Source organism: Pleionea sp. WD8-19, assembly GCF_055326765.1.
Map to the genome: position 1 here is coordinate 55,812 of NZ_JBUZOU010000003.1, position 115,343 is coordinate 171,154.

At 43.1% G+C, this 115,343-nt stretch carries 102 protein-coding genes (2 of these 102 cut by a window edge); 64 read left to right on the forward strand and 38 right to left on the reverse strand.

All coding sequences use genetic code 11. The features are described 5' to 3' along the window. The 5 genes from ACTUJY_RS04565 to ACTUJY_RS04585 form a co-directional block, all read left to right on the forward strand. Positions 1-401, forward strand: partial view of a DUF1249 domain-containing protein gene (locus tag ACTUJY_RS04565; RefSeq protein ID WP_463614877.1) — the 3' portion only. It extends 91 nt beyond the left edge of the window; only the last 401 of its 492 coding nucleotides appear in the window; its start codon lies off the left edge, out of view; its stop codon occupies positions 399-401. Beyond that, the gene (cpdA, locus tag ACTUJY_RS04570) at positions 402-1,238 is read left to right on the forward strand and encodes a 3',5'-cyclic-AMP phosphodiesterase (protein ID WP_463614878.1); all 837 of its coding nucleotides are present in this window, start codon (positions 402-404) and stop codon (positions 1,236-1,238) included. It begins immediately after the preceding gene. 177 nt (positions 1,239-1,415) lie between these two features. Next, positions 1,416-3,299 (forward strand): DNA topoisomerase IV subunit B, encoded by a 1,884-nt coding sequence (gene parE / locus ACTUJY_RS04575; RefSeq protein WP_463614879.1) that lies wholly within the window; start codon positions 1,416-1,418, stop codon positions 3,297-3,299. Between the two features lie 20 nt (positions 3,300-3,319). Next, positions 3,320-5,563, forward strand: coding sequence for a DNA topoisomerase IV subunit A (parC, locus tag ACTUJY_RS04580; protein WP_463614880.1), 2,244 nt, complete (start codon positions 3,320-3,322; stop codon positions 5,561-5,563). 36 nt (positions 5,564-5,599) lie between these two features. After that, positions 5,600-6,478 carry an HDOD domain-containing protein gene (locus ACTUJY_RS04585; RefSeq protein WP_463614881.1) on the forward strand — a complete coding sequence of 293 codons (879 nt, stop codon included), beginning with the start codon at positions 5,600-5,602 and terminating at the stop codon, positions 6,476-6,478. On the opposite strand, the gene ACTUJY_RS04590 is transcribed toward ACTUJY_RS04585, so the two are convergent. Then, the gene (locus ACTUJY_RS04590; RefSeq protein WP_463614882.1) at positions 6,475-7,794 is read right to left on the reverse strand and encodes an AhpA/YtjB family protein; all 1,320 of its coding nucleotides are present in this window, start codon (positions 7,792-7,794) and stop codon (positions 6,475-6,477) included. The two genes, ACTUJY_RS04585 and ACTUJY_RS04590, sit on opposite strands and share 4 nt — an antisense overlap. Positions 7,795-7,928: 134 nt before the next feature. On the opposite strand from ACTUJY_RS04590, the gene serB reads away from it, so the two are divergent. Next, complete coding sequence (gene serB / locus ACTUJY_RS04595) at positions 7,929-8,876, forward strand: phosphoserine phosphatase SerB (RefSeq protein WP_463614883.1); 948 nt, start codon at positions 7,929-7,931, stop codon at positions 8,874-8,876. A gap of 31 nt (positions 8,877-8,907) precedes the next feature. On the opposite strand, the gene ACTUJY_RS04600 is transcribed toward serB, so the two are convergent. The 3 genes from ACTUJY_RS04600 to epmB form a co-directional block, all read right to left on the reverse strand. Beyond that, positions 8,908-10,977 carry an EAL domain-containing protein gene (locus ACTUJY_RS04600; protein WP_463614884.1) on the reverse strand — a complete coding sequence of 690 codons (2,070 nt, stop codon included), beginning with the start codon at positions 10,975-10,977 and terminating at the stop codon, positions 8,908-8,910. A gap of 185 nt (positions 10,978-11,162) precedes the next feature. After that, entirely contained in the window at positions 11,163-13,016 is a 1,854-nt protein-coding gene (locus tag ACTUJY_RS04605) for a hypothetical protein (protein WP_463614885.1), read from the reverse strand. Between the two features lie 284 nt (positions 13,017-13,300). Continuing rightward, positions 13,301-14,323, reverse strand: a complete 1,023-nt coding sequence (gene epmB, locus ACTUJY_RS04610) for an EF-P beta-lysylation protein EpmB (RefSeq protein WP_463614886.1) — start codon at positions 14,321-14,323, stop codon at positions 13,301-13,303. Between the two features lie 63 nt (positions 14,324-14,386). Here epmB and efp point away from each other — a divergent pair, with 63 nt between their 5' ends. Together efp and epmA are read left to right on the forward strand one after the other, a co-directional pair. Continuing rightward, the gene (efp, locus tag ACTUJY_RS04615) at positions 14,387-14,953 is read left to right on the forward strand and encodes an elongation factor P (RefSeq protein WP_463614887.1); all 567 of its coding nucleotides are present in this window, start codon (positions 14,387-14,389) and stop codon (positions 14,951-14,953) included. Between the two features lie 67 nt (positions 14,954-15,020). Continuing rightward, positions 15,021-15,968: an EF-P lysine aminoacylase EpmA gene (epmA, locus tag ACTUJY_RS04620; RefSeq protein WP_463614888.1), complete on the forward strand. Its 948-nt coding sequence runs from the start codon at positions 15,021-15,023 to the stop codon at positions 15,966-15,968. Here epmA and ACTUJY_RS04625 read toward each other — a convergent pair. Both ACTUJY_RS04625 and ACTUJY_RS04630 read right to left on the reverse strand, forming a co-directional pair. Then, positions 15,928-16,644, reverse strand: coding sequence for an adenosylcobinamide amidohydrolase (locus ACTUJY_RS04625; RefSeq protein ID WP_463614889.1), 717 nt, complete (start codon positions 16,642-16,644; stop codon positions 15,928-15,930). The genes epmA and ACTUJY_RS04625 overlap by 41 nt on opposite strands. 71 nt (positions 16,645-16,715) lie before the next feature. Then, entirely contained in the window at positions 16,716-17,486 is a 771-nt protein-coding gene (locus tag ACTUJY_RS04630; RefSeq protein ID WP_463614890.1) for a hypothetical protein, read from the reverse strand. Positions 17,487-17,720: 234 nt separating this feature from the next. On the opposite strand from ACTUJY_RS04630, the gene ACTUJY_RS04635 reads away from it, so the two are divergent. From ACTUJY_RS04635 to ACTUJY_RS04650, 4 genes are all read left to right on the forward strand, one after another. Next, positions 17,721-18,350 (forward strand): TetR/AcrR family transcriptional regulator, encoded by a 630-nt coding sequence (locus ACTUJY_RS04635; protein ID WP_463614891.1) that lies wholly within the window; start codon positions 17,721-17,723, stop codon positions 18,348-18,350. Positions 18,351-18,353: 3 nt separating this feature from the next. After that, positions 18,354-19,718 carry an efflux RND transporter periplasmic adaptor subunit gene (locus ACTUJY_RS04640; RefSeq protein ID WP_463614892.1) on the forward strand — a complete coding sequence of 455 codons (1,365 nt, stop codon included), beginning with the start codon at positions 18,354-18,356 and terminating at the stop codon, positions 19,716-19,718. Further along, positions 19,715-22,843 carry an efflux RND transporter permease subunit gene (locus ACTUJY_RS04645; RefSeq protein ID WP_463614893.1) on the forward strand — a complete coding sequence of 1,043 codons (3,129 nt, stop codon included), beginning with the start codon at positions 19,715-19,717 and terminating at the stop codon, positions 22,841-22,843. The genes ACTUJY_RS04640 and ACTUJY_RS04645 overlap by 4 nt, the downstream gene beginning before the upstream one ends. A 128-nt stretch (positions 22,844-22,971) precedes the next feature. Beyond that, entirely contained in the window at positions 22,972-24,069 is a 1,098-nt protein-coding gene (locus ACTUJY_RS04650) for a hypothetical protein (RefSeq protein WP_463614894.1), read from the forward strand. 42 nt (positions 24,070-24,111) lie between these two features. Here ACTUJY_RS04650 and ACTUJY_RS04655 read toward each other — a convergent pair whose 3' ends face one another. The 3 genes from ACTUJY_RS04655 to ACTUJY_RS04665 all read right to left on the reverse strand — a co-directional run bounded on the left by ACTUJY_RS04655 (position 24,112) and on the right by ACTUJY_RS04665 (position 26,755). Further along, entirely contained in the window at positions 24,112-24,873 is a 762-nt protein-coding gene (locus tag ACTUJY_RS04655) for an RES family NAD+ phosphorylase (protein ID WP_463614895.1), read from the reverse strand. A 60-nt stretch (positions 24,874-24,933) separates the two neighbouring features. Then, positions 24,934-25,305, reverse strand: coding sequence for an MbcA/ParS/Xre antitoxin family protein (locus tag ACTUJY_RS04660; protein WP_463614896.1), 372 nt, complete (start codon positions 25,303-25,305; stop codon positions 24,934-24,936). 76 nt (positions 25,306-25,381) lie between these two features. Further along, positions 25,382-26,755 carry an integron integrase gene (locus ACTUJY_RS04665; protein ID WP_463614897.1) on the reverse strand — a complete coding sequence of 458 codons (1,374 nt, stop codon included), beginning with the start codon at positions 26,753-26,755 and terminating at the stop codon, positions 25,382-25,384. 121 nt (positions 26,756-26,876) lie between these two features. Between ACTUJY_RS04665 and ACTUJY_RS04670 the strand changes: the two genes are divergently transcribed. The 12 genes from ACTUJY_RS04670 (at position 26,877) to ACTUJY_RS04725 (ending at position 35,523) form a co-directional block, all read left to right on the forward strand. Continuing rightward, positions 26,877-27,113 carry a hypothetical protein gene (locus ACTUJY_RS04670; RefSeq protein WP_463614898.1) on the forward strand — a complete coding sequence of 79 codons (237 nt, stop codon included), beginning with the start codon at positions 26,877-26,879 and terminating at the stop codon, positions 27,111-27,113. Between the two features lie 213 nt (positions 27,114-27,326). Continuing rightward, positions 27,327-27,554, forward strand: a complete 228-nt coding sequence (locus ACTUJY_RS04675; protein ID WP_463615128.1) for a TonB family protein — start codon at positions 27,327-27,329, stop codon at positions 27,552-27,554. A gap of 105 nt (positions 27,555-27,659) precedes the next feature. Further along, positions 27,660-28,118 (forward strand): nuclear transport factor 2 family protein, encoded by a 459-nt coding sequence (locus ACTUJY_RS04680; RefSeq protein ID WP_463614899.1) that lies wholly within the window; start codon positions 27,660-27,662, stop codon positions 28,116-28,118. Between the two features lie 130 nt (positions 28,119-28,248). Next, on the forward strand, positions 28,249-28,578 hold the full coding sequence (locus ACTUJY_RS04685; RefSeq protein ID WP_463614900.1) for a hypothetical protein: 330 nt from the start codon (positions 28,249-28,251) through the stop codon (positions 28,576-28,578). 68 nt (positions 28,579-28,646) lie between these two features. Beyond that, entirely contained in the window at positions 28,647-29,021 is a 375-nt protein-coding gene (locus ACTUJY_RS04690) for an SMI1/KNR4 family protein (protein ID WP_463614901.1), read from the forward strand. A gap of 95 nt (positions 29,022-29,116) precedes the next feature. Further along, complete coding sequence (locus tag ACTUJY_RS04695) at positions 29,117-29,446, forward strand: hypothetical protein (RefSeq protein WP_463614902.1); 330 nt, start codon at positions 29,117-29,119, stop codon at positions 29,444-29,446. Between the two features lie 91 nt (positions 29,447-29,537). Continuing rightward, positions 29,538-29,834 (forward strand): hypothetical protein, encoded by a 297-nt coding sequence (locus ACTUJY_RS04700; protein ID WP_463614903.1) that lies wholly within the window; start codon positions 29,538-29,540, stop codon positions 29,832-29,834. 503 nt (positions 29,835-30,337) lie between these two features. Further along, positions 30,338-30,934, forward strand: coding sequence for a DUF998 domain-containing protein (locus ACTUJY_RS04705; protein ID WP_463614904.1), 597 nt, complete (start codon positions 30,338-30,340; stop codon positions 30,932-30,934). A gap of 669 nt (positions 30,935-31,603) precedes the next feature. Then, positions 31,604-32,044 carry a hypothetical protein gene (locus ACTUJY_RS04710; RefSeq protein WP_463614905.1) on the forward strand — a complete coding sequence of 147 codons (441 nt, stop codon included), beginning with the start codon at positions 31,604-31,606 and terminating at the stop codon, positions 32,042-32,044. Between the two features lie 109 nt (positions 32,045-32,153). Continuing rightward, positions 32,154-33,281, forward strand: a complete 1,128-nt coding sequence (locus tag ACTUJY_RS04715) for a serine hydrolase domain-containing protein (RefSeq protein ID WP_463614906.1) — start codon at positions 32,154-32,156, stop codon at positions 33,279-33,281. 97 nt (positions 33,282-33,378) lie between these two features. Continuing rightward, the gene (locus tag ACTUJY_RS04720; RefSeq protein WP_463614907.1) at positions 33,379-35,136 is read left to right on the forward strand and encodes a TPR end-of-group domain-containing protein; all 1,758 of its coding nucleotides are present in this window, start codon (positions 33,379-33,381) and stop codon (positions 35,134-35,136) included. 72 nt (positions 35,137-35,208) lie between these two features. After that, entirely contained in the window at positions 35,209-35,523 is a 315-nt protein-coding gene (locus ACTUJY_RS04725) for a hypothetical protein (protein ID WP_463614908.1), read from the forward strand. A gap of 174 nt (positions 35,524-35,697) precedes the next feature. On the opposite strand, the gene ACTUJY_RS04730 is transcribed toward ACTUJY_RS04725, so the two are convergent. Together ACTUJY_RS04730 and ACTUJY_RS04735 are read right to left on the reverse strand one after the other, a co-directional pair. After that, positions 35,698-36,201, reverse strand: coding sequence for a hypothetical protein (locus ACTUJY_RS04730; RefSeq protein ID WP_463614909.1), 504 nt, complete (start codon positions 36,199-36,201; stop codon positions 35,698-35,700). Further along, the gene (locus tag ACTUJY_RS04735) at positions 36,164-36,721 is read right to left on the reverse strand and encodes a hypothetical protein (RefSeq protein ID WP_463614910.1); all 558 of its coding nucleotides are present in this window, start codon (positions 36,719-36,721) and stop codon (positions 36,164-36,166) included. The genes ACTUJY_RS04730 and ACTUJY_RS04735 overlap by 38 nt, the downstream gene beginning before the upstream one ends. Before the next feature lie 892 nt (positions 36,722-37,613). Here ACTUJY_RS04735 and ACTUJY_RS04740 point away from each other — a divergent pair. The 4 genes from ACTUJY_RS04740 to ACTUJY_RS04755 all read left to right on the forward strand — a co-directional run bounded on the left by ACTUJY_RS04740 (position 37,614) and on the right by ACTUJY_RS04755 (position 40,959). Next, positions 37,614-38,150 carry a hypothetical protein gene (locus ACTUJY_RS04740; protein WP_463614911.1) on the forward strand — a complete coding sequence of 179 codons (537 nt, stop codon included), beginning with the start codon at positions 37,614-37,616 and terminating at the stop codon, positions 38,148-38,150. 256 nt (positions 38,151-38,406) lie between these two features. Next, complete coding sequence (locus ACTUJY_RS04745) at positions 38,407-38,979, forward strand: hypothetical protein (protein WP_463614912.1); 573 nt, start codon at positions 38,407-38,409, stop codon at positions 38,977-38,979. Positions 38,980-39,180: 201 nt separating this feature from the next. Continuing rightward, entirely contained in the window at positions 39,181-39,768 is a 588-nt protein-coding gene (locus ACTUJY_RS04750; RefSeq protein WP_463614913.1) for a DUF998 domain-containing protein, read from the forward strand. 384 nt (positions 39,769-40,152) lie between these two features. Continuing rightward, complete coding sequence (locus ACTUJY_RS04755; protein WP_463614914.1) at positions 40,153-40,959, forward strand: hypothetical protein; 807 nt, start codon at positions 40,153-40,155, stop codon at positions 40,957-40,959. A 178-nt stretch (positions 40,960-41,137) separates the two neighbouring features. Here the strand turns inward: ACTUJY_RS04755 and ACTUJY_RS04760 are convergent, their stop codons facing one another. Continuing rightward, a complete protein-coding gene (locus ACTUJY_RS04760) occupies positions 41,138-42,052 on the reverse strand; it encodes a LysR substrate-binding domain-containing protein (protein ID WP_463614915.1) in 915 nt (304 codons plus the stop codon). 98 nt (positions 42,053-42,150) lie between these two features. Between ACTUJY_RS04760 and ACTUJY_RS04765 the strand changes: the two genes are divergently transcribed. Then, entirely contained in the window at positions 42,151-43,110 is a 960-nt protein-coding gene (locus tag ACTUJY_RS04765; protein ID WP_463614916.1) for a DMT family transporter, read from the forward strand. A gap of 11 nt (positions 43,111-43,121) precedes the next feature. On the opposite strand, the gene ACTUJY_RS04770 is transcribed toward ACTUJY_RS04765, so the two are convergent. After that, positions 43,122-43,724 carry a hypothetical protein gene (locus ACTUJY_RS04770; RefSeq protein WP_463614917.1) on the reverse strand — a complete coding sequence of 201 codons (603 nt, stop codon included), beginning with the start codon at positions 43,722-43,724 and terminating at the stop codon, positions 43,122-43,124. Between the two features lie 163 nt (positions 43,725-43,887). After that, the gene (gene asd / locus ACTUJY_RS04775) at positions 43,888-44,748 is read right to left on the reverse strand and encodes an archaetidylserine decarboxylase (RefSeq protein ID WP_463614918.1); all 861 of its coding nucleotides are present in this window, start codon (positions 44,746-44,748) and stop codon (positions 43,888-43,890) included. A gap of 193 nt (positions 44,749-44,941) precedes the next feature. On the opposite strand from asd, the gene motA reads away from it, so the two are divergent. From motA to ACTUJY_RS04790, 3 genes are all read left to right on the forward strand, one after another. Next, positions 44,942-45,793, forward strand: a complete 852-nt coding sequence (gene motA, locus ACTUJY_RS04780) for a flagellar motor stator protein MotA (protein WP_463614919.1) — start codon at positions 44,942-44,944, stop codon at positions 45,791-45,793. A gap of 3 nt (positions 45,794-45,796) precedes the next feature. Next, positions 45,797-46,654 (forward strand): flagellar motor protein MotB, encoded by an 858-nt coding sequence (gene motB / locus ACTUJY_RS04785; RefSeq protein ID WP_463614920.1) that lies wholly within the window; start codon positions 45,797-45,799, stop codon positions 46,652-46,654. 109 nt (positions 46,655-46,763) lie between these two features. Then, complete coding sequence (locus ACTUJY_RS04790; protein WP_463614921.1) at positions 46,764-47,303, forward strand: DUF924 family protein; 540 nt, start codon at positions 46,764-46,766, stop codon at positions 47,301-47,303. Between the two features lie 7 nt (positions 47,304-47,310). Here the strand turns inward: ACTUJY_RS04790 and ACTUJY_RS04795 are convergent, their stop codons facing one another. The 3 genes from ACTUJY_RS04795 to ACTUJY_RS04805 are packed head-to-tail and all read right to left on the reverse strand — an operon-like array spanning position 47,311 to position 48,678. Then, positions 47,311-47,736, reverse strand: a complete 426-nt coding sequence (locus ACTUJY_RS04795; protein WP_463614922.1) for a hypothetical protein — start codon at positions 47,734-47,736, stop codon at positions 47,311-47,313. Next, positions 47,733-48,344, reverse strand: a complete 612-nt coding sequence (locus tag ACTUJY_RS04800) for an SRPBCC domain-containing protein (protein WP_463614923.1) — start codon at positions 48,342-48,344, stop codon at positions 47,733-47,735. Before ACTUJY_RS04800 ends, ACTUJY_RS04795 begins: the two co-directional genes overlap by 4 nt. Then, complete coding sequence (locus tag ACTUJY_RS04805; RefSeq protein WP_463614924.1) at positions 48,328-48,678, reverse strand: ArsR/SmtB family transcription factor; 351 nt, start codon at positions 48,676-48,678, stop codon at positions 48,328-48,330. Before ACTUJY_RS04805 ends, ACTUJY_RS04800 begins: the two co-directional genes overlap by 17 nt. Positions 48,679-48,845: 167 nt before the next feature. On the opposite strand from ACTUJY_RS04805, the gene ACTUJY_RS04810 reads away from it, so the two are divergent. Beyond that, positions 48,846-49,463, forward strand: a complete 618-nt coding sequence (locus ACTUJY_RS04810) for a hypothetical protein (RefSeq protein WP_463614925.1) — start codon at positions 48,846-48,848, stop codon at positions 49,461-49,463. Positions 49,464-49,521: 58 nt separating this feature from the next. Here the strand turns inward: ACTUJY_RS04810 and ACTUJY_RS04815 are convergent, their stop codons facing one another. From ACTUJY_RS04815 to ACTUJY_RS04825, 3 genes are all read right to left on the reverse strand, one after another. Then, complete coding sequence (locus ACTUJY_RS04815; protein WP_463614926.1) at positions 49,522-50,397, reverse strand: DUF4382 domain-containing protein; 876 nt, start codon at positions 50,395-50,397, stop codon at positions 49,522-49,524. Positions 50,398-50,564: 167 nt separating this feature from the next. Continuing rightward, positions 50,565-51,563: a small ribosomal subunit biogenesis GTPase RsgA gene (gene rsgA, locus ACTUJY_RS04820; RefSeq protein WP_463614927.1), complete on the reverse strand. Its 999-nt coding sequence runs from the start codon at positions 51,561-51,563 to the stop codon at positions 50,565-50,567. 15 nt (positions 51,564-51,578) lie between these two features. Beyond that, positions 51,579-51,950 carry a 4a-hydroxytetrahydrobiopterin dehydratase gene (locus ACTUJY_RS04825; protein WP_463614928.1) on the reverse strand — a complete coding sequence of 124 codons (372 nt, stop codon included), beginning with the start codon at positions 51,948-51,950 and terminating at the stop codon, positions 51,579-51,581. Positions 51,951-52,062: 112 nt separating this feature from the next. On the opposite strand from ACTUJY_RS04825, the gene orn reads away from it, so the two are divergent. The 13 genes from orn to ACTUJY_RS04890 all read left to right on the forward strand — a co-directional run bounded on the left by orn (position 52,063) and on the right by ACTUJY_RS04890 (position 67,312). Then, positions 52,063-52,605 carry an oligoribonuclease gene (gene orn / locus ACTUJY_RS04830; protein WP_463614929.1) on the forward strand — a complete coding sequence of 181 codons (543 nt, stop codon included), beginning with the start codon at positions 52,063-52,065 and terminating at the stop codon, positions 52,603-52,605. A gap of 39 nt (positions 52,606-52,644) precedes the next feature. Next, positions 52,645-54,174: an NAD(P)H-hydrate dehydratase gene (locus ACTUJY_RS04835; protein ID WP_463614930.1), complete on the forward strand. Its 1,530-nt coding sequence runs from the start codon at positions 52,645-52,647 to the stop codon at positions 54,172-54,174. A gap of 219 nt (positions 54,175-54,393) precedes the next feature. Beyond that, positions 54,394-54,825 carry a tRNA (adenosine(37)-N6)-threonylcarbamoyltransferase complex ATPase subunit type 1 TsaE gene (gene tsaE, locus ACTUJY_RS04840; RefSeq protein ID WP_463614931.1) on the forward strand — a complete coding sequence of 144 codons (432 nt, stop codon included), beginning with the start codon at positions 54,394-54,396 and terminating at the stop codon, positions 54,823-54,825. Positions 54,826-55,036: 211 nt separating this feature from the next. Further along, positions 55,037-56,335, forward strand: coding sequence for an N-acetylmuramoyl-L-alanine amidase (locus ACTUJY_RS04845; RefSeq protein WP_463614932.1), 1,299 nt, complete (start codon positions 55,037-55,039; stop codon positions 56,333-56,335). A gap of 16 nt (positions 56,336-56,351) precedes the next feature. Further along, positions 56,352-58,184: a DNA mismatch repair endonuclease MutL gene (gene mutL / locus ACTUJY_RS04850; protein ID WP_463614933.1), complete on the forward strand. Its 1,833-nt coding sequence runs from the start codon at positions 56,352-56,354 to the stop codon at positions 58,182-58,184. Further along, positions 58,174-59,106 carry a tRNA (adenosine(37)-N6)-dimethylallyltransferase MiaA gene (miaA, locus tag ACTUJY_RS04855; RefSeq protein ID WP_463614934.1) on the forward strand — a complete coding sequence of 311 codons (933 nt, stop codon included), beginning with the start codon at positions 58,174-58,176 and terminating at the stop codon, positions 59,104-59,106. Before mutL ends, miaA begins: the two co-directional genes overlap by 11 nt. A gap of 237 nt (positions 59,107-59,343) precedes the next feature. Continuing rightward, the gene (gene hfq, locus ACTUJY_RS04860) at positions 59,344-59,610 is read left to right on the forward strand and encodes an RNA chaperone Hfq (RefSeq protein WP_463614935.1); all 267 of its coding nucleotides are present in this window, start codon (positions 59,344-59,346) and stop codon (positions 59,608-59,610) included. A 96-nt stretch (positions 59,611-59,706) separates the two neighbouring features. Beyond that, entirely contained in the window at positions 59,707-60,999 is a 1,293-nt protein-coding gene (hflX, locus tag ACTUJY_RS04865) for a ribosome rescue GTPase HflX (RefSeq protein ID WP_463614936.1), read from the forward strand. Positions 61,000-61,091: 92 nt separating this feature from the next. After that, positions 61,092-62,117, forward strand: coding sequence for an FtsH protease activity modulator HflK (gene hflK, locus ACTUJY_RS04870; protein WP_463614937.1), 1,026 nt, complete (start codon positions 61,092-61,094; stop codon positions 62,115-62,117). Beyond that, a complete protein-coding gene (hflC, locus tag ACTUJY_RS04875; RefSeq protein ID WP_463614938.1) occupies positions 62,117-63,010 on the forward strand; it encodes a protease modulator HflC in 894 nt (297 codons plus the stop codon). The genes hflK and hflC overlap by 1 nt, the downstream gene beginning before the upstream one ends. A gap of 61 nt (positions 63,011-63,071) precedes the next feature. After that, positions 63,072-63,260 carry a DUF2065 domain-containing protein gene (locus ACTUJY_RS04880; RefSeq protein ID WP_463614939.1) on the forward strand — a complete coding sequence of 63 codons (189 nt, stop codon included), beginning with the start codon at positions 63,072-63,074 and terminating at the stop codon, positions 63,258-63,260. 162 nt (positions 63,261-63,422) lie between these two features. Then, the gene (locus ACTUJY_RS04885; protein ID WP_463614940.1) at positions 63,423-64,724 is read left to right on the forward strand and encodes an adenylosuccinate synthase; all 1,302 of its coding nucleotides are present in this window, start codon (positions 63,423-63,425) and stop codon (positions 64,722-64,724) included. A gap of 476 nt (positions 64,725-65,200) precedes the next feature. Then, complete coding sequence (locus tag ACTUJY_RS04890) at positions 65,201-67,312, forward strand: EAL domain-containing protein (protein ID WP_463614941.1); 2,112 nt, start codon at positions 65,201-65,203, stop codon at positions 67,310-67,312. Between the two features lie 6 nt (positions 67,313-67,318). Here ACTUJY_RS04890 and ACTUJY_RS04895 read toward each other — a convergent pair whose 3' ends face one another. Then, entirely contained in the window at positions 67,319-67,768 is a 450-nt protein-coding gene (locus ACTUJY_RS04895) for an acyl-CoA thioesterase (protein WP_463614942.1), read from the reverse strand. Continuing rightward, complete coding sequence (locus ACTUJY_RS04900; protein ID WP_463614943.1) at positions 67,765-68,673, reverse strand: DMT family transporter; 909 nt, start codon at positions 68,671-68,673, stop codon at positions 67,765-67,767. Before ACTUJY_RS04900 ends, ACTUJY_RS04895 begins: the two co-directional genes overlap by 4 nt. Before the next feature lie 145 nt (positions 68,674-68,818). Here ACTUJY_RS04900 and ACTUJY_RS04905 point away from each other — a divergent pair, with 145 nt between their 5' ends. Genes ACTUJY_RS04905 through ACTUJY_RS04925 form a run of 5 tightly spaced genes read left to right on the forward strand, consistent with a single transcriptional unit; the run spans position 68,819 to position 74,293 of the window. Beyond that, the gene (locus ACTUJY_RS04905) at positions 68,819-70,447 is read left to right on the forward strand and encodes a VRR-NUC domain-containing protein (protein ID WP_463614944.1); all 1,629 of its coding nucleotides are present in this window, start codon (positions 68,819-68,821) and stop codon (positions 70,445-70,447) included. Continuing rightward, the gene (locus ACTUJY_RS04910; protein WP_463614945.1) at positions 70,444-72,810 is read left to right on the forward strand and encodes an ATP-dependent DNA helicase; all 2,367 of its coding nucleotides are present in this window, start codon (positions 70,444-70,446) and stop codon (positions 72,808-72,810) included. Before ACTUJY_RS04905 ends, ACTUJY_RS04910 begins: the two co-directional genes overlap by 4 nt. A gap of 33 nt (positions 72,811-72,843) precedes the next feature. Next, positions 72,844-73,341, forward strand: coding sequence for a GNAT family N-acetyltransferase (locus ACTUJY_RS04915; protein WP_463614946.1), 498 nt, complete (start codon positions 72,844-72,846; stop codon positions 73,339-73,341). 8 nt (positions 73,342-73,349) lie between these two features. Continuing rightward, positions 73,350-73,760, forward strand: coding sequence for a cupin domain-containing protein (locus tag ACTUJY_RS04920; protein WP_463614947.1), 411 nt, complete (start codon positions 73,350-73,352; stop codon positions 73,758-73,760). Continuing rightward, positions 73,757-74,293 (forward strand): GNAT family N-acetyltransferase, encoded by a 537-nt coding sequence (locus ACTUJY_RS04925; protein ID WP_463614948.1) that lies wholly within the window; start codon positions 73,757-73,759, stop codon positions 74,291-74,293. Before ACTUJY_RS04920 ends, ACTUJY_RS04925 begins: the two co-directional genes overlap by 4 nt. 5 nt (positions 74,294-74,298) lie before the next feature. On the opposite strand, the gene ACTUJY_RS04930 is transcribed toward ACTUJY_RS04925, so the two are convergent. Next, positions 74,299-75,150: a LysR family transcriptional regulator gene (locus ACTUJY_RS04930; RefSeq protein ID WP_463614949.1), complete on the reverse strand. Its 852-nt coding sequence runs from the start codon at positions 75,148-75,150 to the stop codon at positions 74,299-74,301. 153 nt (positions 75,151-75,303) lie between these two features. Between ACTUJY_RS04930 and ACTUJY_RS04935 the strand changes: the two genes are divergently transcribed. Next, positions 75,304-76,110, forward strand: a complete 807-nt coding sequence (locus ACTUJY_RS04935) for a 2-oxoadipate dioxygenase/decarboxylase family protein (RefSeq protein ID WP_463614950.1) — start codon at positions 75,304-75,306, stop codon at positions 76,108-76,110. Positions 76,111-76,414: 304 nt separating this feature from the next. Here the strand turns inward: ACTUJY_RS04935 and ACTUJY_RS04940 are convergent, their stop codons facing one another. The 3 genes from ACTUJY_RS04940 to ACTUJY_RS04950 are packed head-to-tail and all read right to left on the reverse strand — an operon-like array spanning position 76,415 to position 78,976. Beyond that, positions 76,415-77,659, reverse strand: a complete 1,245-nt coding sequence (locus tag ACTUJY_RS04940) for an NAD-binding protein (protein WP_463614951.1) — start codon at positions 77,657-77,659, stop codon at positions 76,415-76,417. Positions 77,660-77,693: 34 nt separating this feature from the next. After that, positions 77,694-78,638 (reverse strand): HAAS signaling domain-containing protein, encoded by a 945-nt coding sequence (locus ACTUJY_RS04945; RefSeq protein WP_463614952.1) that lies wholly within the window; start codon positions 78,636-78,638, stop codon positions 77,694-77,696. After that, the gene (locus ACTUJY_RS04950; protein ID WP_463614953.1) at positions 78,638-78,976 is read right to left on the reverse strand and encodes a PadR family transcriptional regulator; all 339 of its coding nucleotides are present in this window, start codon (positions 78,974-78,976) and stop codon (positions 78,638-78,640) included. The genes ACTUJY_RS04945 and ACTUJY_RS04950 overlap by 1 nt, the downstream gene beginning before the upstream one ends. Before the next feature lie 281 nt (positions 78,977-79,257). On the opposite strand from ACTUJY_RS04950, the gene ACTUJY_RS04955 reads away from it, so the two are divergent. The 4 genes from ACTUJY_RS04955 to ACTUJY_RS04970 are packed head-to-tail and all read left to right on the forward strand — an operon-like array spanning position 79,258 to position 86,421. Next, positions 79,258-80,058 (forward strand): hypothetical protein, encoded by an 801-nt coding sequence (locus ACTUJY_RS04955; protein ID WP_463614954.1) that lies wholly within the window; start codon positions 79,258-79,260, stop codon positions 80,056-80,058. 11 nt (positions 80,059-80,069) lie between these two features. Next, on the forward strand, positions 80,070-80,879 hold the full coding sequence (locus tag ACTUJY_RS04960; RefSeq protein ID WP_463614955.1) for a mechanosensitive ion channel family protein: 810 nt from the start codon (positions 80,070-80,072) through the stop codon (positions 80,877-80,879). 59 nt (positions 80,880-80,938) lie between these two features. Next, the gene (locus tag ACTUJY_RS04965; RefSeq protein WP_463614956.1) at positions 80,939-82,672 is read left to right on the forward strand and encodes an autotransporter assembly complex protein TamA; all 1,734 of its coding nucleotides are present in this window, start codon (positions 80,939-80,941) and stop codon (positions 82,670-82,672) included. Then, a complete protein-coding gene (locus tag ACTUJY_RS04970) occupies positions 82,669-86,421 on the forward strand; it encodes a translocation/assembly module TamB domain-containing protein (RefSeq protein ID WP_463614957.1) in 3,753 nt (1,250 codons plus the stop codon). Before ACTUJY_RS04965 ends, ACTUJY_RS04970 begins: the two co-directional genes overlap by 4 nt. Positions 86,422-86,456: 35 nt before the next feature. Here ACTUJY_RS04970 and ACTUJY_RS04975 read toward each other — a convergent pair whose 3' ends face one another. Continuing rightward, a complete protein-coding gene (locus ACTUJY_RS04975; protein WP_463614958.1) occupies positions 86,457-88,613 on the reverse strand; it encodes a S8 family serine peptidase in 2,157 nt (718 codons plus the stop codon). Between the two features lie 239 nt (positions 88,614-88,852). Continuing rightward, positions 88,853-89,263 carry a SixA phosphatase family protein gene (locus tag ACTUJY_RS04980; protein ID WP_463614959.1) on the reverse strand — a complete coding sequence of 137 codons (411 nt, stop codon included), beginning with the start codon at positions 89,261-89,263 and terminating at the stop codon, positions 88,853-88,855. Positions 89,264-89,447: 184 nt separating this feature from the next. On the opposite strand from ACTUJY_RS04980, the gene ACTUJY_RS04985 reads away from it, so the two are divergent. After that, the gene (locus tag ACTUJY_RS04985; protein WP_463614960.1) at positions 89,448-89,972 is read left to right on the forward strand and encodes an RNA polymerase sigma factor; all 525 of its coding nucleotides are present in this window, start codon (positions 89,448-89,450) and stop codon (positions 89,970-89,972) included. A gap of 25 nt (positions 89,973-89,997) precedes the next feature. After that, the gene (locus ACTUJY_RS04990; protein WP_463614961.1) at positions 89,998-90,378 is read left to right on the forward strand and encodes a DUF6768 family protein; all 381 of its coding nucleotides are present in this window, start codon (positions 89,998-90,000) and stop codon (positions 90,376-90,378) included. A 172-nt stretch (positions 90,379-90,550) separates the two neighbouring features. On the opposite strand, the gene ACTUJY_RS04995 is transcribed toward ACTUJY_RS04990, so the two are convergent. Together ACTUJY_RS04995 and metH are read right to left on the reverse strand one after the other, a co-directional pair. After that, positions 90,551-91,309, reverse strand: coding sequence for a TerC family protein (locus tag ACTUJY_RS04995; protein ID WP_463614962.1), 759 nt, complete (start codon positions 91,307-91,309; stop codon positions 90,551-90,553). A 103-nt stretch (positions 91,310-91,412) separates the two neighbouring features. Then, positions 91,413-95,078 (reverse strand): methionine synthase, encoded by a 3,666-nt coding sequence (gene metH, locus ACTUJY_RS05000; RefSeq protein ID WP_463614963.1) that lies wholly within the window; start codon positions 95,076-95,078, stop codon positions 91,413-91,415. Between the two features lie 230 nt (positions 95,079-95,308). Between metH and ACTUJY_RS05005 the strand changes: the two genes are divergently transcribed. Together ACTUJY_RS05005 and ACTUJY_RS05010 are read left to right on the forward strand one after the other, a co-directional pair. Beyond that, positions 95,309-95,746 (forward strand): preQ(1) synthase, encoded by a 438-nt coding sequence (locus tag ACTUJY_RS05005; protein ID WP_463614964.1) that lies wholly within the window; start codon positions 95,309-95,311, stop codon positions 95,744-95,746. A 187-nt stretch (positions 95,747-95,933) separates the two neighbouring features. Then, positions 95,934-97,943 (forward strand): amidohydrolase family protein, encoded by a 2,010-nt coding sequence (locus ACTUJY_RS05010; RefSeq protein ID WP_463614965.1) that lies wholly within the window; start codon positions 95,934-95,936, stop codon positions 97,941-97,943. 106 nt (positions 97,944-98,049) lie between these two features. On the opposite strand, the gene ACTUJY_RS05015 is transcribed toward ACTUJY_RS05010, so the two are convergent. Together ACTUJY_RS05015 and ACTUJY_RS05020 are read right to left on the reverse strand one after the other, a co-directional pair. Beyond that, the gene (locus ACTUJY_RS05015; RefSeq protein WP_463614966.1) at positions 98,050-100,284 is read right to left on the reverse strand and encodes an EAL domain-containing protein; all 2,235 of its coding nucleotides are present in this window, start codon (positions 100,282-100,284) and stop codon (positions 98,050-98,052) included. 268 nt (positions 100,285-100,552) lie between these two features. Continuing rightward, positions 100,553-102,745: a YgiQ family radical SAM protein gene (locus ACTUJY_RS05020; protein ID WP_463614967.1), complete on the reverse strand. Its 2,193-nt coding sequence runs from the start codon at positions 102,743-102,745 to the stop codon at positions 100,553-100,555. Between the two features lie 385 nt (positions 102,746-103,130). On the opposite strand from ACTUJY_RS05020, the gene ACTUJY_RS05025 reads away from it, so the two are divergent. Continuing rightward, positions 103,131-103,985, forward strand: coding sequence for a TraB/GumN family protein (locus tag ACTUJY_RS05025; protein WP_463614968.1), 855 nt, complete (start codon positions 103,131-103,133; stop codon positions 103,983-103,985). 47 nt (positions 103,986-104,032) lie between these two features. Here ACTUJY_RS05025 and ACTUJY_RS05030 read toward each other — a convergent pair whose 3' ends face one another. Then, the gene (locus ACTUJY_RS05030; RefSeq protein ID WP_463614969.1) at positions 104,033-104,398 is read right to left on the reverse strand and encodes a cupin domain-containing protein; all 366 of its coding nucleotides are present in this window, start codon (positions 104,396-104,398) and stop codon (positions 104,033-104,035) included. Between the two features lie 228 nt (positions 104,399-104,626). Here ACTUJY_RS05030 and ACTUJY_RS05035 point away from each other — a divergent pair, with 228 nt between their 5' ends. Continuing rightward, positions 104,627-105,064, forward strand: a complete 438-nt coding sequence (locus ACTUJY_RS05035; RefSeq protein WP_463614970.1) for a hypothetical protein — start codon at positions 104,627-104,629, stop codon at positions 105,062-105,064. Positions 105,065-105,069: 5 nt separating this feature from the next. Here the strand turns inward: ACTUJY_RS05035 and ACTUJY_RS05040 are convergent, their stop codons facing one another. The 4 genes from ACTUJY_RS05040 to ACTUJY_RS05055 form a co-directional block, all read right to left on the reverse strand. Further along, on the reverse strand, positions 105,070-106,083 hold the full coding sequence (locus tag ACTUJY_RS05040) for a nucleoid-associated protein (RefSeq protein ID WP_463614971.1): 1,014 nt from the start codon (positions 106,081-106,083) through the stop codon (positions 105,070-105,072). 140 nt (positions 106,084-106,223) lie between these two features. Continuing rightward, positions 106,224-107,513, reverse strand: coding sequence for an ABC transporter substrate-binding protein (locus ACTUJY_RS05045; protein WP_463614972.1), 1,290 nt, complete (start codon positions 107,511-107,513; stop codon positions 106,224-106,226). Continuing rightward, complete coding sequence (locus tag ACTUJY_RS05050) at positions 107,483-109,534, reverse strand: TonB-dependent receptor plug domain-containing protein (protein WP_463614973.1); 2,052 nt, start codon at positions 109,532-109,534, stop codon at positions 107,483-107,485. Before ACTUJY_RS05050 ends, ACTUJY_RS05045 begins: the two co-directional genes overlap by 31 nt. A gap of 359 nt (positions 109,535-109,893) precedes the next feature. After that, entirely contained in the window at positions 109,894-110,247 is a 354-nt protein-coding gene (locus ACTUJY_RS05055) for a GFA family protein (protein ID WP_463614974.1), read from the reverse strand. 187 nt (positions 110,248-110,434) lie between these two features. Between ACTUJY_RS05055 and ACTUJY_RS05060 the strand changes: the two genes are divergently transcribed. Then, complete coding sequence (locus ACTUJY_RS05060; protein WP_463614975.1) at positions 110,435-111,730, forward strand: DEAD/DEAH box helicase; 1,296 nt, start codon at positions 110,435-110,437, stop codon at positions 111,728-111,730. Positions 111,731-111,775: 45 nt separating this feature from the next. Here the strand turns inward: ACTUJY_RS05060 and uvrA are convergent, their stop codons facing one another. After that, positions 111,776-114,604, reverse strand: coding sequence for an excinuclease ABC subunit UvrA (gene uvrA / locus ACTUJY_RS05065; RefSeq protein WP_463614976.1), 2,829 nt, complete (start codon positions 114,602-114,604; stop codon positions 111,776-111,778). A gap of 71 nt (positions 114,605-114,675) precedes the next feature. Here uvrA and ACTUJY_RS05070 point away from each other — a divergent pair, with 71 nt between their 5' ends. Continuing rightward, on the forward strand, positions 114,676-115,343 hold the 5' end (the start) of the coding sequence (locus ACTUJY_RS05070; protein WP_463614977.1) for an MFS transporter. It continues 748 nt past the right edge of the window; the window shows 668 of its 1,416 coding nt (coding positions 1-668); its start codon is at positions 114,676-114,678; its stop codon lies off the right edge, out of view.

Genomic DNA, 115,343 nt, shown 5'->3' on the forward strand with positions numbered 1-115,343 from the left:
ATTTGATCGAAAGGCAGTCGAAGCCTCAAGCGTGTAAAGCAAGCGCTTCACTCTGCGAGCTTCAGAACACTCGCATGCCTTTTCAGTTAACGATTTTGGAAAAAGCCCCCTATACTACAACCTTGCACTTAAAGGTAAATATTGCTGACAGTGAATGGGTCGAGCCGGTAATATTTAAGGTGCGGCTGTATCACGATGCGCAACTTGCAGAAGTGATGGAGCATGAACGTAACCACGCTCCCAAGCCTAGACATGAATATCCGCAGCAGGTAAAGCATTATCCTGACGACAAATATCAGCGAAACCAACTGCTGAAACAGTGTTTAACTGCCTGCTTTAATAGTGAGGCGGAGCAAGTGCCACTACCAACCATTACCGATGCGACTAACCAGGGATCTTGAATGAGTCAGGTTTCTACATTAGCTAAACAGATCAACACTCAACATATTGAATGTGTGCGCATCATTCAGCTGACGGACAGCCATATTTTTGCCGATGAAGAGGGCAAGCTGTTGGGGCTAAATACCCGCCAAAGCTTTGAGGCGGTACTGTCGCGCATAAAAAAGGAAGAACTTGCTCCTGATCTGATTTTAGCGACGGGTGACTTGTCGCAAGACGCATCAGACGAATCCTACCAATACATTGAGCGTCAGCTTAAAACTATGAACATTCCTTGTTTTTGGATACCGGGTAATCATGACGATCCGACCGCAATGTCGCGTATTCTTCATGGCGAAAACCTGTTTCCACACAAACGCGTGTTTGTGAACAATTGGCAAATTGTGTTGCTAGATACATCGGTTCGAGAAAAGGTGTATGGGCATGTGTCGGATCACGACTTGCAAATGCTGAAAGATGCGATTAAAGAGTATCCAGACCGCCACTTAATGGTTGTAATGCATCATCAGCCAGTTCCAGTTGGTAGTGAATGGTTAGATAATCTTGCGATCAAAAACCCTCAGGAGCTGTTTGATGCCGTTAAAAGCCATAAAGCGAAAACCTGTTTTTTATGGGGGCATGTGCATCAGGATTTTCACGGTGAACTCAATCGCATTGAGTTAATATCTACCCCTTCGACATGCGTTCAATTCAAACCGGGTTCAGAAGACTTTTCTGCTGGAGATGAAAGTCCAGGTTATCGGTATTTAACGCTACACAAAGACGGCAACATTGATTCGGTGTTACATCGGATATCAGACATTGAATTTACGGTTGACTACTCCATAAAAGGCTATTGAAGCCTTAACTTTTCTCGATTTTCCATTCTCTGGTGGTAATTTAAACACTTGATTGCTCAGCTGTTGAAAACTTAAACAGGCTACCAACTCATTCCCGAATAAAGCTTGCCAAGTGTGTTTGAAAACGCCAACATTAGTGCTTTCATTTTTACATTAATAGACCTGATTTTTAATCTGATGAGCCAATATACAGCTGACGCTATCGAAGTCCTGAATGGGCTGGAACCCGTTAAAAAGCGCCCTGGAATGTATACCGACACGGCGCGACCCAATCATTTGGGGCAAGAAGTCATTGATAACAGTGTTGATGAAGCGCTTGCCGGGTATTGTAAAAACATCGTGGTGACTTTGGAGAAAGACGGCTCCATGAGCGTGCAAGACGATGGTCGTGGCATGCCCATTGATGTTCATCCGGAAGAAGGTATACCTGGTGTGGAACTGATTCTCACCAAGCTACATGCGGGGGGAAAGTTTTCCAACAAAAACTATCAGTTTTCGGGTGGTTTGCACGGTGTCGGCATCAGTGTGGTGAATGCGCTTTCTCGACGAGTGGAAGTGCGCGTTAAACGCGATGGTCAAGAGCACATGATGGCGTTTGAAAACGGTGATAAAGCCAGCGACTTACAAGTTGTTGGTGAAGTGGGTAAGCGCAACACGGGAACCACCGTTACTTTTTGGCCTGATGCGCAATATTTCGATTCGCCCAAATTCTCAGTACCACGATTAAAGCATTTACTGAAAGCTAAAGCGGTGCTTTGCCCTGGCTTAAAAGTCAAATTGCTGGATAAAGTGAATGGTGAGGAAGAAAGTTGGTATTACGAAAACGGACTCACCGACTATGTTGCCGCTTCAGCAGAAGGGTATGAAACGCTTCCCGAAGAGCCTTTTACAGGTAGTTTTGCCAGTCACTCTGAGGCGGTCGATTGGGCATTACATTGGTTACCGGAAGGGGGGGATATTTTGGCGGAAAGTTACGTCAACTTAATCCCTACCGCATTGGGCGGCACGCACGTCAATGGGTTACGCACCGGGTTACTCGAAGCTATGCGCGAATTCTGCGAATTTAGAAACCTATTACCTCGCGGGGTGAAATTAGCACCGGAAGATGTCTGGGATCGGTTGAGTTATGTACTGTCGGTAAAGCTGGAAGACCCGCAGTTTTCAGGACAAACCAAAGAGCGCTTGTCGTCGCGCCAATGCGCTGCGTTTGTTTCTGGCGTGGTAAAAGATGCGTTCAGTCTGTGGCTTAATCAACATTCCGATCTTGGTGAAAAGTTGGCAGAGCTGGCGATCAGTAATGCTCACAAACGATTGCGAGCCGGAAAAAAAGTAGCTCGTAAAAAAGTCACGTCGGGCCCTGCGTTACCCGGTAAATTGGCCGACTGTATAGGACAGGAGCCAATGAACGCCGAGCTGTTTCTGGTAGAAGGTGACTCGGCGGGAGGTAGTGCCAAGCAGGCTCGCGATAAAGACTATCAGGCTATTATGCCGCTGCGCGGAAAAATTTTGAACACTTGGGAAGTCGACTCTCACGACATTCTCGCGTCGCAAGAAGTACACGACATATCCGTTGCTATTGGCCTTGACCCCGACTCTACCGACTTATCGAAGTTGCGTTACGGGAAGATTTGCGTACTTGCGGATGCCGATTCTGACGGGTTACACATAGCCACTTTGCTTTGTGCTTTATTCGTCAAGCATTTTCGACCCTTGGTGGAGGCAGGGCATTTATACATGGCGATGCCGCCGTTGTACCGAATTGATGTAGGAAAAGAAGTTTTTTATGCACTGGATGATGATGAAAAAGCCGGCATTCTCGATCGCATTGAAGCGGAGAAAAAACGCGGCAAAGTGAATGTGCAGCGCTTTAAAGGTTTGGGTGAAATGAATCCTGCGCAATTACGAGAAACCACTATGGCGCGCGATACCCGTCGTTTAGTTCAACTTTCAATTGATGACATGCCATCCACCGAGCAAGTGATGGATATGCTACTGGCAAAAAAGCGCTCTGCTGACCGCAAAAGCTGGTTGGAGTCGAAAGGCAACCTGGCCGAAGTTTAAAAGAGGTTTCGTTACAGTTTATGGAATTCAACTTTGAAGGTGTCGAGCGCCAGTCGCTCGCTGATTTTACCGAAAAAGCCTATCTCAACTATTCCATGTATGTGATCATGGATCGGGCGTTGCCGCATATTGGTGATGGCTTGAAACCGGTGCAACGTCGTATTGTCTACGCCATGAGTGAGCTGGGGTTAAAAGCCAGCGCCAAGTACAAAAAATCGGCTCGTACTGTAGGCGATGTATTAGGTAAGTTTCATCCTCACGGTGACTCGGCTTGTTATGAAGCCATGGTATTGATGGCGCAGCCATTTTCCTATCGTTATCCATTGGTGGATGGCCAGGGCAACTGGGGCTCTCCGGATGATCCCAAATCTTTCGCCGCTATGAGATACACCGAGTCTCGACTGTCGAAATACGCAGAAGTGTTACTCAGCGAATTGGGGCAAGGCACGGTTGATTGGATACCCAACTTCGACGGCACCATGGAAGAGCCCAAAATTTTACCGGCTCGACTTCCTAACTTGTTATTAAATGGAACTACTGGTATCGCTGTGGGTATGGCTACCGATATCCCACCGCATAACTTGCGTGAAGTGGCCAGCGCTTGCATTCACATGTTGGAAAACCCAAAAGCGACGGTTGACGAGCTGATGGCATTTATTCCTGGGCCAGACTTTCCAACCGAAGCGGAAATTATTACTGCCAAAGTCGACATTCAAAAAATTTATGAAAGTGGTCGAGGCAGCATCAAAATGCGTGCGCGATATCAAATTGAAGACGGAGAAGTGGTGATTTCGGCGCTGCCACATCAAGTTTCAGGCAGTAAAGTACTTGAGCAAATCGCTCAACAGATGCAAGCGAAAAAGCTACCGATGGTGAGTGACTTGCGCGATGAGTCGGATCATGAAACCCCAACGCGGTTTGTCATCGTGCCTCGTTCCAATCGAGTCGATCTGGAAGCGCTGATGGGGCACCTATTTGCCACCACCGATCTGGAGAAAAACTATCGCGTTAATATGAACGTGATTGGCATCGATAACCGGCCCCAGGTGAAGCCGTTGAATCGCTTTATCAGTGAGTGGTTGACTTTTCGAACGGAGACTACACGTCGTCGATTAGAACACCGTTTAGGAAAAGTGAACGATCGCTTACATTTATTGGAAGGGATGTTAATCGCCTTTCTGAATATTGATGAAGTGATCCGAATTATTCGTACCGAGGATGAGCCAAAACAAGAATTAATGAAACGCTTTGGTTTAACCGAAGTACAGGCCAACTACATACTCGATACCAAGTTGCGCCAGTTGGCTCGATTGGAAGAAATGAAAATTCGTGGCGAGCAGGATGAGCTGGCCAAAGAGAAAGCCGAATTGGAAAAAATTCTTGGTTCTGCTCGTCGACTGAAAACCTTGGTAAAAAAAGAAATCGAGCAAGCCGCCAAAGAATACGGCGATGAACGCCGGTCGCCGTTGGTCGAGCGTGGCGAAGCCAAAGCACTGGATGAAACCGATTTGATACCGGCGGAACCCGTTACGGTGGTCATTTCGGAAAAAGGCTGGGTCCGCTGTGCTAAAGGTCACGAAGTGGATGTCGAAAACCTGAACTATAAAGCGGGTGATAAATACCTGTCACATGCGCTTGGTCGCAGTAATCAGCAAGCGGTATTTTTGGACTCTACCGGTCGAAGTTATGCAGCTCCTGCACACAGCTTACCATCGGCACGAGGTCAGGGAGAGCCCCTTTCCGGGCGATTTAATCCTATTGCGGGTTCGCTGTTTATGGCGACCTTGATGGGGCAGGATAAGGAGCTGTTTCTCATTGCATCCGATGCTGGATACGGTTTTGTCGCCAAGTTTGAAGATATCGTGACGCGTAACAAAAACGGTAAAGCTCTGCTGTCTTTACCTAAAGGCGCCAAAGTGGTGTCGCCGAAAGCGGTGTTGGATTACGAAAACCAGCTTTGTGTTGCAGTGAGCAATGAAGGAAGGTTACTGGTATTTCCAATTCGTGACTTGCCTTGTTTAGGGAAAGGTAAAGGCAATAAAATCATCAGCATACCTTCGGCACGTGTGCTCAGCCGAGAAGAATTTGTGGTGGATATTGCTGTTGTTTCGGAAAAAGATGAGCTTCTGGTGCACAGTGGTAAGCGCCATTTGCGTTTGAAAATGCGTGATCTAGAGCATTATCGAGGAGAGCGTGGTCGTCGCGGTAACAAACTGCCTCGCGGCTTCCAGAAAGTGGATAAATTAGAAGTCGACGGTATGTAAATACGAGAAAACATCACAATTCGCGTTGCCGGCGATATGTTCTATGCTTTTGATAAGCCTTTAAAAATTGCCGGAATGCCAGTGGCCGATGACATTTTGAAGGGGGTGTATATTCCCCCTCAACCCAAATTGATCGATGAGATCACAATGGCAGGTACCGATCTCGAAGATATCGCTGCCAAAATTTCCTCAGATCCTGGGGTCAGTGCCGCGGTGTTAAAAACCGTAAACTCCCCCTATTTTGGTTTGCAATCGCGTATCGCTTCAATTAACCAGGCCGTCATATTGCTTGGACTAGAGCGAGTCATCAACATCGTAAAATCGATGTTATTAAGAGCTTCCATGGAGGGGGTAAAAACGTCCATTGATATGGACAAGTTCTGGCTGTCGAGTTTTGCTGTGGCAACGGTTTCATCTGCAATATGTCGGCAGCTTAATCTTGGGCTAACTGACGAAGCTTACACACTAGGGCTTTTCCATAATTCCGGCATGCCAATCATTGCGCAAAAAGTACCAAATTATCCAGAGATCATCACCAGTGCCTATTCGCGTTCTGATGGAGGCATTACCCGCGAAGAGTTTAAAACCATAGGAATGCATCATGCGGCAGCGGGATATCGGTTAACACGGGTGTGGAAATTACCCAAACTCATTTCAGAAGCCGTTCGTAATCATCATGCGGTAGAGCGATTGCTTGATGATGCATCCATCGAAAATCCTAAGCTTAAATCATTGGTGTCGGTACTGAAAATTTCGGAACACATGGTAAAACTGCATTCACGATTAGCCGGGGTGGAGGACGATCACGAATGGGAAAATAATAAAACATCGGTGCTGGGTTTTTTAGGGTTGAGTGAGTACGACGAAGAAGACTTAGAAGACGCCGTCTCATATACCTTGGGTGGCATTCCTTAAGACCAATATTTTTGTGCCAGCGCCTGGGCTTGTCGATGGAGTAAAGCGCGACTTTCAGAATCCAGATCAATCGTTGAACTAGCCGAGTTTTCAATTTTAAAAACCGCGAGATGAAAATCACTGCTTTGCTCAACTTGCGATAATTGCGGAGCTAAAGCGGCATCGACCAGTGCAAAGTGTTCAACATGATGCAGCTTATTTACCCAATATTGAAACTGTTTTCCTGCAACTAAAGACAGTTGCGGAGTTAAGGGTTTAAAGTAAAGATCCATTTCTCCCAATACCAACGAGCAACGTGAGTTCGATTCCGCTAGCGAATCTTCGTTTTGCAAGTAATAAACCAAATAACCCAGTTTAACCAGATCGTTCAACTGATTTTCTTCGCCTGTAATAATGAATAGGTTTTGGCCGACCATACAAATCGATAACTCCAATAAAGTACAGGCTTCAAACAAACAATTTTGCCACTTCAATTGTTCAGCAAACTGATCTTCAATAGATTCATCATTGTTGCTGTCTAATATTAGTGATAAAAGAATTGTAAAACCTTTATGTCGAATTGTTGCTTGCGCCTTGGTATGGAAACCGTGCAATTTAACCGGACGAAAATGCAATGCATCGCTCTGATTTTTTTTCTGCTTGATTTGACTAGCAGCTTGCTCTAAAGAGGGAGACGTTGCAGTTTCTGAGTCACCCAATGCTTGCGACGAGACACTTTTGTTCGAAGCTTTTGGCAACGGCCGAGAACGTCGCCAAAGACTGATTAAGCCGAGGCTAGAAACCGAAAGAAAACCAATAAGCGTGAACAAGGTGATTTGAAAACTATCCTTACGTAACTGATATTCCAGTTGAGCACGATCGAGGGTGATCTTGAGCCAGCCCACCGGTGTTTTTTGCCAATGAATTTCGACCATAAAAGGTACAAGTGGCGATTGATAATCTGGTAGGTAGCTGGTCATTAGCGTTTTAACACTTTGATTTTTATCTTTACCCGTTTGGGGTGTTGAAGTTGCTTTCTCGGTAATTAAAGTGCCATCTAACCGATAAATCGCGGCTTCTAATACCGCTAGGTGCTCGGTCAACTCGTCCAATAACTGAGCGAGATACACTTTATCTTCGGAGACAACTGCTTCAGCACTGGCAATGGCTGCAACTTCAGTCATTTGGTGGCCAAGTTCTGCAACCCGAGTGTTCAGTAATTGACTCATTTGCCAGCTTAGCCAGAGCCAGGCGCCGAAGAAAATAACAGCACTGAAAAACAGGAACCAGATTGCTGCGTGCCAAAAAGTTGCTACCGCTCGAGTAGGTTGTGTCATGGTTATAATGTCTGATTTTTTTTAATTTGAAAAACATGCTCTAAAGGAATTATGAGGACTTTTTAAGATGAGGGCAATCATTGCTAAGGGATGGTACACTGGTCGCAAATTTATAGAAACGCTTAACTTTTGTCATGATGGATAAACCGCAAAAAGCAATCATCGAACATTTTCTTTGGCAAGCATCGCGGTGGCAAGAAACAGCCATCGTCGCTGATTACCGCTGGTCATTGCGTATGTGGCCCGAAAATCAGGCGATTGCAACTGCGTTACTCGAAGTTCTTGCAGAACATAACACGCCTTGTTTTGGGCGCATTATGCGAACCGAAACTACGGAGTGGCTTTTTCCGGAGGTCACTCCGGATTTACTGAATGCGTTGGTCGTAAAACTGGCGCAATCCGAAATCAATTACGCGATTCAACCTATAGAAGCCCGACATCAATTACCAAAGTTGCTTGTGTTCGATATGGACTCAACGCTGATTCAAATGGAGTGTATTGACGAGCTCGCCAGGCGTTGTGGATTTTACCAGCAGGTTTCTGAAATTACGGAGTCAGCTATGCGAGGAGAATTGGATTTTTCACAAAGTCTTCGTAAGCGAGTCGCGGTGTTAAAAGGGTTGTCGGTACTGGAAATTCAATCGATGACTCAAGAGCTGCCCTTCACTTCGGGCGTAAGAGAGCTGGTGGACTGGGCAAAACAACAAGGCATTAAGTTAGCCGTGGTATCCGGTGGTTTTATACCTTTTGTAGAAGCTTTAAAAAAGCAATTGGGATTTGATTACGCGTTGGCGAACGAGTTGGCCGTTAATGATGAGTGTCTTAACGGTGAAGTCGTGGGTAATATTGTCGATGGAAATGCAAAGCGTGCGGAACTCTTAAGGTTAAAGCAGGTGTTAGCCCTAGAAGCGAGTGAAGTTTGGGCTATCGGGGATGGTGCAAATGATTTACCGATGATGCAAGTGGCTGGTCTTGGCATCGCGTTTGATGCCAAGCCGAAAGTCAAAGCGGCAGCGAAAGCCGCTATTGTTAAACCCGAAATGGGGGATTTGTTACAACTGTTAAAGCAACAGGTCGGTTGAGTGGTAGCCGCTGTAGGCATTAAGTATTAATTTAGAACTCAGTGGATGAAAAGTCGAAATTCAGCTCTTTCATTGGGGCCTGTAAGTAAAATCCTTGAATATAACCCACACCTAATGGCCATAATGCGGCCAAACTGGCGGCGTCTTCAACTTTTGGTGTAACCGTGGCAATATCTCGTTGATGCGCTTCGTTACAAATTTGAGTGATGTCGGAAATGGCGTCACCACCTTCTGAAAGACCCAAGGTGATCTCACCTTCACTGATTGCGTAGTTAGGAATAATTTGATCCAATAATGTAAAGTGTTCCGCACTGTTGCGTAAGTGGCTAATAGCAACCTGTACTTTAATTTTACGTAATGCGTTTGCCATTAGTATTACGCGTTTTAAATAGGTCATAGCATCGTCTGCTTTTACTGTGATGACCAATGAAGTCGGTGGTTGTTTGCTGCTTTTCAACAAATCAGAAATAAAAGATACGATACCTTCATCGGTTAATGCAGCAGAAGAGAGATGGATAAAAACAGAGGCTTTGGTTTTGCTGCCATGCAATTGCTTAATGGACTGCATCAATACCCAGCGATCCAATTTAGCCGCCAGGCCGGAAGCTTCGGCAATAGGGAAGATTTCGCCAGGGGACACTTCACCTTTGTCGGTCTTCATTCTTAATAAAGCCTGATACAGCGGCTTTTCATCGCCATGTAATTTAACGATGGGTTGATACACAAGATATAACTTACCTGTTTCAATCGCGTCATGAATTTTCTCGATCATTTCGCTGTGTTCCGAGCGTTCTTGATCCACCATCTTGTTAAAGACTTTAACGCCATCCCCTTTATTTTTGACCACTCGCTGACACGCAGAGTGCGCGAAAGAAATCACATCGCGTGCATTCGAGGCCTGATCGCCTACCGGAGCCAAACCGATACTCAATGTAAGTTTCAGGGTTTTGCCTTCAATTTCGAAGAGGTGCTTTTTAATCTGCTTGCAAAGGTTTTCAGCAAAGCTTTTTGCTTGCTCGATCGATTCTTCTTCGAGTAAGACCATGAACGATTCGTTACCAAAACGCGCCAATATAGCACTGTCATCGGCTTGCTGCTGCAACCAGTTGGCAGAGTCGGTGATTATGTCATCGGAACCGGTAATACCGAATTCTTTTTCGATTGATTCGTATTGATCCAGCTCAATAAATAACAGGTGTCTTCTTTGGCCAGACTCACTACTGACACTAATAATTTCGTCAAGTTTGTCTTGAAAGTAGGTTTGATTGTAAAGGCCCGTTAGCACATCCTGCGCACTGAGCTCTTTCACCTTAGCTTCCAGCTCTGCACTGTCGCTGGTGGTTTTTATTAACACTTGGGTACAAGCTTCGTTATCGTAGGTCGCATTAGACAAGGTGAGTATTGCATCGAACTCAGACATATCACCTTTAATTCCCTGACATGCAAAGTGATTATTCGATGGGTTTTTGGCGTATTGCCGAAGAAAGTTTTTAAAGTCATCATGGCAGTTCGATGCAATCATATCCATGACGGGCATACAGAGGAGCTCGTCCGGATCTTCAAAGCCAAAGAGCTCGACATAAGATTGGTTGGCATAGATGTGCATTCCATCATGAATATAAGCGATGGCATCTTGTGAGCTATCGAGTAACAAGCTGCAGCGTTTTTCCGTTTCTGCCAATTGCAGCTCCGCTTTTTTGCGCAGTTTTCGTTGATCGAGGTTTTCCAGTTCTCGTTTGACGATCAGGTACAAGCGTTCCTGGCTGGCAAATGGCACGGCGTCTTTGATGCCCACTTTCAAAGCAGAAATTAAGTCGGACTCGTTGTCTTCATCGGTGACCAATATGACGGGAACATCACGACCGTGCTCATCGATGAGCTCAATGACTCGTGTTGCGTTTAAGCCTTTTACTTCGGCGCGCGTCAAACACAGATCCCAAGATTGACGTGCCAAGTGTTCTTGTAAATCGTCCTCCTTGATCACTTGAGTGGCCCGTACCGGATATCCATGATTTCGCAATGTGGTGATCATGGTTTCAGCATCGTTAGAGGATGGTTCCAACATTAATACGTGAACGGGCTTAATCTCGTTATTGGCCATTGAAGCGCAGACTTTCCTTTGATGTTATTGGACTCAGTTGGAGCTCGGTTCGACAATAAGTATCGAATTATCAGGGATCTATTGAGATTGTAGCTGAGATCGGGCGGCTTAGGAACCGCTCCACCGAGAAATTACTTTAAGCCTTTGTGAAAAAATGTGATCCAGTTCCATTGAGATTAGGTGACTTAAATCAGATCCCATACATTTTCAAACCCATCATCTTGTGCATTCATATCGTTGGCTAATTTTTTTGCTGGTCCTTCGTTGAGCGTACTCAAGCGCTCAAAATAAAACTGGCGGTAGCCCTGCGAAGAGGATACCAACTTGGTAAGGCGTGCTTCATAGACTTCATCGCCATCAACCACGGTAACTTTTTGTTTCGGTGCATAGAAGACCGGGTTGGTGATTAGAGTTGCTGGCTGGCCGATACCTTTTAGCTCAGGTAAGAGTAACGCATTTTGAAAAACCTGACCATTCGGTTTACCGCTGCGCATTTGTGACTGAACGGGTTTTGCACCAGGGGCAATCAATTGTACGCCGAGTTGGATACCTGGATTTTGCTTGGAGCGTTTTATCCAGCGGATCACACCAATGTGCCAACTCTCATCGCCATTGGCTTCAGTTTCCACTAGGCCGATGACTTCACCGGTTTGAGTGTGTTGCGGTGGTTGTCCACCGAAACTTATGCAATACCCCCCGGGGCTGATATTAACGATGTCAACGTCGATGAGATCGTAATTTTGGTTGAGCTGGCCGATATCGCTTTTGCCAAAGGCGGCGGCGTAATCAATTTCATTGGTTTCCGGAACCGCTTGTTTGGGGCGATAAAGTTTGGCCCAAACGTCTTCACCGGTCGGTTCGTTATAAAAACTTTGATTGCCGAATTTTTCAAGCATGTTCACAGTTGCCTGATCTTCAACCAGAGTCGCGTTTTGCAAACTGCCTTCGTAGTGTGCCAGGGTTTCGGGTTCGACTTCCTCTACTTCGTCTTCTTCCAATCCGAAGCCAGAAAGAATTTGAAACGTGGCTGTTAATCCAACGCTAACCTTAAGATGGCCATCGCAAGGTGTGCGAGCAAAATTTCGTGAAGACAGGTGTGCCCAGTTTTTTAACAAATGGCGCGTCAGGCGAACGGAAAGCCCGCCAATTGATACTTCTTCACGGAGTGATTCTTTGTTTTCTTTCAAACTTTTTTGCAGTTCTTGCACAACAAAATCGAGGTTCATTGCAAAACAGAAGCGGCTTGGACGAATTTTACTTAAAGCCTGATGAATCGGTGGCAATGGTTGGTTAAGATCGATCACAAAACGGTTATCGAAACGGCTCGATACTTCCAATTTGCAATGTTCAACATAGCGTTGTAAACCGTTAAAAACGGCTTCAATTTCTTGCTGTCGCAATTGATAAGGGTTGGCAATCGATAAGAGTGCAATTTTTTTGAAAATCTCTTCTATCGAGTGTTCGTGTTGAAAACCTTCGAACTGACAGTTTTTAGTGTGCAGCTTTTGCTCTAGAGCAAAGCGGTAAATGGTGTTGATTTCTTTCCATATTCGCGAAGGTACGTCGGTATACACCTGATAGCAGCGAACAACGGTCAACGACAGGTATTCCAGCGCCAAAAACAAAGACTGGTGCAGCATGCTTTTCTTTAAAAGACTGGGTGATTCGGCTTGATGTTCAATGATAAATTTAAAGCCGATCGCCATTTCGGTATGAATGGCCTGAACCAGCGCGGCAACCTTTTTTTGTTTGTCGGATAGATTCAAGGTGTGACCGGTAAAATGGCGAGAGAGTGATTTCAACACCAACTGTACCGGAGTGTGTAAAGCCAAAAGAATTTTAAATCGATCGTCGTCATCCAATGTCGACTTATTACACTCGAGCAGTATTTGATACAGTCGTTTTGATGAGTCGGAAATATTAGCAATGGGCAAAGTTTCCAGCCAACGACTGACGTGCTTGGGCGTAAGTTTACCCACCAGACTGGATTTCATGGCCTCTGGTTCGCGAATGCTAAGCCCTAGTTTTCCATGGATCATACTACTTGTCCCTGATGTTGTGCACTGATCGATGAGGTTTTAAAACACATATATATTAGCCGTAAACTGCCTATTTTACAGCCTTTTTTCTGAGTTCAATCTCAAGAAGAAATAGCTGTGCTACCTTTAATGAATAGTTCAAAGCTTGCCAAATGTCACGAAAAACTGCTGAAAATCGCTTCTTTGAGACATTCATAATTGATGCTAAGTGTCTCTATGAACACTGATTAATTATTAACCTAAAATCAAGTTAATGAGCTAATTGATTGATATCTGGTCAATATTTAAAGACGAAACGGTGTTTTCGAGGCTTCACCGGGCACTTCTCTTACCAGTTTAGGAACCAGATAGCCTGAAAGTCGGGCCAGCATTTGATTGTGCAGGTTTACGGCATCGACTTCGCTTACTTCAAAATGATGCACACCAAGTACGCGATCCAACAAGTGCAGGTAATAAGGTTGAATGCCCACCTTAAACAGCCGTTCACTCAAATCACACAGGGCATCGCTTGTGTTATTCACTTGACGAAGCAGTACCGACTGATTCAGTTGACGAATACCTGCTTGCTGGCAACGTTTTGCTGCATTAGCTACGGCAGTGTCAATTTCATTGGCATGGTTAATATGCCACACCAGTACCCAAGTCAGAGGTGATTGCTCGGCAAGAGCGAGTAGGGTGTCTGTGATCCGATCCGGAATCACCAGTGGCAAACGCGAGTGTATGCGCAGCCTTTGTAATTGGGGCAAAGAAGCCAGCAGATCATGTAAGCGTTTCAGCTTTTCATCACTGAGCAATAAAGGTTCCCCGCCACTTAAAATCACCTCATCGATTTCTGGATGTTGTTGAATATAGTCTCGCCACTGTTCCCAAATTCTGTCACCAGGTACTTGATCCGGATAATCAAAATGACGCCGAAAACAATACCGGCAATTAATGGCACAGCTCGCGGCGGTGATAGTGAGCACTCGCGCGCCGTATTTGTGTAGCATTCCCGGAACGGGATTCTGGCGGGACTCTTCCAATGGGTCGGTCGTAAATCCTTCCTGATGTTCGAACTCTTCACTTCGAGGCCACACTTGTAAAAACAACGGATCTTGAGGGTTTCCGACCTCCATGCGAGACACATAAGCTTCCGGAACGCGCAACTTGAACAATTGGTTTGCATCGCCGTTACCACATTCTTTTTCGGTCAGGTTCAAACGTTTGAGTAACTGCTTGGGCTCGGTGATAGCCGTAGCCAGTTGTTTTTTCCAATCAGAGCTGTGACAAAGAGGTGGGTTACAGGGTAAAATTGCTGTTTTATTCACTACGATATTACTCGGCGGTTCAATGCGACTAAGGTGTATGGGCCCGCATGTTTGAGGTGTTTGATGGCAACGTATAATACCAATGAATTTAAAAATGGCCTAAAGATTATGCAAGATGGCGAGCCTTGCGTGATTGTGGAAAATGAATTTGTTCGTCCAGGAAAAGGCCAGGCTTTTGCGCGTGCCAAACTCCGTTACTTATTGTCGGGCCGAGTGGTCGAGCGTACATTTAAATCAACAGAGAGTGTTGAGGGTGCCGATGTTATGGACACCGATATGGAATACCTTTATACCGATGGTGAGTTTTGGCATTTTATGGACCCCAATACTTATGAGCAAATTGCTGCCGATGCGAAAGCTATAGGTGATAATGCCAAGTGGTTGATTGAACAAAACTCGTGTCAGGTGACTTTATGGGATGGGCGACCGATTTCGATCACACCACCCAATCAGGTTGTGGTGGAAGTTACCGACACCGATCCCGGATTAAAAGGCGATACTTCAAGCGGTGGAAATAAACCGGCAACAGTTAATACCGGTGCCGTGGTGCGTGTTCCTCTGTTTGTTCAAATTGGCGATAAGATAAAAGTAGATACTCGTACTGGTGATTACGTCAGTCGAGCCAACTAAACAACAAGCGTTAAAAAAAGGGCAGCATCGCTGCCCTTTTTTAATGGAACGGTGAATGGAGTAAATCATGACACCTTGGCAGCCATCCGCATCGATTGGAAATTTACAGCAACGAGCAAACGTATTGCGAGAAATTCGCGAGTTTTTTTACTCACGAAATGTGATGGAGGTGGATACCCCTGCGTTAATGCCGCATACCGTCACCGATCCTTATATGACGGCTTTGTCGCTGACCATGGGAAAGCAAAAACTCTATTTACAAACCTCACCCGAATACGCAATGAAACGACTGTTGGCCGCTGGTATTGGTGATATTTATCAGCTGTCGAAAAACTATCGCAGCGATGAAGTGGGACGCAAGCACCAACCAGAATTTACCTTGCTTGAGTGGTACCGAGTTGGCTGGGGTCATCATCGATTGATGGATGAAGTTTTCGACTTGGTTTCACACATTTCGGGTATTCGACAACGTGAAAATTTCAGCTATCGAGATGTGTTTATCAACAATTTACAGCTTGATCCTTTTACCATATCTGACTTGGATTTACGAAATCGAGCTGAGCAGGCGTTTGGTCCTTTAACGGAAGAACTGTTTCGTGATGACTATTTAACGTTATTGTTTGCAGAAAAAATTGAACCTCTGTTAGGAAAAAACTCAATCGCTTTTGTCTACGATTTTCCTGCCAGTCAATCGGCATTAGCGCGATTACTTCCCAATCAATCGGATTGTGCTGGTCGCTTTGAAGTCTACTGTCGGGGCATTGAGTTAGCGAATGGGTTTTGGGAGTTGTGTGATGCCAAAGAACAGCGACAACGATTCATCGACGATCATAAAAAGCGAAGTGCGATGGGTATCAATCAGCCCGAAATCGATGAGTGTTTTCTTGCTGCGCTAGAGCAGGGGCTACCGGAATGCAGTGGCGTTGCGTTGGGAGTGGATCGATTATTGATGTTGGCACTTAAAAAAGATCATATCAACGAGGTTCTGCCATTTCCTCTTGTGACCAATGAATAGAGCGAATGGTTGCGTCTTTTACCATGGCACCTATCAATTCGCCCATTAATAGGTGCTTTCCACAGTAATCGAGCGTGGGTGTATCATATCCGTTTACAAATACCGTGGCATCCGTTCCGGTTCCTGTCGCCATTTGGTTCGAAAGCGGACTCATGACTTGGCACTCCTGCATCGCTGCCGCTTTTGCTTCACTGGCGATCATTATCGCTTCTACCATTGCCGGTTCACTAAACGTTGCTGAGGTGCAAATAATGGTATTAATGGTGCCTGCTACCATTTGCGAGTGAAACGTTTGAACATCTGCGGTGTCACCTGCGCGGCGTGGATGCGATAATCCCACAGTAACCAGTACCATCAGCTCAACGCCCTGTCGATATTCTTGTACAACTTGTAAAGACTCTATGGGGGCAGAAGTCATTAAGCCTACGCTGACACCTTGCCAATCGTTTTGCTCGCAATAGGTTTGTAAATATTGTTGTGGCGATTGCGTGAAGGCGTCGGAATCATTCACTTTTTTATTGAACACACGCTGTGCGATACATAAACCACCGTTGTATACAGCCGAGCTGAGCACACGGCGCGGTGTGGAAAAATCCAATCGAATGTGATGTGGCGTCTGTTCTAGTATCATAGGGAATAACTTAGTTGGCATACGATCGTGGTAGCTTAAAAACATCACCTATGGTCCAGGCAATAATGCTTTAATCGCTTACCACTGATCGAGCTTAGTTATTGTGATTTTAAAAATCAATCCCAGCGATTGAATATTAAATGAAGCTGATTGTCAGCGTCGGTAACGAAAATAAAATAACCACCGCCAGTTGTCGGTAAACCACAAATGCTAGGCTTGTTGATTCGAGTCATACATTGCATTTTATGGGCGGGGTGATCCGCGGTTGCAAAAGTACAAGTCGATGAAGTTTGAGCCAGGGTTTCGACCTGATCTCGAGCGGCACGTGCCATCACATAACGCAAATCGCGAAAGGCCACATAGCGGTCAACATTCAGATTAAAAGCATAACTGTCGTTTAAATTACCTAATAGATCACTGTAGCAAAGTTCGGGTTGAGGCATCCAAAGGCTTTGGTAGTCATTTTCGGTTGTTAGCTGTGGAAATGCGGAGTAATCGTCGTATTCGGTTAACACGATATTGGTGGAGTCCACATAATCACGAACAACGATAAATTCGCCTGCATCACTGGGCACACGGCATACCGTACTTCCTGCAATCGTTTCACACACAATGGTAGACCGGTTCATCGGTTGTTTAAATGTTTGGCATTCTGAATTTTTGTCAGAAAAGGTTTTCGCCAGTTCACTCACTGCGCGCGCGGCATAATCTCGTTTGTCTTCCAGTTCGTAATAAAAGTCGGTAAACAGGTTCCAGGTTTTATCGTCGGCTGTATTGGCGGGACTCATATCGGCCAAACACCGAGACAAAGATGGGATCTGAAAGTCTGCAGCTTGAGTCCAGGATGCAAAAGATAAAATGAAGACGAAAAGTAGGGTTAAACGCATTTTTTATTCCTTGTAATTGAAAAAGGGCGCGGGATGCTACAGCAAAGAGATCAGAAGGAACAGGTGAATAATCCCATTGATTTTAAAAGGAAATTTTTGTTGCTGTTTATCTCAAAGTGCTGTTTTTTTGAATTGGGGTGGTGAAGTTGAATGGTTTTTAAGCAAGTTTTTGTTGCGTTCATCGGTGTTTTTCGATTTAATTACACAGTTGATTAATTAAATGTGCTGAACGTCATGAATGCATCTCGTGGTCGTCCTGTCGATAGCGAAAAACAGCAACAACAAAAACAGCGGCTACTGGCCGCTGCGCGTGATTTACTGAGTGAAAAATCGTTTAAAAGTGTCACGATAAGAGAACTTGCCGAGCGTGCTGGTGTCAACTCCGCCATGGTCCGATATTACTTCGGTAACAAAGAAGGTTTGTTTATTGCGTTGATTGATCAAATGTCTCAACAGCATTTTGCACAACTGCAGTCGTTAATCAGTCAACCGGATCCTATCCGTGGGTTTATCGAGCGTATGCTTACAATGGTGTGCCATCGAAAAGAAATGGTGCGCTTCATTCACGATGAAGTGTTGCATGGGCATTCCAAGTTAAAAGATGCGTTTTTACAACGCATGCCAAAACGCATGGCCCAGTTTTTACCACGGTTGATCCAAAACGAAATTGATGCGGGGCATTTTCGATCCAACCTCAATGCGCGGGATGCCGCATTCAGTTTAATGGCTTTGATCATGATGCCGGTCGTGGCAACACCGGTTCGTGAAGAAATTTGGAAAATTCCTGCCAGCTACATCGAGAGTCCTGAGTGGGCAGAGCATATTTATCAATTATTTGTCACCGGTTGCAACAAGGAGATATGAGCAATGCAGCAATGGTTTCAGCATAAGTTGGCATTGCCAGCTTTTATATTTTTCGGCGTTATCCTTACATGGGTGGTTGTTTCGCTACAACCGGATATGCAACACAACCCAGAACAAAAGCCAGCGCCGGCGGTTCATGTGATCAAACTGGAACAACGAATGTTACGGCCCATCATCATTGGATACGGTAATGTTGAGCCGGATCGCAAACTCGACGCTAAGGCGGAGGTGAGTGGACGCGTCGTGTATGTTCATCCCGAACTAAAAAAAGGTGCGGTGTTACCGAAAGATACTTTGCTGGTGCAAATAGACGACAAAGACTATCAATTAGCGCTTAAACAGGCACAAGCCGATTTATTAGCAAATCAGGCTAACCTAAAAGAAATGGAACTGACCATAAAAAATAATGAGTTGGAATTAAAGTTAGCGAAGCAAAAATTAAGTGTTCGCGAAAAAGAGTTAAAGCGACTGGAGAAGTTGCGAGCCAGCGGCTCTGTTTCACAATCCAATCTTGATGCTGAGCGACAAAACGTTCTTCAGCAACAACAAGAAGTCCAAAAGTTGGAAAATGCCAAAACAACGTTGCCATCGGATCTCGAAGTGATCAAAGCCCAAATCGCGATTGCCAGCGCTAAGGTAGAGCAAAACCAACGCAACTTGAACCGTACTCAAGTGCGATTACCTTTTAATGCGCGCATTAGTTTGGTCGCCGTTGAACAGGAACAATATGTCGCAACAGGCTCCACACTGTTTAATGCATTCAGTATGGAAAAAATGTTGATCAATGCGCAATTTGCATTAGAGCAATTTAGAGAACTAGCCACTGGTTTTCAGGAGCAGCAACTACAACCTTTTGCCAGTGGTGGGTCATCGACTTCTCGACAATTAATGCAAAGCCTTGGGTTAACCGCCAAAGTGAAAGTCGCAGGTACCCAACTTGACTATTGGGATGCCGAAGTGGAGCGTCTGGTTGATAATCTGGATCCGCAAAGTCGAACTTTGGGTGTGGTGGTCAGTGTCAGTGGTAGTTATCAAAACATTAAGCCTGGCGTGCGGCCACCGTTGTTAGAAGGTATGTATATGGAAGTGGAACTACGCGGGGCTCCTCAGATGTATATTGCTTTTCCTCGCGCTGCGTTACATCAACAACAAGTGTATCTGGTAAACGATCAGCAAAAACTTTTACGAAAATCGTTGCGCAACTTGCAGCTGCAAAATGAATTGGCATTGGTAAAAAGCGAATTGAGCGCAGGCGATTGGTTGATCACATCGGATGTTTTTCCAGCGATTGATGATATGCCAGTGGCTCCATACCCCGATGAACACTTACAGCAACAAATGATACGCTGGATGGAGCAAGCCCAATGATCCGCTACTTTGCTGCCCATCCCACAGCCGCTAATTTGCTTATGATCCTATTTTTAGTGTTAGGGATAATGACTTTGCCACAACTCAAACGAGAAACGTTTCCGGAGGTCAAGCGTTGGAGCGTTGAAGTTTCCGTTGCTTATCCCGGAGCGGCTCCACAAGATGTAGAGTTGGAGATTTGCCGTAATCTGGAAGACGCTTTGGACGGTATCAGTTTCGTGGAAGAAAAAGTGTGTCAAGCGCGCCACAGCCTTGGAATCATGACCATTAAAATGTTAGAACAAGGCGACTTTAAGCAATTTAAAGACGACGTAAAATCAGCGGTAGACGCAATTAAGGAGTTTCCACAACAAGCTGAAGCGCCAGTAATCGAAGAAAGTGGGCGAACACAAAATGTTATTGCCATTGCATTGACCGCCAATATACCCCGCGGTGAGCTTAAAAATTTAGCCGAACAATTGAAACAGCAGTTATTGCGTGAACCAGAAATTCCTTTGGTTGAAATTGATGGTTTCTCTGAGCGCCAACTTCGCATTGAAGTTTCGCAAGCCAATTTGCGAAATTACGGTTTAAGCTTACATCAATTGATTAATATCATTAACTCGCAAAATATCGACTTACCATTAGGCGCAATAGAAACGACATCTCGTGAGGTACAGTTGCGTTTCAACGATGAACGCCGAAGTGCACAAACACTCAGTGAACTGGTAATACTTCGTGGTGAACTAGGAAGCGAAGTTAAAATGGGTGATATTGGTCGAGTGGTCGATACATTTGAGTTGGCCGAAGATAAAATTTTATTTAACAGCGAACCGGCGGCATTGTTAAAGATCAATAAAAACAGTATCGACGATAGTTTGGATGTTTTATCTGCGGTGGAGCGATTTATCGATAAAGCCAGCGCTAAACTACCCGAAGGTGTAACGCTTCAGCTCACACAAGATGCGACCAGCATCATCAAAGATCGCATTCAATTATTAGGTACCAATGCTTGGCAAGGTTTGTTGCTGGTGTTTGGTGTGATGTGGTTATTTTTTACTATTCGTTACGCCTTTTGGGTGGTCATGGGATTGCCGGTTTCCTTTTTAATGAGTTTTTTTGTACTGAGTTATTTCGGCATCACGATTAATATGATTTCTATGGTGGCATTGCTACTGGCGTTGGGCATTTTAATGGACGACGCAATTGTTATTTCGGAATCCATTGCCAGCCAAATACGTCATGGTAAATCACCTTTAGAAGCCGCGGTTGACGGTACTAAAATGGTGGCCAGCGGTGTCTTTTCTTCTTTTTTAACAACACTGTGTATTTTCATTGGTCTTATTTTTATTGAAGGGGATCTTGGCCAAATATTAAAAGTGATCCCTATTGTTTTGATCTCGGTAATCAGCGTCTCTCTGATTGAAGCGTTTTTAATTTTACCGAGTCATTTAAATCATTCGTTATCGCACGCACACAAAAAAGAAGAATCGGCATTTCGGACTCAATTTAACACTCGCTTCGAACAATGGCGTCTGAAGGTTTTCAATTTGGTTGAAACTTTGATTCGATATCGATACGCGTTTATTGGTGGTGTAATAGCGCTGTTAATCTTTTCTATGAGCATGTTGGTAACGGGAATATTAAAGTTTTCTGCTTTCCCAGCTATCGAAGGCGACATGCTTCAAATGCGTATTCTTATGCCAGCAGGAACACCACTTGCCCGAACCGAGAAAGTGGTGCAGCAAAGTTTACAAGCCCTTCAAGAGTCATCGGAACATTTTTCAATCGATGAATCGGAACCATTGGTTAAAGCGGTAAGTGTCGAGTACAGCGTGAACTCGGATGCGCAGGAGTCTGGGCCACACTTGGCTACTATCAGTGTGGATTTACTTACGGCTGAGCAGCGCAACACTCGGCTCCAATACATTATTGATGAATGGCGTAAACGAATGGGGGTGGTTGCCGATGCGCAAACTATTTCTATCAAAGAGCCGGGGTTAGGGCCCAGCGGTCGCGCCATTGAAGTTCGAATATACGGTGATGCGTTTGAACAACTCAGCGAGGCGTCTTATCAATTGCAGCAGTGGTTAGCGGGGTATCCGGGCGTCAATAATGTTCTCGATGATTTACGGCCCGGTAATCCAGAGTTCAGTTTAACTTTAAAGCCGGGGGCTTACAGCTTAGGTATTGATGCACAAACCATTGCCAATCAAATGCGTGCGGCGTTTCAAGGGGTAAAAGTTTTGGAAACTCATCGTGGTTTAGAAACTTACGACGTCACCGTAATGTTGTCGGAGTCTTCACGTAACGATTTTTCCGACTTGGATACATTTGGTATTGTGCATCCGCAAAGTGGTGTGGTAATCCCGCTTTCTAACCTTGTACATATTTTACCGACTCGAGGTTACTCACGCATAGGCCGAGTCAATAATCAAAGGGCGGTTACAGTATATGGTGATATTGATCCGTTGCAAAATAATACGGCAAAAGTAATTGCAGATGTTCAAAAACGTTGGCAGCCGCAATTTGAACAACAATTTCCAGACTTATCGATCAGCTTTGAAGGTGAAATTAAAAACGGCGCCGTGACGCAACAATCGATGGGGCAATCCTTTATTCTTGGAATCATCGGTGTGTTTTTATTGTTGTCGTTTCAATTTAAAAGTTACATTGAACCCTTGGTGGTGATGATAGCGATCCCATTAGCGTTAATTGGTGTCATTTGGGGGCATATGCTGATGGGCTTGAATTTTACCATGCCATCGGCTTTAGGGTTTGTTTCGCTGGCGGGTATTGTGGTGAACGATTCCATTTTGTTGGTGCAATTTGTGAAGCGTCGTGTGGCTGAAGGATTATCGGTTCACGACGCAGCTGCTAAAGCAAGTTACGATCGATTTCGTGCGGTTTTATTAACCTCGGTTACAACGGTTGCTGGTATGACGCCATTACTGTTTGAAACCAGTTTACAAGCGCAAATTTTAATTCCTTTAGCAACCAGTATCGTGTTCGGAATAATAACATCGACGCTGTTGGTGTTGTTTGTGATACCTTGTTTGTATTCAATATTGGAAGATTTTGGTTTTGCAAATGCGAATGATTTTGACGGTACAGAAAAGGCGAGGGAGGCTAGTCATATCGCGTAACTCAAATTTCTTATTTTTTTTTATGTCATAACACGACTTTTTTATGTTTAGAAATAATATAGTTTAGAGCGTGAGTACCCGAGAAACTTCTATAATTGACCTTGCGAGTTAAAAGTAGGAGTGTGATTATGAAGTCGTTTTTGATTAAATTTTTCGGTTGTGTATTAGGTTGTGGTGTATTGTTAGGCTGTCTTGATGGTGATGACGATGATCCACCACCTCCACAAGACACCGTCGGTTCAGACGAGTATGTCGGTTCCGGTTCGCGTTGGGATGTCACTTTAGAAGACGATGGCGATTTTGTTATTACGCGACGCGCAACATCAGACTCGCCTGTCGACTTAACCGTAAACGGCACCTATACCACATTATCAACAGGCTTTTTGCACTTAACGGTTTCTTCGGCAACGGGAAATGATGCGCCAACTGCAGGCGATCAAGCGTTCGCTTTAGAAATTCCTGGCTACGCTTTTTTCTTAATGCCAATAAGTCCTGGTGATGATCAACTCATTGCAATGGTTACTGCGGGCAGCTGTCCCACTTCCGATTACGATGCAAATTGGGTGATGGTAAAAAAACCTGCGTCAACTTCGGCTGATGAGGTGGGCCGAGACTTTTTCGGAACGTTTCAGTTTATGGCAGCGGATTCTTCTGCGGTATTGCCATCACGATATGCGCTGGCGAATAACTTTGAGTCACAAGGTGAAATGGCTTTAGGGCAAGGGAGTTGCTCGGATGGCATAATGACGGTACAAGACGGTGTCATGTACCTTACGGAAAATGGAGGCGCACTCATTAATACGAATGAAGCGAATCCAAGCGAAGCGTCCTTTATATTCGGTTTAGGTCAAGCATCATTATCGGCAACCAGTGATTTAGATGGCGATTACGCGGGTATTTTATTTGACGACAACATGACGAGCGGGGAAAAAATATCACCGATAGCGGCAAGTTGCTCACAAGGCGTGTGCACAGCAAATTTAATTACCGATATGATCGCTGGAACGCTTTCAAATGAAAGTGCGACGGCGACACTTGATGGTACACCCAATGCTCTAGGTACCGGATTAATCACGGGTAATATTGCAACGGGCGGTAGCGACGGAGCGCTGGCTTGCATGACGGATAGTGATGCGCTCAACACGGGAACGGCTATTATCAGCTGCGTGGGACAGTCTCCGGGCGATAATGCGCAAATGTTTAATATTATTTTAGTGAGTCAATAAATATCAATGAGGTAATGCGCTCTGTTTGAAACCTAGAGCGCATTACCGAATAATTGGAAATTCGCCATTCACCAAAAATTGCTCTTTGCTAAACGTTTGCGAAGTTTGAGCTTTGGTATTATGAAAAACAACACGTTCTTCTTGTGTTAAACACTGCCAGTTTTCCATTTTCATTGGTGCACGGGATTTAATCACCTGATGATCATAAGCGGCACCATTAATGCCTTCCTCACATCGTGCTGAAGTAAATGAAAATAACTCAACGCCATTGCTACGCATATCTTTGCCAAGTTGTTGCGTGCCAATATAGCTGGTTACGGAACACAGGTCGTGTTGAAAATCACGAAACGGCGTCTCGTTGAGTTGAATCGCTCGTTCGGAGTGACAGTTGACGTAAAACGACGAATGGTACGATTGAATATTGTGTCGTGTTATGGCTTCGCTGTTTTCCAAATCATAAAGAAATCGAAAGCGATAATAAGCCACTTCGGCCAATGCGCATTTAACGGTTTTTGAACCGTAAAACAGGCTGGGCTCCCAAACGCTACCAAAGCGAGATCCGTATTTTAAAGGAGGGTATCGAAAAGGGGTTTTTATCAAGTAATGTCGGCTGGCAAGTGACTCGGGTTGAGTCGGTTTACTGCCTTCAATGAGTTGTTCCAAAATGCTTTGTTCCGTTTGGTTGTCGGTTATTAAAGTGGTTGCAACCTGTTCTTGACTTTCGACCACACGAAACAATTTAAAGCTCAACGAAGTGATGTATTGCTCACCGTTAAGGCGGTGCCATAGGTTGGCGTTTTCCATACAAAATGTGCTTCCGGATAAAGGTTTGTTTCTACAGAGAAACCATTTGTGAATTAATGTCTAGATTTTGCCACGCATCGCATCAATATACTGCACCGTGATGGTGAGTCCCATCACATTTTGCATTAAATTCAGTGGTTTAGCTTGTAATTCTCGGTTGTTTTGGTTGAGCCATTCGCGCATGGCGGCTTGATTTCCACCTAAAATGGCAAATAACCCTCGGTACACACGGATGAGCAATAAAGCCAGTTCACCAGTTTTGCTTTCGGGCTCTATTGTTGGGTTTTTCTTAAGCCGAGATATGGAGGTGCGATCGCGGCCGATGATATGCCCCAATGTTTCTGACGAAAGTCCGAGAAAATCAGCGGAGGCTAGTAAAGATTTGCCCAACACCACTGAGGCGTCGGGCTGTACTTTGTGATTTGCGTTCATAATTGATGGGTTAACTAATGTGCCTATGCATCAGTATAGCTAAACTTGTTGCATTTGCAATGGATTTGGTGCCGTTCTAAAGGTAGTCGAGAGGACTGGATGTTTTGCCTTCGCTAAATTTGGCTAAATGAGTGTAAATCATAGTCGTGGCAACATCGTTGTGGCCAAGCAACTCCTGAATGGTTCGAATATCCATACCGCGTTCAAGAAGGTGAGTCGCGTAACTGTGGCGTAAAGTATGGCAAGTGACGCGTTTATGAAAACCAAGCGCGCGCGATTTGTTACGCATTTGTTTTTGAATGCTGCTTTCGTTGAGGTGGTGGCGACGCGTGACCCCGGACTTGGGATCGACCGATAGCTTCGCACTGGGAAATACGTATTGCCAGACCCATTGCTTGCTGGAAGGGCCATATTTTAAAGCCAGGCCGGTGGGCATAAACACAGAGCCAAAACCTTTTTGTAAATCATATTCGTGCTGTGTTTTAATTTCTGCGAGGTGTATTTGTAACGGTTCGGTTAGTTTGGCCGGTAATGGTACAACACGCTCCTTACCGCCTTTTCCATCCCGTACGATAATTTGCTGATAACCGAAATCGATATCTTGTACCCTAAGTCGAACCGCTTCCATGATGCGTAGTCCACAGCCATAAAGTAAAAATATGATGAGCTTGGTAACGCCGGTAAATTGCGAAAGCAGTTGTGCTATTTCGGCTTTGGTTAAAACAACGGGTAACTTGTCGCGTTTTTTCGCTTTTATAAAATTGCTGAAATCACCCAGTTCCATTTGTCGCACCGACTTAAAATAAAAAACGATGGCGTTTAGCGCACTGGCTTGAGTAGACGGTGATACTTCGCGTTTAACAGCCAGATACTCTAAAAAGTTCACTATTTGCGGCTCGCCTAAATTTTCGAACCCCGTTCCCTGGTGAAATTTAAGAAAGCGCAATAGCCAGTCGCAATAGGATTTTTCGGTTCGAATACTGTAATTCATACGTCGAATGTTGAGTCGCATGTTATCAACTTCTTGTTGAACGCTTTGTGATAATGAACTTTCTTGTTGGTGTATGGAGTAATCGATTGGTTCAGGGGGTGGTATTGAGTTATGAGTTACTGCAACCGCCGAAACATTATTTGCCGACTGCTTCCAATAATCCCAATCGATTTCTGAGTAAATAGGTGAATAAATGGTTTTAAAAAGCAATTGTATGGCATGAAAAATTTGCTTTTTTTGCCAATGCTTCAGTTGTTCTGTTTTTAATATTTTTTCGAAATAAGTTTCGATGGTTTGTTTGTCACGATCTTTTAGCCGAATGTTCCTGTTTTCCCGGATAAAGGCTTCGCAATGACGGACGTACCATTGAAACTGAGCTGGTTTAATTTGAAAGTCTTTAAGCGTTGCTAAATACTTGTTCCAGAAGTGCTTTTCTCGATCTTGATGCTGAATTGTCATATCCTTGATCCTTAAATATCATCCACTGAAATCTCAGATATGATATAGAACTAGAAGGAATCCGTCTAGTACCGTAAAATACGGACTCCTTCTATGAAACTGTTAAGTACCGTAGCTAATCATGAAGCACGAACTTTGGTCTAATGAAAATGGTCTAGACACTTTTTGCTTAGCAGGCGAGCATGGTGAAGATGCTCGAAAATTAATGGAGTCAGATTCTGTGTTAATTTGGACTTGCGAAGCTGAGTCACACTTTGAAGCAATGACAAAATATTATAAATACCGAGGTTGGGGTGTGTATTCAACCGAATACCCAGAGCATGATAAAATAACCTATAAAGAATTGGGATTAGAGTAATGGTACTTAACAAGCGGCAGCAACATCGCTCCTTTCAGTCGCTGGACTGGCTTTACGCTGCGCTCCAAGCCAGCCGTTGTGCCGAGCGTTATAAGTAGTATGAAAATATTTGTGCTAACCGTTTTAATGTTAAGCTCGCTTGTAACAAGCGCCAGTGAATTACAACCTTGCTATGAGCAGGAGCGCTCAGGCATCGAAGTGGTAAAGAGCACGATGCCTAGTTACCCAACGGACACTTATTATAACGGTGACGGGCAAGTCATAATCCAGCTATTTGTCGATAGAAATGGGAAAATAATAAAAAAGGCGATAAAGTCTTCCATACCTGCAAGGCTTTTTGACCGCTCAGCTTTAAGGGCTTTAGAAAAGTCAGTTTTTTCGAAAAGTAGCAAAGATGAAGTCCGGTGTGGAATAATTACTTATGACTTTATACTTGAATAAAGCTTATAACAACTCAAAGCTGCGAGACGTCCAACCGCTCATTGCAATCGCTTTTGTCCGACGCAGCTTGAAACGTTATGCCCTAATTCAACACAGGAGGTAGTTATGAGAAGAATATGTTTATTTTTGTGTTCGATAACTCTTTCATTTGCTTCGAGCGCAAATGAAATTAATCTAACTGAGTTTGCTAAATCTTATTTTACAGCTTGGAAAGCAACTCAGGCACCCGATGCAACTCCAAAAGACATCGAACATTACTTATCTTTTCTAAAAGAAGATGTAGGGCATCAACACTTACCTTATGCAAGCGATGATTCACGCCTGCCTACAGGCAAACAAGACATACGAGAAGGCATGTCACATTATTTGGGCGCACATACTCAGTATTCGGCAGAATTATTAAACGTTGTTCCTGCGTACAATGTTGTTGCAATTACTTATTCAACCAAAAGTAGTGGCATTCATCCTCAAACAAAAGAGTTTGTTAAGCAGTCCTACGATACGATGGAAGTACTGGAAATCGAGGATGGCAAAGTGTCCGTGATACGGAAGTATTCAGAATAATGGCAGGGCATAACAAGGTGCTAAACACGTTCACTCCTCACTGGGACAATAACACTGCGGTGATACGCATTTCACCGCAGCGTTATTGCCCGTTAGCTTTGCGTTATATTTACAATTTAGAGATATTTACATGAAAAGTATTATTTTTAGCCTCTTATTTATATTTTCGTTAAACGTTACTGCCGGAGGAGCATTAACGAAAAATAAAATTACCAAAGTAGCATTTCAATCTGGGCACTTTTTCCTTTATGCCAGTGGTTGGCCTAACCCTAACTCTTGCGAAATTACCAATGCGGTTGTTTTACAGAAAACAGATTCTAATTTTGATAAAGCTTATACTCTGATGTTGTCAGCGTATATGTCTGGTAAGAGTATATCTGGGTATTCAGATGGCTGCATTGAGTTTGATGGGAAAACATATAATACCATTCGAGGCTTTAAATACTTAGCAGTGGAGTGAATATAACAAGCAAAGGTAGCGGATTTTCAACCGCAACTTCAAACGTTATATGAAGAAAGGGCAGTGCAGTGAATTTAGATGAGCTAAAAATAGTAGAGTCAGCAACAGGTATTGTGTTACCAAAGCAATATGTGGAGCTAATCACAAACTACCCGAAAAGTCTGGAAGAAACTGAGGCGCCAGATTATGCCTTGTTTGACGACCCTGCCGAGATTATTGCCGAGAACAATAGTGTCCGCGAGGGTGAATTTTATGGTGAACAGTGGCCTGCTAAATACTTTGTTATTGGGGCCAACGGTTGCGGTGACTACTATGTTATAAAGCATGAAGAAGAAGTCGTTCAAGTCGGCTTCTTTGACCACGAAGCTAGGGAATTTAGACTACATTCAAACTCACTAGAGGAATATGTGAGAAAACTAGAATCAAGCAAAGGTAATATATAACAAGGCCATGAACTCAGATTTGAAAAAGCTCCGGCTAAAAAACGCCTCCACTTTTTCAAACTGGTTATGGCAACGTTAACTTTAAAGGAAATATGATGATTAAGAATATTGTCTTAAGTATTTTAATTTTATTTATATCTGGTTCATTATCTGCTGCGTACAATGCAAATCACTCCAGTAAAATAAAGCATGTCGCAGTCTATGTGGATGGTGATTACATTTATTTTAGCTTGGAAAATCCACCTTCTCATTCGACGTGTGATAACAAATTATGGGTTATTGATGCAGGTGTACCATATGAAAGAAGACAAATGTTATTGTCTCGTTTATTAACTGCATACACTACTAAGGAAGTCATAAATATTGGTTATGACAAAGAAGGTGCGTGTATTGGTGGCTACGTGAGAGTTCATAGGGTTGGCTAAATAGTTGCGAGTTAACAATTTGCTTAAGCTGACCTCAAACTGCGCACTTCGTTTCAGTTTGGTCGTCTTAGCATAGCGTTACGTGTAGAAAATGGAAAATAAAGAGTCTCTGGTAACTGAATTTGAAATACCTTCGATATTAAAAATTTCGTTGATCGTAGTTGCAGCTATTTTGAGTTCGCTAGCTCTGTTAAAAGGTTTTGAGTACAAGTACTTTGCAAGTGTTGCTTTTGCTCTAAGTAAGAATTTTTTATTCATACCAGGGTTATTTGTATTGTTTGGCTTAGTCTTGAAGTTTCGAGATAATAGTTTTAAGTTGAGCAATGCATACTATCTTGGGTTATTTATTTCGGTGGTGCTTTCTGCAAGAGCAATTAGCGTCACGTAACAAGGTAAGGCATTGGAAAATTAACCGCTGAACGCGCTTAATTTCCAATGCTCACGACGTTAAGTACTGAAAGGAATAATTTGTGGGAATTATACTATTGCCAATAATGTTCGGAATTTTCGTAATAGGATTTTTACCTGCATTGGTTTTAGTTTTACGAGTTAAATCATCGTTTCCGCGGTATTTTCGAAGTAAGACTCAGACAATCGTTCATATTATTCTGGTACTAGCAGCCGCGTATCTCGGCTACAAGCAAGGATGGGGACTTATGAATGAAAACTTTCCATCCGCAAATGATGGTTTTGGAAGTGATAGGTCAGGCTTTCTTTTTTTATGTAGTCTTCTGATGCCCGGCATTTATTGCTTCGTTGCGAATTCATTACTGTTCGGTCTTGGAAGAGTTTATTTCAAGGCGCATACAAAATGATACTTAACCATTCATTGGAATCGACGCGAAGAACGCGCGTCTCAATTTGGCGTTAGTTCTCAATTAGGATTCAAGCATGGATAGTTTGTTTCAGTACTCAGGAATAATTGCGTCAATTTGGATCGTTGTCGGCATTTATGTCGCTTCTCTTTTCTACCCAAAATTCAGCCATTCTAAGCAATTTTGCAGTGAACTGGGCGCTTTCGGCAGTCCCACACAAAAGCTTTCGCCTCTTATAAACAACTATCCACTTGGAACCCTGTTTGTTCTTTTTGGGTGCTATCTAATAGCTAACTTTTCAGCTCATTTGCCAACGATAGTAATCGGGATAATGGTAATAGTTCATGGTATATGTACATGGGTTTGCGGCTATTTTCCAATGGACGCCGACCCGTATACGAAGAGTCCTTCCCGTAGCTGTATAATTCATTCATGGTCGGGAATGTTTATGCTCCTCTCGTTCATCATTGCTCCGGCCATCGTCATTTTTTCTAGCTACTACCCGATCTCGATTAGGTTTGTTTCTTTAGCTTGTATCATTGGTTGTTTCTATTTTGCCTACAGACTTAAGCTAGCTTTTAAAGCCGAAACCGTGCCAGGTGTTTACCAACGCCTGAGTTATGGTTTTCAAATACTGTGGCTGTTTGTTTATTCTTTCTTCGTGGTAGCATGAGAACTAACAAACAAATTAAGTCGCTCGCGGGCTCGCTGGGACACAAACATGCGGCTGTGTCGCTTCGCTCCGATTATAGTGCCCCTTATTTGGGCGTTATGCTTAAGAATGCCTATGAAAATTAGACTCTTTATTTCAATAACACTAATGTTTATGGTTTCTGGGTGCTCGATGGCTTATACCTCAAGCAAACCAACATCGAGCATTAATTCCGAAATCATACTTGTGGAAATGACAGGAAAAGACGAGTTCAAACTACAGCCATATTCAATTAGGCTGGGTGCAATTAGACCTTTAGGTTTATTTACCTATCAAAAGCTGTTATTTGCAGATGATTCACATGGGAAATTTTATTTGAGCCCCGGGTCATATAGAGTAATAGCTAATTGTAAGAGAGAGCATAGCAATGGTGAACGAATAAAATACAATAGAGTTACATTTATTCATGGACCGTCTCAAAATATTTATTTTAATGTAGAAGCTGGGAAGTCATATACATTAGATTGTAAGCCGGATAATAATTTGAAGCATGATATATTTACTTTAACTGATAACCAGTCGGGCTATGTGCAGGCTCTACGACGAAGGCAAATATAAACATAACCAAGCGCTTAAGTAAGGACGGCGTACCGCCGCCCCTTAACGATGCGTTATGTAATAGGGGTAAATATGAGCAAAATTTTAATCTTTCTATCATTATTTGTAACTTTTTCAGTTAAGGCTAATGATGAATTAACGGAGTCTGGCTGCTTTTTAATGTACGAATTGCAAGGCATCGAAGGAATCCAAACACAAGAGTTAGACCCTAAAATGTTTAACTCCTTAGATTATAATAAAGACAATGAATTTCATGGTTTTGTGCTAGACGAAGGTATGAAGGCTACTGCACTGGCTTGTAAAAGATCATCGATTATACCTTCGATGTATGATTATATGATTTTGAATGCTGGTCTAGTACTTTTTCTCTCGGATGGGGACCGATATGCTGCTTTAGAGAGAGCTTCTGGCAAGTACCGCCTAAGACTTATTGAAGGTGCTGCATTTACTGAAAGCCAGCAAATAAAAATAGATGATGTTTTGCTTGGTTATCTCTCTGTAACTAAAAAATGATTAACTACATAACAAGCAAAGGCAGCATCGCTCTATGGGTTGGACGCGCTAACGCGCTCCGCGGCTTTAAGCGTTATATGCCTGTCGAGTTTCAAACTTAGGAGTTTTTGTGAATCGATTAACAAGCCAACCCATATCATTGATATTTGTTACTTCATTAATAACAATTTTGGCTTCTTGTAGAAGTAATGAAGCAATTAATTTTGAGTCAAATACGAAAGCTGAAATCATTGAGTTTATTGATGGAAATGTTGGGCAAGTGGTCTCAATTTCTGTTGTAGACGCTGAAAATACTTACCAATATCATTTAGGGGCGTTAAGTAATGGAGATACTCCTAATAACCAAACAATATACGAAATTGCCTCTATTACCAAAACGTATACTGGGTTAGTTGTTGCTAAAGCCATTCTAGACGGGAAAGTTGAGCTTGATAAAGATATTCGTCAATACCTCAAAAATAACGAATACAAAAATTTGGAGCAGTCCAATCAATATATAACTTTACGACATCTTATGACTCATACCAGCGGTCTACCGCAAATTTTTGCCTACAGCAGTGAAGAAAGAGCAAAAGGCATTGCTTTTGAAAAAATGTCAAAATATTCCAGAGATGACTACTTTGATGATCTTAAAAAAGTGAAGCTTAACTCCGTACCTGGCGATGAGTATCAATATTCACCCGTAGGTTCTAATTTAGCTGGATATATTCTGGAATCGGTTTATCAAAAACCTTTTGCATTATTAGTTTCTGAATTCATAACAACCAAGTCTGGAGAGCAAGACACGAAATTCAGAGGAACTAACTTTGAGCCGGGTGAAATAACAATAGGGACAGATGGAAATGGCAATCAAATGCCTTTGGCTAGTGCATATTGGTTTGCTGATGGAGGGTTAACTTCAAACGTTGAGTCTGTCACACGTTATATTCAATATCAGCTATCCTCAGCACCAGAAGTGGCTCTTTCTCATCAGCTTTTGGATGAGAGTTGGACGGGTCATGGTAGAGCATTCTCTTGGAACACATATAAATATGATTCAAGTGAACAAATGCTGTACCACAGCGGAGGCTCAATGGGCACGTCAAGTTGGCTTGCCATTTATCCGAAGAAAAAGATGGGCATATTCATCGTCACAAACGTCGCTACTAGCGATACTCAGGAAGAACTAAATAACATATCAAATAAGATTGTTGATTATTTAATGGCATATAACAAAGCCTTAAAGTCGGATTCGTAACAGTTGGCTCGGTTCCGCTTCGCTACACATTTTAGCCAACAATTACTCACCGCTTAAGGCGGCGTTATCACCTCTACAGATTAATTACATGGGCTTTATGAAAAAAATATTAATAGCGACTTCCCTAAGCTTTGCATGTGCAACAGCGCCAGTATTGTCGGCATCTAAATCAAATCTCATGACCAACGAGGCAATAGGTCAGTTGGTATCAACCAATTTTCCTAATAATGGTGCTGAGTATTGGGTAATGAGAGCCAAGGCAATAGACCTCGCAAAAATCAACGAGTGGGACAAAGCCATACCGCTGCTTGAAAAATTAACTACGCAGTACAAAGACGATGGAGATACGTGGTTTTTATTGGGGCATGGGTACTTGCAAGCTGAGCGGTATCAAAAGGCGATACCTGCATTTGAGAGAACGCTTGAAATTGGCACTATCATGTCAGGGATAAAGTCAGCTTCATCTCCATCAAACGATATAATGATTAAAATTGCTCAATGTCATTCCGCTATTGGAAATAAGGCTGAAGCACTAGCCTGGATTCAAAAAGCACTTGAATTTCGGTGGGACGACAGAAAGTCTCTCATTAACAATGCCAAATTTGAAAAAATATCAGGCGATCCGCAGTATCAAAAACTTTCCGGGGAATTCCTTGAACCGGGTTTATCAAGAAATGATGCCTGGAATTACGATTTGCAATTCTTGCAAAGTGAAATTAAACGCCTTCACGTTGACCCGCACCATAGTATTTCTGCAGAAGAGCTCGAATCAAAAATAAAATCAATCGCCGAGAATATTCCGAACTTGAGTGATCAACAAGTTGTATTTCAGTTTATGGAGCTACTAGCCAGTTTAGGAAATGGACATAACTTTATAGTGCCGACTAATTCCTTGAAAGGTGCTTTTACTCGCCTGCCAGTCCAATTTTATTGGTTTAATGATGGTATTTATATTGTGAGTGCAACCTCTCATTACAAACATTTAATTGGTCGTAAAGTTATTTCAGTGGCAAATATCCCTGTTGAACAAGTAATTGAAAGAATTGAGAGGGTTAACGCTAGAGACAATGAAATGCAACAGTATTGGCTGGGGCCATACTATCTAGCTCTCCCTGAAATTCTGGAGGGGCTCGCTGTAGTTAACGACAGTAAAGATATTGTACTTGCTTTAGTTGATAAAAACGGAAAAGAGTATGAAGTAAAGTTAGCCGGAGAGACATTCAATTTTAGCGGTTTTCCAACATTGCCTGAGCTTGAAAATGCAAATAACCCAGAATATCTGACAAGGAAAAGTGACAATTACTGGTATTTAGAAAACAAAAAAGATAACTATTTTTACATACAGCTAAACGCGGTTGCCCAGAAAAAATCACAGTCTCTTTCTCAGTTTAGTGACGAGGTTCGCCAAAAAGTTAAGGAAAGTAAGATTACAAATCTAATACTAGATTTGCGGCATAACAGTGGAGGAAATGGCTCAATCGTTCCTCCCCTTACAAGAGCTTTAATTCACTTTGAAGAGCAAGATGCAGATAACAAGTTGTTTGTTATAGTTGGCCGAAATACGTTCTCAGCAGCGCATTTGTTACTTGCTGATATCAACCGGCTGACGGATGCGATTATAGTTGGCGAACCTAGTGGAAGCAGGCCGAATCATCTTGGCGAAGCCGGTTGGTTTAGGCTTCCTTACAGTGGTGTTTGGGGAATAATATCTTCCCAGTATCATCAAGCTTCTAAGGCTGAAGATCACCGTATCTGGATTGCTCCGCATTTGCCTGTAACTCTGACGTCTAGGAACTATTTTTCAGGTGAAGATACTGCGATGGAGCAGATTATTGAAATCATTAAAAATCAATAATTATGTTTTTGAAAGATAACAAAGCGCTTCACCGGACAAGCCGGTGAGCGCAGCGTTATATGTAGGTAAGTAATGAGTACATGGAAAAGAGAAGCATTGGAGTTTTTGCCGCAATTCCGAAAGGAGATTGAGCTAGCAGACTCTGCTACTGATCTTTGGATTGACATATCTTTACGATTTAGAAATGCAGTTGACGAACAGGATGAAGATTTTATAGCGGGCACTCTCAAATATTTAACTTGGAGCTATAGTGATTCAGCAAGTTTCGAATCACAGCAAGCAGTGGCATGCGGTTTACTAGTGGATCTCACATACAATAAACAACATTGGCAGTATTTTTCAATACAGAAAATAAGGACAGCCATAAATCAAAATCGGAAATTTTAATAGTGACTAAACTTGTTTTTCTACTACGCTGGCTTGCGTTGGTTATTTCGGAGTGAACATCAGGAGATTTTAGTTGGAACTATTCGAAAAATAGTCGATTTTTTAAGGAAACGAGCGTGAGGAATTCTCAGCCCTAAGCTGAAGGATTATTTGAGTGGTTTTATTATTTTCAGATCAGGTATAATGCTTACGGCTAACCCCAATACCTTTAATAAACTTCTGTTCAATGCTTTCGATGTAGTGCGTTAAGGAAGAAGGCGAGCCCACAACATTTAAACCGGCAATGTCATCTTTACGGCGCATCAGCTTTAAGAAACCGTCAGGCTCTTGGTTGAGGCGTTCTAAAATGGGAGGCAAGTTGTTTGGAATATAACCGCGTTTGTTATCTCGGATAATACGACCGGTGGTATCGACCAAATCAAAATAATCTTGAGTTGAAAATGAAAAGCCATGTTGATGCGCAGGGTGCTTCGATTGTGTGAGTGGCATAAGCTTCACTTTGTTTTCAAGCGGCAGGCTCTTCTTTTGTTTGATGCGTTGCTGTATGGAAGTGAAGTCCGATTTTTCTGGTGTTCTTGCCATATCGGCACGAATGGGATTTAAATCAACATAAGCCATGGCGGTTAAGATAGCGGCCTCGTCAAGTAACGCTTGAGACTTGAAACGTCCTTCCCACAAATTGGTCTGGAACCGAATTTGAACATCGAAGGAACGACGATGGCCCGAAGGGTGAGCGCAATGGACTGCGCGAATAAAAGCGGCCAGTACAGTTGTCTTCCTTATTGGCTTCGCGAGCCAAGTGCTCATTTAATAACCGCATAAACCAGGAAATATCCATCAGTCTTTGACGCCAGTTTTCGATGATGTCCTGAGCCATTTTAGATAGTGCGGGTGTGGTTTCTTTTTTTAGATACCGCTGTACGAGAAGTGGAATTTTACAAACGCGTTTCCAGCTGCGAACAACGTTGGCTTCACTCCAAACCCTTGCCTTTTCAACATCGACACGTAGAACAACGTGATAATGATTGGACATAACCGCATAACTGGCCACTTCAATGGCGAAGGTTTTGGCCAGATAGTCCAACCGTTCCACCACCCAGGTTTTACGGTGTTCAAAGCTCTTACCGGTAACGGAGTCTTTATTTACATGGAAGTAATGTATGCAGAAAATGCAGGACGCAATTTTCTGCCACCACATAGAAAAGCGCGTCGAACACAGCGGGCGATGCAATGATAATAGGTGGTTTGATTTAAATCGATGAGCGTATTTCTGGCGCGTGTCATGGTGTTATGTCCGTATAATTCACTTAAGTCCTGCAAGTAACTTAATCAATTTGCACTTGTTGGTCAAGGTGAAATCTGTGATTATTGGTTTTGGGTTATGGATGTCCCAAAGCATCTCTCACTTTGCTATGGCGGTATGCTTGCTGCTTCAAAGCGAGAAGCCAAGAATGCTAATTACATTTGTCATGTTAGTAACTGTAGCGTTTTCTAATGTCTATGGTTTAATATTGTCATCGGTCATGATATTAGCTTTTGTTTTTGGACTCTATGAGATCAGAAAGTTAATTAATCATTAGTTTTTGCGCGATTTTAAAATGCCCTTTTCAGTCTTTGATTAAAGCAAAGGACACATCGGAATAGCCATGAGTGAATCAAATAATAAAAGTATGCATGTAAGTTTAGTAATTAAAGTGTTTGCGATATGTTCGGCAATTATTTCAGTATTGATTTACTTAGGGATAGTCATTTCGGTTCCAAAGTTTATTGAGGTGTTTGATGGGTTCGGATCTGAAATACCAAAGATTACTGAGATTATAATAGCGACATATCAATATTATGGCATATTCTCATTGTTTGGCTTGATTTCCTGCGTTTTGTTATTCATTAATCGGTATGCAAAGAACAATTCGGTGCTTCATGTCGTTTTTTTGAGCTTTAATTTGATATTGGCACTATTAATACTCGCACTTGTGATCTATGGAATGTATTTTCCAATTTTTCAAATGGGTGGCGTAGCATGATTAAAAAAGCAAAGCTTGCAAATCGGTTAATACAACTGAAAATGTAAGTGTATGAAGGATAATTTAATGGAGATTATAGAAACACTACAAAAGCTTAATTTTAGTTTCTGGCAAGTTTTAATTGTTTTCTGTATCGTTTTTCTGTGTAAAGAAATAAGAGAGTTGTTCTCAAGAGTATCAAAGCTTAAAGTGGGAGAGAACGAAATAACTTTGAGAAAGAACGCAGAGGTGGTTAGTGATTTAGTGGAGCTGAAGTCAGACTTAGGAGGTGAGCTTTCTACAAAGATGGAAGACTCTATAGATAGGAAAATTGAAAGAAAAGTTATGGGAGCTCTTATTAGTATCAAGAACAACACCACTTTTTTATGGAATGACTTAATGGGCAATAAAGAGCAGAAATTTCACTCTGCTATCCGAGAAGGAACACTCGAAAGAATTAGAGATGATCTAAATATATTGAGAAATGCGGGGTATATTTCCTATTCGGAGGCGGCTTTTAGAAATACGTTTAATCACCTTGATAAAGATGATGTCGTTGAGGTGTCGGTTTCTATATTAAATAATTCAATTAGTGAATTGGTGCATGAAGCCTCTAAATATTAACTTAGAATTATTATTGGATCTTGGGCGAGTGGGTTTTTAAGTCTCTCTGGGGAACTTTGCTCACAGCATTATAGTAACGGTTGATTGAATTAAGTCGCAAGAATTTAACCGAGTTTAATTAATGGAATCGATTTTGTTAAAGCTAAGCCCATATTGGAGCTATGGCGTATTGATAATACTGACAGTATGTTTTCTATTTGCTAAAAAGCAATTGAGAATATACAGGAAAACTAAGAAGTCAAGCCATGTACTACTGATGTTGGCTTCATTTTTTCTATTTATAATAGCTTCTCTTTCGTACTTAAGGCTGGGGCAAAAAGTTGGCGACATTGAAAAGATGCAGACGCTTGGCTTTAAATCGTCGGAGTCGAGAACTGGGTTAGTAGGGTTTCACCGTCGATTCGATGATTTCGATGTCTATGTGACGCTTTTTCATTCATACGAAGGGTTAAGATTTCCACAAAAGAATATTACCTATCTTCATATTGAATCGTCGCTCAAAACTAGACCGCTAAACAACTTTTTTTGCTCACCTAGACTGGAGTCTCAGTTTATAGCGTCCCCTCGACATGCGAACTATGGCGTTAAAGAAAAATTACCAAATAATCTGTATGTAGGCGGTTGTTTTAATTCGGAAGTTGTTGATAGGTTGAGCAGGTTAAAAGAAACCGATATACCGTTTACATCTTGGGATGATAATTCGATTTTTGTTCCCTACCCGATGGGTAATTTTAACTATATTGATGTGAGTAAACGACATATAGATTACGAAAATATTAAAACATCGATTGATGAGTTTCTCGTTGTTTATAGCAAATATTTCGAATAATTAACATGTTTGCGTAAAATAACTTTATGTTTTTCAATGGTCAATTTTAAATGATTAAGCTAAAATTTCCATACAGAATTTTCATGTCGACTATTAGTGGTAATGTATTACTGAATCATTGGCGAGTTATTTACAAATGAAACATCGAGTTCGGATGTCTACGAGCTTTTGTCATCAATGCAATCTTAAATAAGGAATATCGTGAAAAATTTAGACTACTGGCTTATAAAGCAAGCACATTTAATATGGATGGTTTCAATAGTCAACATTGGTATAGGGTTGTTTATTCCTGGGTTCGACTTTTTCTCAAAAAGTATCAGTCACGTTGCTCTGGAAGCCCCCGTATTTGCCTATACACATCGTACTGCCGATATAGTCATTGGTTTGTCGATGTGTTGCTTCGCAATTTCAGTATTTCGCAGCTCAACAACTCGATACTCCTCAGCGAGTTTATCTATATTCTTATTGGGATTAAGCATGGTAAGTGCCGGTATTTGGACGCTCGAAACGCCGTTGCACTTACTGTATAACTTATCGATATTCATGATAATAGCACCAATAGCATTTGCTTTAGAGTTTAAGCATGTATTTAACTCATTAAGATTTGAAAATGGTTGTGTAGTAATTACATTCTTACATGTGTTCATGTTTTGGATTATTTATGCGGGATTTGTTCCACAAGAGTATAACGGACTCATTCAGCGTCTATGGGCTATACCGACTATGGGATGGTTTGGAGTAGCAGCATTTATGCTTTTGAATAATAAATTAAAGCAAAAGTCGATTTGACCTACAACTGATACGATGATTGATTAAGGCGTTCAGTATTAACGCCAACTTTTTTAGAAAAACTCCTGTTTATACCCTTGCCCTATGAAACGTAGCGATGAATTAAAGAGTCTTTACTAAAACTGCTTGATAAAAGGTATGATGAACTATTATTTCCTTGCTGAATGTGTTTTTAGTATAATTATGGCACTTTGAATACGTATGTTATTTTACTTTTATGACACGTATTTGGGTTTCTACGATAGACAAAAAAGAAATATCTCGCTCCTCACAAACTTAATACTCGAAATGTATTAAGGCAATTCGTCATACTTCAAATTGGTTAGTAACCTTGTTGACGCAGTTTAATTCAGCTGCTTGTTTTGATTAATCAATGAGGGTCTAATGATGGTTTCAAAAAAAGTATTTTTAAGCCGGTGGTGGTTGACATTGTTTTTCTGTACGGTGCCGCCTGTATTTTCTGATTCAGTTGTTCAATTAAAGTCCGTTGAAAGTTTTTCTTACGATAACGGGTACCCAATTGATGTTCGATGCTTTGATGTTGAAGTAGAAAATATAGGGTACAGCAAACGTATTAGTATTTGGGGAGAGTTGATTAAAGATTCTGGAAATTGGGGGGAGTTGGGCGGACAGACATTAAGTTATATTGGAACACTTCCGAATAGTCGTTATGAGCTCTGGCGGGGGTGTGTATCAAACCTTCGCTATTCTGGTTCCATGAATTGGGGTGAGCAGTTTGTTGTTAAAGCTGAAATTGAAGGCGAGACCTATTGGGACAACAATCTAAATCAAAATTACACCGTAGAGTTAAACAGTGGTATGCGATTTTTTGACGAGCAAAGCATTCGACTCAATCGGACACAAGTCAAACGTTATTCAAATGGTTATACGACATTTTATGGTGTGGCTTCACTAAAACCAAATGATGGATTTAATCCTGTCGTTAAAATTCGTTACAGCCAAGACAATTGGAAAAATTATCAAGAAGCTTATCTGTATCCTGGTAAGGGGTTTATGTACAAAGAACTGGAAAATGTAGAGTCGCCAAATCAGTTTGGTATTGAGTACTGGTCGTTTTACGTAACCTTGAAACCTGATTTACCAGTTGAATTTGCATTAATGTATGAGAATGGTAGCGGAGCTCGTTTTTGGGATAATAATTTAAATCGTAATTACCGAGTATATCCTTAGAGCATTGCTTCTCCTGCCCATGTTTGAATGGGCAGCGAGCGCTTTATTTTGATTTATAGCGAGATTGATAAGTATTGAATAAGAATTCATTAAAGAGGATTAGGTACTTTGGTCGATGGAAAGTAATTGATAGGGAATTCATTTGTTATCAATTGGTCAATTCAAATCAATTTGAGACTTAGTGATTTTCCAATCCCGCCAAATACCGCGCCAGCCTTAATGCAGGCATGCTGGTTTGCAAATTTGAGCGTACGCATATATTGAGCTCACGTGTTGCCCAAGGCTCATCCAGTTGAATGACCGATAAGGGCAACGTAGCAGCGTACCGATGCGCTGCTAACTTAGGCATAATCGCGACTCCAACTTGTTGAGCTACTAACTGTGCAACGGCGTTAAATGTTGGTGCATTGACGCGAAATCGAGGCGCTTTATGAGCCAGTATCATCATTCGTTCGATAAACTGTTGCAAAGAACTGCTGGTTTCAAAACCAACCAAAGGTTGCTCCAACCACTCTGTAAACTTACAGCTCGGTTGTGAAGCTAAATCGTTGTTTTTATTAGCCACCACAACCAACTCATTTCTTTTAAACAGAAAGTAGAGCAGATCTTCTTTATCGTAATAGGCATCGACAATGCCTACATCCGCATTTCCACTGGCAACCTCGCGGATCACATGCCGACTCGCCATTTGCTCAAATTGAACGTCAATATCGGGCTGTTCGATGAGAAACCTACCCAGCAAAGCCGACAGGTTAGTACTCAAGCCGGTGGTGTTGCTGCAAAGTCGAAGTTGAATACGGCCTTTACCTGACAACGCATTCATTCCCTCTTGTGCATCTTGCGCAACTTGCAACAAACGCGACGCGTGATCGTAAAACAGTCTCCCTGCATTGGTCGTTTCCATACCGCGTGCATTACGACTGAGTAACGAAAGGTTTAGACGTTCTTCCAATGCTTTGAGCCGGGCGCTCGCAGCCGAAAGCGCTAACGGTAGGTGTGCAGCGGCTTTGCTGAGACTGCCGTATTCAACAATTGCAACGTAAAGTCGCAGATCGATCAGATCGAAGCGAGGCAAGGGTACTGATTTCGTCATTGGCGAAGGCTTGTTGAGTTTTCCGGTAAGGTGACAATGAAAGAATAGCGATAGAATAGCCGCTTGTTGAAGGTTTTGTCGATAGAAAGTAGTGAATTATGAATCAGGTTTTCGCAAATAGCGAAGTGATAAAGCACCCCTTTTTTTTATTGTGGGAAAGAGTTCGAGGATTAAACAGTGGCTTTTCGCTTGCGTTGCTCGCTGCGGCTTTGGCTTCCAGCAAATCGATCTGGATCAAATTAGTGTACGCTGAAGGTACCTTGTCGCCGCTGACTTCCATGTCACTTCGTTTGTGGATTGCATTACCCGTGTTTATCGCTTTTGCTTACTTTTCGCGACGGGTTGATACGAGTGATGAGCGTACCAGCCGCTGGAAAATTGCTGGGTTAGTTATTTGGTTGGGATTTTGTGGTTATTATTTTGCCGGAATTACAGACTTTATTGGGCTGAGTTATATATCTGCCGGGCTCGAAAGACTGGTGTTATTCAGTTACCCGATACTGGTTATGGCAATGGAATCTGTATGGCGACGTCAATGGCCGTCTCGTCGGTTAGTTCTAGGGGCATTCATTTGCTACGGCGGGTTAAGCGCTGCTTTTGCGCACGATTTGTTGCATGCCGAAAGTTATGCAGATGTGAGCATTGGAGTGGGCTGGGTTTTACTGAGTGGGTTAGCATTTGCTTTTTATTACTTAGGTACAGCGCGAGCGGTTCAACTTTTAGGGTCGTTTCGGTTTATTGGTCTGGCTGGGATGGTTGCAACGATAATGATTACCTTGCACTTTCTGGTTGATGGTCATTTTAATGAGCTAGCCAATATTTCAACGCGCGCCTTGAGTTACCTGTTTATTATTTCAATTTTGTGTACCGTGTTGCCGAGCGTTTTACTGACGGCAGCGATTGCTCGAATTGGAGCCAGTACAACGGCGAACGTATCAACTCTTGGGCCTATGATCACGATTGCACTGGGTTGGTGGATTTTAAGTGAGGCTTTTTCTTTTTTGCAATTAAGTGGGATGGTTCTGGTGGTACTTGGCATTTCTTTTTTAAGAAAGTAAATGAAGTGGTTCTACCGTAAGCTGTAATAAGGTTCATGTGTTCGAAACATGAAGTGACAACGGAACTTTTCATGGTTTAACTCGTAAGCGTTACCACGTTGAACCACATAGACGGACTCTTTGTTTGGGTGCGTAAATACATAACGTCCATTACTTTCAAGTCGTTCAAAAGCAAATTGCAGGTGAGTGTCCTCCTCTTCGGTTTCTCCGTAGTAAGTAACATCAAGTGGAGAGTGTCCTAATTTCCCTTTTAATTCGTAAAATGCATGACCTGTTATACAACTGTAAAGATCTTCCGTTCGAAACGCGTCAACTAAATACAAACCCAGTTGGCCATTGTTGTAGTAATGTTTGCTCATTGCCGCTGGAAGCACAATCGGGTAGCGTCCCGATATTTCCTTTACCATTTTTGCAATGTTTTGCCAATTGCTTTCGGCCCCATGAATGAGAACGAAAGCTTTAAAATCGTGATAAAAGTCGACAGGCTTAAGTTCTACATTTATCGACGTTTCTTGTTGTTTGTCTAAGTGATGCTTAATTGCTACTGCTTCAGCTTTGTAGGTTTCGTCATAAAAAACAGTGAGTTTTTGATTACTGCATGCAGTCAATAACATTAGGAAGCTTGTAAAACAAACAGAATAAATTGTACTTTTTAACATATCATTTCAAAGCATTATTATTTAATAGCAAAATTATTTATCGCGAAGCTTAAAAGTCACTATGGGCTCTTTCAGAGCTTAATAGCAGGCTCCCTAAACAATCGATCTAACTGTCCTTTTAAGGGCGGTGCTTAATCAATGGCTGTCCCATAACCGTAGGTGCTTCATTTTTAATGGAAGCATCCCACTCATAATTGCCTTTCGGTAACAACATCACCACCGTCGAGCCTAATCGGAAGCGACCCACCTCATCGCCTTTTTCCAAGGTCACTTCACCTTTTTCATAATTGGTGACAGCCACATCTTTTCGGCTAGGTGGCGTTACTACGCCCGACCACACCATCTCCATGCTACCCACAATGGTAGCGCCAACGGCCACATAGGCAATCGGACCGATTTCAGTATCAAACATGGCGACTACGCGCTCATTACGCGCAAATAGGCGTGGTACGGTGCGAGCGGTGAGTGGGTTTACACTGAACAATTTACCAGGCACGTGGATCATTTGCGTTAGCTCGCCTTTGATCGGCATGTGATAACGATGGTAATCGCGAGGGGATAAATAAATCGTAATAAACTCCCCATCGTGGAAAGGTGCTGCCAGTGCCTCGTCACCACCCAATAATTCTGCCGCTGTAAAGTGATGGCCTTTAGCTTGAATAATTCGACCATGGGTAATGGGGCCAAACTGGCTGACAGCGCCATCGACCGGACAAGCCAAAGTGTTGGCGTCGTCACAAATGGGACGGACTTCCGGACGGATTGCGCGAGTGAAAAAGTCGTTGAAGGTCGCGTAACTATCAAGATCCGACTCAATGGCTAGCGACATATCCACGTTGTAGTGCTCGGCAAATTTTCGGATCACCCATTGCTTAAACGGTGCGTCTTCTTTATCGGCCAGTTTTCCGGCGAGAATGGAGAGACCGTGCTGTGGGATCAGGTATTGCGGTAAGGTTTTAAGATGATCAATAAAGCTCATAACAGCTGACTGTCGCTTGCAAAGGGCGGAATTCTACCTTAGCCGCAACCTTTTGACCAATTATTTGCCTCGAATCCACTGGCAGACAGCGTCTGCTAATCTATAGTTAATTCAGTGACTTGATGAGAACAGTAACCAAGTGGCTGCTCGAATTGGCGGCTTTGGCTACAAAGAATAAAGCAGGAGAACCCATATGCCCGTTTTGATCGGTGCCCTGATTGTTCTGGGAGCGGTTTTGGGCGGCTATGTTTTATCGCATGGTGATTTGATTGCACTGTGGCAACCTTTTGAGCTATTGATCATTGGTGGGGCGGCTTTAGGCGCCTTTGTCATTGCTAACCCCCTCAAAGTCACTAAAGATGTGATGAAAAAGTTGCCGAAATTATTTGGAAGCTCTCCCTACACTAAATTTTTATATCTCGAATTATTAGCCATGCTTTACGATTTATTTAGCGTAATGCGTAAGGAAGGGTTAATAGCGATCGAGTCGCATATTGAAGAGCCTAAGGACAGCAAAATATTCACAAAATACCCATTGATCCGTAAAAACCATGAAGCAATTGAATTTATTTGCGATTACTTACGCCTCATGATTATTGGTGATATGACAGCGTACGAGCTGGAAAACTTAATGGATGCGGAACTTGAAACCCATCACCATGAGCATGTGCTTCCAAGTGTGGCGTTAGGAAAGGTCGCCGATGCATTACCGGGTTTTGGTATTGTTGCAGCGGTTTTAGGTATTGTGATCACCATGCAAGCCCTGGGTGGTCCTCCAGAAGAATTGGGCGTGCATGTCGCTGCGGCATTAGTAGGAACTTTTTTGGGTATTTTATTAGCTTATGGATTTGTTGGCCCTATGGCACAAGCGCTGGAGCATCGAGCGCATGAAGAAGGAAAGTTTTATCAGTGTATTAAGTCTTGTTTATTGGCTTCGTTAAACGGTGTGCCTCCACAAGTTGCGGTGGAATTTGGGCGAAAAATTTTAGAGAGCAAAGTACGACCGGGGTTTTCCGAACTCGAAGCACGAGTGAGAGGTCGCTAAATTATGATGGATGATTTAGACGGAGGCAAGCGCCCCATCATCATTAAGAAAGTGAAAAAAGGCGGGCATGATTTTCACGGAGGTAGCTGGAAAGTTGCCTTTGCTGATTTTGCGACCGCAATGATGGCGTTTTTTCTTTTACTTTGGTTAATGGGGAATTCCACTCAAGAGCAAAAACAGGCCATTTCAGGCTATTTTATGGACCCCACTGGCACTACCGCCACACCAGGTGCGCATAATATTCCTATCGGTGAAGGTGGAACCAATCAATCAATTATCGAAATGCCAACGCCGGAAATTGGAAAGCCAGAAACCGTGGATGAAAAAACCATCGAAGAACTTGCCGAGGACAGCGAGCGACGACGGCTTGAGCAATTGAAATTGCAACTGGAAAATATGGTGAAACTTTCGGAAGCTTTTGCGCAATTTAAAGATCAAATTCTAATCGATATTACACCTTCCGGATTGCGTATTCAGATTGTTGATAAGGACAAGCGACCGATGTTTGATAGTGGCAGCCACGAATTAAAAATGTATTCGCGACGCATTCTTTACAGCTTGGCCAATGTGCTTCGGCAAGTTCCTAATAAACTCAGTGTTACCGGGCATACCGATGCAACGCCTTTTGACTTGGGGAATTATGGAAACTGGGAATTATCGGCGGATCGCGCCAACTCAGCACGTCGAGCATTGGTACGAGGTGGAATTAGCAATGCCAAGTTTGCGCGTGTAGAAGGTTTCGCCGATTCAGTTTTGTTCGATACCGATAACCCAACGAATCCGATTAATCGACGAATTGCGATCATTGTGTTAAAACAGAACGTATCGGACGCAATTGAAGACGAAGCGACAGGGCATTAAAAAGGTCGAGGAGAGAAAAAATAAAAGGGTATTGATTTATGAGTGTAAAACTTTTTAAACACTAAACACTAAACACTAAACACTAAACACTAAGCACTAAGAGAAAAATATGAATTGGGAATCCATTATTCGTTTCTGGTTTGAAGAAATCGATAGCGCGTTATGGTGGCGTAAAGACGCAGAGTTTGATCGACAATTACACCAACAATTTAGCGATTGGCATCGTGCGGCGACGTTGGGAGAGTTGTACGAGTGGCGAAATCACCCGCAAGGGAGGTTAGCCGAAGTGATTATTCTCGATCAATTTTCGCGTAATTTGTTTCGAGATTCGGCTCAAGCGTTTGCGTTTGATACCGTGGCATTAGTTTTGGCGCAGGAAGCTATTCGATGTAATGAGGATAAAAAGCTGGAAGCACATCAACGCGTCTTTCTTTATATGCCGTTTATGCACAGTGAGTCAAAACTCATCCACGAACAAGCAGTACGTCTGTTTACTGATTTGGGTATTGAGTCCAACCTGGAGTTTGAACTGAAACACAAAGCGATTATTGATCGTTTCGGGCGTTACCCGCATCGTAATCTCGTTTTACAACGCGCATCAACACCCGAAGAAATTGAATTTTTAAAACAGCCGGGCAGTTCGTTTTAACTTTTTTTTACGCCAGCCAGGCGCGAGATTTAACTCGAACCGCAAACCATAACAGAGCCAGTGCGATTACTATAATGGTTACCGGCATAACGGCAGCTTGCACGCCTAATACTTGCAGTAGGTTAGAAAACGCCAACGAGTAAATCATTTGAACCAAAACCGCCAATAAAGAAACACCGAATAAGTGCACCGCAAAACTTTTTCGGAGCAGCAAGCCAAGAGAGCCAAGTGTTCCGGCAATAACGGCAACGGCATAAGTCCAGTAAATCCAATGAGGTGTACTTAAATACAGTTGGCGCTCGGCATCGGGTAATTGAGCAATGATTTCTGCGGGTGTGGTTATGTCCGCTACAAAAGCCATGACACCGAGCAAATTCCATAACAAGGCCAGTACAGCAATAAACCAGAAGTATTTAGGAATGGACGGTGTCATTTCGTTATCTCCTTATCGTCGGTAGAGTCAGAACTTACAGCGGACTCAGGTTTTGCTGTGTCAGCGAAGTCACTGTCGTTGTAATCGCCTTTTTTATCGAATGGCCAGTTTTCACTGCGGCAAATACTGGGCGTCATAAAGGCGGTTGCACCGATAACGGCGAGTAGCAAACGTTGTTTCAAGGTAGGACGACCGGTTTCCACCACGGCTTTAAGGGTTTCGGTAATAAAGGAACCGCCTTGCGCCATGTAATCGGCTGTTTTGGTGTCAGCAGGAACATTTTCATTGATTAAAGTAAATTCGGTGCCGCCTTCCACTTCGCGTAACTTATAGGTGACTTTGCAATAGGGATCATCGAGATTGGTAAATTTGAAACTGTGAGAATAAAGATAGGGTGGATCCCACGCCAGTACTTCGCCAACGACCGACGTGTATTTTCCATTTTTAGAGCGCATCCGAACTGCCGCATTCACTTCCAGCCCGGGCGTGTCGAGCTGAGCATTAAAAAAGTGCGTACACAAGCCATTGGTTTTGGTGAGCTCCTGCCACACTTTATCGATAGGGGCGTTGATTACCACTTGGTAAATACTTTTAGGCAGTCTTTTCATGGATGTCCTCGCTCTGGTTTTCGATGTCTGATTTAAAGGCGCTTACTTTACGGGCGAAAAACCGGCTGTACTCGTTGGTCCAGCGATCGTAGATGCTCTGGATCGGCAGCACATTAAAGTAATGCAACCGTTGACGTCCATTTACTTCGATCACCAACAGTTTGGCCGACTCCAAAACTTTTATGTGTTTGCTGGTATTGATGCGGCTGAGTTTAAACTGCTGGCAGATCGCTCCATTGGTGCAACCTGGATGTTCAGCCACATAGTCAATGATTTGGCGACGTATAGGGTGTGCCAGAGCGTGAAAGGAAATATCGACCGGATCTTGCGCCATCGGTGAAGTGTTTATATGTAACTAAAAGGTTACATATAAATGTAGATCCAACTCAATTCCTGGTCAAGCTTTAAACGTTTTAAAGCTTGTCTCATGTTCAGATAACGTTCATCTGTGATTCTTTAAATTAGCTCAGGCATCACACGCTTTTTTAATGGAGAAAAACAATGAAACTCACCAAACAACTCTCACTGGCCTTATTGTGTTCATCAATGGGTTTAACCGTATATGCCGGTGGACCGAATTACGATTCGCTCGATATTTCTATGGTCGAATATCAACTGGATCAATACGCACCGGATTATGATGGCTACAACGTGGACTTTTCTTTTTCAATAGGCAATCATTTTTATTTGAAACTGGGTTTTGAAAACATCAGTAATGAAATAGGCTACTGGGATTATCTTTATGAAAACCAGGTGAAGAGTAAAACGTTTGGTATTGGTTTTCACAATAAGATCAGTAACAACATTGACTTTGTCGCTGAGTACACCAAGCAACACATTCGTGATCGTGAAGTTGAATGGATAAATGCAAACCGCTCGGCTTTTCAGAATAACTATCGTGGCGATACGACCCAAGTTGGATTGCGGGGGGCGGTTTTTGAAAAGCTGGAATGGGATGCTTTTCTAGTTAGAGAAACTGTTAGTGAGTTTAATTACGATGAATTAGGTGTTGCCACAGCGGTGCGATATCGATTGTTGCCCCAGTTCAGTGTGGGTTTGAGTTTGGAGTCGATTGACGATGTGGAACGCACCGGTATTAATTTTCGTTACGAGTTCTAGCTGAGTTTAAAAAATTACAGCAGCCTGAAACATAGGCTGCTGTATCGTTTACCAACCGTTATTCAAAATGCGCTGTAGTGGTTTCATTTGCAATGACAGTTGCATTAATTTCGGCAACAAAATTTATTGCATCATCGGTTTCGGGGTCGTCACTTGATGACTGACAAGTGAGTCCCAGCCGATACTCACCTGGTAAAATAAACCCTAATGTATAACTCATATTATTTTCGTTGTCGGTTACTACATTAGCCGTTGTTTGTGGAGGGTTGTTACTACCAATATCATCAAGCGCTTCGTCACCACTGGCAAATAAATAAACGGCTTTAGTTTCATCACAGGTTTCGCCTTCAAATAAAGCGTTGCTGATATTGCCTTCTATATGACCCACTTGAGTATTATCCACCACTCGAATGACAGGACGTAAAAAGTAATCGTCGCTGTTGTTACCTGGCATATGAATTGACTTTCTTAAATCGAAATCGATTGTAAAGTCAGCGCTGCTATTGGCTGGCGCAGTAAAACCCTGGTTCCAATGCAATCCTGTTTGTGCACCGCTGGGAACATAAAGGGAAAACGTTTCGCCGCCTTCGAACTCGATGTAAGAATCCATGGTTTGGCGAAGTGCATTCACTTTTAATCGCATCCAGTTGTATTCGCCAGCGGGAATTGATACGTCTTCAAACAATTGCGCTGCATCAGTACCTTGAAGATCTAACAGGTTAATTTGTCGAGTTTCGTTAAGGTTAATATGAAAACTGGAACCCTCTTTGGGTTTCAGTTCGATGCCTTCAAACTCGACAATAACTGCAACGGCATTGTCGATTGGTGCGTCGGTTACCGCAATGGATAAGCGGCTGGAATTGTTACTTGAGCTGTCACAGGCGATGAGTAACGCTGCGGCAACCAAAGCAAAAGTTAACGTAAAAAATTTCATTGTGCTCCCCCTTGAAACCAAGGATTAATTTTAATTGTATGAGAGCGCAAGGCCCTCGGTATTAAAATTATAGCGTGAAGGGCGTTGTATAATTTAGAAATCACTCACAATTCTTTAGATGAATAACCGATGAAAACACATCCGGTTATTAACTTTTTGATTGTGCTTTAGCAAAGCAATGCCTGAGAAATTTTTTGAAAGTTATCAAGGCGTTGTGGCGAAATGACCTTTTTCTTTGCCGCATCGATGAGCGCGCATCCTTTTTCATTGACATGCCGACAGTTTCGAAATTTACATTCAAATTGCAATGGTTTGAGGTCAACAAACCCGTCGATTAATTGTTCTGGCTCTATATGCGATAAGCCAAATTCGCGCACACCAGGTGAGTCAATGATGCAGCCATCGTCGGGTAAAAAGTAAAGTCGGGAAGCCGTGGTCGTATGAGTTCCCAATCGCGAATTTTCAGACACTGCACCTGTTAACGCTTCTACCTCCGGTAGCAGTTGGTTAATCAACGATGACTTACCAACCCCTGATTGACCTACCAGGATATTTTCTTTCCCCGACATTTGTCGTAACAAGGCATCGAGCCCTTGTGATTGTTTGCAACTGCAGGAAAATACGGAGTAGCCAATGGTGCGATAAATATCCATTTGTTGTTGAAAAAAGAGTTGCTGCTCTTCTTCGAGTAAGTCCGTTTTGTTTAACAGAATATGTGTTTGAATATTGGCGAGTTCGCAGGCAACCAGATAGCGATCGAGAATTAACGATGAATAATCCGGAAAGGGCGCAACGACGATAAAGATCTGATCAACATTTGCAACAATGGTTTTAACGCCTGCGTGAGGTGTTGGTCGAGTGAGCTCTGATGTTCTTGTTTCAATGGCTTCAATAACACCATTGGCTTGTTGTTCGTCGAGTCGAAATCGAACGCGATCACCACTCACACAACTCCCCAAATTTTGTCGCAAGTACAACCGGTGAATGCGATGTTCTTTGTCAGCGACATCGGCTTGTTCACCATAACGACTGATCACGATGCCTGACTCAATGGCGCCTAACGCGGTATCATCGACATCCGAGAGGTGACTCTGATTTAATTTTTGCTGTTTGCTTTTTGCGACACGCCGCTTTTGTTGTAGCGAGAGTTTTTGTCGTTTTGCCACTCAAAAAATCTCGGTTTATTCGCTGTCGGCCAGTTTAGGACCAAAACTGCCGACGGATAATAATGCTTCGACCTTGGCGGCACAGATAAAGTCGTTAATGGTTAATCGATTGCCAGAGTCATGCGTAGTAAATACCACCAAGCAGCGACCATAATTCACTTCCATATCGGGGTGATGCGCCTCTTTATTGGCAATCCAGGCGATGGCATTCACAAAGTTCATTGTGTGGTAGTAGTTTTTAAAGCGAAATTCGCGGCGGATTTCGGTGCCGTCTCGATTCACATGCCATTCGGGTAACTGTGCAGACAGCTCTTCAATGCGCTCAACAGCGAGCGGTGTTTTTCCGGCTTCGTCGTAACTGCATTGCATCTGGGTCAGTTCGGTCATTGTTATTCTGCCTTTTTCGGTTATGCTTTTATATAGCCAGTAACTGCTGGTAATTATTCGGAATTTTAGTGATCATAACGGATATCCGTATTAATACAACAATGGTGTGACAATGGTAGATGAGCAAAACCTGATTTGGATCGACTTAGAAATGACCGGGCTAGAACCCGATACCAACAGGATCATTGAAATTGCCACCATTGTAACCGATAAAAATCTCAATATATTGGCAGAAGGGCCGGTATTAGCAATTCATCAAGTCGATCCGCTGCTTGATGCTATGGACGAATGGAACACAACTCACCACGGTGGCTCCGGATTAACCCAGCGAGTAAAAGACAGCACTACCAGCGAAGCCGAGGCAGAAACAAAAACGCTGACCTTTCTTCAGCAGTGGGTACCTAAAGGAGTATCGCCTATGTGTGGTAATTCGGTAAGTCAAGACCGACGCTTTTTATGGCGATATATGCCAACTCTGGAAGCCTACTTTCATTATCGTCACATTGATGTCAGTACCGTAAAGGAGTTGACACGGCGCTGGCAACCGGAACTGCTTGATGGTTTCGCTAAACAAGGTGCGCATTTGGCACTGGACGATATTCGTGAATCCATCGCTGAACTGAAATATTATCGCGAAAAAGTGTTTAAAATTTAGTCTTATTAACAGTAAAAATACGCGGATAGGATAATTCGAATGGGGGATCTCAAAGGGCTCTACACTGCCGAACAGGTTCGTCAGATTGAGCAGTTTTATGCGCGTTTTCACGAAGGCTCCACTTATCCCCTAATGGAACGTGCCGGAGCTGCTGTTTACTCGGAAATGCGGGAACATTGGCCGGAATTGAAAAAGATTTTGGTGGTGTGCGGCAAAGGTAATAATGGTGGCGATGGTTTTGTTTTAGGGCGTTTGGCAGCAATGGCGGGCCTTCCAACAACGGTGGCATTGATTTCCGATACCGATCAGCCCACCGGTGATGCTGAGCGCGCCTTTTTACGCTTAAAAGCTTCCAATGCACGTATCACTCGCTGGGCACCTACCCTTATTGAAGAGTACGAAGTCATTGTTGATGCTATTCTTGGAACCGGAATTAAGGGACAGATACGTGAGCCGGTTGCCAGTATCATTCGAGATATCAATCGAGCGCATAAACCTGTGATTGCGGTTGACATTCCCAGCGGTTTAATCGCTGATACCGGTTCCATCGGTGGTTGCGCCGTACATGCCGATGTAACAGTGACCTTTCTTGGGATTAAGCGTGGGTTAACTACAGGATTGGCTGCAGATTACTGCGGTGAGTTGCTGCTCAATGATCTGAAATGCGGTCAAGGCGTTTTTTCTCTGGTGCGACCGCAATCTTTTCAATACTTTTATCAGGACGGCATCCGTTTTTTAAAGCCGCGTCGCCAAACCACCCATAAAGGTTTTAATGGACATACTTTGGTGATTGGTGGATGTCCCGGTTATGCGGGTGCTGCGCGAATGTGTGCGGAATCGGCCGCGCGCGCCGGTTCAGGCCTGGTTTCTCTACTTACACATCCTCAACATGCCGATACGCTGTGTACCCAGCGGCCGGAAATTATGTGTCATGTTGCTTCCGATCATGCATCGAAAGAAGGACTGCATTATTTACTCGAAGCGGCTAATGTGATTGCCATTGGTCCGGGGCTCGGACGGTTTAAATGGGGGCGTAATTTAGTGGCGATGTTGGAAGATTACATCACCGCCAACAAAAATAAACGTGCCGGGCTGGTAACGGTATGGGATGCCGACGCACTGAATATATTGGCCGATCGCCCGGTAAAAATGGATAATCGCATCATTACACCGCATCCGGGAGAAGCGGCGCGACTTTTGGAAACCAGCGTTGCCCAGGTGCAGCAGGACCGATTTGCTGCAGTTGAGCGACTGGAGCAAAAGTATGGGGGCGTCTGTTTGCTTAAGGGGCCAGGCACTTTGGTCACTGAGAGTGGCAAGCTCAATGTCATTCGAGCGGGCAATCCTGGGATGGCATCGGGTGGTATGGGTGATGTATTGACCGGTATTATTGCCGGCTTGGTCGCTCAGGGTGTTCCGGCTTATGAAGCGACACGCTTGGGAGCCGCCATTCATGGCGAAGCTGCAGAGCTTGCGGTGACAGAGTCGGGGCTACGATTGGAGCGAGGCTTGTTAGCCAGTGACCTTTTCCCGTATATTCGCCGACTGGTCAATCCGGTAATGTATTAGAGCGTGTTTATCTTTCATTTATCGCACTGCTGGCGGCTATTTTTTTGTCCAGTACCAAAAGTAGGCGCTTTAAGCGAGGGGCGTGAGCAGGATGCGGAAGCTTTGTTCGTCGATTATTTGGAACGACCAAACCGCACTCCTCACGCCTGGATTGACGAAATTTTAGACACAACAGTGACGATAAATGAAAGATAAACACGCTCTAGGTTTCAGGTTTTAATGAATACGAATAAACAGGTTTTTCAATTGGCGGATGCCGAAGCAACCGAAAAGCTCGGTGGTCAAATTGCCGAATGGTTAGGTGGGCGAGGGCTGGTGTTCTTAATTGGTGAATTAGGGGCAGGAAAAACAACGTTGGTGCGTGGCTTATTACGTCACCTTGGTTTTACCGGAAGCACCAAAAGCCCGACTTACACCCTTGTTGAGCCTTACGAGTTTGATGAGTACAAAGTGTATCACTTCGATCTTTACCGCTTAGCGGATCCGGAAGAACTGGAGTACATCGGAATTGATGAGTATTTATCGCAACCCGATGCCTTGTGTGTGGTGGAGTGGCCAGATAAAGGTAAAGGGTGGTTGCCGGAGCCCCACATTCGAGTCAATTTGAGTTATGATTACGACCGGCGACGAGCCGAGGTTGTACGATTTTAGTTGGCGTACTTTTTTATGAGGCTTCGACTATTTTGTCTAAACGTCTTAGCCTGGGTAAAGCGTAGCGTCTTTCGGGGATTTTAATCTTGAGTTCAGATTGAAGAAAATAAACTATAAAATCTGGAATGAACTTTAAGTGCGTGGGTCGAAGTCGAGAGCGTTGTGTTTTATAAGCAACGGGTCTTATTAACAAAATAATATGCAGTCGGTTATGGGAAATCAGTTAATCAGAATTTTAGTATGGGTTGTGCTCGTAAGCAGTGTGACCGCACAAGCCGCCAGTATTAAAGGCATGCGCTTTTGGCAGTCACCAGACAGTACACGCGTAGTGCTCGATCTGACTGCGCCTGGTAAGTACACCATATTCACGTTAGAAAACCCGCATCGAATGGTGATCGATTTAACAGATGCCAAGTTGAATTTTGATCCAGCCGACCTCGAAATTAAGTCCACCATTGTGAACCATGTGCGTACCAGCGAAAAGGACAATTCAGTTCGCGTTGTTCTGGATTTAAAAAAGAAAACACAGTTTAAGTCATTTAGTTTGAGTCCGTATCAAAATTACGGCCATCGCTTGGTCGTCGATTTGTTTGATGAAAACGAACAGGAAGAGCCGCCGAAGCCGAAAGTCGATTTCAGTTCCGGTAAACGTGATATTGTCGTTGCCATAGATGCTGGACACGGTGGTGAAGATCCTGGAGCGGTAGGCACTAAAGGAACTCGCGAAAAAGACATTGCGCTAAAAGTTGCTAAAGAGTTGGCCGACATGGTGAATGCTGAGCACGGTATGAAAGCTGTATTGGTGCGTAAGGGCGATTACTTTATTGATTTGGAAAAGCGCCCACAAATTGCCAGGCAGCATCAGGCTGATATTTTTGTTTCTTTTCACGCCGACGGTTTTCATGATAAAAGAGCGAAAGGTGCTTCGGTTTGGGTGGTCTCGCCCAAGGGCGCTAAGTCTGAGATGGGACGCTGGTTAGAGCAACGTGAAAACGAGTCTAATCTTTTGGGTGGCGTGGAAACTCTGAAAAATAAAGATCCTTTATTGGCGCAAGTGTTACTCGATTTATCGACCACCTATTCCGTTGGTGCCAGCCTTGACGCGGCTGACCAAGTGCGTAAACGCTTGTCTGGCAGTGTTCCGAAAATGCATCAAAACTTTGTACAACGCGCATCTTTTGTGGTTTTGAAAATGCCGGATATTCCAGGCATGTTGGTTGAAATGGGGTTTATTACCAATCCGAAAGAAGAAAAACTGCTGAATACTCACAACTATCGAAAAAAGATCGCGCAATCGGTATTTTACGGACTGAAAGATTACTTTCGACAAAACCCACCCGATGGCAGTTTATACGCGTCTGTTAATCCAACACACTACACCATTAAAGGTGGTGATACCTTGTCTGGGATCGCTTCACGCTTCAATGTTTCATTAACGCAATTGCGAAAAGCAAACCAACTAAGTAGTGATCAAATTCGTGTCGGTCAACGTTTGACGATCCCGCAATAACACTTTTAATCCGCTAATGAATCGAATTCAACAGCTCGACAACCAACTGGCCAATCAAATTGCCGCCGGTGAAGTGGTTGAGCGCCCAGCTTCTGTGGTCAAAGAACTGATCGAAAACAGTGTTGATGCCGGCGCTTCCAGAATTGAAGTGGAAATTGAACGCGGTGGTGCACGTTTGATTCGAATCATTGATGATGGCTCAGGGATTCATCAAGACGATTTGCCGCTGGCATTGTCTCGTCATGCCACCAGTAAAATTCGGAACTTTGACGATCTTTGCGCGGTACGTAGTTTGGGGTTTCGTGGCGAAGCGCTGGCCAGTATTGCGTCAGTATCTCGATTGCTACTGCGTAGTCGGTTAAAAGATGCTGAGCAAGGTTGGCAAGCCATAGCTGAAGGGCGTGACATGGCCGTTAAAGTGACACCTGCGGCGGCAGTTGCTGGCACTTGCATTGAAGTAAGGGATTTATTTTTTAATACACCCGCGCGACGTAAATTTTTACGCACCGAAAAAACAGAACTCACGCATATTGAAGACGTAGTACGTCGAGAAGCGTTGGCAACGCCTTCGGTCGCCTTTGTGCTTAAACATAATGGGAAGGTTATCAAACGATATCCTGCCGCTAGCTTTGAGCAAATGCAGGAAAAAGTCAAAGCAGCCTGTGGAAAAGGATTTATTGACAATGCCTTAACGTTTCATAGTGAGCTGGATACCGTTGCCATTGGTGGCTGGTTGGGAGCTCCCGATTATCACCGAAGCGAATCGGACACGCAGTTTATTTTTGTTAATGGGCGTCCGGTAAAAGATCGTTTGCTCAGTCATGCGATCCGTCAAAGTTATCAAGGTAAACTGCCTGCTGGGCGTTTTGCTTCTTATGTTATTTATATTCAATGTCCGGCGAGTGAAGTGGATGTGAATGTGCATCCAACCAAGCACGAAGTGCGTTTTCGCCAGCCGCGTCAAATTCACGACTTTCTTGTCAAGCTGATCCATGACTGCCTGACACCCGATGAAACTCTTTGGCCGCAGAATGAGGTTCAATCAGAACAAAGCGCGGCGAAAAGTTCATTACCAAAATTTAACGAAGGGTCGCGAACATTTTCTGCGGCAAGTGGTTCAGTCAATCGATCCAATGCTGCTGCATCCTGGAAAAGTGATTCACCGAACCAGCACGCCGTTGCCGAGCAACTTTTTGCCTATCAAGCATTGTCTGTATCGAATACTGAATCAAGCGATATTCATGCATCAACTTCTTTGCCTGAGAATCGACAACCCATTATAAACAATTCAGGCGCAGTAGTTTTTTTCGAGCAGCGATTTCTTGCACACTGCGATCAAAAGCTTTGGTTAATCGATTGTTGGCAATGGCTGCTCGCGGAACTCGATGATGCCTGGGAGGTGACTCAGGTTGCGATGCGGCCGCTGCTGCTTCCTAAGTTATTGCCTGTTGCTAATCCGGCCGAGTTTGAAAACCCGGAGCTGTTCGAATGCTTTGCGGCGCTTGGGTTTGAACTAACACCGGGTGGGCCGCATCAACTCATGCTAAGAAAATTACCTCAAATGACTCCGCGGTTACCTCAAGAACTTTGGGTTAAAAGTGTAACGGTCTGTTTGCAAACATCGCTCAATGAAATAGAACCGGTTCAATTAAAACATCGGTTGCTGAAAAACGTTAAGTCAGAGCTCATTCAGCTCAACGCCAACCCACATTCAAGCATTGAGCCGGAGTGGCTACAGAAGTGGGCGCTAAATCAATTGATGTTCAATGACCATTGGCAAGATCACGCCATTGGTCTTACGTCGCAAATGCTGCTCAAACAAATTGCCGGACACCCTCATGAACCCTAAGCCGGTAATCGCGATAATGGGGCCAACGGCGTCCGGAAAAACATCTTTAGCGATAGAGTTATGCCGACGCCTTGATGGTGAAGTGATCAGTGTCGACTCTGCGCTAATCTATAAAGGGATGGACATAGGAACCGCTAAACCCAGTGCCGAAGAGCAAGCTCAAGCGAAACATCACTTGATTGACATTTGCGACCCTTCACAAAGTTATTCGGCTGCTGAGTTTGGTCGTGACGCGACGCGTTTGATTGATGATATTCTTCGGCGCGGAAAATGGCCGATTCTGGCCGGCGGCACTATGCTGTATTTTAAAACTTTGTTTCAAGGAATGGCGCAGCTACCGGCGACGAATGACGCTGTTCGACAAGAGGTGAATGAAAAGCTCAAGCGGGAAGGGCCGGAAGCGCTACATCAATGGTTAGCCCGTTTCGATGAGCGGACAGCAGAACGTTTACATGTAACCGATTCGCAGCGTATTTCACGGGCCATCGAAGTTTATTTAATAAGCGGCAAACCTCTGTCGCAATGGCATAGCGAACAAGAGTTGCAGCCCTTATCGGTGCCTAGCGTTGCTTTTGCTATCGCTCCGGAAGATCGTGCCCTCTTACATCAAAGAATTGAGCAACGGTTTGATCAGATGCTTGAGCGGGGTTTTGAAGAGGAAGTGCATGCACTTTATCAACGAGGCGACCTCAATGTTGAGATGCCTTCGATTCGTTGTGTGGGTTATCGTCAAATGTGGGCATATTTGGATGGTGAACTTTCGAAAGAGGAAGCGCGCTATCGCGGAATCGTCGCAACACGGCAATTAGCGAAACGACAATTCACCTGGTTACGCAGTTGGCCTAATTTACATTGGCTGGATTCGCTAGCAAAAGATAACTGCATCAAGGTCTTGAAAAAAATAGGTCATATCTCCATATAGCAGATTCCTAGTAGCGTGCTACACTAGTAGGGGAGTCATCTCAGAGTTCAAAATTTGTTCCGGTGAGAACTCAAATTTGTTTTTGTGAAAGCTCGGAAGTTGCTCTTTGGATGATTGTTTCGCACTTTATTTTAGGTGCATTTGCCCGAAAAATTTGGGCCAATAGTCTGCAAGTTATCCCTGATACCCGTTGGGGATTGAATAACAAACATATAAAAACTTATAAGGAGAACAAACATGCCAAAAGGGCAATCTCTACAAGACCCTTTCTTAAATGCTTTACGTCGAGAACGCGTTCCGGTTGCTATTTATCTCGTTAATGGCATTAAATTACAGGGGCAGGTTGAATCTTTCGACCAATTTGTGGTGCTACTGAAAAATACGGTCAGCCAAATGGTTTATAAACATGCTATTTCGACCATTGTGCCCGCGCGCAATGTGCGTTTACCTCATACGGGTGAAGGAACTGGCAACGGCGACGAAGACTTCGGAAATAACACCTGATAATTTTTTTATGACGCGAGCATGGTGATCGTGGCATTACCATGCTTGTTCATGTCACAATTCATATCTCTTCTGTTTCGCAGGTAATTTATATTCGTGTTTGAACGTTATCAAGGTGGTGAGCGCGCAGTTCTTGTGCACGTCGATTTTCCCGATCAAAACAGCAAAGAAGATCTCGACGAGTTTGTAGATCTAACCACCTCAGCTGGGCTTGAGATCCTGAATATTGTTACAACCAGTCGCGCTTCACCGCAACCTAAGTATTTTGTTGGTACCGGTAAAATTGAAGAAATTGCACAACTAGTGGCCGATCACAACGCTGACGTCGTGTTGTTTAATCATGCTTTATCGCCATCGCAGGAGCGGAATATTGAGAGCCTGGCCAAGTGTCGGGTAGTGGATCGCATAGGATTAATTCTCGATATATTCGCTCAGCGCGCGCAGACCCATGAAGGTAAACTGCAGGTTGAATTGGCGCAGCTGCATCACATTTCAACCCGATTGATTAGAGGCTGGACGCATCTCGAGCGACAAAAAGGTGGTATCGGATTACGTGGGCCGGGTGAAACGCAACTTGAAACGGACCGCCGATTATTGCGTGAACGCATTAAAACCATTCAAAAACGCCTCGAAAAAGTTGAAAAGCAACGTGAGCAAGGTCGACGATCGCGTAAGCGCGCCAACATTGCGACTGTGTCTTTGGTGGGTTACACCAATGCCGGTAAATCTACGTTATTCAATCGGTTAACCGAAGCGGATGTATTGGCGGCGGATCAATTATTCGCAACGCTTGACCCAACGCATCGACGAATTGCTCTTAACGATCATCAATCGGTTATTCTGGCAGATACCGTAGGTTTTATTCGTCACTTGCCGCACGATCTGGTGGCTGCATTTAAAGCGACGCTTCAGGAAAGCCGAGAAGCGGACATTTTGTTACATGTTATCGATGCATCGGATGATAGACGCGAAGATAATAAGGAACAAGTGTATCTCGTATTGAATGAAATTGAAGCGACAAGCAATCCAATAGTCGAGGTGTATAATAAGTCTGACAAAGTGGAAGGGATCGCCCCTCGCGCTGAGAAAGATCCGGAAACAGGTCGTTTTCGTGTGTACTGTTCTGCGGTGACAGGTGATGGCTTAACTGAGTTATTGAATACCATTTCCGAATTGCTTGAAGAAGAGTGGATCGAAGAAACCTTGAAACTGAGTTCGGCACAAATGGCATTACGCGGTCAAATGTACGACTTGAAATGCATCGAATTTGAACAAATAACAGAAGATGGCGACTTTTTGTTGAAAGTGCGACTGCCACAGGACGACTGGAAACGTTTGGAACGAAAAAATCAACTCGACCTGCAAGCACTGGTTTGGCATTCGAAATAATGCATCCACAGTCGATATCGCATGCAAATTCAATTGTCTTGGGTATAATTTACCCGAAAAATTTTAATTAAATTAACAAGCTGGAGAATGCTATGACCTGGAATTCACCGGGCGGTAATAATAAAGACCCTTGGGGTAATCGTAAAAAGCAGGATGGACCACCAGACATCGATGAGATGGTGAAAAACCTCTGGAAGAAAGTTTCCGGAAGCAACGGCGGTGGTAGTGGTACTACTGGCAGCAGTAAACCTTTTTTCATTATTGGTATTGTGGTGTTAGTGGCCTTCTGGTTCTTTAAAGGTTTATACACCATCAATGAACAGGAGCGTGGGGTTGTTCTTCATTTTGGAGAATTTAAAGAAATCGTTGGTGCCGGGTTGCAATGGGTGCCTTATGGGATCGAAGAAATTCGCAAAGTGAATGTCAACAAACTGCTGGAGCGTCGTGTACAAGGCGTTATGCTCACTAAAGACCTTAACATTATTGATGTGGAAATTGGTATTCAATACCGTATCGATGACCCGCAAAACTATTTGTTCAATCTGGCTATGCCCGATGAAACATTGCAACAAGCTGCTGAATCTGCATTACGGCAAGTCGTGGGAGACAGCAAAGTGGATGCGCTATTAACGACAGAAAAAGAACGTATACGTAATGAGCTACACCGAGAACTGGTGCGTACGATAGATTTATACAATACCGGATTAAAAGTGGAGCAGGTGACACTGGAAAAAGCAGCGCCTCCTCGAGCTTTGAATGATGCTTTCGAAGACGTCAACCGAGCCGAGCAAGATGCGAAGCGTGAAATTCAAAACGCGGAAGCTTATCGTAATCAAGAAATTCCATTGGCTTCAGCAAGAGCAGAAGAGCTGCGGCAACAAGCCGATGGTTATAAAGCAAAAGTAACGGCGCAAGCCAATGGTGAAGTTGCAAGGTTTCAGCAGCTGTTGCCCCAGTATCAAGCTGCACCGCAAGTGACCAGAGATCGGCTTTATATTGAGACGATAGAACAAATCCTAAGTAACTCAACAAAGGTAATGGTCGATGTTGAAGGCGGGAATAACATGATGTACATCCCGCTTGATCAGCTGATGAAAAAGAAGAAGGAGGCCAACTGATGCAAGGTAAAAGTTTTTGGGTTGGTGTGGTCGCAATCTTAACAGTACTGTTAGGGTTAAATTCAATTTTTGTTGTTGACGAAACTAAACGTGCGCTGAAGCTTCGTTTTGGAAAGGTAATACAGAAAGATGAACTACCCGAGGTTTACGAACCAGGGTTGCACTTTCGTTGGCCGCTTACCATGATCGACAAAGTGATTTATTTGGATGCGCGCATTCAGACGATGGATGGCGATCCTGATGTATTCACTACGTCGAACAAGCAGTTCTTGGATGTTGATACCTATGTGCAGTGGAAGGTTAACGACTTTTCTAAGTTTTATTTACGAACTAATGGTGAAATTCGAAGGGCTGAGTCTTTTTTAGAGCGCTTGGTCGATAACGGTTTGCGCGATCAGTTTGGTCAGCGGACGTTGCAAGAAGCCATATCGGAACAGCGCGAAGAACTCATGAACAAAATCCGAGAAGACGTCAACAGCCGAGTTCCTGAGTATGGTATTGAAGTCGTTGATATTCGCGTGAAAAAGGTGAACTACACTTCGGAAGTCGTCAATAAAGTGTACGAACAGATTAAGTCTGAGCGGGCAGCAACGGCGACTGATATTCGCTCACAAGGCAAAAAAGAAGGCAATATATTGCGAGCAAAAACCGATGCTGATGTACAACGCATTTTAGCTGAAGCTGACGAGTATGCTCGAACTACTCGTGGTAATGCGGATGCTCAGGTTGCCAAAGTTTATGCGGACACTTATAACAAAGCACCTGAGTTCTATGCATTCTTGCGTAGTCTCGATGCTTACAAAAGCTCTTTCAACAGCAAAGATGATGTGTTGGTCATTAAGCCAGACAGTGAATTTTTCCGCTTCCTGAAAGACTCTAAAGGTAAAAAGTAATAAAAGCATGTATTAGATACCCGACGTTAATCGTCGGGTTTTTTATGGGTAAGGTTTTACTATGCAAGATTTTTGGGTCGCAGTGGCGTTGGTTATGATCCTCGAAGGGATAATGCCGTTTTTGAGTCCGAGAAAGTGGCGTGAAATGATGTTATTGATGGCTCAACAATCGGATAAGTCTTTGAGAATTATCGGGTTTATCAGTATGATGCTGGGATTGTTATTGCTTGTACTATTACGTGACGGCTAAATAGAACGGTTTATGAGTCGTTGAGAACTTGGCGTTTTCATTGGATCCCCTCTATTTTTTACCCATATCCACCGAATTTTCTGTAAAAACTAAAGCAATTCCTGGCTGGAAGCGTTAAAATTTGCGGTTTCGTTTTCCGGTATGGATTAAGACATTCCGATTATGGCTAAAAACGTTGTAGTGTTAGGCACCCAATGGGGTGACGAAGGTAAAGGTAAAGTCGTCGATTTATTAACCGATCGTGTTTCTGCGGTTGTCCGCTATCAGGGTGGCCATAACGCCGGCCACACCTTGGTGATTGACGGTGAAAAAACGGTTCTGCATCTGATCCCTTCGGGCGTGTTGCGTGACGGTGTGATGTGTTACATCGGTAACGGTGTGGTGCTCTCGCCAGAGGCTTTGATGGAAGAAATTCACATGCTGGAGGAGCGCAGCGTACCGGTTCGTGAGCGCTTGCGTATCAGTGCAGCCTGTACCCTCATTCTTCCTTACCACATTAAACTTGACCAGGCGCGAGAAGCCGCAAAAAGTGGAGACAAAAAAATTGGAACCACCGGTCGTGGTATTGGTCCTGCTTATGAAGATAAAGTCGCTCGTCGTGGTTTGCGAGTGGATGACTTATTTTATCCTGAAAGGTTAAAAGAAAAGCTTTCGGAAGTTCTGGAATACCATAACTTCGTACTGCAATCTTATTTTAAAACGGATCCGATCGAATTCGATTCGCTTTATCGCCAATGCTTGGAGTGGGCTAAAGAAATAAAGCCGCTTGTCGCGGATGTGCCAGAATTATTACATCAAGCGCGTGCGCAAAACCAATCGCTATTGTTTGAAGGTGCGCAAGGTACTTTATTGGATATCGATCACGGTACTTTTCCTTTTGTGACCTCGTCAAATACCACTGCGGGGGGCACTGCAACCGGAAGTGGATTTGGACCACTGTATTTAGATTATGTTTTAGGTATCACCAAAGCGTATACTACGCGTGTCGGTGGCGGACCCTTCCCTACAGAGCTGAACGATGAAGTTGGAAAACGCCTAGCTGAGCGTGGACACGAGTTTGGTGCAACGACAGGACGACCTCGTCGCTGCGGTTGGCTCGATGCGGTTGCTTTACGCCGTGCGGTACAAATTAACAGTGTGTCAGGGTTGTGTTTGACGAAGCTTGACGTGCTTGACGGATTACAAACGGTGAAAATTTGCACCAGCTATACTTGTCCGGATCACGGTGAGTTAAATGTTACACCTGTAGGCGCTGAAGGTTTTGCGAAAGTTCAACCTAAGTACATAGAAATGTCAGGATGGACTGAAAACACCGTGGGTGTTAAGTCACTGGATGAATTGCCTCAAGCAGCGAAAGACTTTATCAAGAAGATCGAAGAAGTGGTTGGGGTACCTGTTGATATCGTTTCTACTGGACCGGATCGAAACGAAACCATTATCGTGCATGATCCTTTTCAAGAATAAATGACTGACAAACACCCAATAAAAAAGCCGGTTATATTACCGGCTTTTTTATTGGTCACCAAGCCAAGTTGGAATTAAGGGACCTGTTTACGGTTTTCGTAACATTAATTTTCGTTTAAATTTTTAATCTCGAATGTATCACAAAACTTTTTTTCTAAAGATTTGTAACGTGAACAATCGGTTAATGAGCGTTTCGATTTTTGCTGTTGTATAGCCAGCATAAACTCTTCCATTGAGCTTTCTTCAACCTTGTATTCTAATCGCGAGTTAATAAACACTTTCTACTTCCTTATGCATTATCATCCTATTAATGTGAATTGTAATATTCGGTGGATTATTTAAAAATCGCACAAGTCGATTGTGTTTGTAAGAGATTGTCCATTTAATCGTTAAGCTCAAGATTAATCTGTTTTTTGAGCTATAAATTGAATATCAGAGTCTATAATTTCTAAATGGATTTCTCCCAGGTACGTAAAGTGAAGGACACTGCAATTGCTGATTCTTTAATCACAGATGTCGACTTGTTTGAAGGTTTGACATCGGCTGTGGTAGTCGTCGACCGCCAAGGCAATATCGTGGTTTTCAATACTGAAGCGGAGAGAATATTGAGTGTCACCAAGGAGCAGGTACTTGATAAAAACATCTCGTTTTTGGATGCTTACCTCTGTGATGATAATGAGCTGGTGCTTTCTACCTTTGACGAAGATTTCCATCAGTTGTTGCTAAAGAAACAGAGTATCAGTTATCAGTGTGTGATGCTGAACAGTCAGCACAGTCCTGAACCTCAATGGATTCGCTTAAATGTTAAAGGGTATTGGACGAATAGTCAGCGCTTGATTTGCGTCACTTATTTTTTTTCGGATCTTTCCACAACGCATGGTCGCCAACAATTATCGTTGCAAGCAGAAGTTTTTTCTGCGGCCGGTGAAGCGATGATCATTAGCGATAAAGATTTGAATGTCATGGATGTTAATCAGGCTTACGAACGCATTACTGGTTTTCGTAAAGAAGAAGTTCTTAATAAGCGAGTCAACTTAATTGAAATCATTAAGCAAGATCAGAAAATTTATCAAAACTTAAAAAAACAGATTGCTCGTTATGGATATTGGCAAGGTGAAGTATGGAATATTCGTAAAGACGGAGAGCGTTATCCAATTTTATTAACCGTTTCCAAGTTTGGAAAAGAAGAGTCTTCGGTAGAACATTTTGTTATCGTGTTTTCAGATATTACCGAATTAAAGTTAGCTCGTGAACGACTGGATTTTCTCGCATACCATGATCAGCTGACGTATTTACCTAACCGCAGTATGTGCCAGTTGCGTTATCAACACAGTGTTGAAAGAGCGAGTCGAGAAGATCGGCGTGTTGCGATGTTATTTATCGACCTGGATGATTTTAAAACCATCAATGACTCGCTTGGACACAGCAAAGGCGATTATCTACTAAAGCAGTTATCGGTAAGACTGCAAGAACTCATTCGTAAACAAGATACGGTTGCTCGACTCGGCGGTGATGAGTTTTTAATTATTCTTGAAGACATTGATTCCGAAGAGCAGGCGGCTAGCGTTGCAGAAAAAGTGTTGCGCTCGTTAGAGTATCCCTTCGAATTGGGAGAGCAGAAGCGCTTTATTGGTGCCAGTATCGGCATAGCGATGTACCCCGATCACGGATTAACGTTTGATGATTTGTTGAAAAACTCTGATGCCGCTATGTATGCTTCTAAAAATTTAGGGCGAAACAGTTACGAGTTTTATAAATCGGAAATTTCAGAAAAACTGAGTCGCCGTTCGCAGCTCGAATACGATTTGCGAAATGCGTTAGTTCAAAATTCCTTTGAGTTATATTTTCAACCGCAATTAAACTTAAGGGATGGTTATATCAATGGAGCCGAAGCACTATTACGATGGAATCACCCAAAAGGCGAATTTATTTCACCCGCGGAATTTGTACCGATCATTGAAAATACTGGTTTAATCGTACCTGTTGGACGTTGGGTTGCTCGCCAAGCGCTTATGGAATTACAGTACTGGCGAGAGCTGGGGTTAAACCTACCGCGTGTTGCTATTAATGTTTCGGCGATTCAGCTCATGAAAGATCAATTTCTTGATTATCTATTGGAGCTTCTTGATGACACCGGAATGCAGGCTAAGGATTTAGAAATTGAGATTACTGAGTCGGTTTTTGTTGACAATAAGGTGATACCAAAAGTGTTGGAAAGCTTACATCGAGAAGGATTTTACTTAGCGCTCGATGACTTTGGAACGGGCTACTCTTCGTTGAGTTATTTAACTCGATTACCGTTTAATAAAATAAAACTCGATCGTACTTTTGTAAATGATATTCAAAGCGAGGCGTCTTCTCGAGCCATGGCTCGCTCACTGGTCGCTCTAGCTAAAACGTTGGGGTTCGAAGTTTTAGCTGAAGGGGTTGAAAACAGTGAGCAAATCGATTTTTTAGTCAACCAAGGGTGTGATGAAGTTCAAGGTTACTATATTGGTAAGCCCATGCCGAGTACGCAATTCATTAAGGAAGTAGACTCCTTTCATCAACGTTTTAATGCATTACAAAGTCAGCTTCACGTCGGCTAATACCTGTTAATTGGTTAATTCAGGCTCCACCTTTAAAATGGCTTTACGAATGGTATCGCTTACCTCGGTTTTTTGTTGTGTTTTATAGTCCACCATAACAATTCGCGCTTTTCCGATGGTCGTGATCGCTTGTTGTTGAGTGCTGTAAATCGCATATTCTTGAGTATAATCTTGTTCTCCCAAACTCAACGTTCGAGCACCCACTTTTAACGTATCAGGATAAGTTACCGGGCGTTTATAGCGGCACTCTGTAGAGGCTAAAATTGGACCAATAAGTTTGTCTTTCATTTCTTGCATAATATTGGTTGAAGCCATATAGGCTATTCGAGCACTTTCAAAGTATCGAAAGTACATCACATTATTAACATGTTGAAAAGCGTCCATATCTCCCCAGTGAATGGGAATATCGATGATGACGGGATAAGTGGCTTCAAACTCTTTGAGTGCTTCATTCATGGTTTTTTCACAATCTGATTGAGTGGTAGTTGTATTTGAGACAAAAGTATACCGATAATTAAAATCGATATGCCAATAATTTTATGCTTGCTGAGCACTTCTTCATGAATGGGAATGGATAACAGTGCGGCGAAAATTAAACCGGACGATGCGAGTATGCTGGCTTCGTAAGAGCGCAAAATACGAAGCACTTTATTGAATACAATTAATGTTAATGCCAAAGCAAAAATACCGTTTCCGATAATGATGATGCTGTCTTCAAAGGAAAGCGCTACAGTCGACTCATCCAAAGCCAATCCCAGAGCGACAAGTGGTGAACCGCCTATCCAGATCGCTAACGTCGATAACATAACCGGCGATATGGACTGTCCATGAAAAATCATAAAGCGACGAATGAGATTATTAGTGAGCGCAAGAAAGAAAATACCAATGGCCAGATATATTATTCCACTTATCTCTTCGGGTTGAGGGATTGAATCGAAAAAGATCGTGATACCTGATAGCGCGACCAAAGCGCCGAAAACTTGTATCAAAAAAGGCTTTTCTGCAAGAATAAGAACGCTCATAAACATGGTGACCAGGCCAACAAAATTTACCAGATAGGCATGAGTGGTCATTGGCAGTCGCTCCAGTCCCGCCAAAAACAGATACCGAACCAATGTGAAATTAGCAATACCAATTGCCGCAGCGTAGCCCCATTGTTGCCAGCTTAAGTGAGATGGCCATTGTTCACGACGCCAAAGAAAGGTATAGCCGGTAAGAAACAGAATACAAACCGCAATCTGAAGCCAGTTAAAGGTAAAAGGCGATAAGCGCGCCAGTGATAGTTTCGATAGCACGGTAAGTAGCGTTGCCAAAAAAATGGTAGCGACCAGTTGTAGCGCGGCTTTTTGTCTTAAAGTCATTTTCGTTTTTTATGGATTGATTTACTTTGAGTTTTATTGATTTTGCAGAATATAAGAGTTTGGCCTAAACGTGAATGTTATTTCACTTGTTTAATTTCCATTCGGCCATTATGATACTAGTCAAATAAGTAGTTGTAGTGGACAAATGCAGAAGCCGACTCTTGCCGCAGATTATTACTTAATCAATTTTAAAATAATGCTAGATTTTGTTTTCCATCGTTATCGCTTTTTATTAAAAGAAGTAGAAGTTGCGTTTTATCAGCGCTTTTATGAGCTGCATGAAGATGCGCAGAAATTGCTGACTCGTTGCTATATGCGAAAAGGCGAGTTATTCCGGTTGGATAAATTAAATTATAATGAAATTGAAAACTCGCATTTGGCTAGTGAGCAACTCATTAGCGCTGGTTTTGCTGCTCGATTTGTTCCATGCAGCGATGGAAAATTTTTGTCGCTCTATAGCAAGTCAGAAATGGTCCAGGCGTTCGAAGAGCCGAAGTGGAAAGTGTTCAAACGCGACCAATTGATGCAGCATGTAAACGCTGCGTTGAAAGAACGTAACGTTCCTGAATATTTTCAAAAGCAAACGATATTGCACGTATCACAGCAGGTGTTTGATATTTACCGACTGCTGTTTTTTGGAAACCTGCGTCAAGATCTTACAGAGTTCGTATTGCAAGATTTGGGATTGATGGATTACGAAAACTATTTAATTTCCGACTCTCATTTACCGATACAGTCGCGTGAGGAAATCGAAGCGCTTACTCAATGCCATCTTATAGCGGACCTTATTTATGAACAAAATGAATGGACTCTGCCGCTCGTACAACAGACGTTACACTCGGTGCCTGCTCCAATTGAAGAGTCAAAGCTCTTGGTTCGTCGTCGCGAAAAAATCTTGCTTCAGCTGGCAAAACGACTGGAACGATTCGCCGAATATCAACAAGCGGCGGATGTTTATCAAAACGTAAATCTACCTCCTGCAAACGAACGACACATTCGCTGCCTTGAAAAGCTGGGGCAATACCAACTTGCATGGGCGGAGCTTGGAAAATTAAAAAGGTGCACACAGTCACAGCAGGCGTTGCAGTTTGTTCGAGTATTTGAAACCAAGCTGGCGAAAAAACTAGGAATTAATCTTGTTGAACGAAATGCCTACTTGCCTCAAGAAGAAGTGGTGACGCTCGATAAGCAGTTTGAAAGCGTTGAGTTAGATGTAGCGAATGAACTGATGAATAAAGAGGGCCTGGCGATTTGGTGCGAAAACGCTTTGTTCAATACACTATTTTCTTTAATTTATTGGCCACTGTTGTTTGCTGACGTTAAAGGTGCATTTTATAACCCTTTTCAAATGCTTCCCGTTGATTTGTATGAACCAGAATTTTTGCAGCGTCGGCAGTCTATTTATAATGATCTTCAATCCATTATTGACGATGATGAAAAATTAACGTCACATATATGGCAAACCTTTAATAGCAAGCGTGGTAAAGCCTGCTATTTTTCTGATTGGCAATTATTGGATGAACAGCTATTAAACCTTACACTAAGTCGAATTTCTTTGTCGCATATTCGACTCATTACACAACGAATCTTGCAGGACCCAAAAGAATATCGCGCGGGTATGCCCGATTTGCTGTATTTCCCAAAAGATAGGGGGTATCAATTGGTAGAAGTGAAAGGTCCTGGCGATCGGCTTCAAAATAATCAAAAGATCTGGATGGGTTTTTACCATCAACATCACATCCCGCATCGTGTTGTCCGTGTGGAGTACCGGTGAGTCATTTTCAGTTTTCCTTTTCTGTGACTGAGTTGGTCGAATTTGCTTGCCGAGAAGGCGATTTGGAAGAATTCGGTGATGTCGGCCCATCGGCTGAAGAAGGCATTCGAGGTCATCAATGGCTACAAAAGAAAAGGCTAAAAGAAAATGATAACTATCAGTCGGAGTTTCATGTTTTATTCGATACACAATGGCAACACTATCCGGTAACGCTACGTGGTCGAATCGATGGTTATATTGGACAAGTTTTGGGAAGTGGGTCCGAACAATATGAAACAATATGGATTGAAGAAATTAAAACAACTTATCTAGAGCCTGATAGTTTACCGTTGTCCAGTCGATCAGTTCATCTTGCGCAATTAAAAATATATGCTTGGATGGTCAGTCAGATAAACGCAAAGCGATCAATACAATGCCAACTCAGTTGGGTACTCTTACCCGATTACCAAGAGTTTGTCGAAACATTCCTGTTTGACAAAATTACGCTTCAATCTTTTGTTGAAAGCGCGATTGATCGATATTGTAGCTGGCTATTGGCTGTTGAGCAACACCGACAGGCATTACAAAAGACTTGTCAACAACTCACGTTTCCGTTTTCAGAATTTCGGCCTTTGCAACGTGATCTTTGTGTTGAAATTTATCGTTGCATTCGAGAGCAACAATCATTGGTTGTTGAGGCGCCAACCGGAATTGGAAAAAGCATCAGTACATTATTTCCCACTTATAAAGCGTTAGGTGAAGAATTCATTCGGCAGATAATCTTTCTTACGGCGAAAACATCCGGACGAATGGCCGCTCACAATACCTGTCAAGTTTTAGCGCAAGAAAATTATTGTGCTAAGGTATTGGTGATTAATGCGCGTGATAAAACCTGTTTTTGCAGTAACAAAGAAGTAAAACAATGCCAATACCGTAAGGATTTCTACCTAAAACTGCCTAAAGCGATCCATGAATGTTTTCAACATTCACAACTTGATCATTCGACTCTTTTGTCAATTGCGAAAAAATTTGAAATTTGCCCTTTCAGTTTATCACTTAAGCTAGTGCCGTGGGTTGACGTGATCATTGCAGATTATAATTATGTGTTTGATCCATTAGTGAAGTTGGCCCATTTCAATCAACATGGTCAGAACGCCGTGGTGTTAATTGATGAAGCTCACAATTTGATTGACCGTTCACGAGCCATGTATTCTGCGGACTTAATTGAATCTCAAGCTCTGGAAGTAACCGCCTCTTATCATCAGCAGGGTGCAATCAAGCAAGCGGTTAATCGAATAATTGAACAGCTAATGGCATTAGAGCAAATGCAAAAGCCCAGTGAGGCCAGAATTATCGATTATCACGCTTATTTGGAGCGTATTGTACTCGACAGTCGGCGTTTGGTCGGTTTGATGACAGAACGCGCAAAAGAGCACGCGTTGACTGGTATCGAGCAGCAGTGGTTAAAACAGCTGGTTCGGTTTAATGTGATAGTCGAATTGGCGGATCAACACCATGCTGTATTTCTACGCAGTGTAAAAAACAAGTTGCTTACCAGTTTTTTGTTACAGCTTCAGTCTCTTAACGCTGCCAATTATTTGAATGAAATTTACAAAAAGTTTCGAAGTATTGTTTATTTTTCCGGAACCTTATCACCAGAAAACTTTACTCGAACTTGTCTTGGAATTGACTCGAACGTTCGCTTTTTGCAACTGCCTTCCTGTTTTTCACCTGAGCAATCGCAAGTACTGGTTTCATCTGTGATGGATACGCGCTTTAAATATCGTGAACGATATTTAGAAGTCATTGCAGACGCAATTCATGCTACTTGGCGGGCAAAAAAAGGCAATTACCTGGCCTGTTTTTCCAGTTATCGATTTATGAATCAGGTGCTCGAAGTCTATCGGCTAAAATTTAGTGGCGATTTTTTATGCGTTCAATCACCTGAAGACACTACGGCGCAAAGAGAGGCATTCGTAAAGCGTTTTTTTGAGCACAATGAGTTGCTTGGTTTTGTGATTATGGGAGGAAGTTATACCGAAGGTATCGACTATTATGGAGATGCGCTGCATGGTGTTATTATTGTGGGTACCGGTTTGCCTCAGGTGAATGATTTTCAGGATGCGATAAAGCAGGACTTTGATCAGCAGGGAGTTAACGGCTTTGATATTGCCTTTCGATTTCCTGGGTTGCAAAGGGTTTTACAAACAGCCGGCCGAGTCATTCGTTCGGAAAAGGACAAAGGTGTAATAGTATTGCTCGATAAGCGCTTCTTAAATCGCGATTACTTGCAGTATTTGCCAACAAACTGGCGCATTAATCGTTTCGATAAAGTCGATGACTTACAGCGGAAGCTCGTGTTATTTTGGCAGCAGAAACCTTAGAATTCCAAGTGACAAAACTTAAGAGAAAGGCTTATGATCCGTTCCGTTAACCATGACGATGCCAGAGCGATAGCCGATATTTATAATTTTTATGTTGAAAATACGGTGGTGACTTTTGAAACGCAAACCATTTCGATGCAAGAGTCGGCCAGTCGCGTAAATGATATTTTGATGGCCAAACTCCCATGGTTGGTTGCGGAAGATGCGTCTGGTCAAGTTGTTGGATATGCTCATTCCAATCCGTGGAAAGGACGATGCGCATATCGGTTTACGGTTGAAGTCAGTGTTTATTTAAAACCCGATGCAACCGGCAAAGGATGGGGCAGTCAACTCTATCAAAAATTATTCAAACAACTCCGAACCTTGTCTTATCGCTCGGCCATTGCCGGAATTTCTTTGCCTAATGATGCCAGTATTGCGCTACATGAAAAATTTGATATGAAAAAAGTGGCTCACTTTGAGCAGGTCGGTTATAAATTTGAAAACTGGATCGATGTTGGGTATTGGCAGGTAGTTTTTGGTGAGCATTAATACTTCGAATGACACCCGAACAACAAACTTTTACGAGTGAAACGGTTAATATGAAAGCAACCATTAAAACCTACAATGCTGAAAATGAATATTACTTTAAAGAAGGGTGTCATATTAACGAATTATCTAACTCAACAGACGATCCCATAATATCCATCGCGAGAGCGCGTGTTGAACCCGGCGTTACGACGCAGTGGCATCGATTAGACAATACCGGTGAAAGGTATTTAATTCTTGAAGGACAAGGGTTAGTTGAAATAGAAGGACTGGAACCGAGTAAAGTTTCCTACGGTGATGTGGTGATCATTCCACCAAAAGTAAAACAAAGAATCACTAATATTGGTCAAATGGATTTGGTGTTTATGGCCATTTGCTCTCCAAAATTTGAAGTAGAGAATTATTACGGAGTGAATGAATGAGCGCTCGATTGGATATTAATTCGGATATTTGCCTTGAATTATTAACGCTCGATGATGCTGAAGCTCTGCTGTTTCTGGTGAATCAGTCACGAGAAAGCTTGGAAAAGTATTTATACTGGGCAAGTGAAACCGTAGATATTCCAACCATGAAACATTACTTGAAACATCGTATTGAAAGTCAACTTAATTCAGCTGCCTGGTTTAAGATTATGTATAAAAATAATCCAGCGGGAGTGTTTGCTATAAAGGAAATCAACCAGAACACAAAAGTAGCGGAGCTCGGATACTGGTTAGCAACAGCGTTTCATGGGCAAGGAATTATGCATAATGTTATAAAAGCGGTTATTCTATACTTATCGAGTAGCAACCTCGCGAAGATCGTTGAGTTTCGATGTTTATCGGATAATGTCGCCAGTATCAATGTGGCAAAAAAATTGGGAGCGGTTCATGTTGATACGTTAGCAAACTTTATGTTGATTAACGGCTCTTTGCAGGATTTACTCGTTTATCAAGTGGCGATAAACACGCTCTAATACGCTTACTCTTTAATCGTACTATTTACTTTACACACGTTGATAACGGACTGTAACACCGAGTCAATTTTTTCATCTCGAGAATAGGCCAACCCAATAATACGATCAAACTGCATACCCTTTATTTTCAGCAAAGGAAGCTGTTGTGTATTGTAAAAACTGGGATGATTCGGCACCAGAGCCGCACCTACTCCCGCAGCGACCAGTTCTACTGCGTACTCAACAGTGCGAATGCGTGCTCGAATGTTCATTTTAATATTCAGTGGCTCCATGGCCCTCATTAATGTTCGGGTTACCAGGCTTGGGGAGCGTAAAATAAAGTTCAGGCCGTGTAAGTCTTCGAACAACAACTCGGTTTTATAACTGAGCGCATGTCCCGGGGGCAATGCCATTAAAAATTCGTCATGCCAGAAAGGGGTGAATATTTCGTCCGGTTTGACCATGTTGGATGACACAATGCGCGCCTCACAACTGCGTTTTTCTGCATCGACCAATGTCAATTCTAAGCCATCCACCGAGTCGATGATTTCCTTAATTAGGTGACTCATGCGAGAAGCACCCAATGCTGGAACCACGCCCAACCGGAATGGCTGAATGGCGGCTTTCTTTTGAAACAGTTGTTTAATAGACCGTGCCTGTCCTGTCAGCTGTTTTGACAATGGGTATAGGCGGTGTGCGGATTCGGTAGGTGTGACACCTCGCGCATGTCGCAAAAACAACTCTTCCTCCAGATAACTCTCGAGGTTTTGTATTGCCGCAGAAATAGAAGGCTGTGAAACGAAGCAATGCTTCGCCGCTGCGCTGATGCTTTCCAGCTCGTAGGTTGATTCAAAATAACGCAGTTCTCTCAGATCCACAGGATTGCCCGTAAGTAAATACTAACTTCAATAATGCATTGAGGTATAGGAAGTACCTATACCTATTATACATAAACAATATTATTCCTCTATCTCAAGAAGCGCTATAGTCTCATCCCATTTTCCAGTAATTGATTTAATTTTGAGCAGTATATGAGCAATAGCAAGCAGTCTATCGAACAAGTTTTTGAAAACATGTGGCAGGATTATTTGGCATTAAACCCGGATGCACTCAAGATTTTTGAGTTGTTTAGTCAAAAAGACAAAGTCGTTAATGACCATGTGGCTTTTCGTACCTTTGGATTACCAGGCCTTCGAGTGGAAGACATTGCTCAGCCTTTGGTTGAAGCGGGCTATCAAGAAGTAGAGTCTTATGACTTTGAACAAAAGAAACTGCGAGCTAAACATTATGCACACCCGACCATGCCATTGGTGTTTATCAGCGAGCTTAAAATTGAAGAGTTTTCTCGAGAAGTTCAAATATTAATCAAGCAATTGGTTTCACAAGTCGACCTCAATCAAGTTAAATCGCAAGACTTCCTTTATTCCGGTCGTCCTTGGACATTGGTGTCTGATGTGTATGATCGTTTATTGGAAGAAAGTGAATACGCAGCCTGGGTTGCTGCATTTGGTTTTCGTCCAAATCATTTTACCGTCTCGATTAATGAGCTTGAGCAGTTTGAAACCATTGAGCAGGTCAATCAATTTGTTAAAGATCACGGATTTGAACTGAATACTTCGGGTGGAGAAGTGAAAGGCTCGCCAGAGACTTTTCTGGAGCAATCATCCACTATGGCGAACAGTATAAATGTTGCTTTTTCTGACAGCACTCGAAACATACCCAGCTGCTTTTATGAGTTTGCGCTTCGTCACCCAATGGCAAATGGCGAGTTGTTTAAAGGTTTTATTGCTTCTTCAGCGGATAAAATCTTTGAAAGTACCGATAGCAAAGCCGCTTAATAAAGTTTAATCACAGAAGATTGAATTAACATCCCGAGTTGGCTTAGCTGACTCGGGCAGATATTACTCTGAATTTTCAAATATCTCCTTTAATGCTTTCACTCTCGATAGCCCCAGGTATCAGGTTCAAAGTGTTTCTTCGAATGGTGGAGCGAGCGGTATTGTCCTGTTTATAGCGCTCTGTACCTTTATAGTGCGAAGACGCCATTCATCGTAATAAAGTGCGAGCCATGTTTGGCTCGCGCAATTATTATTATCGTAGATTTAAGATACCCATTTCGTGACATGATGATTACGTTTGCCATCATTGATACCATTCATCTGGCATGCTTTCTTTTGCAAGATCAGTAAGACAAACGCTGATTATTTCATGATCTGCGCAAGCCTTTTTGGCAAATAATGAAGGCGCTTGTGAGCGGCTAATGATCAGCGCATTAGAAAACTGCTTCCGTAACCAGATTGCGGTTCGGATATTTTGTGCATCATCACCGGTGCCCAGTATAAAAACCGGATCGACAGTGGAAAAGTCAACGAGTTGAAACATTCTGTGCCACACTTCCGGATGCTGGATATTGCCTTCGATAGTTTCACGTTGGTAATGATGATGTTCAGATGTTTGCTCATCAACCACCATTACCCTACGGTGGGCGTCGGTATCGATCACTGCGACGGTATCGAAAGCGTCTTTTGCGTGATGCTGCAATTCTTCCAGTATGCTTTGTCCGAAGCGACCAAAACCAGCGAACACGACAATATCTTTAGGTTTGGTACGCTGAAAATGAGAAAGTAATGTTGCGTTAACTAACTTTTTCGCAGCTAAATGATAGCTATTAAATATTTCAACTTGTTTTGAAATTCCTGCATCGCCAATTCCTCGCATAAAACGTAAGTCGGAAACATGAAGTATGACTTTGTCTGCAATTGATGGGTACTGTGAAACGATTTGACTGACTGTTTCTAGGTTGTAAAAATCCTGATCGTCCAACAATACGATCTTCTTAATATAGGGTAATCGTAATCGACTTAAAATAAAGGGATGTGTCGCATCGCCGATGAGTACTTTGGCACCGTACAAAGCTTTCAGTTCTTCCTTTTCCGATGCTTCTGCGTGTTGCATGAGAAGTACAACGGGAACATTGGGTTGTTTTTCTCGGAGCTTTTCCAGATAGATAGTCGCTAACGGAGAACGGCCGATTACGATGATATGATTTTTTAAACCGAGCAATCCCCAGGAGTCCGGGGCAAGCGCGTGAATTAACGTATCGATGATAGCAGAAACCGTAAGCACAGGGGCGGCGAAATAGGCAAGCCACAAAAAGACTTGCCCAATTTTCGGTCCGGATACCGGTGTTCCTAAGTCCATACCTCCCAGTACAAATAACCCGAGTGTATAGTAAGCTTTTGTCAACAAACTGGTTTCAGGTATACCTGGACGTTCAGAAACTTCCACGCCAAAAAGGAAGCCGAGTAATCCACATACAAAAATCAGTGTGGCGATCCAGAGTTTCCAACTGACGTGTTGATTCAGAGAGTAACGGTTTAATTTCATATTTTTTGGCGTTTTTGATGCAGCGAGTTAAAAATTATCGAAACATTTTGATCGCGATGCGAGAATGTTGCCAGGTTTCATACAGTACCACGGCAAGAATAAAGGCCAAAATTGAAATCATTCCGGTTTCCACTATTTGCACAAGTCGTTCGGCTCCGTCTGAATTTAGGTCACTCATTATTACCCGTTGGTCAGTACTAAGCAGTAGTATCAAGACTGAAATTGTTGCAATATCCAACAAAAGTTCGAGAACAATGGTTGTCGAATGCCAACGATTGATGATAGCCAACCAGATATGCTGTAAAAAGGATAAACCAACAATGATGTTGACCGGCCAGAATACAGTGCTCCATATTTCTCCGAAAACAAATTGATTGCCAGCAATATCATGTGATAGTTCTCCGATATTCAACCAACCGTTCCACAGCAGCAGTAAAAAGCCTTCAGTAATAATATTGCTGAGAAGATCTTGACGGTCGACTTTATAACGTCGGTTGCTGAGAAGTTTTTCGGGTTGCCATTTTTCAAACCAGTTCAGTTTTTCACCAGAGTATTCCAAGGCAATAAAAGCGCTAATAACAATAGCGGCAACAATTAAAAAAGTATCGAACACATTAAACAACACTTGTCCGAAACTGAGCGACCAAGTTGTATTGGCAATGCCGGTAAATACCGCTATGGCAACTTGAAGCACAAATACGCCGATTAAACAAAACTTTAGAACCTGTTTAAATATGGGAAATAAAGCTGGACCTATCAGGTATTGCTGCGATTGAAAACTCGCTGCGACTTTCATCGGATGGCCTAATGCTCTGAGTAATTCAGCCTGCTCTTGATCGGTTAGGTCTCTACCCGTTTGCTCAATTAAATCTTCTTGGCGCTCTTCAATGTTGCTACGTAACTCATCCAAAATGTCATCACGATTTTTTTTTGGTAAATACGCAGCCACTTCGTTAAGATAGTTTTGCACAAATGTCATCAAGCTTCTCCTTTGAGTAAAGTACTGATACTGTTGTTGAGTTGTTCCCATTCGTTAATTAATCGGTTGAAGACCTTTTCACCCATTTCCGACATGGAGTAAAATCGTTTTTTTCGTTTGTTTTCTTCACGCCATTCACTTTTTAATAACCCTTGGTTTTCCAACCGACGGACCAAGGGGTAAAGTGTGCCTTCATCGATATCAATGCCTTTGTCATTTAGCGCTTTACGTAACGAATAACCATAATGTTCCTTTTGTAATTGCGACAAAACCGCAAGTACCAAAACTCCGCGTCTGAGTTCGAGCCGCAGTTTTTCAAAATTATCCTGTTCTGTCATAGCGGATTTCCTAGTTGTGAGAAGTACTATACTTTGCGCCACATACTGTGTGATGCATGGTATGCGTTGGGTACTGTATGTCGTACAGTAAATAATGTCAAGTCAAGGGTGTATCAAATAAGTAAATTGAGTGATGATGATCAAACACCTTGGTAGTCAATCAGCAGATCAGCTATGCTATGGGGAGAACTTAATAAGTCAGAAATATCAAAGGTTTATTGGTGATATTGCAGTGCAGTAAGGTGTAGTTGCGTTCTTATCGAAATTAAAGAGAATAAATTATGTCGCACGTGACAAATTTGTGGCAGCAGCCAGTCGAGGTAGAGTCGGGCAAAAACTATCGTCTACGACTTGGCGCGTTAGAGCTCTATATAACGAATTTAGGGCACGAATGGCAGTTTCGACACCGCTATCTCTCTCAGCAGGAAGACGATAGGGAGCAAAAAATACAATTGACTTCGATAGCCAAAGTGGTTGAAGAAAGTACCGAATTAATGCGTGTAATTCACAGTGATGCAAGTCAAAAGCTAACATTTAGACCGGTGCTGGCTAATCGAAATATTGTTGCAAGGCCTCACATGCCTTTATTTTTACCTTCGCAGCAAAAAGTAACGATTTTTATCAGTACGCCAGTGTGGTTGGCCATTTATGTCAATGGTCAGGAGCAGCCCATTGCCGAAATTCCGAGTTTTCAGCTGTCCGATACTTGGTTTGGCCCAAAACCTCACATTGGTGAGCTCTGCTATGCGAGCCGTTTTAGTGGTCGAACTCAATTAGAAAGTTTACCGAAACGTACCAGTCGGATCATTACACCTCTTACAATTACCAATTTGGCAAAAGAACGATTGAAGCTTGAAAAAATAGCAATACCGATAGAATTTTTATCGGTATACAGTAATTCAGAAGGGGAGTTGTGGACGCCAGGATTGTCTGTGACTCGAGATGAAGATGCGGGAGCTATTCAGGTCAATATTGAAAAGCAAGCGGAAACCAGTTCAGCGAATTTTATTCAGTTAAGTGCGCCGCGTACTAAAGATCCCTCAGGACTTTTAAATCGCACATTAGAAATGTTTTTCAGCTAAAAGGAAGTGCAATGAATTTTCCCAATTATGTATATTCCATCATTATATTCCTATTAGGATTGATCGTTGCTCGATTGATTTCAACTCGACTGACTGTTTTTTTAGAAGCTCAATTCAAAATTAAAAATGGACTCGTCATTAAACGATTATTGTTTTACTTTTTGTTGGGGTTGTTTCTAGTCATGGCATTGCACCAACTGGGTGTGAAATTAAATGTATTATTAGGCGCAGCAGGTATTTTTTCTGTTGCTGTTGGTTTTGCTTCGCAAACGTCAATGTCGAATGTTATCAGTGGTATGTTTTTACTCGGTGAGCGAGCTTTTGCCGTGGGTGATACGATAAAAGTTGGCAATACGACAGGCGAAGTGATCAGTATCGATTGGTTATCGGTTAAGTTACGTACACCTGAAAACATGTTTGTAAGATTACCAAACGAAACTTTAATCAAAACGGAAATGACGAATTTAACGCGTTTCAAAATTAGACGCTTTGACTTTAATTTTTCAGTCGCTTATGAAGAAAATCTTTCTCGAGTGCGACAGCTTTTACTTGCTGCGGTAAGTGAAGATACTCAATGTCTTGATGAGCCTGAGCCATTATTGATCGTGGAAAGTCTCGCTGATTCCGGTATTCAGTTGCGACTTGCAGTTTGGGCCAAAAGTGAGGAGTTTATAAAATTTCGAAGTCGAATGGCAGAAAAAGTAAAAGAGTTACTCGATCGCGAAGGTATTGAAATTCCCTATCCTCACATGAGTTTTTATGCGGGTAAGCATTCGCAACCGTTATCCATAAAAGTTGAATCGTCAGACCACTCTACGTGATTTGATGGTATGTTGTTTAATTATAAATATTGAAATAATAGAAATAAAAAGGAACGCGCGTGAGGCTTTTAATTGCAGTGTACCTGTGGCTGATGTTTTCGGGCACTGCGTTAGCTCAACAGTCAGAAAAGTCTGGCACTCCATTTGAAATTGAAGGGGTAAGTTCTACTGTCATTGATAATATCAATGCTCATCTCGATGTTGTCGATGGTGTCATTCCACTTTCTACTTTAGGTTTTCCTCGTTCGAATGAGTTTATACTAAGAAAAGCAAAGTTGGCGATGCAAGCGCTAGGCTATTATCACCCAGAGCTAACATTAACTGGAAGTCACCAAAAATGGTATTTACAAGTGAAGCCAGGCGACCCTATCGTTTGGCAGACGGCAAGTCTTGACATTGATGGTGAAGGTGAACAATTTGAACCGATTCTTGAACTCTGGCGCTCACATCCGTTTCATGTTGGAAAACGACTTGATCATGGAGAGTATGAGTCGTTCAAAACGCAACTGTTAAATAGCGCATTAGAAAATGGCTTTCTAAATGTGCGTATGACGAATGCGTTGCTTCAGGTGGATACCAAGTCAAAACAAGCTCAAGTACAATGGCAGATGGATACTGGCAGACGTTTTCGATTAGGAAAGATTGAGCTTTCAGGAAGCGAGTTATCGAAAGACTTTCTTCAACGTTATTTAGCAATAGGTCCCATGCAATTTTATCGTCAACAAGACATTGTGAAGTCGCAACAAGCATTAAACCGATCGGAATTTTTTGAGCAGGTTAATCTAGAACAAACTCAGGATGAAGACGCACAAAGTGTTAATCTATTGTTTCAACTTAAGGATAAAGAAAAGTACCAGTTAAAAACCAGTTTAGGTTATGGTACCGATTCAGGTGGGCGTTTTGGTATCAGCTGGTTGGATCGTCGCGTCAATCGTCGAGGACACAACTATTTGATCAGTTTTGACACCAGTGAAATATCATCGGGTATCGATGTTCAATACCGCATGCCGTTAGAAAATTTGGGTGATGAATGGATCAATCGCGTCAGTTATCGAGTGAAAGAAGAAAACATCGCACGCAGTAAAATTACCGCCTACGACTCACGATGGCTAATAAAGCACGATGAGTATTGGTCAACACAATGGGCAGGTACGGTGGCGACGGAAGAAGTGAGTTCAAGCGATGTTATCGAGAATATTTTGGAATATCTGATCCCTTCCTGGCAAATCGACTATTACAGTTTGCCCGACCCTTTTCAGGTAAAAAACGGTTGGCATTGGCAAGCTATTGTTCGAGTGAGTGATGAAGCATTGAGTGATCCGGACTTGCCCTTTGTTCAACTGGAGCAACGTGTAAAAGCTGTGTGGAGCTTTAGTGAAAACTGGCGATTGTTAGGACGTTTACACCTTGGACTAACCAATATGGATCTGGATAATTTTATTACCGGTATGCCCACAACCTATCGATATTTTGCCGGTGGTGATACCTCGGTACGTGGTTATCGTTATCAAGCATTGGCTCCGGTTGATGAGAACAATAACATTCTGGGCGGTCGATACCTGCTCACACACTCGACTGAAATCGACTGGCGTTTTAGTGACGATTGGCGCTGGGCAATATTTACCGATGCCGGCAATGCGTTTAATCATCGTGACGATTTTACATTGAAGCGTTCAGTCGGTACCGGTATTCGCTGGGTAACTCCGGTTGGATCGATTCGGCTTGATTATGCTAAAGCATTGGATGAGCCTGAAGCGTGGCGTTGGCATATTACCATTGGACCGGATCTATGAAACGCTTTTTCAAATTTTTCAGCGTGCTGTTTTCCCTTTTCACGTTGCTACTTTGTGGTTTGTTAAGCTGGATTTATTTTTCAACAAGTGGTCTGCAATGGGCTTTAGAAACAGCTCGACCTTATTTACCAGGTGCTTTAACGATTGGTCCAGTAAGTGGAAAGTTGAGTGACAAACTTCGTATCCAGTCGGCTCAATGGTACGACGAGGATGTTTTGGTGGTCGCTGAAAACATTGAACTGCAATGCTTCTGGCCCGACTTTATTGTCGCTCATTTTAATTGCGACTCCATTGTTATGGATAAAGCCGCTATTACGACTCATGAAAGCGAACCTGTACCCGAACTGGTTATTGAACTGCCTGAATTGGAACTCCCGTTTACTGCGGTATTAAACCACTTTTCGTTATCGAAATTGGAAATACTCAGTTGGCCTATCGGTGGTGAAAAGGCAATCTTGTTGCAGTCGTTTGATAGTATTCAACTTCGAAAGGCCAGCCTCTTTGATAATCAAATAGCACTGAATGACGGCGCGTTTGAATTTCTCGATGGTCATTTTCGAATGAAAGCTCAACTTGATCCGCTTACGACTTGGGCACATCAGCTTGAAGTCGCTATTGAGCACAGCGAGGTTCGTTTGGTTTTAAAAAGTAAGGGTGAGTTAAAAAGACAAGCAGAATTTAAAATTACAACCGAGCGGCCTGTCAAGTCTACTTTAAGTGGTTATTTACAACTGGAGCCGGAACTCAAGATAACGAGTGGTCGCTGGTTGGTTCCTTCTCAATCGCTGTCAAATCACTTGGAGTCACTTCAGTTGCAACACAGCGACGTATCATTTGAATTGCACTGGCCGGCTTTATCTGGACAATGGCAAAGCACGCTAACGCATCAACGAGTACGAGAAGCTCACATAAACAGTCATTTTCAGATTGAAGATATGCTCGAATGGGACCGTCAAAGCAATGCGCAACTTGAAATAATGAGTACGCTAACGCATCAACAATTGCAGCAGTGGTTGTCGAAAGTTGAGCCTGTACAAAATGTTCAAGCCTCGAAAAACGATAATGACCGAATAAAAGGCTCATTGCAAAAAGAAATTCCAATACAAATCAATTTGATCACTTCATTTAAAAAAGGCGTATTTCAATTGCGCGCTCCATCGATCGTCCTCGATCAACATAAAGTGGAAGTGAGTGCCGATGGAGTATTTCTCGATCGTCAGCTGCAATCGCTTTCTGCCGATTTGGCATTTCAACTGAACGATGTCAGTGGACTGCTACCGATAAAAAGTAAAGACATCCGTGGTAAAGCAAAACTGAATTACCATCAGCAAAATTGGCAATTACAATCATCCGGTGTGGTAGCGTTATTGGCAATGGAACAACTTGAAATTCGGCAAGCGAATTGGAGTATTGATTATAATCAAACGATAAACGCAAAAATAAGCGCGGCTAAAATTCGGTCTAATGATATTACGGTTGAAAACAGTAAACTGACTTTGTCCGGTCATATTGAAAATCACAAACTTCAGGCTACGGGGAAAATTCAGCACTATCCATTTTCATTCAACTTGCATGGAAAGTGGTTTCCTGAAGAGCTAGAACTCAATGCGGCATCTTCCTGGTTGATTCCACATATGAATTTGGATATATCAGCGGAAAAACAACACGTTAATCTGGCAGGAAGAAACCTTCATTGGGCAGAGCAAGGTGTGTCGATTGAACAGCTGTGCTTGAGTGGTTTGGGCAGCATGTGTATCAATGCGCGCTGGCAAGATCCCATTTGGTCGATTAAAGGCGATTTAAAACAAATGGATTTACAGCAATTAATTGAGTTTTCTGAACAGTTTGCTTTTCAGTTGCCGATTGCCATTCAAGGACAACTTGCAGGGCAATTTAATGTGGCTGGAAAAGGACTCGAACTCAATCAGCTGGATATTAACTTGGCATCTGAACGATTATCTTTGAGTGAGGAGAGTTGGAAGGGTAATTGGCAACAAATAGATGTGTACAGTGCATTAAAAGAAAAAGATTTTCAAGTGTCGGTAGATTGGGAACAACAGCATCACCAACTGATTACGCCACAGTGGATGAGTGAATGGTTCACTCCAAAAGGTAATATTCGCTTCCAGTTTCGAACGCTTGACGAGTGGCAGTTTACTTTGGAGCAAAACGAGTTTTTCTGGCAGTTGCCTCACGCTCAAAATACTGGGAGTGAGCCGGAAGAATTATCGATTCAAAGTAGTGATAGCCTTCCAAGGTTAAATCTGGATCGCTTGTCGGTTAAAGGGAGTGTTTTGAATAAACAGTTGAACGCTCATTTAGAATTATTGTTACCTCAATCGGACAAACTGGTTATGAATTTTTCGAGCGACTGGCCGCTGAATCATGATTCGAAGTTTCGTTCGAGTATTGATATTGAACTGAACGAATTTGCATGGCTTAAAGAATGGCAAACACGAATTGATGAGCTTAATGCCAGTTGGCAACATCGAATGAGTGTAACTGGAACGTTGGACGATTTTCGGATTGCCGGCAAGGGCGAAGTTAAGGTGAATCGACTCGTGATAGAAGAAGTTGGGCTTGATATCGAAAATTCGAAATTGGCATTGTTGTCAAACCAAAGTCGAATTGACTTCACGGGTAATTTAAAAAATAAGCAAGGTGAGTTAGTGGTTAATGGTGCCGCAAACTTGTTGCCGGAATTGGATGTTGAGGCAAAGGTTAATGGTGATAAAGTGTTGGTGCTTGATTCAGATACCGGTAAAGTCATTGTTTCGCCTAATTTAGATGCGCAGTTCAAGCAAAATCATTTGCGTTTGAATGGGAAAATTGTATTCGATGAAGCTCGAATTAAAATGAAACGATTGCCAATACGAAAAGTTTCGGTATCGGATGATCAAGTTGTTTCAGGCCAAAGCAAAATTGGTGAGCCACCAATGCGGTATACCGTAGATTTACAGTTGATAACGGGAAAAAATGTCAGCTTTGATGGCTTTGGCTTAAGCAGCGATTTACAAGGTCAGTTGCAGCTATTCGCGCAAGAAGGACAGTCTGTAAAAATCAATGGTCAACTCGTGTTACGTCATGGAAAATTTGAAGCCTACAAACAAGTCTTAACCATTGACGAAGGGCAGTTGTTATTTTTAGGGTCAGCTGAAAACCCTGGTATTCAGTTTAAAGCAACACGTGAAATTGATGATATAAAAGTAGGTGTTATTGCTAATGGCTCATTAGCCAATCCGCGTTTAACACTCTATTCTGAGCCAGCAATGGCTGAAGAAAACATATTAGCGTTATTACTGACCGGACGTTCGATAGATTCATTGTCTCAATCAGAAGGTAATGCACTGGCGAATGCAGCCTTGAGTTTAGGTGTTGAAGGCGCAAATAAATTGGCGCAAAAAATTGGCGATGCATTGGGAATTAAAAACGTTCAAATCACTAGCAAAACCAAAGCTGACAGCTCACGTGTTGATATAGCGACACAAATTAATGAAAAGCTCAGTGTTGGTTATGGAACAACGATTGACTCAAGTAATGAAATGCAAGCCGGTTGGATAATCGAGTACAAACTGACTCAAAATCTATCGTTTGAAGCGATCAGTGGGCAGGAAATGAGCGCGTCGATCAATTTTAAAAAGCAGTTTGATAGTGTGAAAAACTTAAGCGAATCGAAGCCAAAAGAAGAACCGGAAAATGGATCAAATGAATTGGAAGTCAGTAAGGACTTTGAAGATCGAGAAAAGTAGAAGCCCGTAATCGGGCTTCTACAGTTACAAACACATTAGTAGTTTACCGTTACCTCATCGGAACAAGTGTCTGTGCCTACTTCACACACTTGATAAGTGCCACTGCCAGAGAAATAACGCGTTTCGGACCAGCTACCATCGTTGGCGGTGGTCGTTAACAGTCCGCCATTACGATAGATATCGACATTGGCACCGTTTGCTCCGTCCCAGGTTAGTGTAATGTTGTGAATAAACCAGAAAGAGGATACCGAAGCACTTAAAGTAATTTCACTTCCTGGTGGCTCCGTCACGGTAACCGATTGAGTGGCCGAATGTGTCGCACCCTGATCATCGGTTACGGTTAACGTAACATTGTAGCTTCCTGCGGCAGTATAGGTATGGCTCGGATTTTGCGAACTCGATGAGTTACCATCGCCAAAGTCCCATTGCCAACCGCTGATACTGCCATCGGCGTCGCTGGAGAGATCGGTAAAGGCAACACTCAGATCAGTCACTGCAAAACTGAAGTCGGCTTTTGGCGGTTCGTTGGCACCATCGTTTACCGATACGGTTTGGGTAATGGAGTCGCTGGCACCTTCGTTATCGGTAACGGTTAGCGTTACGTTATAACTTCCACTGCTGGCATAAGTATGCATTGGGTTTTGATTCGACGATGAGTTACCGTCACCAAAGTCCCAGTTCCAGCTGACGACACTACCATCGTTGTCATTACTGGTGTCGGTAAAGTTAACGTTGAGCGCGGATGCAGAATAAGTGAAGTTTGCATCGGGGGGCAGGTTTCCACCGCCACCAATCGCAACCAGCGCGGCGTGCGCATCGATGATGCCTGCGCCACATTGGTTACAAGTACCAGGAAAAGCACGCGCTGTATCCATCATTACTTGAGTCACCTCGGCTGGTGTCGTGTTGGGTTTTTGTGCGTACAGTAATGTTGCGACACCTGCAACGTGTGGAGCGGCCATCGAAGTACCTTGATAAAACGCGTACGAATCGTTTTCTGGCGTGGTGGTTCCCGTATTTAAAGTGGAAAGTACACCGTTGGCACTGTTACCGGAAGTTTCACCACCTGGTGCAGCTACTTCAACGACGCTACCGTAATTTGAGTAACTGGCTCGACTGCCACTTCGGTTAGTCGAGGCAACCGTCAGCACGTTGTCACAACTGGCGGGTGTAAACCCGGAAGCATCAGCATTGCTGTTACCTGCTGCTGCAACGACTAATGCGCCTGCTGCAGTGATTTGATTCACGGTATCTTGCATCGCTGCGTCGCAAGCAGCACCGCCTCCTAACGATAAGTTGAGCACTTTAGCTGGATTAGGGTTATCCGGAATTCCGGAAACGCTGATTCCTGCTGCCCATAACATCCCGTCTTGAATATCCGCCAAGGTTCCACCGCATTTTCCCAATACACGAACGGGAACAATTTTCGCTTTTGGTGCTATACCGGCAACACCCTCACCGTTATTGTTGATAGCAGCGATGGTTCCCGCAACATGAGTGCCATGCCAGCTGCTGTTCATTGAGTAAAAGGGTGCGCCTGGGCATTCGAAAAAGCCGAACCAGTCACCTTCGTCACTGGCGTCAGGATCGCGACCATCGCCGTCACGAGCCGTGCCGGAATTGGATATAAAATCGTAACCACCGACAATATTGGCGGCTAAATCGGTATGTGGTCGATATCCAGTATCTATGACGGCGACGACGGCGCCGTTGCCTTCGTTAATATCCCACGCCGCTGGCATATTGATACCACCGCTTGATTCAAAGTAGTGCCATTGTTCGTTGTAACGTGGATCACTGGGTGTCGCTAAAGGATAGAGTCGATAGTTGGGAACCGCGTATTCAATGTCTTGTTCAAGACTCAGTTGCTGTAACAGCTGTTGTCTTGTAAAACCTGGAGTTTGTGAGCGAAATTTTACCAGCTGAGCACCGGAACCCAGCGTTCTTTGCAGTGTCAGAGGGCGGTCTAACCGTGAACTTAATGTTGAAATTTTTGAACTGATTTCTGCACGTTTCGCGTTTCGATCGGACGATTTGAATTTGATGATCAGTTCGTAATTATTTTCGAATTGTATAGAAGAAAAATCATTGTCTTCTGCATTAACACCGGACAGCATTAACGAGGATCCTACTGCAGCCATCGTTAACCAATGCGTAACTCGTTTTGATTTTGAGTGATTGGTCTTAAACATTATCTGCTCCAATTTATCTTTGATTTTCGTTGCTAGATCATGACTGATCTGACGACTAAGTATGGATAGCATTGGGCAATATACAAGAAAGGCGGAGAACCAAAAGTTGAATTGTTGGAAAAAATTTCAGATTTATTAATATTTGAAATATAAGCGTGCATTTATTAACTTGTATAGTCCAGAAATCTGTAAAGAAATGCACGCAAAAAGGAGAAATTAATTTTCAATGGAAACGCATATTAGGGTTTCGACTTAAGCAACCGGGTAGTCACTTTGTCATTCTTTAAGGTTAAATGGTAGAGCCGGTTGTACTCAGCTTCTTGGATATCATTTTGGGCATCGCCACCTAATAAATGAACAATTTTTGGAACCGTGTTGCTATGGCCGACAATCAAAACATTTCCTTGAGTGTGTCGAACCTTTTCTGCAAGTGTATTTGGATCGTGCGGGTCATAAGTGGTTACTTCAATATTTTGACTTTCGGCGGTCGGTAATGCTGTATAACGTGTGCGTTGGTAGTGAGTCGAATAAACGACAGTGATATTGAAAGGCTTGAGATACTCTGAGAGCCAGTTAGCGCGTGCTTCACCAATAACTGTTAAAGACGGATCGTTTGAATCATCGGTCAATTTCTCTGCGTGGCGTACCACAAACACCTCTTGTGCGAATAACGTTTGTGAAGTGAGCAAAAAGGCTAGGCTAAATATTGTTCGAATTATGAATCGCATTATCTGATAGTAAGGCTTAATATTAAGTGTGCTCTAGTCTAAATTAAATGAACCTCATTCACCACAACATCGTCTTTATGTTAAAGGCAGAAAAAACAGGCATTCAATGAATCAAGCCGAAAAAGATCTGTTGGTATTGGCTGCGCAACAGGGGAATCGTAAAGCATTTGCGATGATTTATCGGCACTACCATTCGAAGCTGCTGCGATTCGCTTATAAAATTTGTGGCGATCATGCTTTGTCACAAGACTCGGTGCAAAGCGCTTGGCTTAAAATGACGCATCGAATTCGTCGACTGAAAGATCCACGCGCGTTCCGTAGTTGGATTTATAAAGGTGTGCGTTGGCAAATACTCGATGCAGTACGCAATCAAAAGCGAGAGTCGCGCATTGAGGACATTGGTGATGAATTAATATCAACACAAGACATTGAGCAGGAGATCGCACAGAGCCGCGATTTAAACAGTGCGATACAACGATTGCCAACAGTAGAAAAACAGATGATCCATTTGTTTTATCTCGACGAGTTAAGTGTTGTTGAAATTGCATCTGTATTGGATATAGCTGCCGGTACGGTAAAGTCGAGACTTAATCGAGCGCGAAAATTATTGCAGCAAAAATTTAAAATTTAAGTCAATAGAAAGGTGAGAGGTGATTATGAAAATTGATGAACGAATTAAATCAGAGCTTGAAGGTGAATCTTCAGAAATTGAAGCGATTTTGCAGGACAAACAAGGTCTGTTTGATATGGTCATGGGATCATTCAACGCCGGGCTGGGTCGTTGGGTGATTCTTATTAATGTGGTTATTCTGGCGGTTACCGGGGTTATGATCTGGACGGGCTACGAGTTTTTTACGTCTAGCAATACCGGTGATTATGTATTTTGGGGGGTGTGCTTGGTGTTGTCGGCTATGGCACAAATTGCGATGAAGCAATGGGTGTGGATGGAAATGAATCGCGGTTCATTATTACGGGAAATTAAACGCGTTGAAGTGGCGGTGGCAAAACTATCAAATCAGGTTCAGAAAAACAGTTGAACGCGCTTGTTGCTTTTTAACCGAGGATTCTCGCCGACATTATGCGATCGTCGCTCATCAGCCACAAGACACTTTAAAACGTGGTTTCCAAAGTTGATGATGATGTGTGCTTTCGAAAGCATTGGTTTTTTCTTTTCTTAAAAATTACGATTCTAAACGAAACCCCTGGAGATTACATTTTGGGTTGAACCTTAATTTTTTTCTTTAATCGAATAGCCTGAGAGGCTTTTTTGCGCCGTAATCGGATATTCAGCATTTCGACACTAATTGCAAATGCCATAGAGAAATAAATATAACCTTTGGGCACATGGAAATCGAGACCTTCCCCAATGAGCGTAACGCCGATGAGCATTAGAAAAGCCAGCGCGAGCATTTTTATCGTTGGGTTACGGTCAACAAACTCTCCAATCGAGTTTGCAGAGATCAACATGACAATTACGGAAACGATGATAGCGATGATCATGATACTTAAGTGTTCGACCAAACCGACCGCTGTAATCACCGAGTCAATAGAAAAGACAACATCAATAATGGCAATTTGAAAGAGAATGGAAAAGAAAGTTGCTTTTACTTTTACTTCGCTATTTTCTTCGTCAACTTCAAAACTGTTATGTATTTCGTGAGTGGCTTTGGCCAGTAAAAATAATCCACCAAGAATTAAAATGATGTCACGCCCAGATATTTCTTGCTCAAAAATCGAAAACAATGGCTCTGTCAGTCCCATTATCCAAACGATGGTGAGTAACAATAAAATTCGAGCAATAAGCGCAATAGAAACACCGATACGGCGAGCTCTAGCTCGAAGGTGTTTGGGTAGTCGACCAACAAGAACCGAAATAAAAACAATATTATCGATACCCAGAATAATTTCCAGAACGATTAATGTACCCAATGCAATCCAGGCTTCAGGTAGGTAAATCCACTCGAACATGTTGGTATTCCGATATTTTTATTTCATTAAATCATAGACGGAAACAAGTGAAATAGGCAATGGGAAACACATTGCCTTTTGGGCGACTTCGCTTTGATGGAAGTTAGTAGGCTAATATTGGTGATAGCCAACGCTCGATGGCTTTAATATCCATATTTTTACGCTGAGCATAATCCTCTACCTGATCTTTTTTGATTTTACCCGTACCGAAATAACGCGCTTGTGGATGCGCAAAGTACCAACCTGACACCGCAGCGGTAGGCGTCATGGCAAAACTTTCGGTTAAGTGCAAGTCGATGTTTTTGGAAACATTCAATAATTGCCAGAGCTTTCCTTTTTCGGTGTGATCGGGACAGGCCGGGTAACCGGGTGCCGGTCGAATACCTCGATATTTTTCGGCAATGAGCGCATCGTTGGTTAAGTCTTCCTCCTTGGCATAGCCCCAATAGTCTTTACGTACTTTTTCGTGCATGCGCTCAGCGAAAGCTTCGGCTAATCGATCGGCCAGCGCTTTTAAAAGGATGGAACTGTAGTCGTCGTGATCCGCTTCGAAACGAGCAATGTGTTTTTCGATCCCGATGCCTGCGGTAACCGCAAAAGCTCCCATATAGTCGGTACGATTCGATAATTTTGGTGCAATGTAATCGGCCAAACTTAGGTTGGCTGCATCGTCTCGTCGTGGTATTTGTTGGCGAATAAATTCCAGTGTTAATTTTTCTTGCTCTGGCTTAACTTCGTCGTACAAAATGACACTGTCACCATGGCCAGATGCGGGGAAAAATCCGATCACCGCTCGTGCTGTTAGCCATTTTTCGTCGACGATCTTTTGCAACATCGATTGCGCGTCGTCAAACAACTTACGTGCGGATTCGCCCACAATTTCATCGTCTAGAATTTGCGGATAACGACCCGCTAACTCCCAGGAGCGAAAGAAAGGCGTCCAGTCAATGCGTTCCAGCAAGTCTTCCAGTGGATAGTCTTCGAACACTTTAGTGCCCAGAAAGCTTGGATGAGTGATCGTTTGTTTTGCCCAGTCGGTTTTAAACGCATTGTTTAATGCTTGTGAATAATCCACTAGGTTTCGCGATTCATCCCGTTTTGCTCGTTGTTCGCGTTTTTGCTGATATGTGGATTTGTATCCATCAATAAATGTGATGCGTTCTTTTTTGTTCATTAATTTGGAAGCGACATTCACTACACGCGAGGCATCTTGCACATGGATCACCGCATGTTGATATTGTGGATCAATTTTTACTGCCGTGTGAATGCTTGAGGTCGTCGCACCGCCAATTAACAAGGGCTTATCCATTCCTAGGCGTTGCATTTCAGACGCCATATGCACCATTTCGTCCAGTGATGGGGTAATTAACCCGGAGAGCCCGATGATGTCGCAACTTTTTTCTTTGGCAGTCGACAATATTTTTTCCGCGGGAACCATCACACCGAGATCAATCACTTCGTAGCCGTTACATTGTAATACAACACCAACAATGTTTTTTCCGATATCGTGTACATCGCCTTTTACGGTTGCCATTAATACTTTACCGGCGCTTTTCGATTGTTGTTTGTCTTTCTCCATAAACGGCAACAAATACGCCACGGCTTTTTTCATAACCCGGGCCGACTTGACTACCTGAGGTAAGAACATTTTTCCAGAACCGAATAAATCACCTACCACGTTCATACCGTCCATGAGTGGCCCTTCAATCACGTGTAAGGGTTTTTCGGCTTGTTGTCGAGCTTCTTCAACGTCTTGCTCGATAAACTCGGTAATGCCTTTAACTAATGCGTGCTCCAGCCGTTTGTTTACAGACCAGTCGCGCCACGCTTGTTGTTGCTTTTGCTGCTCCTGATTGTCACCTCTAAAGCTTTCTGCCAGAGCAATCAAATTATCGGTCGCTTCGGGATGACGATTTAAGATCACATCTTCGCAAGCATCGCGCAGTTCTTGGGGAATGTCAGAGTAAACGGCCAACTGACCCGCATTAACAATGCCCATATCCATACCATTTTGAATGGCATGGTAAAGAAATACCGCGTGCATGGCTTCGCGAACCGGGTTGTTGCCGCGAAAAGAAAATGACAAATTGGAAACACCACCGCTGATTAATGCGTAAGGTAAGTTTTCCTTTATCCATTGGCAGGTTTCGATAAAATCAAGCCCATAACGATTGTGTTCTTCTATTCCGGTAGCAACTGCGAATATGTTGGGATCAAAAATAATGTCTTCCGCGGGAAACCCAACTTGTTCAGTTAATACCTTATAAGCGCGTGCGCAAATTTCAGTTTTCCGTGCAAAGGTATCAGCCTGGCCTTGCTCGTCGAAAGCCATCACGATCACCGCAGCGCCGTAGCGCCTTACTTTCTTCGCGTGTTCGATAAACGCCGCTTCGCCTTCTTTCATCGAAATGGAATTAACAACCCCTTTGCCTTGAATGCACTTTAATCCGGCTTCTATTACTTCCCATTTGGACGAATCGAGCACAATAGGCACCCGGCTGATATCGGGTTCGCCAGCAATGAGTTTCAGAAATCGCTCCATCGCTTCTATCGAATCGAGCATGCCTTCATCCATATTGATGTCGATCATTTGCGCGCCATTATCAACCTGTTGCTGTGCTACTTCTAACGCAGCTTCGAAATCATCTTCTTTGATCAGGCGTAAAAACTTGGCAGAACCGGTAACATTGGTGCGCTCACCAATATTAACGAACAAGGATTCTTCCGTGATGGATAAAGGTTCCAGTCCCGACAGGCGCATAGCGGGTTTCAGTTTTGGAAGTGTTCGAGGCTTTTTATGTTGTACAACACTTGCAATGGCTTTGATATGTTCTGGCGTTGTACCACAACAACCACCCACAATATTCAGAAAGCCGCTTTGTGCCCATTCGGCGATGTCTTCAGCCATATCTTGCGGCGTTTCATCGTACTCACCAAATTCATTGGGCAAGCCAGCGTTAGGATGAGCGCTGACATGACACTCGCAAATATTCGCCAGTTCTTCAACATAGGCTCGCAACTGTTTCGCGCCTAAAGCGCAATTTAAACCAAAAGAAACAGGTTCAATGTGGCGTAAGGAATGATAGAAGGCTGCGGTCGTTTGACCGGTAAGAGTACGACCAGATGCATCGGTAATGGTGCCCGATATCATTACGGGTAACTTGTAACCCAGTTCATCGAATAGATCGGCGACAGCGTAAGCGCAAGCTTTGGCATTCAATGTATCGAAAATCGTTTCGATTAATAAAATATCGACACCGCCTTTAACCAAGGCGCGAGCACCCATCAAATAGTCCGCGACGAGCTCATCGAAGCTGATATTCCGAAAGGCCGGGTTATTCACATCGGGTGAAATGCTGGCGGTTTTGTTCGTTGGACCTAAAACACCGGCAACGAAACGGGGCTTATCAGTAAATTCGTCAGCCACGTTTCGAGCCAGTCGAGCGGATTCATAGTTGAGTTCTTCAACCAGCGATTCCATACCGTAATCCGACAATGATGCCGCGTTGCCATTAAACGTGTTGGTTTCAATAATATCTGCACCGGCCTGCAAATATTGGCGATGAATATCAGCAATAATTTCCGGCTGGGTCAAAGAGAGTAAGTCATTGTTGCCCTTAAGATCACTTGGCCAATCCGCAAATCGCTGCCCTCGATAGTCGTTTTCTTGCAGCTTAAAGCGCTGGATCATGGTTCCCATGGCGCCATCGAGCACCAAAATGCGAGTTTGTAAGGCCTGGTAAAAGGCATTGATACGGCTTTGATTCATAATTGGTATAAAATTAATGTGGACGTCTAGACGTAAAGAAGTTTATTATTGCCGACATTGTGCTAAAGTTAAAGCGTTTTATTCAGTTTAGGCTTATTCCGTACAAATTTCTGGCTGTCAGAAGGTACAGTATTCGGCTAACGAGGAACAATGTTTTAACTCACTGACTGTTACATCCTAATAACGAGAGCGTAAAACGCGTTCGACACAAACATTTAAGAGTGGAAGCCATGAGTGATTCAATAAAAACCTGGGAAGCTATTGATCGATCCTTGATGAAGGCGTTGCCAAATCCATCGAATGGGGCTTACGAGATTAAAGTGAAGATTCCTGAGTTTACCTTTCTGGGTGTGCAGGAGCAGCCTGATTTTGCGACCGTTTACTTAACCTTTTACCCAACCAATAAAATTATCGAGTTGAAAGCACTCAAACAGTATGTGTATCAGTTGCGCAATATTGTGGTGTCTTACGAGCGATTAATTAACGTGATTTATGATCATTTAATCGAAGTTTATGAGCCGGATCGCCTGCGCGTGGTCATGATCTGTAATCCTCGTGGTGGGATCAGCTCTCGATTGACCATTGATTCGGATTGGGGCGCTCGTGGCGGTCAGGAAAAATACCGCGACTGGATGAGTAACGATGATGTTTGGGACGTAGTGTTGTAGTTAGAATCCAACTTTTTATTGTTCGAGATAAGATGTCTTCAACAGACGCCTTATCTCAACATTCCTTGCTATTTCATTTTCTGCGTCATTCTTAGTTACAGTTTTCGTATTGGTCTTATTATTTCTGTCCTTTATATTGCTTTATTTCGTTTCGTTTCATTATTAAAACTAAAATCAGGAGCCAACCATGTGGAAACAACCGCTATTGGGGTGTCTGCTGGCCTTGTCTGCCGGCGTTCATGCTACTCAAACTCTAGTACTTGAGCTGTATAACGATAAAGGCTTAATGGGTAAGCAAATCACCAAAGTTGAAGATTCTCATTCACTCTCCAGCACCACAGAACTGAGCTGGAATAATCGACGCGTTTCCATGGATGAAAATTATCGATTGAATGACAAAGGGTTTCCGGTTGAAATCACGATTAAGGGAATATCGGCCTTTGGTGCTCCGGTTGATGAACATTTCATCATTAAGGACGGAATGGCTACTTGGTACAGTCGTGCCGATGAAGGTTCTGCCAAAATTTCAGACAAAGAGTTTTACATTCCTGTCGATGGTATGAGTAACGCCGCCATGGTGCGTGCCTTATTGAAATCGCCGTTTAAGCAGTTGCAACTTTTTCCATCGGGTCGTGCGCAACTGCATGAAGTCACTACTACCGAGCTCGAAAAAGACGGCAAAAAAGTAAAGGTGCATTTATACGCCATTTCCGGACTGAACATGACTCCTCAGTTTTCATGGTTTGATGGCGATGGGCAAGTTTTTGCTTTTGATGGTGGCGGTTGGATAAAGGGTATTCGCGAAGGTTGGGGGCTGGATACCTTTGAGACGTTAAAAGGGTTGTTGCGAAAAGCAGAGCATGAATATTATGCGGATCTGTCTTCGCAGTTAACGCACGAAATTCAACAGCCACTGTTGGTTAAGAATGCAAATGTGGTTGATGTGGATAATAAAAAGTTGCTTGAAGGTTATGACGTGCTGATTAATAACGCGCGCATCGTGAATGTTAGCAAAAATATTAAGCCATTAAAAAACGCTAAAGTGATTAACGCTAAGGGAAAAACCTTGATTCCTGGATTATGGGACATGCACGGACACCTAAGCAAAAATCATGGGTTTAATTATCTCGCTGCAGGTGTAACCAGTGTACGTGATATTGGAAATAGCCCGTCGAACCTGGAAGAAATAGAAGGTTTGTACCGAAAAGATTACCTGGGTACACATATTTATAAAGCGGGCTTTATTGATAAACAAAGCGAATACTCTGCGGGTAACGGTAAAACGGTGAGTACGTTGCAAGAAGCGAAAGACGCAGTCGATTGGTATGCCGATCGGGGCTATATACAGATTAAAACGTATTCTTCGATGGATCCCAAGTGGATGAAGGAGTTGGCCGATCACATCCATAAACGCGGATTGCGTTTAAGTGGTCACATACCTGCTTTTATGTCGGCTGAGCAGGCGGTAGATGCCGGATTTGATGAAATTCAACATATCAATATGCTATTTCTGAATTTTTTGGGTGGCGATCAAATCGATACGCGTCAGCAGTTACGTTTTACTCTGATTGGTGAAAAAGCCAAAGATGTGGATCTGAACAGCAAAGAAGTTCAAGATTTTGTGCAAAAACTTGCTGATAAAGGTATTGAGGTGGATTTAACGATTTCGACCTTTAACAGTTTGCTGTTAACACGGGACAAGCAACTGGATCCAGAGTACGTAGCGATCGCCGATCATTTACCTCCCTTGTTTCAACGTGGTTTAAAAACATCGACCATGAATATAGAAACACCGGAAATGGATGCCTCTTACAAGGCGGCAGGAGATGCTATGTTAAAAATGACGAAACTTCTGTTTGATAAGGGTGTGCCAATTATTCCAGGCACTGATATGTTTACTGGGTTTACGTTATTGCGTGAATTAGAACTTTACTCCAAAGCGGGTATTCCCAATATTGACGTATTACGCATTGCAACTTTAAACTCTGCTCGTGTCGTTGGGCAGGACAAACATACTGGCTCTATTGCAGAAGGCAAATACGCCGATCTGGTATTGATTGATGGCAATCCCATAGACAATATCGCGGATTTACGTAAAGCCAGCCTGGTCATTCAAGGCGATAAAATGTATCAACCGGAAAAAATCTATAAAGCGTTAGGTGTTAAACCTTTTGCTGATTCAATCAGTTTGAAATAGTTTTTAATGTAAGCACTGTTCGGCCAACACCCCGTTCTCACTTTAGCGTTGGCCGAACTTTTTAGACGACTTTAATCCGATGAGTACGAATTATGGATTTACTCTCTTAAAGTGTTTTAACTTTTTTTAATACCGCGTCTGAGTTCCTTAGTAACTTTTCGAAATCACTGTCAGGTACGGGTGGTGAAAATAAAAACCCCTGTACAAAATCACATTGCATTTGCTGAAGTAAGTGCAGTTGTTGTTCCGTTTCTACACCTTCGGCAATAACCTGTATATTGAGTTTATGTGCCATCGTAATGATAGCTTCGCAAAGTGCGTGATCGTCGTTGTTCTGTTCCAAGTGGCGTACGAAAGAGCGGTCGATTTTCAAAAAGTCGATGGGAAATTTTCGTAAATAAGACAAGGAGGAGTAGCCGACGCCAAAATCATCAAGTGCGACTTTAAAACCATTATTTCGAAACTTTTCCAAGTCTTTACTGATATCGCTCTCCATTAACATGGTTTCGGTGATTTCCAAAATCAAACAACTGGCATGCATATTGTGGTGCTGTAACTCTTGTGGCCAGTGGTCTAACACATTTGAGCGAAATTGAATCGGAGAAACATTAACGCTGAGTTGTAAATGAGTATCAAAATGCATACGCCACTTTTGAACCGCTGCCAGCGCCTGTTGAAATATTATCTCGCCGACTTGTGTAATCAATCGCGATTCTTCTAATAAGGGAATGAAACCACCTGGAGCAACCATTCCGCGCTTTGAAGAGTTCCACCGAATGAGTGCCTCGGCTTTTGGAATGGTCATGCGTTGAATATCAACGATGGGTTGATAAAACAACATGAACTCATTTTGTTCGATAGCCGATCGTAAATCGTTCGTCAGTGACATGCGAGTCATGGCTTGTTGGTGCATTTGAGGTGTGAAGTAATGAAAAGTATTTCGCCCTTCTCGTTTCGCGGCATACATGGCCTGATCGGCATTCTTGAGCAGTGTTAAGCTGTCGGTTTGTTGGTGATAGTCTTGAGGGTAAACGGTTATACCAATGCTGGCGGAAATATAAGACGGGTGGTCTTGTAATAAAAAAGGTTGCGTGATCTTATCGAGTATATGATTAACGACAATTTCTATGGACTGTGAACCGTCAATATTTTTAATAATGATGACAAATTCATCGCCTCCGAGTCGAGCAATGGTATCACTTTCACGAATGCAAGATTCAAGTCGTTCGGCGGCTTGCTTAAGCAACAGATCGCCATAATCATGGCCAAGCGTGTCGTTAATATCTTTAAACTCATCGAGGTCGATGAGCAATAAAGCAAACGATTCTGTTTTGCGCTGATTGGATGCAATAAGCTGTTCCAGACGGTCTTGAAATAATCGACGATTCGGTAGTCCGGTAAGAAAGTCGAAATGCGCTTGCTTCCAAACGGCGCGCTCGCTTTTTTCCAGTTGTTTATTGTGTCGTCGCAGTTGAACTTGCCAAGCCAGAATGACTAAGAGCACCAGAAGTGAAAAAACAGAAACAATGATCAATGTTTGGTAACTTTCAGAAATATCAAATTGAACCCGTCGCCAAGAGTTTTCAATGCGCTTTTTTTCTTCGGCTGAAATTTCTGCAATAAGTGCATTAAATATATCGACTAATGGTTTGTGTTGTTTACGGACGCCGATTCCCAGTTTGATCTGCGATAACTCGTCGAACTGACCGTTAATTTTTAATGTACTGTAGCCGTATTCTTGTATTGCGTATCCTGCAAGGTGTAGTCCACTGAAAAAACCATAAAGTTCTCCACTATCGACTTTGTCGAGGCCTTCTTTACGAGACTCAACTTCCACAAGGTTCATTGTTGGATAACGGGCTCTTAACAAGTCCACATAGGCGTAGCCTTTGATCACACCAAGCGGTTTATCTGCTAAAAGCGACAGCTTGGAAATAAAGAACTTTTCTTGAGTCGTGACAACCACAAATGGAATGAGCACATAGTTTTCTGTGAAAAATAAAAACTCTTCTCGCTCCGGAGTTTTTGCGATCAAAGAAATGATGTCGCAGTCGCCCGTTTTTATCTTGAGCATTGATTCTTCCCAGGTACGGGTTTCAACCAGACGAATGGGAACGGGTAACTGCATTTGAAACAGCTTCATGTACTCCGCATTCATGCCAATATGCTGACCATTTTCTATGGTCTCAAGGGGAAGTGAGTCGGGACCTGTGCACAATCGAATACTGCTAAACGTTTTTAAATATTCGATTTGTTCAGAAGTAAGCGGATGATTGGCGAATATGTGGCTCGATATAGAGCACATTAATATGAATAGGGCTGCTTTGCGAAATCTATTCACGAGGTTAACAATCTTCTCGGATACTGACCTACATACAGTGGGTAGTGGTTTGAAATGTCTGGGAATTAAGCAGACCGCATCTGCCAAGTATAGACCATTAGTTGCTTAACTTGCGAGCGATTCTACCTTGAACTTTCGACAATTTATTGTTTTTTACTCTTTTTCTTAAGTGCGACGCATTGTCGCACTTAAAGCCACCGGCTTTTAACCAGTATTACCTATTATTCGCAGGAGGAAGATTGTTAGTGGTGTAACCACGCTATGCCGTTTATTTACGTTTTTTCTGGTAGTTAGAACGCTTGTGTGAGGATGTTTGTTTCACTCTAACGGCACGCGGCCCCGCCTTTTTTTGTCCGGCCCGTTTTCCGTGCGTTTTATTTGAACTGTAGCCTTTATCAGCGTCGTCCCAGGGTAGTAAACAATCCGGACTTTCTCCAATAAGGTGGGTTAATCCTTTTTCTTTTAACGCCTCTCGAATGGTTGGCCAGTTTTTGGGATCATGATATCGCAACAAGGCTTTGTGTAAACGACGTTGTTCTAGCTCCTTAGCGGTGTACATTTTTTCCGATTTATAAGTCACTTTTTGTAACGGATTGCGATCGGAGTGATACATGGCCGTTGCTAACGCCATAGGCGACGGATAAAAGGTTTGAACCTGATCGGGTCGGAAGTCGTTCTTTTTGCACCAAAGCGCCAAGTTGATCATATCTTCATCGGTACAACCCGGATGCGCAGCGATGAAATAGGGGATGAGGTATTGCTCTTTGCCGGCTTCTTTTGAATATTTATCGAATAGTTTTTTAAATGCATCGTAAGTCCCGATGCCTGGTTTCATCATTTTATCGAGTGTATTACTTTCGGTGTGTTCTGGAGCAATTTTTAAATAGCCACCCACGTGATGTTGTACCAATTCTTTAACGTATTCAGGATCTTCCACAGCGAGGTCATAACGTAATCCCGACGCGATGGCCACGCGTTTAACTCCTTCTACTTTACGTGCTTTACGATAAAGTTGAGTCGTCTGAGAGTGATCGGTGATCAGGTTCGGGCAAATCGTCGGAAATACACAAGATAACTTTCGGCAGTTCGACTGGATTTCATCGTCTTTGCAATTTAAGTGATACATATTAGCGGTTGGCCCGCCTAGATCAGAGATGGTTCCGGTAAAGCCTGGTGTTTTGTCTCGAATGTTTTCAATTTCTCGCAACACCGACTCTTGTGAACGACTTTGAATCACACGGCCTTCATGTTCGGTAATGGAGCAAAAGGTACAACCGCCAAAACATCCGCGCATAATATTGACTGAAAATTTAATCATTTCGTACGCGGGTATGTGGGCATCGCCATAGCTTGGATGCGGTTTACGTTGATAAGGTAAGTCGAATACCGCGTCCATTTCATCGGTTTCTAACGGAATAGGCGGGCGATTCACCCAGATTTCTTGGGTGCCGTGTTTTTGAACCAGCGCTCGAGCATTGTTGGGGTTTGATTCTAAATGCAAAATTCTTGAAGCATGTGCATAAAGCGCGGGATCTTTACTGACTTTTTCAAAGGAGGGCAGTCGAATAATGGTTTTATCGGGATCGAGGCGCTCTTTACGGGTTAAAGGCATCGGAATCACTCGGATCGGCACTTCATCACCGGTGTTTTTACCTTTCATGGAGCATTCACCAGACGAATGATTGGTTTCACCTTGCTGATGGTTATATTCGTATGGACTTGGAATTTGATCGATTTTTCCTGGCCAGTCGATACGTGTAGAGTCGACTTCTGTGTAACCGCCTGGAACTGCATCACGTACAAAAGCAGTACCGCGAATATCAGTTAATTCGTCAATGCTTTTGCCGATCGAGAGTTGATGCGCGATTTCAGCAATCGCACGTTCCGCATTGCCATAAAGCACTATGTCGGCACCGGAGTCGAGCAGTACCGAGCGACGAACTTTGCCTGACCAATGATCGTATTGCGCAATTCGACGTAGACTGGCTTCGATGCCACCGGCAACTAGAGGCACGTTTTTATAGATTTCACGCAGTTTCTGGCAATAGACTGTAAGTGCTCTATCCGGACGTTTGCCGGCAACACCATGTGGGGTATAAGCGTCGTCATTACGCACTTTTAAATCGGCGGTGTAATGGTTGATCATCGAATCCATATTGCCGGCGGAAACACCGAAAAACAGGTTGGGAGTACCTAACTTCTTGAAATCATCAGGGTTATTCCAATCAGGTTGGGCGATGATACCCACTCGAAAGCCCTGAGATTCGAGAAAGCGGCCAACGACGGCCATGCCAAAGCTGGGATGATCAATGTATGCATCGCCCACAACCAAAATGATATCGCAGCTGTCCCAGCCCAGTTCGTCCATTTCCTGACGTGACATAGGTAAATAAGGAGCTGTGCCATAGCATTCGGCCCAATATTTAGGGTATTCGAAAAGGTGTTGCGCGATTTGCTTCATCTACAGGAGAACCAGAAAGTACGAATTGGTTAAAAAATGGTCGCGTATTATGCCAAATATCCTAGCCGGATAATAGTGAAATTGTCGGTCTTTTAAAGGGAATTACCGATTCCACCTTTTATGATGTTGTGATTTTCTAGCAGCCATTGCCCTACCAGTGATGGCTTGCGGAGCTTAGTTGCTTGCGACACCAGTGAAAAGTGGCGCTAACCTGTCATGGGTTCTTCGGTATAATAAGTACGTTGGTTGTCTTGACCAACGACGATCGTCAACGCTTAATTGCGTACTTTTCCTCTGATTGGCGAATAGGGCTCGCGCACAAGTGTAGTGGTACGAAGCTTACGTCACTTAATATTGATTATTAGATTGTAACTGGGAGTAAACCTTGAAAAGATTTCTATGTTTAATGCTGTTTGCCTTAACGTTGACGAATCAACTATCGGCAAAGTCCTTCATCTGGAAAGTAGAAAAAAATGGCAAGCATGCCTACATTGGTGGAACTGTGCATGTCCTTCGAGCTTCCGATAAACCACTCCCAGAGGCTTATAATAGAGCTTACAATGATGCCGATATTTTAGCGTTCGAAATAAAAATGGAGGAAATGGCAGGAGCCGCTTTTTCCATTGCTTCTCGAGGTATTTATCAAGACGGAACAAAGCTTGATCAAGTTTTAAGTCCAGAAGTGTTTTCCGAATTTAAACGCTATTGCGAAAAAAATAAGTTTCCGCTTGAACCTTTTATGACGATGAAACCGGTGATGATCAGCGTTAATGTCACCATGAGTCTAATGATGAAACAAGGCGCTTTACCCGAAGGCATTGATATGATTTTCACGCAACGGGCGAAACAAGATGGCAAACCACGTTTGGCGCTTGAGTCTGTTAACGATCAAATTGATGCTTTATTTAATGAGCGAGTCAATGGCGATGACATCATACGCAGCTTGATGCGTGATACTCAAAATGTAGAGGAATTACTTGATCTGATGATTGGCTCTCTTTTCAGCGGAAATGTGCAGACTTTCGAAAATGAGTTGTTGCTCCCCATGAAAAAGGATACGCCAGAGTTTTTTAACAGTTTAATTAAAGACAGAAACAATCGATGGATCCCGAAAATTGAAGCAATGCTGAAAACGCCAGAGGTCGAGTTTGTATTGGTTGGCGGTTTGCATTTGGTTGGCGAAGTGGGTGTCATCCAACAACTAGAAAAGCGTGGCTATAAAGTGACGCAATTGGATTAATTGATACCAAATAGGGCAGATTTTCCCGATGCGTTTGAGGTTCTGCCCTAAATCCAGTCGTCGTTCGGTGTCGTTAAGTGACCGCCGGTTTCGCCGGTATTCACGACACCTTTGGGCTCAACCAGCATCACCTGACATTCTTGCTCCGCAACGGGCTTATGTTCTACTCCTTTCGGAACGACGTAAAGATCGCCTTCATCCAAGTCAACAGCGCCATCTCTGAGCTCGATACGAAGTTGACCTTTTAAAATGATGAACACTTCATCGGTATCTGTGTGACTGTGCCAAACGAACTCACCTTTCAGTTTTGCCAATTTAAATTGATAGTCGTTCATTTCCGCAATGACTTTGGGTGTCCAGTGCTGATCGAAAAGGGATAGCTTTTGAAAAATGTCGATGGGCTGTGAGGGCATGAACGACCTCCAAAACTCTGATTTCTTAAACCGGGGAAAGATATGATTAGATTGAGTTAACGAATTGGGTAAAAGTCCATTATTTTCAGAAAGTCATCTCATCATAGCACTATATCGTGAATATTCACTCTATGACTTGGTGATTTATCACTCGAGTTTCAAAATAAAACCCTTAAAATACGGGCCCTGGAATTAATCAATCAAAATGTTATTGATTTTGAGAACTTTATGAAGTGGTTGTCATTTTTAATTTTAATCGGTTTGTTTGGGTGCCAAGTTGAGGGTGACAGTGAAACCCCTTCGGTTTTGGCAGAAGTACCTGTAAATCAAACATCCGTAATATTGTCGGAGGTGAATCCTTCAGCATCGAGCAATGTATACGGAAAGGTATTTACTCACAAACACTGTAAAGCGCACGCTAAGTTTGAAGCCAGTGGCACCGAGCGATGTACTCAATGGGAGCCGGTACAAACAAACGTGTTCATTCAATTTGAATCCAATAATATGATAAAAGTATTAACCGATGAAGATGGTACGTTTGAGTTATCGCTGCAACCCGGGCGGTATACGGCCTGGGTTGAGCAACATCAGGTCAGTAAGAATTTACTGCGATCGTTCGTGGTAGAGTCAACACGTAAAACAGAGCTCAATTTCGAGTTGATGTAACGTTTTTAGTCTTGCGTTTTACGTTTAATATATCGCGTTAATTGAGCTTTTAATGATTTTGGGATCTGTTTCAAAATCAAAGTATCTTCGGCTTCGTCAAACACGATATTGTCTCCAAACATCTCCGATGAAAAGCTAATGCTTAAATTTTTATCACGACCAAAAAAACGGACGTATTTTTTTAAGCTGGCGCGGTCAGTATAAATTTCCTTTTTCACTTCCGGCTTTTTTTCATTGATGAAAGAAGCAAACTGTTCAGGACTCTCGTCATTCAGTTGTGAGGAAAGCGCGTCGATATCCACTGGGCTGCCAGCCATATCTTGATCGATGCAATATTCAACAATTTTATTTTTCAATTGATGGCCAATGGTGGGTTCTTGTTGATCAATGTATTCATCAACTACCGATAAAAAATCTTCGGTTTGGGCTTTAATATCGACGCTGGAAATAAAGCCAGAAAATGTTGAAAACGCTTCTGTTAATTCTTTACTGCCTTTGGATAAAACCTGTGACATATATTGATCCCAGCCGTCCACTTTCCACTGTTCCATATCGATTTTGAAAGCGAAGTTGAGTTTGGATGGGTTTACATATTCCAGTGTGTCGATTTCTAAATCGCTGTTTACAAATTGAGCATCTGTGTGTGTGATCCAGAAAAGATAAAAGAATTCTTGCTCTACCAATTCATCAATTACAAAGAGAATATGCGCGTTGAAAGGTTCCGGCATTTTTTCATATTGCAACTTCAAGTGCTCCATTGCTTGATGCGTCATACTGGAAAAACCCAGCGACTCGTCTTCTACTTTTTTAATGAGTGCAGGCAACGGGTTATCGCTCATTTCCGGATTAAATAATCCGTATTGTTTTTGAGTGCTTCGCTGAAAGCTCAATTTTAATTGTTCAAACAACGATACAATCGGACCTTCTGGCTTTAATTCGTTAGGGCGCAATTGGATTTGAACATCTCCACCGGGCTTGGAGCGTTGCAGTTTATGAATTGAGCAATGTTTGATGGTCATAATAAAATGGCTTAGGTCGCAAAGCCGGTGATTATAACGCAGTGTGAAAAATTAGAAAGAGAGCTGCCGGATGGTAGAGAGCGCTAGCGTAAAAAATAATCAATATCTTGAGTTTATGCGGATGTGTTTTTTGATTCATCTCAATCGGTTGTTATGGTTTCTTCATCTAAAATCGTAAATGTCAGTTTTCCGTTAATTTGATCCACTTGCCACCATGTATAGGTCGCCGAAGTGACATCGCCGTTACTGTCAAAATCAATGACACCGGACGCGCCTACGTAGTCAATGTCGTCCGCTATGCTTCCACTGATGAAACTTTGCCATTGACTGATACCAGGCTGAACGGTGGTTGGTGTTGCTGAGTCTGGACGCGATATCTCTTGTAAATTCTCTATAAGTGAACTTCGAGAGACGGTTGATGATTTTTGTAGTGCGAGAGCTGCTAGGTAAATGGCATCGTAGGTATTTTCAGAAAACTGATCGGGCTCTATGCCAACAAGTTCGGAAAAGTTTTCCCGAAACTCAATGTATATGGGTGAGCTTTGAGGGGCTGTAGGTGCGCTGCCTCGCATTCCGATAATGATTTGAGGTGAGTTCAGCAGTAAGTCTTCTTGTCGGTTGCCGTCTACTCCGAAGAGCATTGGATGTTCATTCCCATATACGTTGTTAATTGCCAAAAGAATATTGGCAGAATCGATGATAAAGCCAATTATGATAATAGCTTCTGGCGTACCGTTAGAGCTTAGGGACAACACTTCGTTATCGAAGTCTTGCGTTTTATCATCGGGGTAGACAACGGTCGTTAAGGTTTGACCGCCGAAATCCGTGTAAGCAACCTGTAAGGCATTTGCAAGGCCTAAGCCGTAAGCGTCGTCGCGAGCGATGATTGCAATAGTGTTAACGCCTTCGTTTGCTATTCGCTGTGCCAAAAATCGGCTTTGTAAAGCATCCGAAGCCGCTGTTCGCCAAATAAGGTTTTGGTCATTAAGCGTGCTGATGGCGGGTGATGTTGCAGAAGGCGAAATAATGGCAAGCCGACGCTGGTTAATGTCATCGAGTAAAGTAAGCGTGAGTCCAGACGATGCAGGGCCAATCACAACTAAGGAGCCTTCTTCGTCAAGTTCTCGGTATCCTTTGAGCACCGACTCTTCGGCTTCGGGTAAACCCAGCTTTGTGTCTTTAAGAATAAAGTGTATCGGTCGACCGTGAACCCCTCCCGCTTGATTAATTTCGTTGGCCGCCAAAAGCGAAGCATTTTCCATAATGTTACCAAAGCTGGCGAGTGGGCCAGTAATGGGTATCAGTAATCCAATTTTTATGGCATTGTCAGGAACAGGAGATTGTTCTCGGTCGTCAACGGAAGTGTCGCATCCGCTAATAAAGCAAACTAGCCACACACTTAATATTGAAACTGATAACTTAGCCACCATTCTCGGCCTCGCGTTGGAATATCAACTCCTAGATACCCGGACTCAAAGTACTCATGATCGAGCAAATTGTTTATTTTTAATGTTAGCAAATGCTGTTTCCATTGCTTAAACCATTGTGCGTTTAAAAGGTAGTAATCTGGAAGTTGATAGGGCTCCAGATAATTTTCACGAATGTTACTTTGTGACGCGCGTCGTTCACTGGCATAACGTGCTAAAAGAGTAACATTGCCAATCGATTCATTGAGATGAGTCCAGCGCACATTCGCTTGGAGTTCTGGGTACATGGTTGATGGAAACTCTCGACTGTTGCGCAATGGCTCGTTTACGCTGGTATCGGTTTGCTGGTAGGCAAGGTTGAACGAAATGACTTGCGAATTTTTTTTCCAGTCCAGCTCCACTTCGAGCCCTCGCGAATTTTCCTTAGCTATGTTTTTGTGTTGAAAGTTCGCACTGAGCGGAACCAGCTCTACGCGATTACTGATTTGGTTTTTAAACAAGGTCATTTGCAACGAACCATTCCGGTATTGCCGAATAACCGCCCATTCGATGGTCTTGGCTTTTTCGGCTTTTAGTTGCGAGTTTCCAACAATATCTCCTGCGAACAAGGGTAATGTATAAAGCTGGAAGACAGTCGGCGCTTTAAACGAGCTACCCAGTAAGAGTTTAAAGTGTGTTTTTGGATTCCACTGATGGGTTAACCCAAATCGATAGTTATCGTTTTTTCCATAAATGTTGTGGTCATCGCGACGATAATTGGCGGTTAAACTCATTTGTTCCATGATGGGGTACTTATACTGAACAAACCATCCGAAATTTTGAAGGTTCAGCTTTCCTCTTGGCTGATTGAGAAGGGAGCGTTGACCTGATTCAACAAGAACGGTGTATATATTTAGCAGTTGATGGTCCGTATCTGAAAAATCACTGCCTAATGAAATGTTGTGATTGTGTTTAAACGTGTGTTGAAAATTCAGCTCAACTTGTTTGTGAGAATAATCGTACTCGCGTTCTGGAAAACTGGTGCTTGAGCCGGTAAAAAGTCGTTCTTTGCTGCCTGGTTTTCCACTTCCAAAGTCCAAAGCGACTTGAAGACTGTTGTCTGATGAAAAGTCCCAATTGGACTGCCATCGGCTGCTCCACTGTTTGGTTGCAAGGGTATTTTGGTGCGACAACACGCCAAAATCGATAAACTCTGCAAGGCTGTCGCGCTCATTATAATAGAGTTTAAAATTGTGATTGCTTTCTTCAGAAAAGTCCAAGTCCATAAACATTGACCAGCTGTTTTGTTCATCTTTCTGACTACTCGAGTCATTTAGGTATCGAGTGTAGTTCGGGGACGCTTCACTGATCGACTCGCCGTTTCTTTTGGTACTGAACATTGACACGCCAACTTGCGTTAAGGAAGTACCTATTGAAAAAGTGGTTGCGTAATCCAGTTGTTGGCTTTCTGGGTTGCTGGTTAAGAGTTGAAGGTCATGAACTTCGTTAAATGTTGATTCTCTCGTAATGATGTTAACCACGCCAAGAAATGCGTTGGCACCGTACACGGCAGAGGCTGGGCCACGTACTATTTCGATTCGATCGATGATTGCTAAGTTAAAAAAGCCCTCTCCTAGGAAATGGCTGGCGTCGGTGCGAAAGCTTAAGTCCATACCGTCGACTAAAATTTTCAGTGCGGTTGAATAGCTTCGTTGTCCACCACGAATGCCTCGAATACCCACATTGGGAGAGTACCAGTCATCGATTACATAAAAGCCAGGTTCAAATTGTATTATCTCGGCGAGCGTTCGAAACCCACTTTGTTTGATTTGCTCGGCGGTGATGACGGAAATTATCGAGGGGGCATCTAACAGGCTTTCTTCTTGTTGAGAAGCCGTAACGACTTTGATTTTGAGCAGATCGGCTAACTCGAGATCGAGTAGGTCGTCTTGACTTTCGTCAGATGCAAAAGCAGCGAATACAACACAATGTATTAACAATAAAGTCGTTAACGGCTTGAAAAGCTTTCGTTTAGTCGTTTTCACTGCCCATGGTTAAAGCATTTAAAAGGTAAGTTAAGTTTAGATGAAGTGGCTGAATGCTCCAGTCAGCATGGCAATCGACCAACATAAAGTAAAGAGGTTCTATTTTGGCTTCGTGAAACGTTAGTTAACGTTGTTGTTGATTGGTGCTTTATGTTTATACCAAGTAATTGTCAAGCTGATATTAAGTAGGAATGTTTTTAATGTAAGTCTCTGTATTTATTGAAAAATATTGTTCTTTTTGTTTGTGAAAGTCAACAGCACTCGGATTGAATACTGCTTGCTGAACGGGCCGCTTAATTCAGCCGATGCATTACGGTATTTACTCAAAGCATTTATGGGGTTGTTATATATCTCTGGAATTAGAGCTCATTTCTACCGTCAAACTGAATGATGTTCAATTCTCGAGGGTTTAAACCCTCAACACAGCCAAGGTTTACCCGGTATTTTTCGGGTTCATAGATGCTGTCGTGAAACGGGTAAATACCACACGTCTTGCAAAAGTAATGATTCACGTCTTTATCGCCCCAATGGTAAATGGATAAAGCACTTTTACCGGTGAGTAACTGAAACTTTTCCGGCGCTATGTAACCTTTCGACATAATCGAGTTTTTACGAATGCAAATGGAACAATTGCATTGTAGGGCATCGTTTATTGGATCAGATTCGAATTCGAATTGAACGGCTTTGCAGTGACAGCTTCCTGTGTATTTCATTATTTGTATTCCGAAACATTAAGATTGCAAAGTAGTTTTACATAATTAAACTACTCAAGCAAGTAGCCTTTGTGTGAGCTGATTGATGCAAGCGATTTCAATTTATAGAAGTTCCACATTGCATTATTCTCGTCAATAAACTTTTAAAAGGTTAAAATTGCCGTTGCTTTCTTAATCCGTAAAAACCATGTCTTTCAAATCCTTGAATTTAATTGATCCGCTGCTTAAAGCTCTTGAAGAGCAAAATTATAAAATACCATCGTCCATACAGAGAAAGGCGATTCCTCCTATTTTGGAAGGAAAAGACGTGATGGCTGCGGCACAAACTGGAACCGGTAAAACAGCGGGTTTTGTTTTGCCGATTTTACAAAAATTATCGTCCGGCGAGCGTGCCCATTCTAACGGTGTGAGGGCATTAATTTTAACGCCCACCCGTGAGTTGGCCGATCAAGTGAATGACGCCGTAGCTAAATACGCAACTTATCTTCCTGTCAGTAATTTTGTGGTTTATGGTGGCGTTAAGATCAATCCGCAGATGATGCGGTTGCGAAAAGGTGTAGATGTACTGGTTGCGACTCCTGGTCGCTTATTGGATTTGGCCGATAAAAATGCTGTGAAATTCGATCAACTTGAATTTTTGGTGTTAGACGAAGCCGATCGTATGTTGGATATGGGCTTTTTGCCAGAAGTCACGAAAATACTGAATCAGCTTCCTGAAAAACGACAAAGCTTATTATTTTCGGCAACGTTTTCAGACGGGATTAAACAGCTTTGCCAAAAAATACTCCATCAACCGCTTTCCATTTCGGTAAGCCCTACAAATGTTACAGCCAATAAAGTGAAGCAATGGTTGCACCCCGTCGACAATAAATTAAAGCATGATTTATTGATTCATCTTTTCAAGCAAAATAGTTGGCACCAGGTGTTGGTGTTTTGCCGTACCAAAAAAGGAGCCAATAAAGTTGCTTACGATCTGCAAAAAAACAAGATCAATGCGACGGCCATTCATGGTGATAAAAGTCAAAGCCAACGAACGCAAGCCTTGAAAGCGTTTCATCAAGGCGAAGTGGATGTTTTAGTCGCAACCGATATTGCTGCACGAGGTTTGGATATCAAGCAGTTGCCAGTGGTGGTGAATTTCGATTTACCGAAAGTGGCTGAAGATTATGTGCATCGAATAGGTCGAACCGGACGAGCTGGTTTGGAGGGTTTAGCGGTATCTTTGGTGAGCGCCAATGAAATTGATGAATTAAGAAGCATTGAAAATTTAATTCGCCAATTGTTACCGCGCAAAGAAGTGGGTGGTTTTGAGCCCGTGCATAATGTACCCAAAACCACTTTGGGGCCCGTAAAAAAGAAAAAACCGCATAAGAAAAAATTGGCGAAGGCGAAACAAAAAGCGGAGCAACAAAAGTCGAAACCTAAAGTCAATAAACCGAAACGTGCTGACTCAAAAACTGGACGAAGACCTCCTCCAATCTAAAACTATAACCCCGAAGAACTTGCGCTTTTCGGGGAACATTGCCTTTTACTTTTTCTGTAACATGGGCTTTAAAAACTTACCGGTATGAGAGTTTTTATTTTTCGCAATATCTTCTGGTGTGCCCACCGCAATAATTTCACCACCTTTGTTACCGCCTTCCGGTCCTAGGTCGACAATCCAATCCGCGGTTTTGATCACATCAAGGTTGTGTTCAATAACCACAATGGTGTTGCCGTGGTCACGTAGTTTATGCAGTACGGCTAACAATTGATTAACGTCTTGGAAATGCAACCCCGTTGTCGGTTCATCGAGTATATAAAGCGTTTTTCCAGTATCGCGCTTGCTGAGTTCGCGCGATAATTTAACACGTTGAGCTTCACCACCCGATAACGTTGTTGCCGCCTGGCCTAGTCGAATATAAGACAAGCCAACATCCATTAACGTTTGCAGTTTCCGAGCAATGACCGGTACAGCATCAAAAAATTCACGAGCATCTTCCACGGTTAAGTCTAATACTTCGTGAATGTTTTTACCTTTGTAGGTGACTTCTAACGTTTCGCGGTTGTAACGCTTTCCTTTACACACATCGCAAGGTACGTAAACGTCGGGTAAAAAGTGCATTTCTACTTTAATTACCCCGTCGCCTTGGCACGCTTCACAGCGACCTCCTTTTACATTGAAGCTGAATCGACCGGGCTTGTAACCGCGCGCACGGGCTTCTTGCGTGCCGGAGAATAGCTCACGAATCGGTGTGAAAATACCTGTATAGGTGGCGGGGTTGGATCGTGGTGTTCTACCAATGGGACTTTGATCAATATCCACAACTTTATCGAAATGTTCGATGCCTTGGTGATGCGAATGGGCGGAAGGTGAAATCGATTCGGCTCCGTTTAATAGTCTTGCAGCAATAGGGTATAAAGTATCGTTGATCAGCGTAGACTTTCCACTACCAGAAACACCGGTAATGCAGGTGAACAATCCGACCGGGATTTCAACATCTACCGATTTTAAATTGTTGCCTTGTGCGCCAAACAGTTTAAAGGTTTTTTCAGAGTCAAATGCGTTTCGTTCTTTTGGAATGGCTATTTCTTTTTTACCGGAAAGGTATTTTCCGGTGAGCGATTTACGTGACTTGCAAATTTTATCGAGCGATCCCTCAGCAACAATTTCACCGCCGTGCACACCCGCACCCGGACCAATATCCACAATATAATCGGCGGTTCGAATGGCGTCTTCATCGTGTTCTACCACAATAACGGTATTGCCTAGGTCGCGTAAGTGTGTGAGCGTTTTGAGTAGGCGATCATTATCGCGTTGATGCAACCCAATGGAGGGTTCGTCGAGTACATACATGACTCCCACTAAGCCGGCGCCAATTTGACTGGCGAGACGAATACGTTGTGCTTCGCCGCCCGATAAAGTTTCTGCACTGCGCTCCAAAGTTAAGTACTCTAAGCCAACATTCACTAAAAAGCCTAGTCGTGCTTGAATCTCTTTTAAAATTTTATCGGCGATTTTGCCTTTGGCTCCGGTCAATTTGAGCTTTCCAAAATACTCGTGGCTTTCGCCAATGGCCATGTGAGTGATTTCGGGTAACGATTTCTTTTTAATTAAAACATTGCGCGCATCGGTTCGCAGTCGAGTGCCTTCGCAGCTAGGGCAAGCCTGGTGTGTCATGTATTTGCTTAACTCTTCGCGAACGGCCTGCGACTCGGTTTCGCGGTAGCGACGTTCCATGTTCGGGATCACACCCTCAAAAGGATGATTGCGAACATAAATATCGCCACGATCATTAACGTAGTTAAATTCGATAGAGGTACGACCGCTTCCGTATAAAATTGTTTTTTGAATTTTTTTCGGCAAAGACTCGAAAGGCGCTTCAATATCAAAACCGTAGTGTTCTGCTAGTGATTTCAGCATGTGATAGTAATAAACGCTTCGTCGGTCCCATCCGCGAATGGCACCGCCAGCGAGTGACAACTCTGGGTTGTGGATGATCCGGTCCGGATCGAAAAAATTATCGACACCGAGTCCGTCGCACTCCGGGCATGCACCTGCCGGATTGTTAAATGAAAACAGTCGTGGCTCCAATTCGGTTAAACTGTGGCCACATTCTGGGCAAGCAAATTTTGCAGAAAATAATAGGTCGTCTTTTTCACCGTCCATAAAATGCACTTGCGCCAACCCTTCCGCCAGATCCAGTGCCGTTTCGAACGATTCAGCAATACGTTGTTGTAAATCTTTGCGCACTTTAAATCGGTCAACGATCACTTCGATGGTGTGTTTCTTATGTAAATCTAATTTGGGAGGTGCTGACAATTCATATACGTCACCATTGATTCGTGCTCGCACGAACCCTTGCGCTTGTAACTCTTGAAATAATTGAACGTGTTCTCCTTTACGATTACGTACCACTGGCGCCATTAACATCAGCTTAGTGCCTTCTTTTTGTGCCAGAACCAGATCAACCATTTGTGAAACGGTTTGGGCTTCGAGTGCAATGTGGTGATCTGGGCAATAGGGTGTTCCGACTCGGGCAAACAGCAGCCGTAAGTAATCGTAAATTTCAGTAATGGTACCCACTGTTGATCGTGGATTATGCGACGTGGATTTTTGTTCGATGGAAATCGCTGGCGACAGGCCTTCGATATGATCGACATCGGGTTTTTCCATTAAGGACAGAAACTGACGCGCATAAGCCGATAGCGACTCTACATAGCGACGCTGACCTTCAGCATACAGAGTATCAAAGGCGAGTGAAGACTTACCTGAACCAGACAATCCAGTGATAACAATCAGCTTATCGCGTGGCAAGGTCAGATTAATATTTTTCAGATTATGGGTGCGTGCACCCCGTACTTCTATGTTTTCCATAGTGTATAATGGCCGCCTTTTTGTGTGAGCTGAAATCTGGCCTGAAGCCAAGTTGGGTCCACACAGAGCAAATGTTGTATAAATTTAATCAAGCCGCCGATCATAATATGGAAAACCCAAAACAATCCAGTGCCATGAACGCCGTAGAGAAGACTGCTGCGTTGTCGCTCAGCTCCGTTTTTGCCGTACGTATGCTGGGGTTGTTCATGATACTGCCTGTTTTTGCGGTATTGGGGCAAGAGCTAGAAGGTGCAACACCACTACTCATTGGGCTGGCCATTGGTGCCTATGGATTGACTCAGGCTATTTTTCAAATTCCATTTGGGCGACTGTCGGATAAATTTGGGCGGAAACCGGTCATTCTTACCGGTCTTATCTTGTTTGCCGTTGGCAGCGTGATTGCAGCCGTTTCCGATCACATTGTTGGCGTTATCATTGGCCGCTTATTGCAAGGTTGTGGCGCGATTGCGAGTGCGGTAATGGCATTGGCTGCGGATTTGTCACGCGATGAGCACAGAAGCAAAGTGATGGCTTCCATTGGAATGAGTATCGGTGCAGCGTTCACGCTGGCCATGTTTCTAGGGCCATTTGTTGGAGAAGTGGCGGGTCTTTCGGGTATTTTTTGGTTTACTGCACTTCTGGCTGTTGTTGCGGCGTTTGTGATCACTTATTGGACACCGACACCGCTGAACCACTACGCACAGCGCGATGCCATTGCAGCGAAAGGACAAATCAAAGG

Excerpts from the sequence above, each read along its gene's own strand:
- cpdA (WP_463614878.1), top strand. The coding sequence starts at position 402 with ATGAGTCAGGTTTCTACATTAGCTAAACAGATCAACACTCAACATATT.
- parE (WP_463614879.1), top strand. The coding sequence starts at position 1,416 with ATGAGCCAATATACAGCTGACGCTATCGAAGTCCTGAATGGGCTGGAA.
- parC (WP_463614880.1), top strand. The coding sequence starts at position 3,320 with ATGGAATTCAACTTTGAAGGTGTCGAGCGCCAGTCGCTCGCTGATTTT.
- ACTUJY_RS04585 (WP_463614881.1), top strand. The coding sequence starts at position 5,600 with ATGTTCTATGCTTTTGATAAGCCTTTAAAAATTGCCGGAATGCCAGTG.
- ACTUJY_RS04590 (WP_463614882.1), bottom strand. The coding sequence starts at position 7,794 with ATGACACAACCTACTCGAGCGGTAGCAACTTTTTGGCACGCAGCAATC.
- serB (WP_463614883.1), top strand. The coding sequence starts at position 7,929 with ATGATGGATAAACCGCAAAAAGCAATCATCGAACATTTTCTTTGGCAA.
- ACTUJY_RS04600 (WP_463614884.1), bottom strand. The coding sequence starts at position 10,977 with ATGGCCAATAACGAGATTAAGCCCGTTCACGTATTAATGTTGGAACCA.
- ACTUJY_RS04605 (WP_463614885.1), bottom strand. The coding sequence starts at position 13,016 with ATGATCCATGGAAAACTAGGGCTTAGCATTCGCGAACCAGAGGCCATG.
- efp (WP_463614887.1), top strand. The coding sequence starts at position 14,387 with ATGGCAACGTATAATACCAATGAATTTAAAAATGGCCTAAAGATTATG.
- epmA (WP_463614888.1), top strand. The coding sequence starts at position 15,021 with ATGACACCTTGGCAGCCATCCGCATCGATTGGAAATTTACAGCAACGA.
- ACTUJY_RS04625 (WP_463614889.1), bottom strand. The coding sequence starts at position 16,644 with ATGTTTTTAAGCTACCACGATCGTATGCCAACTAAGTTATTCCCTATG.
- ACTUJY_RS04630 (WP_463614890.1), bottom strand. The coding sequence starts at position 17,486 with ATGCGTTTAACCCTACTTTTCGTCTTCATTTTATCTTTTGCATCCTGG.
- ACTUJY_RS04635 (WP_463614891.1), top strand. The coding sequence starts at position 17,721 with ATGAATGCATCTCGTGGTCGTCCTGTCGATAGCGAAAAACAGCAACAA.
- ACTUJY_RS04640 (WP_463614892.1), top strand. The coding sequence starts at position 18,354 with ATGCAGCAATGGTTTCAGCATAAGTTGGCATTGCCAGCTTTTATATTT.
- ACTUJY_RS04645 (WP_463614893.1), top strand. The coding sequence starts at position 19,715 with ATGATCCGCTACTTTGCTGCCCATCCCACAGCCGCTAATTTGCTTATG.
- ACTUJY_RS04650 (WP_463614894.1), top strand. The coding sequence starts at position 22,972 with ATGAAGTCGTTTTTGATTAAATTTTTCGGTTGTGTATTAGGTTGTGGT.
- ACTUJY_RS04655 (WP_463614895.1), bottom strand. The coding sequence starts at position 24,873 with ATGGAAAACGCCAACCTATGGCACCGCCTTAACGGTGAGCAATACATC.
- ACTUJY_RS04660 (WP_463614896.1), bottom strand. The coding sequence starts at position 25,305 with ATGAACGCAAATCACAAAGTACAGCCCGACGCCTCAGTGGTGTTGGGC.
- ACTUJY_RS04665 (WP_463614897.1), bottom strand. The coding sequence starts at position 26,755 with ATGACAATTCAGCATCAAGATCGAGAAAAGCACTTCTGGAACAAGTAT.
- ACTUJY_RS04670 (WP_463614898.1), top strand. The coding sequence starts at position 26,877 with ATGAAGCACGAACTTTGGTCTAATGAAAATGGTCTAGACACTTTTTGC.
- ACTUJY_RS04675 (WP_463615128.1), top strand. The coding sequence starts at position 27,327 with ATGCCTAGTTACCCAACGGACACTTATTATAACGGTGACGGGCAAGTC.
- ACTUJY_RS04680 (WP_463614899.1), top strand. The coding sequence starts at position 27,660 with ATGAGAAGAATATGTTTATTTTTGTGTTCGATAACTCTTTCATTTGCT.
- ACTUJY_RS04685 (WP_463614900.1), top strand. The coding sequence starts at position 28,249 with ATGAAAAGTATTATTTTTAGCCTCTTATTTATATTTTCGTTAAACGTT.
- ACTUJY_RS04695 (WP_463614902.1), top strand. The coding sequence starts at position 29,117 with ATGATTAAGAATATTGTCTTAAGTATTTTAATTTTATTTATATCTGGT.
- ACTUJY_RS04700 (WP_463614903.1), top strand. The coding sequence starts at position 29,538 with ATGGAAAATAAAGAGTCTCTGGTAACTGAATTTGAAATACCTTCGATA.
- ACTUJY_RS04705 (WP_463614904.1), top strand. The coding sequence starts at position 30,338 with ATGGATAGTTTGTTTCAGTACTCAGGAATAATTGCGTCAATTTGGATC.
- ACTUJY_RS04710 (WP_463614905.1), top strand. The coding sequence starts at position 31,604 with ATGAGCAAAATTTTAATCTTTCTATCATTATTTGTAACTTTTTCAGTT.
- ACTUJY_RS04720 (WP_463614907.1), top strand. The coding sequence starts at position 33,379 with ATGAAAAAAATATTAATAGCGACTTCCCTAAGCTTTGCATGTGCAACA.
- ACTUJY_RS04725 (WP_463614908.1), top strand. The coding sequence starts at position 35,209 with ATGAGTACATGGAAAAGAGAAGCATTGGAGTTTTTGCCGCAATTCCGA.
- ACTUJY_RS04735 (WP_463614910.1), bottom strand. The coding sequence starts at position 36,721 with ATGTGGTGGCAGAAAATTGCGTCCTGCATTTTCTGCATACATTACTTC.
- ACTUJY_RS04740 (WP_463614911.1), top strand. The coding sequence starts at position 37,614 with ATGGAGATTATAGAAACACTACAAAAGCTTAATTTTAGTTTCTGGCAA.
- ACTUJY_RS04745 (WP_463614912.1), top strand. The coding sequence starts at position 38,407 with ATGTTGGCTTCATTTTTTCTATTTATAATAGCTTCTCTTTCGTACTTA.
- ACTUJY_RS04755 (WP_463614914.1), top strand. The coding sequence starts at position 40,153 with ATGATGGTTTCAAAAAAAGTATTTTTAAGCCGGTGGTGGTTGACATTG.
- ACTUJY_RS04760 (WP_463614915.1), bottom strand. The coding sequence starts at position 42,052 with ATGACGAAATCAGTACCCTTGCCTCGCTTCGATCTGATCGATCTGCGA.
- ACTUJY_RS04765 (WP_463614916.1), top strand. The coding sequence starts at position 42,151 with ATGAATCAGGTTTTCGCAAATAGCGAAGTGATAAAGCACCCCTTTTTT.
- ACTUJY_RS04770 (WP_463614917.1), bottom strand. The coding sequence starts at position 43,724 with ATGTTATTGACTGCATGCAGTAATCAAAAACTCACTGTTTTTTATGAC.
- asd (WP_463614918.1), bottom strand. The coding sequence starts at position 44,748 with ATGAGCTTTATTGATCATCTTAAAACCTTACCGCAATACCTGATCCCA.
- motA (WP_463614919.1), top strand. The coding sequence starts at position 44,942 with ATGCCCGTTTTGATCGGTGCCCTGATTGTTCTGGGAGCGGTTTTGGGC.
- motB (WP_463614920.1), top strand. The coding sequence starts at position 45,797 with ATGATGGATGATTTAGACGGAGGCAAGCGCCCCATCATCATTAAGAAA.
- ACTUJY_RS04790 (WP_463614921.1), top strand. The coding sequence starts at position 46,764 with ATGAATTGGGAATCCATTATTCGTTTCTGGTTTGAAGAAATCGATAGC.
- ACTUJY_RS04795 (WP_463614922.1), bottom strand. The coding sequence starts at position 47,736 with ATGACACCGTCCATTCCTAAATACTTCTGGTTTATTGCTGTACTGGCC.
- ACTUJY_RS04800 (WP_463614923.1), bottom strand. The coding sequence starts at position 48,344 with ATGAAAAGACTGCCTAAAAGTATTTACCAAGTGGTAATCAACGCCCCT.
- ACTUJY_RS04805 (WP_463614924.1), bottom strand. The coding sequence starts at position 48,678 with ATGGCGCAAGATCCGGTCGATATTTCCTTTCACGCTCTGGCACACCCT.
- ACTUJY_RS04810 (WP_463614925.1), top strand. The coding sequence starts at position 48,846 with ATGAAACTCACCAAACAACTCTCACTGGCCTTATTGTGTTCATCAATG.
- ACTUJY_RS04815 (WP_463614926.1), bottom strand. The coding sequence starts at position 50,397 with ATGAAATTTTTTACGTTAACTTTTGCTTTGGTTGCCGCAGCGTTACTC.
- ACTUJY_RS04825 (WP_463614928.1), bottom strand. The coding sequence starts at position 51,950 with ATGACCGAACTGACCCAGATGCAATGCAGTTACGACGAAGCCGGAAAA.
- orn (WP_463614929.1), top strand. The coding sequence starts at position 52,063 with ATGGTAGATGAGCAAAACCTGATTTGGATCGACTTAGAAATGACCGGG.
- ACTUJY_RS04835 (WP_463614930.1), top strand. The coding sequence starts at position 52,645 with ATGGGGGATCTCAAAGGGCTCTACACTGCCGAACAGGTTCGTCAGATT.
- tsaE (WP_463614931.1), top strand. The coding sequence starts at position 54,394 with ATGAATACGAATAAACAGGTTTTTCAATTGGCGGATGCCGAAGCAACC.
- ACTUJY_RS04845 (WP_463614932.1), top strand. The coding sequence starts at position 55,037 with ATGGGAAATCAGTTAATCAGAATTTTAGTATGGGTTGTGCTCGTAAGC.
- mutL (WP_463614933.1), top strand. The coding sequence starts at position 56,352 with ATGAATCGAATTCAACAGCTCGACAACCAACTGGCCAATCAAATTGCC.
- miaA (WP_463614934.1), top strand. The coding sequence starts at position 58,174 with ATGAACCCTAAGCCGGTAATCGCGATAATGGGGCCAACGGCGTCCGGA.
- hfq (WP_463614935.1), top strand. The coding sequence starts at position 59,344 with ATGCCAAAAGGGCAATCTCTACAAGACCCTTTCTTAAATGCTTTACGT.
- hflK (WP_463614937.1), top strand. The coding sequence starts at position 61,092 with ATGACCTGGAATTCACCGGGCGGTAATAATAAAGACCCTTGGGGTAAT.
- hflC (WP_463614938.1), top strand. The coding sequence starts at position 62,117 with ATGCAAGGTAAAAGTTTTTGGGTTGGTGTGGTCGCAATCTTAACAGTA.
- ACTUJY_RS04880 (WP_463614939.1), top strand. The coding sequence starts at position 63,072 with ATGCAAGATTTTTGGGTCGCAGTGGCGTTGGTTATGATCCTCGAAGGG.
- ACTUJY_RS04885 (WP_463614940.1), top strand. The coding sequence starts at position 63,423 with ATGGCTAAAAACGTTGTAGTGTTAGGCACCCAATGGGGTGACGAAGGT.
- ACTUJY_RS04895 (WP_463614942.1), bottom strand. The coding sequence starts at position 67,768 with ATGAATGAAGCACTCAAAGAGTTTGAAGCCACTTATCCCGTCATCATC.
- ACTUJY_RS04900 (WP_463614943.1), bottom strand. The coding sequence starts at position 68,673 with ATGACTTTAAGACAAAAAGCCGCGCTACAACTGGTCGCTACCATTTTT.
- ACTUJY_RS04905 (WP_463614944.1), top strand. The coding sequence starts at position 68,819 with ATGCAGAAGCCGACTCTTGCCGCAGATTATTACTTAATCAATTTTAAA.
- ACTUJY_RS04915 (WP_463614946.1), top strand. The coding sequence starts at position 72,844 with ATGATCCGTTCCGTTAACCATGACGATGCCAGAGCGATAGCCGATATT.
- ACTUJY_RS04920 (WP_463614947.1), top strand. The coding sequence starts at position 73,350 with ATGACACCCGAACAACAAACTTTTACGAGTGAAACGGTTAATATGAAA.
- ACTUJY_RS04925 (WP_463614948.1), top strand. The coding sequence starts at position 73,757 with ATGAGCGCTCGATTGGATATTAATTCGGATATTTGCCTTGAATTATTA.
- ACTUJY_RS04935 (WP_463614950.1), top strand. The coding sequence starts at position 75,304 with ATGAGCAATAGCAAGCAGTCTATCGAACAAGTTTTTGAAAACATGTGG.
- ACTUJY_RS04940 (WP_463614951.1), bottom strand. The coding sequence starts at position 77,659 with ATGAAATTAAACCGTTACTCTCTGAATCAACACGTCAGTTGGAAACTC.
- ACTUJY_RS04945 (WP_463614952.1), bottom strand. The coding sequence starts at position 78,638 with ATGACATTTGTGCAAAACTATCTTAACGAAGTGGCTGCGTATTTACCA.
- ACTUJY_RS04950 (WP_463614953.1), bottom strand. The coding sequence starts at position 78,976 with ATGACAGAACAGGATAATTTTGAAAAACTGCGGCTCGAACTCAGACGC.
- ACTUJY_RS04955 (WP_463614954.1), top strand. The coding sequence starts at position 79,258 with ATGTCGCACGTGACAAATTTGTGGCAGCAGCCAGTCGAGGTAGAGTCG.
- ACTUJY_RS04960 (WP_463614955.1), top strand. The coding sequence starts at position 80,070 with ATGAATTTTCCCAATTATGTATATTCCATCATTATATTCCTATTAGGA.
- ACTUJY_RS04970 (WP_463614957.1), top strand. The coding sequence starts at position 82,669 with ATGAAACGCTTTTTCAAATTTTTCAGCGTGCTGTTTTCCCTTTTCACG.
- ACTUJY_RS04975 (WP_463614958.1), bottom strand. The coding sequence starts at position 88,613 with ATGTTTAAGACCAATCACTCAAAATCAAAACGAGTTACGCATTGGTTA.
- ACTUJY_RS04985 (WP_463614960.1), top strand. The coding sequence starts at position 89,448 with ATGAATCAAGCCGAAAAAGATCTGTTGGTATTGGCTGCGCAACAGGGG.
- ACTUJY_RS04990 (WP_463614961.1), top strand. The coding sequence starts at position 89,998 with ATGAAAATTGATGAACGAATTAAATCAGAGCTTGAAGGTGAATCTTCA.
- ACTUJY_RS04995 (WP_463614962.1), bottom strand. The coding sequence starts at position 91,309 with ATGTTCGAGTGGATTTACCTACCTGAAGCCTGGATTGCATTGGGTACA.
- metH (WP_463614963.1), bottom strand. The coding sequence starts at position 95,078 with ATGAATCAAAGCCGTATCAATGCCTTTTACCAGGCCTTACAAACTCGC.
- ACTUJY_RS05005 (WP_463614964.1), top strand. The coding sequence starts at position 95,309 with ATGAGTGATTCAATAAAAACCTGGGAAGCTATTGATCGATCCTTGATG.
- ACTUJY_RS05010 (WP_463614965.1), top strand. The coding sequence starts at position 95,934 with ATGTGGAAACAACCGCTATTGGGGTGTCTGCTGGCCTTGTCTGCCGGC.
- ACTUJY_RS05020 (WP_463614967.1), bottom strand. The coding sequence starts at position 102,745 with ATGAAGCAAATCGCGCAACACCTTTTCGAATACCCTAAATATTGGGCC.
- ACTUJY_RS05030 (WP_463614969.1), bottom strand. The coding sequence starts at position 104,398 with ATGCCCTCACAGCCCATCGACATTTTTCAAAAGCTATCCCTTTTCGAT.
- ACTUJY_RS05035 (WP_463614970.1), top strand. The coding sequence starts at position 104,627 with ATGAAGTGGTTGTCATTTTTAATTTTAATCGGTTTGTTTGGGTGCCAA.
- ACTUJY_RS05040 (WP_463614971.1), bottom strand. The coding sequence starts at position 106,083 with ATGACCATCAAACATTGCTCAATTCATAAACTGCAACGCTCCAAGCCC.
- ACTUJY_RS05045 (WP_463614972.1), bottom strand. The coding sequence starts at position 107,513 with ATGGTGGCTAAGTTATCAGTTTCAATATTAAGTGTGTGGCTAGTTTGC.
- ACTUJY_RS05055 (WP_463614974.1), bottom strand. The coding sequence starts at position 110,247 with ATGAAATACACAGGAAGCTGTCACTGCAAAGCCGTTCAATTCGAATTC.
- ACTUJY_RS05060 (WP_463614975.1), top strand. The coding sequence starts at position 110,435 with ATGTCTTTCAAATCCTTGAATTTAATTGATCCGCTGCTTAAAGCTCTT.
- uvrA (WP_463614976.1), bottom strand. The coding sequence starts at position 114,604 with ATGGAAAACATAGAAGTACGGGGTGCACGCACCCATAATCTGAAAAAT.